The 110,769-nt window shown below is 69.4% G+C and carries 101 protein-coding genes, 1 tRNA gene and 1 pseudogene (2 of these 103 running past the window's edge); 45 read left to right on the top strand and 58 right to left on the bottom strand.

All coding sequences use genetic code 11. The annotated features are described in order from the left end of the window. From ACSQ2H_RS01865 to ACSQ2H_RS01855, 3 genes are all read right to left on the bottom strand, one after another. Positions 1-297, bottom strand: partial view of a CoA transferase subunit A gene (locus ACSQ2H_RS01865; RefSeq protein WP_436059777.1) — the beginning only. 423 nt of this gene lie to the left of the window's left edge; only the first 297 of its 720 coding nucleotides appear in the window; it begins with the start codon at positions 295-297; the stop codon falls past the left edge of the window. Positions 298-369: 72 nt separating this feature from the next. After that, positions 370-2,196 carry a monovalent cation:proton antiporter-2 (CPA2) family protein gene (locus ACSQ2H_RS01860; RefSeq protein WP_436059776.1) on the bottom strand — a complete coding sequence of 609 codons (1,827 nt, stop codon included), beginning with the start codon at positions 2,194-2,196 and terminating at the stop codon, positions 370-372. Positions 2,197-2,364: 168 nt separating this feature from the next. Beyond that, complete coding sequence (locus ACSQ2H_RS01855) at positions 2,365-3,039, bottom strand: OmpA family protein (RefSeq protein WP_436059775.1); 675 nt, start codon at positions 3,037-3,039, stop codon at positions 2,365-2,367. An 84-nt stretch (positions 3,040-3,123) separates the two neighbouring features. Between ACSQ2H_RS01855 and ACSQ2H_RS01850 the strand changes: the two genes are divergently transcribed. Together ACSQ2H_RS01850 and ACSQ2H_RS01845 are read left to right on the top strand one after the other, a co-directional pair. Further along, positions 3,124-4,059 (top strand): isopenicillin N synthase family dioxygenase, encoded by a 936-nt coding sequence (locus tag ACSQ2H_RS01850; RefSeq protein WP_436059774.1) that lies wholly within the window; start codon positions 3,124-3,126, stop codon positions 4,057-4,059. A 190-nt stretch (positions 4,060-4,249) separates the two neighbouring features. Then, entirely contained in the window at positions 4,250-5,956 is a 1,707-nt protein-coding gene (locus tag ACSQ2H_RS01845; protein ID WP_436059773.1) for an ATP-binding protein, read from the top strand. Here the strand turns inward: ACSQ2H_RS01845 and ACSQ2H_RS01840 are convergent. Then, a complete protein-coding gene (locus ACSQ2H_RS01840) occupies positions 5,953-7,182 on the bottom strand; it encodes a TetR/AcrR family transcriptional regulator (protein ID WP_436059772.1) in 1,230 nt (409 codons plus the stop codon). The two genes, ACSQ2H_RS01845 and ACSQ2H_RS01840, sit on opposite strands and share 4 nt — an antisense overlap. A 70-nt stretch (positions 7,183-7,252) precedes the next feature. Then, on the bottom strand, positions 7,253-8,689 hold the full coding sequence (locus tag ACSQ2H_RS01835; protein ID WP_436059771.1) for a helix-turn-helix domain-containing protein: 1,437 nt from the start codon (positions 8,687-8,689) through the stop codon (positions 7,253-7,255). A gap of 194 nt (positions 8,690-8,883) precedes the next feature. Between ACSQ2H_RS01835 and ACSQ2H_RS01830 the strand changes: the two genes are divergently transcribed. Then, positions 8,884-9,090: a DUF4170 domain-containing protein gene (locus ACSQ2H_RS01830; RefSeq protein WP_183776214.1), complete on the top strand. Its 207-nt coding sequence runs from the start codon at positions 8,884-8,886 to the stop codon at positions 9,088-9,090. 263 nt (positions 9,091-9,353) lie between these two features. On the opposite strand, the gene ACSQ2H_RS01825 is transcribed toward ACSQ2H_RS01830, so the two are convergent. The 4 genes from ACSQ2H_RS01825 to ACSQ2H_RS01810 all read right to left on the bottom strand — a co-directional run bounded on the left by ACSQ2H_RS01825 (position 9,354) and on the right by ACSQ2H_RS01810 (position 13,888). Beyond that, entirely contained in the window at positions 9,354-9,719 is a 366-nt protein-coding gene (locus ACSQ2H_RS01825) for a YdbL family protein (RefSeq protein ID WP_436059770.1), read from the bottom strand. Between the two features lie 11 nt (positions 9,720-9,730). Then, positions 9,731-9,913: a YnbE family lipoprotein gene (locus ACSQ2H_RS01820; protein ID WP_183776208.1), complete on the bottom strand. Its 183-nt coding sequence runs from the start codon at positions 9,911-9,913 to the stop codon at positions 9,731-9,733. 32 nt (positions 9,914-9,945) lie between these two features. Continuing rightward, on the bottom strand, positions 9,946-12,957 hold the full coding sequence (locus tag ACSQ2H_RS01815; RefSeq protein WP_436059769.1) for an intermembrane phospholipid transport protein YdbH family protein: 3,012 nt from the start codon (positions 12,955-12,957) through the stop codon (positions 9,946-9,948). A gap of 151 nt (positions 12,958-13,108) precedes the next feature. Then, entirely contained in the window at positions 13,109-13,888 is a 780-nt protein-coding gene (locus ACSQ2H_RS01810; RefSeq protein ID WP_436059768.1) for an SDR family oxidoreductase, read from the bottom strand. A gap of 173 nt (positions 13,889-14,061) precedes the next feature. On the opposite strand from ACSQ2H_RS01810, the gene ACSQ2H_RS01805 reads away from it, so the two are divergent. The 4 genes from ACSQ2H_RS01805 to ACSQ2H_RS01790 all read left to right on the top strand — a co-directional run bounded on the left by ACSQ2H_RS01805 (position 14,062) and on the right by ACSQ2H_RS01790 (position 20,251). Then, complete coding sequence (locus ACSQ2H_RS01805; RefSeq protein WP_436059767.1) at positions 14,062-16,143, top strand: 3-hydroxyacyl-CoA dehydrogenase NAD-binding domain-containing protein; 2,082 nt, start codon at positions 14,062-14,064, stop codon at positions 16,141-16,143. Between the two features lie 86 nt (positions 16,144-16,229). Next, positions 16,230-17,435: an acetyl-CoA C-acyltransferase gene (locus ACSQ2H_RS01800; protein WP_436059766.1), complete on the top strand. Its 1,206-nt coding sequence runs from the start codon at positions 16,230-16,232 to the stop codon at positions 17,433-17,435. Between the two features lie 254 nt (positions 17,436-17,689). Beyond that, positions 17,690-18,796: a collagen-binding domain-containing protein gene (locus ACSQ2H_RS01795; protein WP_436059765.1), complete on the top strand. Its 1,107-nt coding sequence runs from the start codon at positions 17,690-17,692 to the stop codon at positions 18,794-18,796. A 126-nt stretch (positions 18,797-18,922) separates the two neighbouring features. Then, the gene (locus ACSQ2H_RS01790) at positions 18,923-20,251 is read left to right on the top strand and encodes a hemolysin family protein (RefSeq protein ID WP_436059764.1); all 1,329 of its coding nucleotides are present in this window, start codon (positions 18,923-18,925) and stop codon (positions 20,249-20,251) included. Here ACSQ2H_RS01790 and ACSQ2H_RS01785 read toward each other — a convergent pair. Beyond that, positions 20,248-21,630 (bottom strand): amidase family protein, encoded by a 1,383-nt coding sequence (locus ACSQ2H_RS01785; protein WP_436059763.1) that lies wholly within the window; start codon positions 21,628-21,630, stop codon positions 20,248-20,250. The two genes, ACSQ2H_RS01790 and ACSQ2H_RS01785, sit on opposite strands and share 4 nt — an antisense overlap. Positions 21,631-21,802: 172 nt before the next feature. Between ACSQ2H_RS01785 and ACSQ2H_RS01780 the strand changes: the two genes are divergently transcribed. The 3 genes from ACSQ2H_RS01780 (at position 21,803) to ACSQ2H_RS01770 (ending at position 24,963) form a co-directional block, all read left to right on the top strand. Next, a complete protein-coding gene (locus ACSQ2H_RS01780) occupies positions 21,803-22,717 on the top strand; it encodes a hypothetical protein (protein WP_436059762.1) in 915 nt (304 codons plus the stop codon). A 74-nt stretch (positions 22,718-22,791) separates the two neighbouring features. Continuing rightward, positions 22,792-23,823 (top strand): hypothetical protein, encoded by a 1,032-nt coding sequence (locus ACSQ2H_RS01775; RefSeq protein WP_436059761.1) that lies wholly within the window; start codon positions 22,792-22,794, stop codon positions 23,821-23,823. A 57-nt stretch (positions 23,824-23,880) separates the two neighbouring features. After that, positions 23,881-24,963 (top strand): GDSL-type esterase/lipase family protein, encoded by a 1,083-nt coding sequence (locus tag ACSQ2H_RS01770; protein WP_436059760.1) that lies wholly within the window; start codon positions 23,881-23,883, stop codon positions 24,961-24,963. Here ACSQ2H_RS01770 and ACSQ2H_RS01765 read toward each other — a convergent pair. Genes ACSQ2H_RS01765 through ACSQ2H_RS01755 form a run of 3 tightly spaced genes read right to left on the bottom strand, consistent with a single transcriptional unit; the run spans position 24,941 to position 27,016 of the window. After that, complete coding sequence (locus tag ACSQ2H_RS01765; RefSeq protein ID WP_436059759.1) at positions 24,941-26,335, bottom strand: D-arabinono-1,4-lactone oxidase; 1,395 nt, start codon at positions 26,333-26,335, stop codon at positions 24,941-24,943. The two genes, ACSQ2H_RS01770 and ACSQ2H_RS01765, sit on opposite strands and share 23 nt — an antisense overlap. Continuing rightward, positions 26,332-26,682, bottom strand: coding sequence for a c-type cytochrome (locus ACSQ2H_RS01760; protein ID WP_436059758.1), 351 nt, complete (start codon positions 26,680-26,682; stop codon positions 26,332-26,334). The genes ACSQ2H_RS01765 and ACSQ2H_RS01760 overlap by 4 nt, the downstream gene beginning before the upstream one ends. Positions 26,683-26,704: 22 nt before the next feature. Continuing rightward, the gene (locus ACSQ2H_RS01755; protein WP_436059757.1) at positions 26,705-27,016 is read right to left on the bottom strand and encodes a GNAT family N-acetyltransferase; all 312 of its coding nucleotides are present in this window, start codon (positions 27,014-27,016) and stop codon (positions 26,705-26,707) included. 174 nt (positions 27,017-27,190) lie between these two features. On the opposite strand from ACSQ2H_RS01755, the gene ACSQ2H_RS01750 reads away from it, so the two are divergent. Together ACSQ2H_RS01750 and ACSQ2H_RS01745 are read left to right on the top strand one after the other, a co-directional pair. Then, positions 27,191-27,394: a DUF2061 domain-containing protein gene (locus ACSQ2H_RS01750; RefSeq protein WP_436059756.1), complete on the top strand. Its 204-nt coding sequence runs from the start codon at positions 27,191-27,193 to the stop codon at positions 27,392-27,394. 16 nt (positions 27,395-27,410) lie between these two features. Continuing rightward, positions 27,411-27,872 (top strand): Dps family protein, encoded by a 462-nt coding sequence (locus ACSQ2H_RS01745; protein WP_436059755.1) that lies wholly within the window; start codon positions 27,411-27,413, stop codon positions 27,870-27,872. Between the two features lie 7 nt (positions 27,873-27,879). Here the strand turns inward: ACSQ2H_RS01745 and ACSQ2H_RS01740 are convergent, their stop codons facing one another. The 4 genes from ACSQ2H_RS01740 to ybaK all read right to left on the bottom strand — a co-directional run bounded on the left by ACSQ2H_RS01740 (position 27,880) and on the right by ybaK (position 32,727). Next, positions 27,880-28,593 carry a GDSL-type esterase/lipase family protein gene (locus ACSQ2H_RS01740; RefSeq protein ID WP_436059754.1) on the bottom strand — a complete coding sequence of 238 codons (714 nt, stop codon included), beginning with the start codon at positions 28,591-28,593 and terminating at the stop codon, positions 27,880-27,882. 163 nt (positions 28,594-28,756) lie between these two features. Further along, a complete protein-coding gene (locus ACSQ2H_RS01735; protein ID WP_436059753.1) occupies positions 28,757-31,288 on the bottom strand; it encodes a TonB-dependent receptor in 2,532 nt (843 codons plus the stop codon). Between the two features lie 233 nt (positions 31,289-31,521). Beyond that, complete coding sequence (locus ACSQ2H_RS01730; RefSeq protein WP_436059752.1) at positions 31,522-32,136, bottom strand: TetR/AcrR family transcriptional regulator; 615 nt, start codon at positions 32,134-32,136, stop codon at positions 31,522-31,524. 120 nt (positions 32,137-32,256) lie between these two features. Then, positions 32,257-32,727 (bottom strand): Cys-tRNA(Pro) deacylase, encoded by a 471-nt coding sequence (gene ybaK / locus ACSQ2H_RS01725; protein ID WP_436059751.1) that lies wholly within the window; start codon positions 32,725-32,727, stop codon positions 32,257-32,259. Positions 32,728-32,929: 202 nt separating this feature from the next. Here ybaK and ACSQ2H_RS01720 point away from each other — a divergent pair, with 202 nt between their 5' ends. Next, on the top strand, positions 32,930-34,324 hold the full coding sequence (locus ACSQ2H_RS01720; protein WP_436059750.1) for a pyridoxal-phosphate dependent enzyme: 1,395 nt from the start codon (positions 32,930-32,932) through the stop codon (positions 34,322-34,324). Continuing rightward, the gene (locus ACSQ2H_RS01715; RefSeq protein WP_436059749.1) at positions 34,321-35,499 is read left to right on the top strand and encodes a cystathionine gamma-synthase; all 1,179 of its coding nucleotides are present in this window, start codon (positions 34,321-34,323) and stop codon (positions 35,497-35,499) included. The genes ACSQ2H_RS01720 and ACSQ2H_RS01715 overlap by 4 nt, the downstream gene beginning before the upstream one ends. On the opposite strand, the gene ACSQ2H_RS01710 is transcribed toward ACSQ2H_RS01715, so the two are convergent. Both ACSQ2H_RS01710 and ACSQ2H_RS01705 read right to left on the bottom strand, forming a co-directional pair. Continuing rightward, a complete protein-coding gene (locus tag ACSQ2H_RS01710; protein ID WP_183776135.1) occupies positions 35,496-35,750 on the bottom strand; it encodes a hypothetical protein in 255 nt (84 codons plus the stop codon). The two genes, ACSQ2H_RS01715 and ACSQ2H_RS01710, sit on opposite strands and share 4 nt — an antisense overlap. Positions 35,751-35,819: 69 nt before the next feature. Continuing rightward, positions 35,820-37,439 (bottom strand): amidohydrolase, encoded by a 1,620-nt coding sequence (locus ACSQ2H_RS01705; protein WP_436059748.1) that lies wholly within the window; start codon positions 37,437-37,439, stop codon positions 35,820-35,822. Between the two features lie 156 nt (positions 37,440-37,595). Here ACSQ2H_RS01705 and ACSQ2H_RS01700 point away from each other — a divergent pair, with 156 nt between their 5' ends. Genes ACSQ2H_RS01700 through ACSQ2H_RS01685 form a run of 4 tightly spaced genes read left to right on the top strand, consistent with a single transcriptional unit; the run spans position 37,596 to position 43,592 of the window. Further along, positions 37,596-37,931, top strand: a complete 336-nt coding sequence (locus ACSQ2H_RS01700) for a hypothetical protein (protein ID WP_436059747.1) — start codon at positions 37,596-37,598, stop codon at positions 37,929-37,931. A 52-nt stretch (positions 37,932-37,983) separates the two neighbouring features. Then, positions 37,984-39,213 carry a TolC family protein gene (locus ACSQ2H_RS01695; protein WP_436059746.1) on the top strand — a complete coding sequence of 410 codons (1,230 nt, stop codon included), beginning with the start codon at positions 37,984-37,986 and terminating at the stop codon, positions 39,211-39,213. Between the two features lie 2 nt (positions 39,214-39,215). Beyond that, complete coding sequence (locus ACSQ2H_RS01690) at positions 39,216-40,376, top strand: efflux RND transporter periplasmic adaptor subunit (RefSeq protein ID WP_436059745.1); 1,161 nt, start codon at positions 39,216-39,218, stop codon at positions 40,374-40,376. A gap of 9 nt (positions 40,377-40,385) precedes the next feature. Further along, positions 40,386-43,592, top strand: coding sequence for an efflux RND transporter permease subunit (locus ACSQ2H_RS01685; protein ID WP_436059744.1), 3,207 nt, complete (start codon positions 40,386-40,388; stop codon positions 43,590-43,592). A gap of 25 nt (positions 43,593-43,617) precedes the next feature. On the opposite strand, the gene ACSQ2H_RS01680 is transcribed toward ACSQ2H_RS01685, so the two are convergent. From ACSQ2H_RS01680 to pth2, 4 genes are all read right to left on the bottom strand, one after another. Further along, positions 43,618-44,928, bottom strand: coding sequence for a serine hydrolase domain-containing protein (locus tag ACSQ2H_RS01680; protein ID WP_436059743.1), 1,311 nt, complete (start codon positions 44,926-44,928; stop codon positions 43,618-43,620). Beyond that, entirely contained in the window at positions 44,928-45,311 is a 384-nt protein-coding gene (locus ACSQ2H_RS01675) for a nuclear transport factor 2 family protein (RefSeq protein ID WP_436059742.1), read from the bottom strand. Before ACSQ2H_RS01675 ends, ACSQ2H_RS01680 begins: the two co-directional genes overlap by 1 nt. Before the next feature lie 87 nt (positions 45,312-45,398). After that, positions 45,399-45,668: a hypothetical protein gene (locus ACSQ2H_RS01670; protein WP_436059741.1), complete on the bottom strand. Its 270-nt coding sequence runs from the start codon at positions 45,666-45,668 to the stop codon at positions 45,399-45,401. 4 nt (positions 45,669-45,672) lie between these two features. Then, positions 45,673-46,014 (bottom strand): peptidyl-tRNA hydrolase Pth2, encoded by a 342-nt coding sequence (gene pth2 / locus ACSQ2H_RS01665; protein WP_436059740.1) that lies wholly within the window; start codon positions 46,012-46,014, stop codon positions 45,673-45,675. Positions 46,015-46,096: 82 nt separating this feature from the next. Between pth2 and ACSQ2H_RS01660 the strand changes: the two genes are divergently transcribed. Further along, a complete protein-coding gene (locus tag ACSQ2H_RS01660) occupies positions 46,097-46,270 on the top strand; it encodes a hypothetical protein (protein WP_436059739.1) in 174 nt (57 codons plus the stop codon). Here the strand turns inward: ACSQ2H_RS01660 and ACSQ2H_RS01655 are convergent, their stop codons facing one another. From ACSQ2H_RS01655 to ACSQ2H_RS01630, 6 genes are all read right to left on the bottom strand, one after another. Beyond that, on the bottom strand, positions 46,271-46,897 hold the full coding sequence (locus tag ACSQ2H_RS01655; RefSeq protein WP_436059738.1) for a YidH family protein: 627 nt from the start codon (positions 46,895-46,897) through the stop codon (positions 46,271-46,273). It lies immediately after the preceding gene. A 124-nt stretch (positions 46,898-47,021) separates the two neighbouring features. Continuing rightward, on the bottom strand, positions 47,022-47,660 hold the full coding sequence (locus tag ACSQ2H_RS01650) for a glutathione S-transferase family protein (RefSeq protein ID WP_436059737.1): 639 nt from the start codon (positions 47,658-47,660) through the stop codon (positions 47,022-47,024). Positions 47,661-47,793: 133 nt separating this feature from the next. Beyond that, positions 47,794-47,883: transfer RNA gene (locus tag ACSQ2H_RS01645), tRNA-Ser, on the bottom strand. A 101-nt stretch (positions 47,884-47,984) separates the two neighbouring features. Continuing rightward, positions 47,985-48,425: a PaaI family thioesterase gene (locus ACSQ2H_RS01640; RefSeq protein WP_436059736.1), complete on the bottom strand. Its 441-nt coding sequence runs from the start codon at positions 48,423-48,425 to the stop codon at positions 47,985-47,987. A gap of 4 nt (positions 48,426-48,429) precedes the next feature. Continuing rightward, positions 48,430-48,921, bottom strand: a complete 492-nt coding sequence (rraA, locus tag ACSQ2H_RS01635; RefSeq protein ID WP_436059735.1) for a ribonuclease E activity regulator RraA — start codon at positions 48,919-48,921, stop codon at positions 48,430-48,432. After that, positions 48,918-50,465, bottom strand: coding sequence for a class I adenylate-forming enzyme family protein (locus tag ACSQ2H_RS01630; RefSeq protein WP_436059734.1), 1,548 nt, complete (start codon positions 50,463-50,465; stop codon positions 48,918-48,920). The genes rraA and ACSQ2H_RS01630 overlap by 4 nt, the downstream gene beginning before the upstream one ends. A 191-nt stretch (positions 50,466-50,656) precedes the next feature. Between ACSQ2H_RS01630 and ACSQ2H_RS01625 the strand changes: the two genes are divergently transcribed. The 3 genes from ACSQ2H_RS01625 (at position 50,657) to ACSQ2H_RS01615 (ending at position 53,963) form a co-directional block, all read left to right on the top strand. Next, the gene (locus ACSQ2H_RS01625) at positions 50,657-52,132 is read left to right on the top strand and encodes an AMP-binding protein (protein ID WP_436059733.1); all 1,476 of its coding nucleotides are present in this window, start codon (positions 50,657-50,659) and stop codon (positions 52,130-52,132) included. 227 nt (positions 52,133-52,359) lie between these two features. Next, entirely contained in the window at positions 52,360-53,544 is a 1,185-nt protein-coding gene (locus ACSQ2H_RS01620) for a thiolase domain-containing protein (protein ID WP_183774940.1), read from the top strand. 2 nt (positions 53,545-53,546) lie between these two features. Then, a complete protein-coding gene (locus ACSQ2H_RS01615; RefSeq protein ID WP_436059732.1) occupies positions 53,547-53,963 on the top strand; it encodes a Zn-ribbon domain-containing OB-fold protein in 417 nt (138 codons plus the stop codon). A 113-nt stretch (positions 53,964-54,076) separates the two neighbouring features. Here ACSQ2H_RS01615 and ACSQ2H_RS01610 read toward each other — a convergent pair whose 3' ends face one another. Further along, positions 54,077-54,607, bottom strand: a complete 531-nt coding sequence (locus ACSQ2H_RS01610; protein WP_436059731.1) for a hypothetical protein — start codon at positions 54,605-54,607, stop codon at positions 54,077-54,079. Continuing rightward, positions 54,607-55,818 (bottom strand): CaiB/BaiF CoA transferase family protein, encoded by a 1,212-nt coding sequence (locus ACSQ2H_RS01605; RefSeq protein ID WP_436059730.1) that lies wholly within the window; start codon positions 55,816-55,818, stop codon positions 54,607-54,609. Before ACSQ2H_RS01605 ends, ACSQ2H_RS01610 begins: the two co-directional genes overlap by 1 nt. 74 nt (positions 55,819-55,892) lie before the next feature. Here ACSQ2H_RS01605 and ACSQ2H_RS01600 point away from each other — a divergent pair, with 74 nt between their 5' ends. Together ACSQ2H_RS01600 and ACSQ2H_RS01595 are read left to right on the top strand one after the other, a co-directional pair. Next, complete coding sequence (locus ACSQ2H_RS01600; protein WP_436059729.1) at positions 55,893-57,059, top strand: acyl-CoA dehydrogenase family protein; 1,167 nt, start codon at positions 55,893-55,895, stop codon at positions 57,057-57,059. Then, positions 57,056-57,838, top strand: coding sequence for an enoyl-CoA hydratase/isomerase family protein (locus ACSQ2H_RS01595; protein ID WP_436059728.1), 783 nt, complete (start codon positions 57,056-57,058; stop codon positions 57,836-57,838). Before ACSQ2H_RS01600 ends, ACSQ2H_RS01595 begins: the two co-directional genes overlap by 4 nt. Before the next feature lie 78 nt (positions 57,839-57,916). On the opposite strand, the gene eda is transcribed toward ACSQ2H_RS01595, so the two are convergent. The 4 genes from eda to pgl are packed head-to-tail and all read right to left on the bottom strand — an operon-like array spanning position 57,917 to position 62,019. Continuing rightward, positions 57,917-58,531 (bottom strand): bifunctional 4-hydroxy-2-oxoglutarate aldolase/2-dehydro-3-deoxy-phosphogluconate aldolase, encoded by a 615-nt coding sequence (gene eda / locus ACSQ2H_RS01590; protein WP_436059727.1) that lies wholly within the window; start codon positions 58,529-58,531, stop codon positions 57,917-57,919. Continuing rightward, on the bottom strand, positions 58,528-59,505 hold the full coding sequence (gene glk / locus ACSQ2H_RS01585) for a glucokinase (RefSeq protein WP_436059726.1): 978 nt from the start codon (positions 59,503-59,505) through the stop codon (positions 58,528-58,530). Before glk ends, eda begins: the two co-directional genes overlap by 4 nt. Continuing rightward, the gene (edd, locus tag ACSQ2H_RS01580) at positions 59,502-61,328 is read right to left on the bottom strand and encodes a phosphogluconate dehydratase (protein ID WP_436059725.1); all 1,827 of its coding nucleotides are present in this window, start codon (positions 61,326-61,328) and stop codon (positions 59,502-59,504) included. The genes glk and edd overlap by 4 nt, the downstream gene beginning before the upstream one ends. A gap of 16 nt (positions 61,329-61,344) precedes the next feature. Next, positions 61,345-62,019, bottom strand: coding sequence for a 6-phosphogluconolactonase (gene pgl, locus ACSQ2H_RS01575; protein ID WP_436059724.1), 675 nt, complete (start codon positions 62,017-62,019; stop codon positions 61,345-61,347). A 167-nt stretch (positions 62,020-62,186) separates the two neighbouring features. Between pgl and ACSQ2H_RS01570 the strand changes: the two genes are divergently transcribed. Together ACSQ2H_RS01570 and ACSQ2H_RS01565 are read left to right on the top strand one after the other, a co-directional pair. Continuing rightward, positions 62,187-63,254 (top strand): glycosyltransferase family 4 protein, encoded by a 1,068-nt coding sequence (locus tag ACSQ2H_RS01570; RefSeq protein WP_436059723.1) that lies wholly within the window; start codon positions 62,187-62,189, stop codon positions 63,252-63,254. Between the two features lie 10 nt (positions 63,255-63,264). Next, positions 63,265-65,415, top strand: coding sequence for an amylo-alpha-1,6-glucosidase (locus tag ACSQ2H_RS01565; RefSeq protein ID WP_436059722.1), 2,151 nt, complete (start codon positions 63,265-63,267; stop codon positions 65,413-65,415). Here the strand turns inward: ACSQ2H_RS01565 and pyk are convergent. After that, entirely contained in the window at positions 65,412-66,830 is a 1,419-nt protein-coding gene (gene pyk / locus ACSQ2H_RS01560; RefSeq protein ID WP_436059721.1) for a pyruvate kinase, read from the bottom strand. The genes ACSQ2H_RS01565 and pyk overlap by 4 nt on opposite strands. 146 nt (positions 66,831-66,976) lie before the next feature. Here pyk and ACSQ2H_RS01555 point away from each other — a divergent pair, with 146 nt between their 5' ends. Both ACSQ2H_RS01555 and ACSQ2H_RS01550 read left to right on the top strand, forming a co-directional pair. Further along, entirely contained in the window at positions 66,977-68,773 is a 1,797-nt protein-coding gene (locus tag ACSQ2H_RS01555; RefSeq protein ID WP_436059720.1) for a glycoside hydrolase family 15 protein, read from the top strand. Between the two features lie 54 nt (positions 68,774-68,827). After that, the gene (locus ACSQ2H_RS01550; protein WP_436059719.1) at positions 68,828-69,016 is read left to right on the top strand and encodes a DUF5961 family protein; all 189 of its coding nucleotides are present in this window, start codon (positions 68,828-68,830) and stop codon (positions 69,014-69,016) included. Here ACSQ2H_RS01550 and zwf read toward each other — a convergent pair. Next, a complete protein-coding gene (zwf, locus tag ACSQ2H_RS01545) occupies positions 69,013-70,482 on the bottom strand; it encodes a glucose-6-phosphate dehydrogenase (protein WP_436059718.1) in 1,470 nt (489 codons plus the stop codon). The genes ACSQ2H_RS01550 and zwf overlap by 4 nt on opposite strands. A 177-nt stretch (positions 70,483-70,659) precedes the next feature. Here zwf and otsB point away from each other — a divergent pair, with 177 nt between their 5' ends. The 4 genes and pseudogenes from otsB to ACSQ2H_RS01525 all read left to right on the top strand — a co-directional run bounded on the left by otsB (position 70,660) and on the right by ACSQ2H_RS01525 (position 75,924). Next, complete coding sequence (otsB, locus tag ACSQ2H_RS01540; protein WP_436059717.1) at positions 70,660-71,412, top strand: trehalose-phosphatase; 753 nt, start codon at positions 70,660-70,662, stop codon at positions 71,410-71,412. Continuing rightward, positions 71,409-72,713 (top strand): annotated as a pseudogene (locus ACSQ2H_RS01535) (alpha,alpha-trehalose-phosphate synthase (UDP-forming)); the annotation flags it as partial. The gene otsB and the pseudogene ACSQ2H_RS01535, both read left to right, overlap by 4 nt. A gap of 106 nt (positions 72,714-72,819) precedes the next feature. Then, positions 72,820-75,402, top strand: a complete 2,583-nt coding sequence (gene ligD / locus ACSQ2H_RS01530) for a DNA ligase D (RefSeq protein ID WP_436059716.1) — start codon at positions 72,820-72,822, stop codon at positions 75,400-75,402. 111 nt (positions 75,403-75,513) lie between these two features. Next, positions 75,514-75,924: an RcnB family protein gene (locus ACSQ2H_RS01525; protein WP_436059715.1), complete on the top strand. Its 411-nt coding sequence runs from the start codon at positions 75,514-75,516 to the stop codon at positions 75,922-75,924. Positions 75,925-75,930: 6 nt separating this feature from the next. Here ACSQ2H_RS01525 and ACSQ2H_RS01520 read toward each other — a convergent pair whose 3' ends face one another. The 5 genes from ACSQ2H_RS01520 to ACSQ2H_RS01500 are packed head-to-tail and all read right to left on the bottom strand — an operon-like array spanning position 75,931 to position 83,828. Next, a complete protein-coding gene (locus ACSQ2H_RS01520; protein WP_436059714.1) occupies positions 75,931-76,788 on the bottom strand; it encodes a Ku protein in 858 nt (285 codons plus the stop codon). Positions 76,789-76,838: 50 nt separating this feature from the next. Continuing rightward, entirely contained in the window at positions 76,839-78,332 is a 1,494-nt protein-coding gene (locus tag ACSQ2H_RS01515; RefSeq protein ID WP_436059713.1) for a carboxylesterase/lipase family protein, read from the bottom strand. Between the two features lie 57 nt (positions 78,333-78,389). Then, positions 78,390-81,599 (bottom strand): error-prone DNA polymerase, encoded by a 3,210-nt coding sequence (locus tag ACSQ2H_RS01510; protein ID WP_436059712.1) that lies wholly within the window; start codon positions 81,597-81,599, stop codon positions 78,390-78,392. After that, positions 81,596-83,122: a DUF6504 family protein gene (locus tag ACSQ2H_RS01505; RefSeq protein ID WP_436059711.1), complete on the bottom strand. Its 1,527-nt coding sequence runs from the start codon at positions 83,120-83,122 to the stop codon at positions 81,596-81,598. The genes ACSQ2H_RS01510 and ACSQ2H_RS01505 overlap by 4 nt, the downstream gene beginning before the upstream one ends. After that, a complete protein-coding gene (locus ACSQ2H_RS01500; RefSeq protein WP_436059710.1) occupies positions 83,040-83,828 on the bottom strand; it encodes an ImuA family protein in 789 nt (262 codons plus the stop codon). Before ACSQ2H_RS01500 ends, ACSQ2H_RS01505 begins: the two co-directional genes overlap by 83 nt. A gap of 130 nt (positions 83,829-83,958) precedes the next feature. Here ACSQ2H_RS01500 and ACSQ2H_RS01495 point away from each other — a divergent pair, with 130 nt between their 5' ends. Together ACSQ2H_RS01495 and ACSQ2H_RS01490 are read left to right on the top strand one after the other, a co-directional pair. Then, positions 83,959-85,083, top strand: a complete 1,125-nt coding sequence (locus ACSQ2H_RS01495) for a glycosyl hydrolase (protein ID WP_436059709.1) — start codon at positions 83,959-83,961, stop codon at positions 85,081-85,083. Beyond that, a complete protein-coding gene (locus tag ACSQ2H_RS01490; RefSeq protein ID WP_436059708.1) occupies positions 85,083-85,346 on the top strand; it encodes a MoaD/ThiS family protein in 264 nt (87 codons plus the stop codon). Before ACSQ2H_RS01495 ends, ACSQ2H_RS01490 begins: the two co-directional genes overlap by 1 nt. Here the strand turns inward: ACSQ2H_RS01490 and ACSQ2H_RS01485 are convergent. From ACSQ2H_RS01485 to ACSQ2H_RS01465, 5 genes are all read right to left on the bottom strand, one after another. Continuing rightward, positions 85,343-85,696, bottom strand: coding sequence for a hypothetical protein (locus tag ACSQ2H_RS01485; RefSeq protein ID WP_436059707.1), 354 nt, complete (start codon positions 85,694-85,696; stop codon positions 85,343-85,345). The two genes, ACSQ2H_RS01490 and ACSQ2H_RS01485, sit on opposite strands and share 4 nt — an antisense overlap. An 88-nt stretch (positions 85,697-85,784) precedes the next feature. Beyond that, positions 85,785-87,359: a phosphoglycerate dehydrogenase gene (gene serA / locus ACSQ2H_RS01480; protein ID WP_436059706.1), complete on the bottom strand. Its 1,575-nt coding sequence runs from the start codon at positions 87,357-87,359 to the stop codon at positions 85,785-85,787. Positions 87,360-87,443: 84 nt separating this feature from the next. After that, entirely contained in the window at positions 87,444-88,613 is a 1,170-nt protein-coding gene (locus ACSQ2H_RS01475) for a phosphoserine transaminase (protein WP_436059705.1), read from the bottom strand. 132 nt (positions 88,614-88,745) lie between these two features. After that, the gene (locus ACSQ2H_RS01470) at positions 88,746-89,171 is read right to left on the bottom strand and encodes a hypothetical protein (protein ID WP_436059704.1); all 426 of its coding nucleotides are present in this window, start codon (positions 89,169-89,171) and stop codon (positions 88,746-88,748) included. Between the two features lie 64 nt (positions 89,172-89,235). Next, positions 89,236-89,571 carry a hypothetical protein gene (locus ACSQ2H_RS01465; protein WP_183775028.1) on the bottom strand — a complete coding sequence of 112 codons (336 nt, stop codon included), beginning with the start codon at positions 89,569-89,571 and terminating at the stop codon, positions 89,236-89,238. 214 nt (positions 89,572-89,785) lie between these two features. Between ACSQ2H_RS01465 and ACSQ2H_RS01460 the strand changes: the two genes are divergently transcribed. Together ACSQ2H_RS01460 and ACSQ2H_RS01455 are read left to right on the top strand one after the other, a co-directional pair. Further along, entirely contained in the window at positions 89,786-91,687 is a 1,902-nt protein-coding gene (locus ACSQ2H_RS01460; RefSeq protein WP_436059703.1) for an ATP-binding protein, read from the top strand. 120 nt (positions 91,688-91,807) lie between these two features. Then, on the top strand, positions 91,808-92,176 hold the full coding sequence (locus ACSQ2H_RS01455; protein ID WP_436059702.1) for a hypothetical protein: 369 nt from the start codon (positions 91,808-91,810) through the stop codon (positions 92,174-92,176). Positions 92,177-92,241: 65 nt separating this feature from the next. Here ACSQ2H_RS01455 and ACSQ2H_RS01450 read toward each other — a convergent pair whose 3' ends face one another. After that, the gene (locus ACSQ2H_RS01450) at positions 92,242-92,817 is read right to left on the bottom strand and encodes a nucleotidyltransferase family protein (RefSeq protein WP_436059701.1); all 576 of its coding nucleotides are present in this window, start codon (positions 92,815-92,817) and stop codon (positions 92,242-92,244) included. Beyond that, the gene (thiD, locus tag ACSQ2H_RS01445) at positions 92,814-93,617 is read right to left on the bottom strand and encodes a bifunctional hydroxymethylpyrimidine kinase/phosphomethylpyrimidine kinase (protein ID WP_436063530.1); all 804 of its coding nucleotides are present in this window, start codon (positions 93,615-93,617) and stop codon (positions 92,814-92,816) included. The genes ACSQ2H_RS01450 and thiD overlap by 4 nt, the downstream gene beginning before the upstream one ends. 96 nt (positions 93,618-93,713) lie before the next feature. Here thiD and ACSQ2H_RS01440 point away from each other — a divergent pair, with 96 nt between their 5' ends. Continuing rightward, positions 93,714-94,448, top strand: coding sequence for an SDR family oxidoreductase (locus tag ACSQ2H_RS01440; RefSeq protein ID WP_436059700.1), 735 nt, complete (start codon positions 93,714-93,716; stop codon positions 94,446-94,448). Here ACSQ2H_RS01440 and folP read toward each other — a convergent pair. The 3 genes from folP to rpsU form a co-directional block, all read right to left on the bottom strand. Then, positions 94,445-95,236, bottom strand: a complete 792-nt coding sequence (folP, locus tag ACSQ2H_RS01435) for a dihydropteroate synthase (RefSeq protein WP_436063529.1) — start codon at positions 95,234-95,236, stop codon at positions 94,445-94,447. The genes ACSQ2H_RS01440 and folP overlap by 4 nt on opposite strands. A gap of 108 nt (positions 95,237-95,344) precedes the next feature. Then, on the bottom strand, positions 95,345-97,222 hold the full coding sequence (gene ftsH, locus ACSQ2H_RS01430) for an ATP-dependent zinc metalloprotease FtsH (RefSeq protein WP_436059699.1): 1,878 nt from the start codon (positions 97,220-97,222) through the stop codon (positions 95,345-95,347). Between the two features lie 194 nt (positions 97,223-97,416). After that, positions 97,417-97,650 (bottom strand): 30S ribosomal protein S21, encoded by a 234-nt coding sequence (gene rpsU / locus ACSQ2H_RS01425; RefSeq protein ID WP_111275467.1) that lies wholly within the window; start codon positions 97,648-97,650, stop codon positions 97,417-97,419. Positions 97,651-97,829: 179 nt separating this feature from the next. On the opposite strand from rpsU, the gene ACSQ2H_RS01420 reads away from it, so the two are divergent. Together ACSQ2H_RS01420 and ACSQ2H_RS01415 are read left to right on the top strand one after the other, a co-directional pair. Continuing rightward, positions 97,830-98,462 (top strand): COQ9 family protein, encoded by a 633-nt coding sequence (locus ACSQ2H_RS01420; RefSeq protein WP_436059698.1) that lies wholly within the window; start codon positions 97,830-97,832, stop codon positions 98,460-98,462. Between the two features lie 92 nt (positions 98,463-98,554). Next, the gene (locus tag ACSQ2H_RS01415; RefSeq protein ID WP_436059697.1) at positions 98,555-99,415 is read left to right on the top strand and encodes a crotonase/enoyl-CoA hydratase family protein; all 861 of its coding nucleotides are present in this window, start codon (positions 98,555-98,557) and stop codon (positions 99,413-99,415) included. A gap of 131 nt (positions 99,416-99,546) precedes the next feature. On the opposite strand, the gene ACSQ2H_RS01410 is transcribed toward ACSQ2H_RS01415, so the two are convergent. The 5 genes from ACSQ2H_RS01410 to ACSQ2H_RS01390 all read right to left on the bottom strand — a co-directional run bounded on the left by ACSQ2H_RS01410 (position 99,547) and on the right by ACSQ2H_RS01390 (position 104,523). After that, positions 99,547-100,758, bottom strand: coding sequence for a pentapeptide repeat-containing protein (locus ACSQ2H_RS01410; RefSeq protein WP_436059696.1), 1,212 nt, complete (start codon positions 100,756-100,758; stop codon positions 99,547-99,549). A gap of 105 nt (positions 100,759-100,863) precedes the next feature. Then, positions 100,864-101,817: a magnesium transporter CorA family protein gene (locus ACSQ2H_RS01405; RefSeq protein ID WP_436059695.1), complete on the bottom strand. Its 954-nt coding sequence runs from the start codon at positions 101,815-101,817 to the stop codon at positions 100,864-100,866. Positions 101,818-101,883: 66 nt separating this feature from the next. Beyond that, positions 101,884-102,567 (bottom strand): CHAP domain-containing protein, encoded by a 684-nt coding sequence (locus tag ACSQ2H_RS01400; RefSeq protein ID WP_269627311.1) that lies wholly within the window; start codon positions 102,565-102,567, stop codon positions 101,884-101,886. 67 nt (positions 102,568-102,634) lie between these two features. Further along, positions 102,635-103,735 carry an acyltransferase family protein gene (locus ACSQ2H_RS01395; RefSeq protein WP_436059694.1) on the bottom strand — a complete coding sequence of 367 codons (1,101 nt, stop codon included), beginning with the start codon at positions 103,733-103,735 and terminating at the stop codon, positions 102,635-102,637. Between the two features lie 374 nt (positions 103,736-104,109). Beyond that, entirely contained in the window at positions 104,110-104,523 is a 414-nt protein-coding gene (locus ACSQ2H_RS01390; RefSeq protein WP_436059693.1) for a VOC family protein, read from the bottom strand. Between the two features lie 74 nt (positions 104,524-104,597). Here ACSQ2H_RS01390 and ACSQ2H_RS01385 point away from each other — a divergent pair, with 74 nt between their 5' ends. After that, positions 104,598-105,176, top strand: a complete 579-nt coding sequence (locus ACSQ2H_RS01385; protein WP_436059692.1) for a TetR/AcrR family transcriptional regulator — start codon at positions 104,598-104,600, stop codon at positions 105,174-105,176. A gap of 61 nt (positions 105,177-105,237) precedes the next feature. Beyond that, complete coding sequence (locus ACSQ2H_RS01380; protein WP_436059691.1) at positions 105,238-106,044, top strand: TerC family protein; 807 nt, start codon at positions 105,238-105,240, stop codon at positions 106,042-106,044. Positions 106,045-106,186: 142 nt separating this feature from the next. Here the strand turns inward: ACSQ2H_RS01380 and ACSQ2H_RS01375 are convergent, their stop codons facing one another. Then, positions 106,187-108,349, bottom strand: a complete 2,163-nt coding sequence (locus ACSQ2H_RS01375; protein ID WP_436059690.1) for a primosomal protein N' — start codon at positions 108,347-108,349, stop codon at positions 106,187-106,189. Between the two features lie 78 nt (positions 108,350-108,427). Between ACSQ2H_RS01375 and fsa the strand changes: the two genes are divergently transcribed. The 4 genes in view from fsa to ACSQ2H_RS01355 are tightly spaced (at most 46 nt apart) and all read left to right on the top strand, a layout consistent with a single transcriptional unit that may run on beyond the window. Beyond that, on the top strand, positions 108,428-109,081 hold the full coding sequence (fsa, locus tag ACSQ2H_RS01370; protein ID WP_436059689.1) for a fructose-6-phosphate aldolase: 654 nt from the start codon (positions 108,428-108,430) through the stop codon (positions 109,079-109,081). Positions 109,082-109,098: 17 nt separating this feature from the next. Beyond that, entirely contained in the window at positions 109,099-109,776 is a 678-nt protein-coding gene (locus tag ACSQ2H_RS01365) for a DUF484 family protein (RefSeq protein ID WP_436059688.1), read from the top strand. Next, entirely contained in the window at positions 109,761-110,690 is a 930-nt protein-coding gene (locus ACSQ2H_RS01360; protein WP_436059687.1) for a tyrosine recombinase XerC, read from the top strand. The genes ACSQ2H_RS01365 and ACSQ2H_RS01360 overlap by 16 nt, the downstream gene beginning before the upstream one ends. A gap of 46 nt (positions 110,691-110,736) precedes the next feature. Further along, positions 110,737-110,769: the 5' end (the start) of a zinc-dependent alcohol dehydrogenase family protein gene (locus ACSQ2H_RS01355; RefSeq protein ID WP_436059686.1), read on the top strand. 933 nt of this gene lie beyond the right edge of the window; 33 of the gene's 966 nt are visible here — the first part of the coding sequence; it begins with the start codon at positions 110,737-110,739; its stop codon lies off the right edge, out of view.

Below are 110,769 nucleotides of genomic sequence, written 5' to 3'. Positions count from 1 at the left end.
GAATTCCAGCTCCAGCGCGCCCGACAGGTAGAGCTGCTCGAACAGCTTGTTCTCGCCGACATAGGACGAGATCATCTTCTTGATCTGGCCGCTCTCGAGCAGGACGCCGAGGCCGAAGCCGTCGATCCCGCAATTGTTGGACACCACCGTCAGGTTTTTGACGCCGGATTCCTCGATCGCGCCGATCAGGTTCTCGGGGATGCCGCAGAGGCCGAAGCCCCCGGCCATGATGGTCATGCCGTCAAAGAGCAGCCCGGCGAGGGCGTCCACGGCGTCGTTGCGGGTCTTTCCAGCCATGAGGCCCCTTTAAGCTGCCAGCGCGTCGTTGAGAACAGGGTCAGGTGAAAAAATTCATCAGATGGCGAAGAATTACTCAGCGAGGGCCTTGGGCGACTTCTTCAGCACGTCGGCCGCCTCCTGGTTGCCGGCCTCGCCCTCCTTGCGGGGACGGGAGAACGGCTCCGGCGTCGGGGTCTGCGTGTTGCCGCGCATCAGCCAGCGGCCCTCGGCGAGACCGCCGGCGACCTGCAGCTCCAGCCGCTCGGTGTCGCGGCGGCGGACGTCGCGGGTGATCTCGGCGGCCTCGACCTCGTCGACGCCCATTTCGATGAGGACGTTCTTGCCGAACGCCAGGGCGGACTCGAAGGTCTCGCGGATCTGGTAGTCGACGCCGGCCTTGATCAGCCGCAGCGAGTGGCCGCGGTCGAACGCCCGGACGAACAGCTTGGCCAGCGGGAACTCGGCCTTGACCAGCTCGACGATCTTGTCGGCGACCTCGGGCTTGTCGACGCAGACCAGGATCGCCTCGGCATTGGTCGCGCCCGAAGCGCGCAGCACGTCGAGCCGGGTGCCGTCACCGTAATAGACCTTGAAGCCGAAGGTGCCGGCGGCGCGGATCATCTCGACGTCGGTCTCGATCAGCGAGACCTCCATGCCGCGGGCCAGCAGCGGCTGGCTGACCACCTGGGCGAAGCGGCCGAAACCGATCATCAGCACGCGGCCTTCGAGGTTGGCGGCCAGCTCGACCCCGTCCATGGATTCCTTGGGCGGCGGCAGCACCCGGTTCAGCACGATCACCACCAGCGGGGTCAGCGCCATGGACATGATCACGATGGCGGTCATCGCCGCGCTGGTGCGCCCGTCCATGACCCCGGCGGCGACGGCCGCGGCATAGAGCACGAAGGCGAACTCCCCGCCTTGGGCGAACAGCGCCGCGCGCTGGATCGCCTCGGTGTTGCCGGCCTTGAACAGCCGCGCGACGCCGTAGATGCCGGCCGCCTTGACGATCATGAAGGCCAGGACGCCCAGCACGATCAGGCCCCACTCCGCGGCCACCACCGACAGGTCGAGCGACATGCCGACGCTGAGGAAGAACAGGCCCAGCAGGATGCCGCGGAACGGCTCGATGTCGGCCTCGAGCTGGAAGCGGAAGGTCGATTCCGACAGCAGCACCCCGGCCAGGAACGCGCCCATGGCCATCGACAGTCCGCCCCACTGCATGAACAGCGCGGTGCCCAGGACCACCAGCAGCGCGGCGGCGGTCATGATCTCGCGCGCGCCGGTGCGGGCCAGGATCTGGAAGAACGGGTTCAGCAGCCAGCGGCCGGCCGCGATCACCACGGCGATGCAGCCGAGGCCGATCAGCAGGCCGAGCCAGACCGGACGGCCGCTCTCGACCGCCCCGCCGCTCATCGAGCCGAGCACGACCACCAGCGCCAGCAGCGGCACCACGGCCAAATCTTCAAGCAGCAGGATCGAGACCGCGCGTTGGCCGGCCTCGGTCGAGGTCTCGCCGCGCTCGTCGAGCATTTTCATGATTACGGCGGTGGAGGAGAGCACGAAGCCGCTGGCCCCGATCACCGCCGCGGCCGGCGGCAACCCGCCAAGGATGGCGACGCCGGAGAGCAGCACGCAGCAGACCAGCACCTGGGCCGCGCCGAGACCGAAGATCTCGCCGCGCAGGCTCCACAGCTTGCTGGGCCGCATCTCCAGCCCGATCAGGAACAGGAACAGCACCACGCCGAGCTCGGCGACGTGCAGGATCGCTTCAGGATCGGCGAACAGCTTGAGCCCGAACGGACCGATCACCAGGCCGGCGGCCAGGTAGCCGAGCACCGATCCCAGCCCCAGCTTGCGGAACAGGGGCACGGCCACGACGCCGGCCGCCAGCAAGGCGACAGCGTGCCCAAGATTCATCCCCGCAGCTTCTGCCGCCATCGACGCTCCAATACGCTTCGCCGCCCCTCCGAGCGGGGAGGCTCTCGCGCGTATGTGGTGTCAAAAGCCCCCCCGGCGCAACGGGGGCCGCCGCCGGAGCGGCGCGAGAGGCGGGCCTGCCCGGCGAAGGGGCAGGCCCGCGCCCGGTCAGCCCGTATAGGGCCGCAGCACGATCTCGACGCGGCGGTTCTTGGCCCGGCCGGCGTCGGTCGAGTTGTCGGCGATCGGCTGGCTCGACCCGCGGCCCTCGACATAGAGGCGGTCGCGCAGCACGCCGCCACGTCCGGTCAGGTAGTCGGCGACCGACAGGGCGCGGCGCTCGGAGAGCGTCTGGTTGTAGTCGGCGCGGCCGGTGGAGTCGGCGTGGCCGATCACGTCGACCAGGGTCTGCGGATAGTTGTTCAGGCTGCGCGCCACGTCGTCGAGGGCGCCGTAGAACTGCGGCTGGATGTCCGAGCGGTCGAAGCCGAAGGTCACGTCGCTGGGCATCTGCAGGACGATGTTGTCGCCCTGGCGCTGAACCTCGACGCCGCTGCCGGCCAGTTCGCGGCGCAGTTCGGCCTGCTGGCGGTCCATGTAGTTGCCGACGCCGGCCCCGGCGAGCGCGCCGATGCCGGCCCCGATCAGCGCATTCTTGCGGCCCTGCTCGCTGCGATTGGTGTTGGTCAGATAGCCCAGCGCCGCCCCGCCCAGCGCGCCGGCGATCGCGCCGGTGCCGGAGTTGTTGCGGACGACCTGTCCGGTGTAGGGGTCGGTGGTGGTGCAGGCGGCAAGCGCGCCTGCCCCCAGGATACAAGCCCCGAGGGCGGTCAGTTTGCGCATAAGCGATCTCCTCGATCGTGAAACTCAGGTGCGAACGCGAGCGCTACGGTCAAGGTTCCCGCGAGCCGGGACGAAGGTTCAAACGTGACGACAGAGACAATCAAGCCGGTTTCGTTCAAGCGTTTCGACGGCGACTTCGACGGCTTTTCCCACGATCTGGGCGGTTCGTTCGCGCGCTACGGGTTCGCGGTGATCTCCGACCACGACCTGCCGCAGGCCCGGATCGAGGCGGCGCTAGCCGCCACCAAGGCCTTCTTCGCCCTGCCCGAAGAGGTCAAGCGCGCCTATGTCGTCGGGGTTGGCGGCCAGCGCGGCTACACGCCGTTCGGCATCGAGACGGCCAAGGACGCCAAGCACTTCGACCTCAAGGAATTCTGGCACATGGGCCGCGACCTGCCGCCCGGCCATCCGTTCCGCGACTTCATGCCCGACAATGTCTGGCCGGCCGAGGTTCCCGAGTTCCACAGCGAGATCGCCTGGCTGTTCAATGCGCTGGACGGCATGGGCCGTCAGGTGCTGGAAGCCATCGCCGTCTATCTGAAGCTGGACCGACAGTTCTTTGGTCCGACCGTGAACTTCGGCAACTCGATCCTGCGGCTGCTGCACTATCCGCCGGTGCCGAAGGACGGGCCCAACATCCGCGCCGGCGCGCACGAGGACATCAACGTCATCACCCTGCTGCTGGGGGCCGAGGAGGCCGGCCTGGAAGTCCTGGACCGCGACGGCCAGTGGCTGGCGATCAACCCGCCGCCCGGCTCCGTCGTCTGCAACATCGGCGACATGCTGCAACGGCTGTCCAACCACGTGCTGCCCTCGACGACCCACCGGGTGGTCAATCCGGCGCCGGAGCGCCGCGGCTTCGCCCGCTACTCCACGCCGTTCTTCCTGCATTTCAACCCGGACTACGAAATCCGCACCCTGCCAGGTTGCATCACCCCCGAGCATCCCGACCGCAGCCCGGCCCCGATCACCGCCGACGAGTTCCTCAAGGAACGTTTGCGCGAGATCAAGCTTCTATAGGCGGAAGCCGCCCCGCCGCGCCGGAGGGTCGGTTTTCGCCACGCCCGACGCCATCGCTGCAAAAAATCCCCACGCTTGACAGTTTTCCACAACTGATCGACCAAAGGTTGCCGAACGGCGTTCGGAAAAAGACGGAAACTTAACCGCGCCGCCCGATCGTGGGCGCAAGGACGCGGCCCGGGGGATCAACATGTCCAAGCCTGTATCGGCCTCACAGGCCGAGGCTGCGCGGCTGGCCGCCATCGCCACGCTTGATCTGGACGAGCTGAAGCCGACCTTCGAGCGGATCGGCCGCCTGGCGCGCGCCTTCGCCCGGCTGGACCTGGGCGACGTGGTGATGGTCGGGGCCGAGCGCACCTGGCACGCCAGCGTCGGGCCCAGCTGGACCGACGAGCAGATCTGCCAGGACCAGTCGTTCTCGGAGGTCGTGGTCGGCGAGGACCAGTTGCTGTGGGTCGCCGACGCCCTGTCCGACGCCCGGTTCTGCGGCCATCCGCACGTCGTCGGGCCCGAGGCCGTGCGCTTCTACGCGGGCGCCCCGATCCGCCTGGCCGACGGCCAGCCGATCGGCGTGGTCTGCGTCGCCAGCCGCGGCCCGCACGCCTACGACAGCGAGTTGGCGAGCTATCTGATCGACCTGGCCGCCATCGCCTCGAACGAGTGCTCGCGCCACCACGCCCAGCGCGACCTGGTGAAGTACGCCGGCGAGGCGGAGGCCGCGAACAAGGCCAAGAGCGAGTTTCTCGCCAATATGAGCCACGAGATCCGCACGCCGCTGAACGGGGTGATGGGCATCGCCGGCGCGCTGGCCAAGACGCCGCTCAACCAGCATCAGGCCGATATGGTCGACCTGATCGAAACCTCGGCCCAGACGCTGGAAGCGCTGCTGACCGACATCCTCGATCTGGCGCGGATCGAGGCCGGCCGCATCGAGATCCGGCCCGAGCCGTTCGACATGACGACCTCGGTGAGCGCCTGCGCGGCGCTGTTCGAGGCCACCGCCCAGGCCAAAGGCCTGGAGCTGATGGTCGAGATCGAGCCCTACGCCCAGGGCGCGTTCGAGGGCGACGGCCCGCGCATCCGCCAGATCCTGACCAACCTGCTCGGCAACGCCATCAAGTTCACGTCCGAGGGCGAGGTTCGGCTGACCGTCGCCGCCCGTCGCGACGAGACCACCACCCACCTGGCGTTCACCGTCGCCGACACCGGCATCGGCTTCGACGAGGCCACACGCCAGCGGCTGTTCGGGCGCTTTCAGCAGGCCGACGGCTCGATCACCCGCGAGTACGGGGGCACGGGCCTGGGCCTCGCCATCTCGCGCTCGCTGGCCGAGGCGATGGGCGGCGAACTGAGCGCCAGCGCCGTGGCCGGCAAGGGCGCGACCTTCGTCCTGACCCTGGAGCTGCCGCGTCGCCACGGGGCGGTCGAGATGTGGGGGGAGCACGAGGACGCGGTCGCCGAGGAGGCCGAGCTCGACGCCATGCGAGTGCTGCTGGCCGAGGACCACCCGACCAATCGCCGGGTGGTGGAACTGATCCTGGGCGCGGCGGGCGTTGAACTGATCTCGGTCGAGAACGGGGCGGAGGCGGTGGACGAGGCCGCCCGCAGCGCCTTCGACCTGATCCTGATGGACATGCAGATGCCGGTGATGGACGGGCTGACCGCGATCTCGGCGATCCGCCGCCGCGAGGCGCGCGAAGGCCGCCGCACCCCGATCTACACCCTGACCGCCAACGCCATGCCCGAACATGCCGACGCCTCGGCGCGGGCCGGCGCCGACGGCCACGTGACCAAGCCGATCACCGCCGAGCGGCTGCTGCACGTGGTCGAGCAGGTCTGGGCCGAGAAGGCCGCGCGGGCCACGCAGGGCTCCAACGTCGTGGCGCTGCGCGCCTAGCGCGCGAAGATCCCCATCAGCTGCGGGCGGGCGAACACCGCCGGCGCCGCCTTCTGGGTGACATCCGGCAGCCAGAAGGTCAGCTCCGAGCCGGCGTTCAGGGTGGCGTTCAGCATCTGGGCGGCGATGGCCGCGTCGACCGGGCGGATCGAGCCTTCGACGATGCCGTCCGAGATCATCGAGGCGAAGCGGTCTGACACCCGGTCGGAGTGCGCGACCTGCTCGATGCGGATCTCTTCGGGCAGGGCCGAGAGCGCCGAGACCCGCAGCAGCGGGCCGTACTGCGACAGCTGGAACTCGGCCAGCGCCGCCGAAGCGCTGGAGATTCTCAGCCACTGGTCGCCTTCCAGCGCCATGGCCAGCCGCTGCACCCGGCGCATGACCTCGAAGGTGCGGTCGAAGCAGGCGACCACCAGGTCGTCCTTGGCGTCGTTGTGGTGATAGAACGAGCCCTTGGTGACGTTCAGCGCCTCGGAGATCTTGTTCACCGACGCGCCGCGATAGCCGCGCGAGTTGATCAGCCGCGTCGCCGCCAGCAGGAAGGTCTCGCGGCTCATCTCCGCGCCCTCGCTCGCCGCCAGCTCAGCCAGCGGCACCGGCGCCGGCGCCCAGCCCGCCCCCTCGACAGCCAGGCCGCCGACCAGGATGTCGAACACCCGCTCGCGCACCCGGCCGTAGTCCTCCGGATCGTACTTGTGCAGCCAGGCGCCCGACCAGAACAGCTGGGCCAGCAGCATGTGGGTGCGGGCGGTGCGGCGGCCGCGGTTGAGCCAGGCCAGCTCCGGCGCCTCGAACAGGGTGCGGACCTTGCGGAACACCTTGGCGAAGGCCTCGATCACCTGGGCACGGTGCGGGTCCTTCAGCGCCCGCACGTCGGCCAGGGTCGGCATCGGCGGCCCCTCGCCGATCGCCATCCGCCGCACGCGCTCAAAATAGAGCTCCAGCAGCTTGTGCAGCCGATCGGCCGGGGTCGGCTCGGCGACCGCGGTCTCGGCCGCCTCCTGCAGCCAGGTGATGCCGCGCATCATGCAGGCCGCGGCCAGGTCGTCCTTGCGCTTGAAATAGTAGGTGACGCTGGTGGTCGACAGGCCGACCGCGGCGGCGGCGTCGGCCAGGGTCAGGCCCTTCACGCCGCGCTGGTTCAAGAGGACGGTGGAGGCGTCAAGGATCGCGTCGCGCTTCTTTCGGAAGCGATCCGTCGCCCGCACGCCCTTACGTTCCGCCATCCGAGCCCCTGGCACGCCTTGAACCGCCCCTGCCCCCTTCTCTATCGCAAGCCCCTTGCCGCGCAAGGCGTCAGCCTGACGCGAACGGGTACGGCGAGATCGACTTCGTGAAGTCGTCGACCATCAGTGTACGGTTGATCGGCTCGGCCGCGCGCTGCGGGCAGGCCGGCCGCTCGCAGATCCGGCAGGCTGGGCCGATGGCGGTGGCGACCGGATCGCGCAGGTCGATGCCGCGCGAATAGACCAGCCGCTCGGCGAACTTCAGCTCGCAGCCCATGCCGATCGCCAGTTCGGTGTCGCCGGCCGCATAGGGCGTGGCGAAGCGGCTGACCGTCCGCGACAGGGTGAAGTAGCGCTGGCCGTCCGGCGTCTCGACGATCTGGGTCGCGATGCGGCCGGGCGTGCGGAAGCTGGCGTGGATGTTCCAGCGCGGACAGGTGCCGCCGAAGCGCGAGAACGGAAAGGTCGAGCCGGCGAAGCGCTTGGAGATGTTGCCGGCCGAATCCACCCGCAGCATGAAGAACGGCACGCCGCGCGCGCCGGGCCGCGCCAGGGTGGTCAGCCGGTGGCAGGCCTGCTCGAACGACACCCCGAAGCGGGCGCGGATCAGCTCGATGTCGTAGGCGCTGCGCTCGGCCGCCTCGTGGAAGGCCGCGTAGGGCATCATCACCGCCGCGGCCAGGTAGTTGGTCAGCGACACCTTCAGCAGGCCGCGGGTCGAACGGTCCGGCGGCCCCGAACGCTCGACCAGCGCGTCGAGCAGCGGGCCGTATTCGAGGATCGCCAGCTGATAGGCCTGGGCGAAGGCGCGGCCCTCGGCGGTCAGCGCCTCGGACAGGAACAGCCGCTTACGGTGGTGGTCGTAGCGGCGGACCGACTCCGGCAGCACCTCGACCGGCACCACCCGCACCGAGATGCCGTGCCGCCCCGCCAGCCGCTCGCGCGCGGAGATCGCGAAGTCGAGCGGTTCGCAGGCGAGGTCGGCGGTCAGCGCGTCGGCCGCCTCCTCCAGCTCGGCGAAGTAGTTCTTCTGGGCCTGGAAGAAGTCGCGCACCCAGTCCGAGGGCAGCACCGCCGGACCGCTCGATCCCTCCTCCGGGCGGCCGATGGCGCCCAGGTCGGTGAGCCGGCGCTGATCGAGATAGGCGCGGTAGAGGCGGACGATCGCTTCCGATACGCCCGGCGCGCTCTCGGCCACCTCGGCGATCTCGTGGCGGGCGACGCCGAGGTCGCGGAACATCTGGTCGGAGAACACCTCCGACAGGCCGGTGGCGCCGCCGTCCTCGGGGTCGGTCGCCAGGCTCTTGAGATCGAGGTCATAGGCCTCGGCCAGCCGCAGCAGCACCTGGGCGGTGACCGGCCGCTGGTTGCGTTCGAGCAGGTTGAGATAGCTGGGCGAGACCCCGAGATCCTCGGCCATCCGGGTCTGGGTGAGACCCAGGTCGCGGCGTAGGCGCTTGAGGCGCGCGCCGAGGAACAGCTTCCGGTCGGTGGTGGTCACTGCCATGCTGTCGGATTGTCACAGATTTACACCCTTTACAAGGTATCGCTGTGACAAGTGAGCCTTGTTGCACACCGCGGCCCCTTCGCCCCCGCCCCGCCAACGGCTAGGTTCGATCGACGGCTTGTAAAACTGACAGGCCGGGCGAAATCGGTTTTCACAAGACTCAGTTCCGGCGCGAGCCGGGGGAGCAAGAGACCATGACCAAGGAACGGTTCTGGGTTGTCGGCGGGGAGTACAGCTGCCTCGCCTTCACCAAACTGAAGAACGGCGCGCCCCAGGTGCTGGGGCCGTACGAGAGCCGCGACGAAGCCAAGCAGGCTTGGGCGAAGGTGTCCGAAGAGACCCGCAGCCAGGCCACCATGCGCTTCGCCATCGCGTCCGAACAGCTCGTACTGCCGGCTTAAGGGTCACGGGGCTTCCAGTTGTCTCTCCTTGAGCCCGCCCGATCTTTCGGGGTGGGGCGGGCTCACTTTTTTGAGGTCTTGCCGCAGCGCTTGAGCCGCCGCGGATACAGCATCCAGAACCTCCGAAAGGGGGGCGGATAGGGTGACGGGCGGGGAAGCTTGTATTCGGTCGCTTCCCTGCCCCGATCACCGCCAGAACCATCAGCCAACGAAAAAGGGCGTCCCTCGCGGGACGCCCTTTCGCGTTGGGTTCGGCCCGAGGCCTACTTCTTGACCCAGGCGCCGCCGGCGTCCTGGTAGAAGTCGCCCGGGCGCAGCTTGCCCTGGACCACGGTGCGGAACGCCGAGGCGCCCGCGGCAGTCGGGCTGACGCCGTTCTGGGTGGCGGCCTGGGCGTAGAGCTGGCGGCGGCCGGCGTTGATCTCGGCCACGGCGGCGCGGACGTCGGCGCTGGCCGCGCCGGAGTTGACGAAGCCGAGGAAGCCGTCGGCTTGCTCACCCACGACGCCCTGCGCCTTGGCGGCGTCGACGGCGGCCTTGGCGGCGGCCGGATCGGCATGGGCCGCACCGGCCAGGGTGAGGGTGGCGACCACGGCGGCGACGGGCGCCATCAGATTGCGATAGGTCATGATCTATCCCCTTAGAACAGGTTCGGGTTCTGCTTGATCAGCGCCTTGACGTCGTCGTCCAGGCGCAGCCGGACGTCGGCGTCCAGCTTGGCGTAGATCGAAATCGGCGCCACCTCGACGCGCACGGTCGGCGTGCAGGCGCTGGTGAGGGCCGCTCCGGCCAGAACCGCCACGGCTGGCAAGGTTCTCATCATATGGTCGTCTCCAAATTCACAGCCAAGGTGGATCATTCCGGCTGAACGGCCTGTGAACCGCGCAACGCCTGGTACTCGCCGAAGTCCTTCAGGATCTGATCGAGGTTCAGGCTGGTGTCGAGGGTCAAGTCGACCTTGGTCCCCGACGGCAGCGGCAGCGACCGGTTCAGGAAGTCACGGCGGATCAGGTCCATCAGGGTCAGCCGGATCTCCTGCTTCTTGGGCGGCGTGTGCTCGCCCTTCAGATGCATGAGCACGCCCAGCCGCCCGTTCTCCAGGCTGTTGACCTCGGCGTCGAGAGTGTCGAAGGCGAGGTACTCCATCGCCTGGTAGGCGAACTCGCTGAATGCGTTGATCTCGCCGGTCTCCGTGGCGGCGGGCGCGACCGGCACGGTCGGCGCGCCTTCGACGGCCGCCCCGACCACCTCGCCGCCCTGCGCCGCCACCGGCACCAGCGCCTCGCGCAGGATCGACAGGCGGCCCGGCTCGATGGCCCGCAGGCTCCCGGCCTTGACCCGCACGCCCTCGGGACGCACCTCGAACGGCACCTTGCCGGTCAGCTTCGCCTCGAGGTCGACGCGGTCGCCGAACGGCGAGGCCTCGACCAGTTCCTTCACCTGCACGCCCTCGATGTCGAGCACCCCGCTCCAGGGCTGGCTGAGATCGAACGGCACCCTGAACGGCTCGAACGACAACGTCCCCCCGCCCATCGCCAGCCGCGCCCCGCCGACGGTGACCGCGTCCGCCTCCAGGCCGAACAGCACGTCGACGTCGGTCAGCGGCACCAGGGTGTTGATCGACTCCGCCTTCAGCACCTGGCCCGGGGCGGCGGTCAGCGGGATCAGGCTGTCGAACTCCGCGCGCCCGGTCAGGCCCTGCACCGGCCCCATCGGGCTGACGAAGTCCATGCGCTCGACGTTCAGCGCCCCATGACTGGTCGAAGCGCCCGGCGACCAGGCGATCTCGCCCGCGAACTGCGCCCGGCCGTTGGCCGGCGAAGCGACGATGGCGGCCAGCGGCGAGAGCCCGACCGGCTGCAGCCCGCCGTCCTCGAACGTCAGCATGCTGGTGTCGAAGGCCAGCACCCCGCGCCCGTCGGCGCCGTGCCGCAGGTCGCCCGTCGCCAGCCGCCGCCCGGCCAGATCGGCGAGCGCGAAATCGGCCAACCAGCCGCCATTGCGGGCCCGCGCCTGGCCGCTGGCCCGCACAGGATTGAAGCGGGTCTCGGCGGCGGTGTCGTCCAGCCGGACAGCCGTGACGGCGACCTGGCCATTGATCGCCGCGCCCGCGCCGGAGAGATCGATCGTCCCCACCGCCTGCGAGACCCGCGCTTCGAGGAACGGCAGTTCGGCCGCGACGCCCTTGGCCTGGCCGCGCAGCCGCCAGGTCCCGCCCCGCAGACTGATCAGCGGCGCGCCGGCGCTGGGACAGAGCTCCCCGCTCGCCTGCTCGAGGTCGCTGTCGCCGAGCTCGACATGGCCGGCGACAAGGGCCACGCAGCGCGCCGCGACGAAGTCGACAGCGCCGCCCGCCATGCGCACCTCGCCGGCCGCGTCGATGCTGGCGGCGCTGACCGGGGCGAAGCCGCCCTTGGCCTGCAGCGCCGCCGTGGCGACGATCCCGTCGTCGGTCAGGCGATAGCGCGACACGGCGAGCGTCGCCTCCGGCAAGCCGCCGCCGCGGACCAGCACGTCGAAGCCGCCGCCGCCGTTCACATAGATCGGTCCGCCCGACGCCCGGTGAAGCTTGAGCTCGCCGCCGCTGGCGGTGCGCACCACCGCCGGTTGGCCAAGACCCACCGACACGCCCTCGCGCGAGGCGTTGAGCGCGATCGAGTTGGCGGTCAGCTGGAAGTCGGCCAGGGCCCGCTTGAGCGCCGCGGTCTCGGCCGGATCGCTCGCGTTGACCGGCCCCAGGCCCGACCAGCCGCCGCGCGACGTCAGCGCCCCGCGCAGGGCCAGATCCACGCGCTTGCCGTCGAAGGCGGCCAGTCCGCCGAGCTCGCCGCGGGCGTCGGTGAGACGCAGGTCGCCGCCGCGCGCCTGGTCGGCCGAGAAGCGGCTGCTGATCTCGCCGGAGACCACGTCGCCGGCCGACCGCGTCCAGCGCACGTCGCCCAGCGACGCCTCGCCCTTGAGGCCGGCCAGGCTGAACCCGGCCACCTTGCCGCCGCGCGCGCCGACCTCCAGGTCGCCGTCGCCCTCCAGCACCAGGGTCTCGATCCAGCCCCGCGTCGCGCCGTCGAAATTGGCGACCAGCCGCAGCTCGTCCAGGCTGTCCTGGCCAAGCGCCGCTCGGGCGGCCGAGGCCTCGAGCCGCGCCATCAGGCGGCCCTCGCCGCGCTTGCGGACCGTGTCGGGATAGGGGCCCTGGACCGACAGCCGCACGCGGCCGTCCTGCGCCTTGAGGCCTTGCGCCTCCAGATTCTGGACCGGAGCCAGCAACAGCACGTCCACGCGCCCGCGGGTGGTCGCCATCTTGAGGCTGACCTCGCCCAGCCGCGCAGCGACGCCGCGCCCCTTGAGCGCCACGGGGTCGAGCTGCGCATCCAGCGACATCAGCCGCCCGTCGGCCAGCCGCGCGTTGGCGCTGGCCTTCAGCAGGCCGTAGTCGGTGTCGAGCCGCACCACCCCGCGGTGGATCTCGACCCGCGGCTGCGGCCCCTGTGGTTGCGGCGGCTGGCTGGTGAACTCTTCGATCAGCGGGTCGAGCGTGCCGAGCTTCAGCTTGCCGTTTCGGAACGCGCCCTTGACTACCGGGCGGTAGAGCTTGACCGAGGTGACCCGCACGCCGGGCGCATCGCCCGACCAGAATCCGGTGAAGCCGTAGCGGACCTCGACCCGCTCGACCGAGACGTCGGGATCCTTCTCTGGACCGGCGCGGACCCGTGCCGTGAAGCCGCCGAACTCGAATTCGCGGAACTCGACGTCGGCCGGCACGCCGCGCGATTCCAGCCAGCCGACCAGCAGCTCGCGGGCGATCGCGCGGCGGGTCAGATAGACCGTGCCGCCGACCACCACGGCCACGATCACGCCAGCGGCCACGGCCGTATGGACCCGGCGCCATCGACGCCGGGCCGCCCGTGACGGCGGGTTAGTTTCGGACTCGGTCAAACGCGACGCCTGCTTCTCTCCAGCAGGTCATAACGCAAAACCGTCGAAAGCGTGGCCGTCTGTCGGAAGTTTACACCAAAGCCTAGAGGCCGCCGGTGGTCGCCAGCGCCACCCCGCCGTCGACGGCGATGGTCTCGCCGACCACGTAGTCGCCCGCGCGGCTGGCCAGGTAGATCGCAGCCGCGGCCATGTCCTCGTCGCGGCCGATGCGGCGCGAAGGGATGCGCTTGGCGATCTCGTCGCCCTGGTCGCGGGCCACGCGGTTCATCTCGGAGGCGAAGGCGCCGGGCGCGATGCCGGTGACGTTGATCGAGTCCTTGATCAGCTCGGCGGCGATGCGGCGGGTCAGGTAGATCAGGCCCGACTTGCTCGCATGGTAGGAATAGGTCTCCTGCGGGTTCAGGCGGATGCCGTCGATCGAGCAGATGTTGATGACCTTGGCCGGCTGCTCATGGCTCGCGGCCGCCTTCAGCGCGCCGTGCAGCGCCTGGGTCAGGAAGAACGGCGACTTCAGGTTCAGGTCGACGACCTTGTCCCAGCCGCTCTCCGGGAATTCGTCGAAGGGCGCGCCCCAGGCGGCGCCAGCGTTGTTGACCAGGATGTCGAGCTTCGGTTCGGCGTCGGTCAGCCGCTTGGCGAGCGCTTTGCAGCCCTCCACCGTCGAGACGTCCTGCGGCAGCGAGATGCAGCGCTCGCCGAGCTCGGCGGCGGTCTCGTCGCAGGCGGCCGGCTTGCGCGAGGAGATGTAGACGCGGGCCGCGCCCGCATCGAGGAAACCCTTGGCGATCATCTTGCCGATGCCGCGCGAACCGCCGGTGACGAGGGCGACGCGGCCCTCCAGCGAAAACAGTCCCTGAGCCATGTCTTGCTTCCCCTAAGGTGATGTCCTTAAGGCCTGATAGACCCACGTTCGGCGCTCGAAAACCCTACGGATTTTTGACTCGCGCCGGCCAAGCCGGGCCTGTAAACAACCGTTTGAATCCAAGGGCGGCCACGCCACGAGCCGTCCCTCTCCAACAATCGAGGATGCGCCACATGGCCGAGATCAATTCGGTGACCGACCTCACGCTCGACGGCGACGTCGCGGTGATCACGCTCAACTCTCCGCCGGTGAACGCGCTGTCGGCCAAGGTCCGCGAGGGCCTGTTCGAGGCCTTCAAGGCGGCCAACGCCAACGACGCCGCCAAGTCGATCGTGCTGATCTGCGAAGGCCGCACCTTCATCGCCGGCGCCGACATCACCGAGTTCGGCGGCGCCATGGCCGGCCCGGGCCTGCCCGAAGTCCAGGCTCAGATCGAAGACTCGCCCAAGCCGGTGGTCGCCGCGATCCACGGCACCTGCCTCGGCGGCGGCCTCGAGGTCGCTCTCTGCGCCCACTACCGCGTCGCCGTTCCGTCGGCCAAGCTCGGCCTGCCGGAAGTCGCCCTCGGCCTGCTGCCGGGCGCCGGCGGCACCCAGCGCCTGCCGCGCGTGGTCGGTCCCGAACGCGCCCTGGAAATGATGACCAGCGGCCGCCACGTGCCCGCCAAGGAAGCCCTGGCCGGCGGCCTGGTCGACGAGCTGGTCGAAGAAGGCAAGCTGAAGGAAGGCGCCATCGCCTTCGCCAAGAAGGTGGTCGCCGAAGGCCGCCCGCTGCGCAAGATCCGCGACCAGAACGAGAAGGTCGAGGCCGCCCGCGGCAAGCCCGAGATCTTCGCCGATTTCCGCAAGGCCAACGCCCGCAAGTTCCGCGGCTTCCTGGCTCCCGAGTACAACATCCAGACCATCGAAGCGGCCGTGAACCAGCCGTTCGAAGAAGGCCTGGCGACCGAGCGCAAGCTGTTCATGGAGCTGATGACCGGCCCGCAGTCGGCCGCCCAGCGCTACTCGTTCTTCGCCGAGCGCACCGCCCAGAAGATCCCGGACGTGCCGGACGACACCGCCCTGATCCCGATCAAGAAAGTCGGCATCATCGGCGCCGGCACCATGGGCGGCGGCATCGCCATGAACTTCGCCAACGCCGGCATCCCGGTGGTGATCGTCGAGCAGAAGCAGGAGCCGCTGGACCGCGGCCTGGCCACCATCCGCAAGAACTACGAGCGCACCGCTTCGCGCGGCGGCATCACCGCCGAGCAGGTCGAGCAGCGCGTGGGCCTGATCACCGGCTCGCTGTCGATGGAAGACAGCTTCAACGACGTCGACCTGGTGATCGAAGCCGTCTTCGAGCGCATGGACATCAAGAAGGACATCTTCACCAAGCTCGACGCCATCTGTAAGCCCGGCGCGATCCTGGCCACCAACACCTCGGGCCTGGACATCGACGAGATCGCCTCGGTCACCAAGCGTCCGGAAAGCGTCATCGGCCTGCACTTCTTCTCGCCGGCCAACGTGATGAAGCTGCTGGAGATCGTCCGCGCCGACCACACCTCCAACGAGGTGATCGCCACCTCGATGAAGCTGGCCAAGCAGATCGGCAAGGTCGCCGTTCTGGTCGGCGTCTGCCCCGGCTTCGTCGGCAACCGCATCCTCGGCGCGCGCCAACGCGAAGCCCAGAAGCTGGTGATGGAAGGGGCGATGCCCTGGGACATCGACCGCGTGCTCTACGACTTCGGCTTCCCGATGGGTCCGTTCGCGATGAGCGACCTGGCCGGCCTGGACATCGGCTGGGTGAAGGAAAAGTCGAAGGGCGAAAGCATCCGCGACGTGCTCTGCGAAGCCGACCGCCGCGGCCAGAAGACCGGCGCCGGCTACTACGACTACGACGAGAACCGCGTCGCCAAGCCGAGCCCGTTCACCGAGAAGGTGATCAACGACTTCATCGTCAAGTCGGGCGCCAACCCGCGCAAGATCAGCGACGAGGAGATCCTTGAGCGCTGCATCTTCCCGATGATCAACGAGGGCGTGAAGATCCTCGAAGAAGGCAAGGCCATCCGCGCCAGCGACGTCGATGTGGTCTGGCAGAACGGCTACGGCTGGCCGGTCTATCGCGGCGGCCCGATGCACTACGGCGACCAGGTCGGTCCGGCCAAGGTGCTCGCCAAGATGAAGGAATTCCAAGCCACCATGGGCGACCAGTTCAAGCCGGCCGCGCTCCTGGAAAAGCTTGTCGCTGAAAACAAGAAGTTCGCCGACCTCTAAGGCGACCGACCTCCAAAGACCGCCCCCGGCTCGCAAGGGCCGGGGGTGAGCAGGACTACCCTCCCAACTCGTTAGGATGCTTTTCAATGCGTGAAGCCGTCATCGTCTCCACCGCCCGCACCCCGATCGGCAAGGCCTATCGCGGCGCCTTCAACAACACCTACGGCGCGACCCTCGCCGGCCATTCGATCGCCGCCGCCGTCGAGCGCGCGGGCATCGACCCGGCCGAGATCGACGACGTGGTCTTCGGCTGCGCGCTCGAACAAGGCACCACCGGCAACAACATCGCTCGCCAGGCCGCCCTGCGCGCCGGCCTGCCGGTGACCGTGTCGGGCATGACCCTCGACCGTCAGTGCTCGTCGGGCCTGATGGCGATCGCCACCGCCGCCAAGTACATCATCAACGACGGCGCCCCGATCGCCATCGGCGGCGGCGTGGAGTCCATCTCGCTCGTCCAGAACGACAAGATGAACCGCTTCATGACCGGCGATCCCTGGCTGGCCCAGAACGTCCCGGCCCTGGCCACCTCGATGATCGAGACCGCCGAAGTCGTCGCCGAGCGCTACGGCGTCAGCCGCGAAGTCCAGGACGAGTACGCCCTGCAATCGCAGCAGCGCACCGCCCAGGCCCAGTCGGAAGGCCGCTTCACGGCCGAGATCGCGCCGATGACCACGATCATGAAGGTCCTGGTCAACAAGGAGACCGGCGAGACCGCGGACAAGGAGATCACCATCTCCATGGACGAGGGCAACCGCCCGCAGACCACCCTGGCCGACCTGCAGAAGCTGCAGCCGGTGTTCAAGGGCGGCCGCTACGCCCCGGAAGGCAAGTTCATCACCGCCGGCAACGCCAGCCAGCTGTCGGACGGCTCGGCCGCCGTGCTGATGATGGAACGCAAGGAAGCCGAAAAGCGCGGCCTGACCCCGCTCGGCGCCTACCGCGGCATGGCCGTGGCCGGCTGCGGTCCGGAAGAAATGGGCATCGGCCCGGTCTTCGCGATCCCGAAGCTGCTCGAGCGCAACGGCCTGACCATCGACGACATCGACCTGTGGGAGCTGAACGAAGCCTTCGCCAGCCAGGTCCTGTACTGCCGTGACAAGCTGGGCATCCCGCACGAGAAGCTCAACGTCTCGGGCGGCTCGATCTCGATCGGCCACCCCTACGGCATGACCGGCGCCCGCTGCACCGGCCACGTCCTGCACGAAGGCAAGCGTCGCGGCGCCAAGTGGGGCGTCGTCACCATGTGCGTCGGCGGCGGCATGGGCGCGGCCGGCCTCTTCGAAATCTTCTAAGAGGGCGGAAAGCCGCGCCCATCACTAGGGAGTCGCCGAAATCGCTTCGGCGATTTCGGTGGGGAGCCGCGGGCCTGTTCGAGATCTTCTAAGATCCCGACGCCGATTGACTACCGGGAAGGGCCGTCCGCCAGGGCGGCCCTTTTTCGTGAACGCTGCGTCACTTTTGACACAACTCGTGATGGCGCCGTTGTTGCATTGCAGCATTCAGATCGACTATGTCGCAGCGCAACATCCCAGTTCGGTACACGCCCGTGATCACGCAGTTCCGCAAGCTCGCCCTTCCGCTCCTCGCCGCCGTCGCGGTGGCCACGCCCGCCGCCGCCGACCCTAACGTCGGCCTGCAGGTGCTGCGCGAGTACAATCTCTATGTGTTGAGCGACCTCAACTCGACGTCGAGCGTCGAGGGCCGCGCCTTCGTCGGCGGCAACCTCTCGGGCGGCTCGGACTACTACAAGTACAGCGGCGGCAAGACCCCGCTGCCGTCCGCCACCAACGCGCCGGGCCTGACCGTGGTCGGCTCGTCGAGCGGTTCGAAGAACCTCCACAACGGTTCGGGCGCCCTGGTAGGCGGCAGCGTCTCCGGCGGCTGGAACCTGAACGGCTCGGCCCCGCAGGACATCACCATCGGCGGCTCGGCTAGCGGCATCAACGGTTCGAAGGGCAGCACGATCACGGTCGGCGGCGCCGCTTCGGGCGTGAACGGCAACGGCGCGACCGTGAAGACCAACCAGGGCCTGCCCGGCTTCTCGGCCGGTCTGCAGGTGCTGGCCAGCGACTACGCCATGGGCGTGACCGACCTGTCGGCCTACCTCGCGGGCCTGACCCCGACCGACTCCGTGACCTTCCCGCAGAGCAACCTGATGAAGTTCGAGCCGACCTCGACCGGCAAGATCGCGGTGTTCAGCTTCGCCAACGCCGACGTCTTCAAGGACGCCGGCCAGCTGCAGTTCCTGACCGGCGGCTTCGAGACCATCATCGTCAATGTCGGCGGCACGTCGGCGACCCTGGCGAAGAACTTCATCAACTCGTCGGCGAACCTCGGCCAGAACGTGATCTGGAACTTCCACGAGCTGGCCTACAACCCGAAGAGCCCGGCGGTGAACCTGAACTTCAAGACCGCCTTCTACGGCACGGTCCTGGCCCCCGGCGCCTACGCCACCAACAACAACCACCTGGAAGGCTCGATCGTGGTCGGCAAGCTGGACCAGCGCGGCCAGGTGCACCTCAACGGCTACAACGGCGGCCTGACCATCGGCTCGGCCGTGCCGGAACCGGCGACCTGGGCGATGATGATCCTCGGCTTCGGCCTGGTCGGCACGATGATCCGGCGTCGTCGCCTGGTCGGCGCCGCGGCCTGAGGCCGGGCAGACCGCCACAGCAGGACACGGGCGTGTCATCCCGTGGCGGGAATATCGCGCGAGCGGCCTATTCAAGGTAGGGTGCTGCGGGGCCCCCAGAGGGCCTCGCCTGGACCCAACCCTTAAATGATCCTCTTCGCCTCGGCCGTCGTGCTCCTCCTGTTGGTGCTGAACGGCCTATTCGCCATGTCCGAACTGGCGGTCGTTTCCTCCCGACGAGCTAAACTGCAGGCCCGCGCCGACCGCGGGGACAAGGGCGCCGCCGCCGCCCTCCGGCTCTCGGAAAACCCCACGCGCTTCCTCGCCGCCGTTCAGGTCGGCATCACCCTCATCGGCATTCTGTCGGGCGCCTACGGCCAGGCGACCATCGCCGGCGAGCTCGACCACATGCTGGAGACCATTCCGGCGCTGCATGACTATTCGGAGCTGATCTCGACCGCCGTGGTGGTCGTGGTCATCACCTATCTGTCGCTGATCGTCGGCGAACTGGTGCCCAAGCGCTTCGCCATGGTGTTCCCTGAAACCATCGCCTCGCTGGTCGCCCGGCCGCTGTCGCTGCTGGCCAGGCTGATGGGCCCGTTCGTCACCTTGCTGACCGCCTCCACTGTCGGCGTGCTGCGCCTGCTGGGCATCAAGGACGAGAAGGGCGAGCAGATCACCCACGAGGAGGTCGAGACCGTCCTGGCCGAAGGCACGAGCGCCGGCCTGATCGAGCCCGAAGAACAGGCGATGATCGGCGAGGTGCTGCGCCTCGGCGACCGCCAGGTGCGCGTGGCCATGACCCCGCGCCGCGACATCTACTGGATCTCGCTGTCTGACACCTACGAGCAGCAGATGGCCGACATCCGCGCCTGCCCGTACTCGCGCATCGTCGTGACCGAGGGCGCCGACGTCGAGGAGCCGGTCGGCGTGATTCACAAGAAGGACGTCCTGGACGTCATGCTGGACGGCAAGAAGCCCGACGTCTCGGCGCTGATGGCCACCCCGATCTACCTGGTCGAAACCACCTCGCTGCTGCGGGCGCTGGAACTGCTCAAGCAGACGCCGCTGCACATGGCGCTGGTGGTCGACGAGTTCGGCGCCCTCGAAGGCGTCGTCACCCCGACCGACCTGCTGGAAATGATCGCCGGCGACTTCGACGAGGAGCACGACACGGCGACGTCGGAGGCGATCCTCAAGCGCGAGGACGGCAGCTATCTGGTCGACGGCCGCGCCGAAGTCGATGACCTGGCCAAGGCCCTGGGCGCCGACTTCACCGAGACCAGCCAGTTCCACACCGCCGCCGGCCTGGTGCTGCACGAGATCGGCCGCCTCCCCGCCGAGGGCGACGTGTTCGAGATCGCCGGCTTCCGCGTCGAGGTCATCGACATGGACGACCGCCGCATCGACAAGCTGCTGTTCACGCCGCCGGCCGATTCCGAAGGCCCCAGCCTCGGCGACATGCTCTCGTCCTAGCCCGGCGCGCGATAGCCGCCGAAGGCCTGCTCTAGCAGGCCGGCGAATGCGATCGGCGTACGATCCTCGAGGTACGGCCCGATGATCTGCACGCCGATCGGCAGGCCGCCGTCGCTCATCCCTACGGGTGCGGCGGTGGCCGGCAGATGGGCGAGCGTGGCGATGCCCGGCCAGGCCACCTGGTCGAAATAGGGCGTCGCCGCGCCGTTCAGCATCAGCGTCCGGGCGCCCGGATCGCTGTCGTCGTGCGGGTAGGCCAGCGAGCCGTGCGCCGGCGCCAGCACCACGTCGAAGGCTTCGAACAGACGCCCCCACGCCCGGCGGACGACGAGCTGGGCGTCCTGCAGGTTCATCCACTCGTGCGCGCTCATCGGCTTGGCCTGGGGCGGGCCGCCGCGCGACATCGCCGTGGTCAGCAGACCGCGATAGAGCTCGTGGCCTTGGGCCAGGTCGGGCAGCAGCTCGCTGCTGCGTGCGACGCTCGCCCCGGCCCGTTCCAGCTTGGCGGCCAGTTCCCCCAGGGCGGCCACGATCGCCGCGTCAGTGGCCGCGGCCGGATGGGCGTCCAGCACCAGCACGCGATAATCGCCCAGCCGTGAATGGCGCGCCGCCGGCAGCTCCAGCCGATGGCCCACCGCCTCTTCGTCCAGTGGACCGGCCAGCACGTCGAGCGCCAGCTCCAGGTCCCCAGCGGTGCGCGCCAGCGGTCCGACCACCGCCAGGGGCACGTCGAGGCCGTCCAGCCCGGGCGGCGCGTGACCGCGCTGCGGGACGATCCCGTAGCTCGGCTTGTGGCCGTAGACGCCGCAGAAGGCGGCCGGCACGCGGATCGAGCCGCCGATGTCCGTGCCCATCTCCAGCGGCACCATCCCGGCGGCCACCGCCGCCGCAGCGCCGCCGGACGATCCGCCGGCCGTGCGCTCCAGGTTCCAGGGATTGCGCGTGCGCCCATAGATCGGATTGACGCTCTGCCAGTCGGCGAGGCTGACCGGGATGTTGGTCTTGCCGAGAATGATCGCGCCGGCGGCCTTCAACCGCGCCACGCCGACCGAGTCCTCCGGCGCGGTCCAGCCCTTGGCCGCCTCGAACCCCCAGGTGGTCGGCAGGCCGGCGACGTTGTGGGATTCCTTGACCGTCATCGGCACGCCCAGCAACGGCCCGCGCTCGCCGCGCGCCAGCGCTGCGTCGGCGGCCCGGGCGGCCGCCCGGGCGCGGTCGAAGTCGCGGACCACCACGGCGTTGATCGGCCCGTCGCGGGCTTCGATGCGGGCGATCGCCGCCTCGCACAGCTCCAGCGCGCTGGCCTGGCCAGCGGCCAAGGCCGCGGCGAGCGCGCCGGCCGACGCCTCCGACAAGTCTGCGGCGAGGGTCTCGGACACGGCGGCGCTCCCTTTTGTGTTTTCGCCAGCCTGCGCTGGACGTCGGGCGGAGTCCAGGCGCGCTGCGGCCTCCGGACGCAGGCCGACGGTCAAGCTCAGCAACCCTTCCTCAACCCTAACGGAGTGGAGTTCCGCGCACGGGGTGGGCCTCTTTGGTTTGGAGGGGTCCGATATGGACAAGGGTTTGAAGCGCGGTCTGGCGGCCGCTGCGACGCTGCTGGTGCTGGCCGCATGCGCGAGCACGCCCGCGCCCAAGGGCGGCGGCAAGGGGCCCGCGCCAACCGCCCAGGTCGACCGGCGGCTGGAGAGTCAGGCCGCGGCCTTCGAGAGCTTCATGCGCAACGCCCGCGGCATCGACGCCACGTTCGCCAATCCTGCCGCCGTGAGCGAGGGTCTGCGCATCGGCTCGGGCTATGAGCCCAAGCAGCTCGAGGCTGGCATGATCGCCTATGCGGCGCTCGCCGCCCTGCAGGAGCCGAAGTTCGTCGCCGGGGTGCGCAAGGCCGCCCAGGACAAGTCCGGCAAGGGACTGGCGGCCCGGCTGGCCGCGCGCCCCGATCTCGCCGCCAGCCTGCCAGGCGCCGACGCCGGGGCCGCCCGTGCGAGCGCAGCGCTCTATCGCCAAGGCGAAGCCCTCGAGGCCAGCGGCAAGCGCGTGAAGAAGGCGTCCTACGACGTCCAGCGCCAGGCCTGGGCCAAGGTGTTCGTGCCCGACGCCAAGGCGCGGCTGACCCGGGTCAAGCAGATCTCGAGCGCCGGCTATCGGCCGGCCGGCGGCGACCAGGCGCAGCTCTACTCGACCCTGTCGCAGGGCGGCAAACGCGGCGGGCCGCCCAGCCCGATGGTTTCGCGCGGCCTCGCCGTCGCAGCGCTGACCGTGCTGGGCGAGAGCGGGCGCGCCGGGGCGCTGATGAGCGAGCCGCGCAGCGGCATGTGCGTGCGGGTGGCCAAGCTCAACCTCTATCAGTGCCTGGCCGCCGCCGGCCCCTATTACGAGGACATCTACTGCCTGGCTCAGCACGCCATGCTCGAGCCGGCGGGATGCGCGACGGACTCCGTGCGGCCGATCCGCACGGCGCAGCGCTGAGCGATTTCCCGCCCCACATCTGTCTCAGTCCGAGCTAAATTACCGCGCGCGCCGCGACGGCGCGGGAGAGCCAGATGTCCGAGCGCGACCAGAACGACAACCCGTTCATCCGATCCAGCCCCTGGGGCCGGGCGAAGGGAGCGGCGCCGTTCGGCTATGCGCTGACGCCGGGCCAGTCGGCCGACGAACCCCAGCAGGTCGCGCCGCAGCCTGCGCCCGAGCCCGCGCCAGACCCCCGTCCCGCCCCGCGTCCGGCGGTGCAGGCGCCGACGGCCCGGCCTAGCGTCGCGCCGCAGGGCGGCATTCTCGCCGGCGGCTCGCTGGTGCCGCGTGCGCCCGCCCAGCCGGCGACGGGCCAGCAGCCGACCCAGGGACCGCGTCCCGCCTTCGTGACGCCGATTGGCCAGCCGCCGGTCCGCGCGCCTGTCCCGCAGGCTCCGGCCGCTCGCGGGCCCGTGGCCGCCGGACCGCTCGCCAGCGGCTCCAGCACCGCTGGCCCGCCGCAATCGGCCCCGCGTCCGACACCGCTCCCCGCCGCGGCCGCCGCGGCGCCCCGTCCCGCCCCCGCCCCGCAGGTCGAACCCGATCTGACCCTCGCCGCGCCGCCTCGGGCGTCGGCTCAAAAACGCTCGCCGCTGCCGCTGATCGTCGGCGGCGCCGTGGCGGTGGCCGCCGCCAGCGCCGTCGCCTTCCTGCTGATGCGCGAGGACGAGCCGCCGGCCCCGGCGCCTGCGCCGCCGATCGAAGCCGCGACGCCGACCGTCCCGGAGGCCGCCCCGACGCCGTCGACGGCGGAACCAGCCGCGCCCGCGCCAGCCGAGGTCCAGCCGCCGGCCGCCGTAAACCCGGCCCCGAAAGCCGCCGCCGCGCCGGCCCCGGCGCCAACGGCTCCGGCCGCGAAGGCGCCCGCGCCGAAGGCCGCAGCCCCGAAGGCCGCCGCCGAGACGCCCGCCCCGGTGCTCAACGTGCCGGCTCCGGCCCCCGCCCCGCCGCCGCTGGTGCTGACCCCGCTGTCGCCCGCCCCGGCCGAGCCGCCGATCACCCCGCGGCCGGGGACGCCGATCCCGACCGATCCCGACGCGCCGCTGACGCTGAACCGCAACTGACGGCGCTTTCGCCCCGGCGCCATCCAGCCTAAGCAGGACGCAACAGGGGGAACGCGCATGAAGACGCTGGGACCAGACGAGATCGCGCCGCTGCTGGACGGCCACGTGGATCTGCGCCGCCGCAAGGACTCGCTGCAGCCGCTGCGCCTGCCGGTCGCCGAGCTCGGCTTCTACGACGCCTTCAACCGCTGGGTCGGCTCCTGCGCCACCGCCTGCCGCATCCGCCTACGGACCACGTCGACCCGCATCTGCCTCAGCGGCGCCCAGCGGCTGCTGGACCAGCCGGTCGGCGGCGAGCGGCGCGGCGCCTACGACCTCTTCGTCGACGGCGTCTTCCATGCCCGCGCCTGGGCGCAGGGCGGCGCGACCATCGACCTGGAGAACGGCGCCTTTGTGGGCGACGAGGCCTTTAACCTGACGTTCGCAGGCCTTCCAGCCGGCGAAAAGACGCTGGAGCTGTGGCTGCCCCAGGCCGCCACCGTCTCGATCACCGGGCTGGAGCTGGACGACGGCGCCGGCGCGGTTCCGGTCGCCGACGGCCGCCCCCGCGTGCTGTTCCACGGCAGCTCGATCACCCACTGCCTGGAGGCCGAAGGCGCCAGCGCCGGCTGGCCGGCCGTGGCCGCGGGCCTGGCCGGCCTCGACCACCAAAACCTCGGCTGGGCCGGCTCCTGCCTGCTCTCGGGCCAGGCCGCCCGGATCATCCGCGACGCCCGCGCCGACGCCATCGTCCTGAAGCTCGGGATCAACGTCCACGCCGACGGCCAGCTCAAGGAACGGCCGTTCCTAGATTCCGCCCACGCGATGATCTCGATCATCCGCGAAAAGCACCCGATGACCCCGATCGCGATCGTCTCGCCGATCTACTCGCCCGGCCGCGAGGACGTGAGCCCGGGCGGCGGCCCGTCGCTGATCCGGATGCGTGAGCTGCTGCAGGACGTCGTCGCCGCCCGGATCGCGGCCGGCGATGCGCAGGTTCGCTATCTCGACGGTCTGTCGCTGTTCGGCGCGGCCGATGCGCACCTGCTGCCCGACGACCTGCACCCCAACACCGAGGGCTATCGGCTGATGGGCGAGCGCTTCCATGCCCTCGCCCTCAGCGGCCCTAGCGCCCTGGTCAGACCCCCAGCAGCGACTTGAGGTAGGGGTTCAGCAGCCGGCCCTGCGGGTCCAGCCGCGCGCGCGCCGCCAGGAAGTCGTTCCAGTTCGGATAGAGCAGCGCCAGCTCGCGCGCCTTCAGGCTGTGCAGCTTGCCCCAATGCGGCCGCCCGCCGTACTTCAGGAAGATCGGCTGGATCAGGTCGAACAGGAAGTCGTAGGCGTCCTTGTAGTGGCAGTGCACGGCGATCGAACCGCGCGGCCCGCCCTGGAACGGTGAGAGCCAGGCGTCGTCGGCGGCGATGCGGCGGACTTCGATCGGGAAGAAGACGTCGGGCCGCTTGGCCTCGATCGTCGCCATCACCTCCTTCAGCGCGGTCAGATGGTTCTCCACCGGGATGTGGAATTCCATCTCGTTGAAGCGCACCGGCCGCTCGGTGGAGAGCAGCTTCCAGCCCTCGTCGATCGCCTCCTCCGGCTTGGCCGAACCGAGCAACGCCTTGGCGGCGGTCTTGCGCAGCGGGGTCGAGAACCGGGTCAGGTTGCGCAGTTGCTTGAGCACCTCGAGCAGGGCCGTGTCGGTGTCCGGCCCGCGCGGGATCGCCGGCGCATCGGTCTCGTCGTGGGTGACGTTGGCCGCCAGGTCGGTGAACGGAACGGCGAAGAACTCGTAGTTGCGATGCCGGGCCCAGCGCTCCTCGGCCTTGGCCAGAGTGTCTTCGAAGGGCTCGACGAACACCTTGCGGTGCAGGCGGCGGTTGGCGCTGGTCGCCAGCCGGACCTGGGTGATCACCCCCAGCGCCCCCAGCGACACCCGCGCTGCGTTGAAGACGTCCGCGTTCCGGGTCGCGTCGCAGTCGATTAGCTCGCCCGTCGCCGTCGCGAGCCGCAGGGCGACGACGTCGCCATGGATCGCCTTGATCGTGGCCCCCGTGCCGTGGGTGGCGGTGCCCAGGCAGCCGCCCAGCGACTGCTTGTTGATGTCGGGCAGGTTGGCCATCGCCCGGCCGCGCTCGGCCAGGGCCGGCCCCAGCGCGCCCAGCCGCATGCCGGCGCGGACCACCGGCTGGTCGCCCTCCCAGCGCTCGATCCCGGCCAGGCCGTCGAGGGTCATCAGCGTGCCGGAGGTCGGAACCAGACCTGTGAACGAGTGCCCGGCCCCCACGACCCGCACCGGCGCGACCGACGTCTGCAGGACCTGGACGACCTCGGCCTCGGTCTTCGGCGCGCTGCGCACGGCCGGATAGGCGTGCTCGGTCCCCGACCAGTTGCGCCACAGCAGATGCTTGTCCGCGTCCATGCTGGGCGGAGCCGCCGGCTCGGGCTTGTCGCGGGCGGCGAGATAGACCCCGCCCCCGGCGGCGGCGAGCACCCCGGCCGACCCGGCCAGCAGGACGGTGCGGCGCGAGATCACGACTTGCCCTCCTGGCCGGCCATGAAGCGGGTCAGGGCCTTGAAGTCGTCGGGCGTGCAGGCCGCGCATTGGCCCAGCGCTGGCATCGCCTTGTAGCCCTGCACCACGTGGTCGAGCAGCACGTCCTCGCCCTGCTTCCAGCGCGGCGCCCAGGCCTTGGCGTCATGCACCAGCGGCGCGCCGGAGTCGGCGACGACGTGGCAGGCTTTGCAGCTGTCGGCATAGAGCTGGGCCAGTCGGGGGTCGGCGGGGGCGAGCGCGGCCGGGTCGGCGGGCGGTCCGGCGGGCGGCGCGCACGCGGCCAGCAGCAGGCCGCCGGCGGCGGCCAGATAGGCGATGGACTTCAAGCGTCTCCCCCCAAGGCGACTTTCAGATCTTGAGCGCGGCCCGGTAACCCGGGTGCACCAGGTCGTGATACTCCGGATGGCGCTGGATGTATGCCGAGACGAAGGGGCAGACCGGGATCACCAGCTCGCCCCGCTGGCGCACGAACTCCATCGCCGTGCGGACCAGCGCGCCGCCCACCCCCTGGCCCTCGAAAGCCGGCGGCACCTCGGTGTGGGGGAACAGCACGCCCGTGGCCAGCAGCCGGTACTCCGCAAAGGCGACCTCGTCGCCCAGCCGCACCTCGAAGCGGCCCGCCGCCTCGTTGTTCACGACCTTCAGGTCCTCGCCGCTCATACCGTACTCCAAACTGACTGGCGGCCAGGACACCACGCTCCGGCGTCGCAGGCAAACGCGTGGGAGGCGGCCATAAGCCCCCGGCGCCTTCGATAAGATTTTGTGATTGAGGGAAGACTTTTCATAAGGCCGATCCGCGATATATTGCGAACAACTCGCAATAAGGCACATATCATGCGCACCGCCAAGAAAACCCTGAGCTACAGCGTGATGCACCTGACGGTGGCGATCACCGTCGCCTATGTCCTGACCCGCGACTGGCGGGCGGCGCTGGCCATCGGGATGATCGAGCCGGTCTTCCAGACGATCGCCTTCGCGATCCACGAACGCGTCTGGGCGCGGATCGGCGCGCCGAGCCCAGCCGCCGTAGAAGCCTAGAGGAGAGGTAACACCGATGACCAACACCGGACCCACCGCCAAGGACCGCAAGGCGGTCGCCGAAGGTCTGGCCAAGCTGCTGGCCGACACCTACGCCGTCTACCTGAAGACCCACGGCTACCACTGGAACGTTCGCGGCCCGAACTTCTCGCAGCTGCATACGCTGTTCATGGCCCAGTACTCCGAGATGTGGACCGCCATCGACGAGGTGGCCGAGCGCATCCGCGCGCTGGGCGAGCTCGCCCCGCAGGGTTATGGCGCGTTCGGCAACCTGTCCTCGATCAAGGACGGCGATCCGTCCAAGGGCGCCGAGGAGATGCTGAAGGACCTGATCGCCAGCCAGGAGACCCTGGTCGGCACGCTCTATGCGATCCTGCCCCTGGCCCAGCAGGCGGGCGACGAGGTCAGCGCCAGCCTGATCTCCGACCGGCTGACCGCGCACGAGAAGCACGTCTGGATGCTGCGCTCGTCGCTCTAGGCGGCCGTCAGGGCTTGGCGGATGCAGAACTGCGGCACGCAGGCCGGTCCGCCTTCATTTCGCGTTCCATCACCGGCCGCACGGCCTTGGTCCAGATCGCGTAGCCGGCGCTGTTCATATGCAGCCCGTCGGAGACGAACAGGTCTTTGGGATGGCCGTCGGCGCCCATCATCGGCGGCACGACGTCGATGTAGACAAAGTCCTTGCGGCCCTTCATCTGCGCCTTGATCTTGGCGTTGACGGCGCTCTGGTCGAGGATCTGGCGCTCACGCGCCTGCGACGGCTTCAGCGAGATGAAGTAGACCGGCGTCGAGGCGCCGAGCTTATCGCTCTTCAGCTTCATGAACCGACCGAAGTCCTCGGCCACCGAGTCCCGAGACTCGCCGGCGTTCAGGTCGTTCTCGCCGGCGTAGAACACCACGGCCCGTGGCCGGTAGCGTCCGACGACCTGGTCGAAGTGGGCGTTGACGTCCGAGATCTCCGCCCCGCCGAAGCCGCGGTTGATCACCGGGATCGAGCCCATGTCCTGACTGAGATTGGTCCAGAGCCTGATCGTCGAGGATCCCGTGAACACGATCTTGCAGGGCGGCTGCGGCGCGGCCTTGTCCTGCGCGGCGAAGGCTTCCATCTCGGCGGTGAACCGGCCGCCGGCCGCGGCGGCGCTCGAGGGCGCCACAGCCAGGGCTGCGGCGGCGGACAAGGCGATCAACCGAACCAGCATGGCGCTCACTCCCCCGAGGAGCCCCGCCGACCATCGTTCTGCGAGCGGGACCTTATGGCTAATGCTGCGAGATTGGCGCCGATTCAAGGCGGCGGCCACGCTTGAAACGACAAAGGCGCTGCGGTCTCCCGCAGCGCCTTGCCGTTCCGGAGCCTGACGGCCCTTAGAAGCGGTACTGGAATTCCACGCCGTAGGTGCGCGGGAAGTTCAGCTTCACGGTGCGGCGGTAGTCGCCGAGCGGGGTGAGGCTGGTCGGGGTGGAGCTCTGATAGGCCACCTCGTCGAAGGCGTTCTTCACGTAGCCGATGACGGTGAAGCGGTCCTGGCCGTCCTTCCACAGCGCCCGGAAGTCGACGATCTCGTTCGCCGGGGCGGTGTAGTTGTCTTGGCCGAACACGGCGGTCTGCATGTCGTCGGTGTAGGTGTAGGTGCCACCGAGGGTCAGGCTGCCGGCGTCGAAGTTGAAGGTGTAGTTGGCGCCGAGGTTGAGCTTGTTCTCCGGCGTCATCGGCAGGCGGTTGCCTTCCAGGTTCTGCGTCCGGGCCGCGGCCGTGCCGCCGACCGGCTTGGCGCCGGCCTTGGAGGCGGTCGGGTCGTTGACGTCGACGAAGCAGCAGCCGTTCGTCACTTCCGCGTTGATGTACGCGTAGCTGGCGAAGAGCATCAGGTTGTCGATCGGCGCCCACTGGCCTTCCAGTTCGACACCCCAGTTGCGGGCGTCGAGGTTCAGGAACTGGGTGCCGGTGGTCGAGCCGCTGATCACGACCCGCAGCGGCGCCTGGAAGCCTTGGTAGTCGGCGTAGAAGATCGCCGAGTTCAGCTGGAAGCGACCACCGATCGTCTTCTTCAGACCGACCTCGTAGTTGTTGACGTACTCCGGATCGGCGTACGGCACCGGGGTCAGGCCGTTCGAGGCGAGCCAGCCGCCCGACTTGTAGCCGCGGCTGTAGCGGGCGTAGGCGTTGGTGTCGCCGTCCGGCTGCCACTGGACGCCGAGCGTGCCGGTCCAGGCGTCGTAGTCGGCCTTGAGGTCGCGGATCAGACCGCCGCCTTGGGCTTCACGCAGGTTGGCGTATTGCGGCAGGGCGGTGCAGGAGGCGAGCGTGGCGCCGCCGCAGACCACGAAGGTGGTGAAGTCGAGCGCGATGCCCTGGCCGACCGCCGCCGGGATGCCGGCGAACTGCTGCAGCAGGGTGGTCGTCGTCGGGCTACGCGAGACGTAGCGCGCGAAGTCGGTCCCGGACTTTTCGTCGACCGAGTAGCGGAGGCCGGCGGTCAGGGTCCAGTTCTCGGCGAACTCGTAGTCGATCTGGCCGAACGCCGCGTAGGAGTTCACTTCCAGGCTGCCGTCGACGAACAGGTAGTTGCCGTTCGGGTTCGGCGCGGCCGGACGGCCGGTGGCCAGGCTCAGCGGCGCCTGCATCGCGGCATCGCCGAGCACGCGCAGGCCCTGCGGCTGCGAGTACTCTTGATGGTACTGGTAGAGACCGACGATCCAGTGCAGCGGGCCGTCCGAGTTGGACGACAGGTTGATCTCGTTCGACCACCACTTCTGCTTCTCGGTGTAGAAGAAGCGCTCGTTCGGCGAGACGTTGGTCGCGGTGTAGGCGCCGAACGGGGTCGCGGTCGGGATGCTGAACAGGCCCTGGCGGGACGAACGGTCTTCATCGCCGTTGGTGTTGTAGGTGTAGGCCTGATAGCCGGCCAGGTACTTCAGCGTCGCGCCGCCGAGATCCCAGGTCAGGTCGAAGTGCAGACGATTGTGGTTGGAGAGCTTGCCCTCCATCGTCTGGTCCATGTTGATCTTGTAGGGATCGTTGATGGACGGATTGACCCCGGTGTAGCCGAAGGTCGGGTTGTAGTAGAGTGCGCTGTTTTCCAGGCCGGTCGGCGAGCGGGTGTCGTAGGGCGTGATGACCGCTTCGTGGATGTTGCCGACGCCGTAGCTGTCGTCCCAGTCGAACTTCGTATAGCGCAGACGGGCGGTGATGTTCTCGCCGAGGTCGGCTTCGAGCTGGGCTTCGACCAGATAGCGCTTCAGGGCGCTGGTGTCGCCGCCGGGGCCGATGTTCTCGATGAAGCCTTCGTCGCGGCGCTCGACCGAGCCGCCGAGCAGGAAGCGCAGGCCGTCGGTGATCGGACCGGTGACCAGGGCGTCGGTGCGCCACGAGCCGTAGTTGCCGACCGCGCCGCGGACTTCGCCTTGGAACTCGTCGCTCGGACGCTTGCCGATGATGTTCAGCGCGCCGCCGATCGAGTTACGGCCGTAGAGGGTGCCCTGCGGGCCGCGCAGGATTTCGGTCCGCTCGATGAACAGCGACGGCGTCGACGAGTCGGCCATCGAGTTCGAGAAGATGCCGTCCGAGTAGAGCGCCACCGACGGGTCGGTGCCGATCGCGTTGGTCAGGCGGCCGAAGCCCCGGATCGAGAGACGGTCGTTGTTGGTGTAGGCGACGCTCGGCGTGACGCGGGCCAGATCCTCGACGGTGGCGACGCCCATGAGGTCGCGCTTTTCCGAGGTGTAGGCGGTCACCGCAACCGGCACGTCCTGCAGGCTCTGCTCCCGCTTTTCAGCGGTGACGACCAGTTCCTCGATGGTGAAGGCGTCTTGGGCCGCGGCCTGAGTGGCGGCGGACATGGCCGCGACGGACGCGCCCATGATGAAGAGACTGCGCAGACGCAGCGGTTGAAACATGTGTTACCTCCCAGCCAGACGCGGGCGTTTAGCCGCCCGTCGCGAGTGCTTAATATTGCTAGGCTGGGTGTCTCGAACGGCGTTCGAATAGAGGGAAAAGCGCCACCGCCGAACTTTCGTCAGCCCTTGTGGCGTAAGGGCCGCGCCGCGTCAGCCGCACGAATGTGCAATGCGGCAAAAGATACTGGTTATTCAAACACATGGGTCGAGCTCGCCTCTACGGCGAGCTGACGCTACGGCGCCCTCACCGGCCCGGAAATCAGCGCCTCGAGCCCGCGCACGGCCGATTCCATCGTCTCGTCTTCAGGGCCCTGGCCGGGCGTGCCGCGCGACAGCGCCATCGCCGCGATGCCGCGTCCCCAGGCCCAGATCGCGTCGGCGATCTTGCCCGCGAGGTCGGTCGAATGCTGTTCTTCGAAGTCGGCGATGATGGCCGCGCGCGAGATGGCGCAGGCCTCGGCCTCGGCGGCCGCCACGTCCTCGCGCCGGCCGGCGTCGAGCGCCTCGTACATCAGGACATAGAGCTCGGGCTTCTGGCGCAGGAAGCTCAGATAGGCCCCTCCGGTCGAGCGCAGCCCGCCCTCGTGCCCATGCGACTCGTAGGCGGCCCGCATGGCGTCCGAGAGCTGGCGGAAGCCGTCGACCGCCAGACCCGCCAGCAGGGCGGCCTTGTCGGCGTAGTGATAATAGACCGTGCCCGGCGCTACGCCGGCGCGATCGGCGATGGCGCGCAGCGACAGGCCGGCGCGCCCGCTCTCCTGCAGAATCTCACGCGCTGCCGCCAGAAGTTGTCCGCGGACATTCCCCACGTGATAGGTGCGCCGCCGCTCGAGGCTCACCGCCGTCATGACGCCCATCTCATCGCAAACATTGCGGCGGCCCGACGCACTACGAAAGGCCGCACTCCCCGTCGACCAAAGTTATCGACGCTAACTTAAGGCCCTATCCGCGGCATTACGCAACGACAATCAAGTCAGGACCGCTACCTTGGCTGGTAGTGCGACCAAAAGGTCAGACGGCGCCAGCCGCACCTGCAACCCGCGCTGGCCGCCATTGACGAACACCTTCTCATGGTCGAGCGCGGCCTCGTCGATCACCGTCGGGACCGGCCGCTTCTGGCCGAACGGGCTGACCCCGCCGACCCGATAGCCGGTGACGCGCTCGGCGTCGGCGGGCTTCATCATCTGTGCGGACTTGCCGCCCACCGCCGCGGCGAGCTTCTTCATCGCCACCTCCTGGTCCGAGGCCAGCACCGCGCAGACCGGCTTGCCGTCGACCAAGGTCATCAAGGTCTTGAGCACCTGGGCGGGATCGACCCCGAGACTCTCCGCCGCCTGCAGCCCGACCCGCGGCGCGTCGGGATCGTAGTCGTAGGCGTGCAGCTCGTAGGCGATCTTGGCCTTGTCGAGCGCGAGGGTGGCGGGGGTGGTCTTGGCCATGGCCCGCTTTAGCGCCGCGGGCCCTCGCTGCGAAGCGCCAGCTTCGCCGCGACCGGGGATCGTTTTCGCCATTGGCCGGCGCAGCGGCGACGAACGCTCCGCCCGCATCTAGGCGACGCAGGAAAATCGCCCATATGCTTCAGGGCATGGCGCGGAAATCGACCTCCGGGCGTTTCTGCTGAAAGGCCTCCAGGAGCCGTTCATGACCGCAGACCCGCGCAAGCTTGCGCCGCCCGCCAGCTCGGCCCTCGAACTGATCGGCGACACGCCGATGCTCGAGCTGATCGGCTTCGACACCGGCCCCTGCCGGTTGTTCGTGAAGCTTGAGAGCGCCAACCCCGGCGGCTCGATCAAGGACCGCATCGCCCGCTCGATGATCGAGGCCGCAGAGGCGGACGGCTCGCTGGCGCCGGGCGGGACCATCGTCGAAGCCACCGCCGGCAACACCGGACTGGGCCTGGCCCAGGTCGGCGTCTTGAAGGGCTACAAGATCCTGCTGGTCGTGCCTGACAAGATGAGCCGCGAGAAGATCCAGCACCTGCGGGCGCTCGGCGTCGACGTGCGCATCACCCGCTCCGACGTCGGCAAGGGCCACCCCGAATACTACCAGGACATGGCCCAGCGACTGGCCGCCGACATCCCGGGCGCGATCTACATCAACCAGTTCGCCAACCCGGCCAATCCGAAGGCGCACGAGACCACCACCGGCCCGGAGATCCTGGCGCAGATGGAGGGCGACCTCGACGCCATGGTCGTCGGCGTCGGCTCGGGCGGCACCCTCACCGGCCTGGGCCGTTTCTTCGCCAAGGCCTCGCCGAAGACCAGGATGGTGCTGGCCGATCCCGAGGGTTCGATCCTCGCGCCGCTGGTCAACACCGGCGAAACCATCGAACCCGGCTCCTGGGTGGTCGAGGGCATCGGCGAGGACTTCGTGCCCGACAACTGCGACCTGTCGCTGGTGTCGCGCGCCTACACCATTCCCGACGCCGAGAGCATCGCCGCCGCGCGGCTGATGCTCGCCAAGGCCGGGGTGCTGGGCGGCTCCTCCTCCGGCACGCTGCTGGCCGGCGCCCTGCGCTACTGCCGGGAACAGACCGAGCCCCAGCGGGTCGTCACCCTGGTCTGCGACACCGGCGCCAAGTACCTGTCGAAGGTCTACAACGACAGCTGGCTGGCCGAGCAGGGGCTGGCCCAGCGCAGCCTGCACGGCGACCTTCGCGACCTCATCGTCCGCTCGGCCAACAACGGCGGCGCCGTCGTCGTCGGTCCTGAAGACACCTTGCTGACCGCCTACAACCGCATGCGCCAGGCCGACGTCAGCCAGCTGCCGGTGCTCGACGACGGCCGGCTGATCGGGCTGATCGACGAGAGCGACCTCCTGGAGGCCATCGAGGACTCCAAGCCCGACAAGCGGTTCTCCCAACCGGTGGCGACGGCCATGACCGCCAAGCTCGACACCCTGCAGGCTGACGCGCCGCTCGACGCCCTGCTCCCAGTCTTCGAGAAGGATCAGGTGGCCATCGTTCTGGATGGTCGCGAATTCGTCGGGCTGATCACCCGCATCGACCTCATCAACTATCTGCGGCGGGCTGCGTGACCCAGGACAACACCGGAAAGAACCGCTTGGAGTTTTCCACGCGGGTGATCCACGGCGGCCAGTCCGTCGACCCGACCACCGGGGCGGTGATGCCGCCGATCTATGCGACCTCGACCTACGCCCAGACCAGCCCGGGCGAGCACAAGGGCTTCGAGTATTCCCGCAGCCAGAACCCCACCCGCTTCGCCTTCGAGCGGGCCATCGCCGACCTGGAGAGCGGAACGCGCGGCTACGCCTTCGCCTCCGGCCTGGCGGCGATCTCGACCTTCCTGGAGGTCCTCGACGCCGGCTCGCACGTGATCGCCAGCGAGGATCTCTACGGCGGCTCGTTCCGGCTGTTCGACAAGGTCCGCAAGCGCACCGCCGGCCTGGAGTTCAGCTTCGTCGACATGAGCGACCTGGCCGCCGTCGAGGCGGCGATCAGGCCCAACACCAAACTGCTTTGGGTCGAGACCCCGACCAATCCGCTGCTGCGGCTGGCCGACCTGGAAGCGCTCGCGCAACTCGGCAGACGGCGCGGCCTGCTGACCGCCGCCGATAACACCTTCGCCAGCCCCTACGTGCAGCGGCCGCTGGAATTCGGCTTCGACGCGGTCATGCACTCGACCACCAAGTATGTCTCAGGCCATTCCGACATCGTCGGCGGCGCCCTGGTGGTCGGCCAGAACAAGGAGCTCGCCGACCAGGTCGGCTTCCTGCAGAACGCGGTCGGGGCGGTGTCCTCGCCGTTCGACTCGTTCCTGGCCCTGCGCGGGGTGAAGACCCTGGCCCTGCGCATGCAGCGCCACTGCGAGAACGGCATGGCCATCGCCCGCTGGCTGGAAGGCCGGCGCGACGTCGCCAAGGTCATCTATCCGGGGCTGGAGAGCCATCCGCAGCACGAGCTAGCTCGGCGCCAGATGAGCGGCGGCTTCGGTGGGATGATCTCGGCGGTGCTGGACCGCGACCTCGCCGGCACGGTGCGGATGCTGGAACGCACCCGACTGTTCACGCTCGCCGAAAGCCTGGGCGGGGTGGAGAGCCTGATCGAGCATCCGGCGATCATGACCCACGCCTCGATCCCGGCCGAGACTCGGGCCCGGATCGGCATCGCCGACGGCCTGATCCGCCTGTCGGTCGGGATCGAGGACGCCGGCGACCTGATCGCCGACCTGGAGCAGGCCCTGGCCGGCTAGTGACCCTGGTGGGCGGCCTTGTAGGCGGTGTCCCAGGCGACGAACTCGGGGCCGTCGATCTTGCCGTTCTTGTCCTTGTCCGCCTTGGCGAACTCGTCGGCGGGAAGCTTGTAGGCCACCCACTCGGTCTTATCGATCCGGTCGTCCTTGCTGGTGTCGGCCGGGTGGATGAAGCGGCCTTCGGCGGCGAAGGCCATGCCGGTCGAGCCCGCAAGGGCGGCGGCGGCGAGGATGAGGCTGGTCAGACGCATACGGGTCCTCCTGTTACGGAGGCGGAGGCTGGCCACGGCTCATGGCGAAAATGAGCCGCGGCCTCTGCGTCAGTCGACGCGCGTGCCTTTCGGCGGCGTCAGTTCGGTCGGCGGCCACTTGATCCCGAGCTGGTCGAGATATGTCGGGTAGCGCTCGGCGTCGTAGTAGAACGGCGCCATCTGCGGCCTGAACTTGGCCATGACATCGGTGTTGATCTCGATCGGCGGCTTGTCGTCCGGGCCGATCATCGGAACGTACTTCTGGTCCTTGGTCTGGACGTTGACGAAGTAGTCCTTGGCCTGGCGGCGCAGCTCCGGCTTGGTCAGCACGTCGACCATGGTCATCGCCACCACCTTGGAACCGGCGACCACGCCCTTGTGGGCGATCGGCGTGGCCATCGAGATCGCGTTCGACCAGTGGTGCCCAGGCAGGTCGGGGATGTTCGACGGATAGACCACGGTGATGGTCGGCAGCGTCCAGGAGATGTCGCCGATGTCGTCCGACCCGCCGCTCTCGGGCTTCTCGGCCGGCGGCGCCATCTTGTCGAGCTCGGTCGCCAGCCCCTTCTCCTTGGAGCCGAGGTTCTTCTGCACCGCCTTGGCGAAGGTCTGCTCCTCGGGCGTCCACTTCGGCAGCCCGACCTTGTCGATATTGGCCTTGGCGGCTTCCGCCAGCGGTCGGTTGAAGTGGCGCGGCGCGGCCGTGCCCAGCACTCGGCGCTCCATGGTGGTGTCGGTCATCTTGGCCGCGGCCTCGGCGATGGTGTCGCCGATCTCGAAGCTCTTCTTGATGCCGTCGAAGGTTTGTTCGCGGAAGTAGTACCAGACCGTGGCCTTGGACGGCACGACGTTGGGCTGGTCGCCGCCGTCGGTGATCACGTAATGCGAACGCTGCTCGGGCCGCAGATGCTCGCGGCGCATGTTCCAGCCCATGTTCATCAGCTCGACGGCGTCCAGCGCGCTGCGCCCGCGCCACGGCGCTCCGGCCGAGTGCGCCGACGCGCCGTGGAAATTGTACTCCACCGACACCAGGCCGGTGCCCGATGTCGCGCCCCAGGCGGTCGCCAGGTTCGAGCCGACATGGGTGAAGATCGCCACGTCGGCGCCTTTGAACACCCCGTCGCGAACCATGTAGGCCTTGCCGCCCAGCAGCTCCTCGGCGACGCCCGGCCACAGCATCAGCGTGCCGGCGATATTCTGCTTCTCCATCAGGTCCTTGACCGCCAGAGCGGCGACGACGTTCAGCGCCTGGCCGGAGTTGTGGCCTTCGCCATGGCCCGGCGCGCCCTCGACCAGCGGCTCGTGCCAGGGCACGCCCGGCTTCTGCGAGGCTTTCGGGATGCCGTCGATGTCGCTGCCCAGCACGATGACCGGGCCGCCCACGCCATGCGTCCAGGTCGCGGTCCAGCCGGTCGGCAGGCCAGCGACGCCGCGCTGGATGGTGAAGCCGTTCTTCTCCAGCACGCCGGTGACGTACTTCGAGGTCTCCACCTCCTGGAAGGCCAGCTCGCCGTAGGAGAAGATCTGGTCGTTCATCTGCTGGGCCAGCTTGGCCCGGCTCTCGACCCCGGCGGCGGCCTGCGCCTTCAGGCCCGCCACCTTGCCGGCCGGAACCCCCTGGGCCAGCGCCGCCGGCGCAGCCGAACACAGCAGACCGGCCATGGCGGCCGCCGTCATCAACGCACGCATACACATCCCCCCAACGTCACATTCGTTCGCCGACAAGAGGCGCCAGAACGCTCGCGCTGGGAAGCCCCCCAAGCGTCATGGACCGCCTCGCAAATAGCACTTGCTTCTACAGCCGCTGTAGGATGCACAGGCTGCACCATGATCGGGCGACGGCTCATGGACGACTGGCGAGGCGCCGGGGCGATGCTCGCCCTGCTGGCGATCCTGCTGTTCGTGACGCTGTCCGGGCCCAGCCATGCCGAACCGCTCGCCGACCTCGCCGCTCCGGCCTCGGCCAGCGCCCACCACGCCGGCGACGGCGACCCCGACGCCGCCCATCATGCGCCGGGCGCCCACTGCGCCACCCATTGCGCCGGCCATGTCGCCCCGCCGGTGTTGGCCATCACCGAACTCGACGCCCACGCCGGCACGAAAGGCCGGCGACGTCCGGCCGACGACGCCGACCACACGACCCTGAGCTCTGCGCCTCCGACCCGACCTCCCGCGGCCTGACGGCTTCGCGCGCCGACGCGCGCTTCCGTCCTGTCCGTTTCCGGAGATCCCAATGCCTCCCCATCACGCCCGTCTGGCGGCCCTGTTGGCCGTGGGCGGCCTGGCGTGCGCCGGCCCGACCCTGGCCGCGCCCGCCCCTCCCTTCCAGGACCTGCTGGCCCAGTCCGCCCAGGCGCCGCGCCGCGCTGAAAGCCAGGCCCAGGTCGCCGCCGCCCAGGGCCGCCTCGACCAGGCCGGCGCCTGGCGCAATCCCGAGCTGTCGCTCGACGTCGAGAACTTCGCGGGCAAGGGCCCGATGCAGGGCCTCGACTCCGCCGAGACCACGCTGTCGCTCAGCCAGACCCTTGAGCTCGGCGGCAAGCGCGGCGCGCGCATCGACGGCGCGCGGAGGGATCTCGATCTGGCCCGCGCCCACGACGCCCAGGCCCGGGCCGACTACGCCGCCGCCCTGGCGGTCGGCTACGCCGAGGCTGAGGCCGCCGAGCTGCGCACGGGCCAAGCCCGAGAACTGCTGGACGCCGCCCAGAGCGACGCCCGCGCCGCCGACCTGCTCGTCGAAGCCGGCAAGGAAGCGCGCCTGCGCGGCCTGCAGGCCAAAGCCGACGCCCAAGCCGCCCAGGCCGGGCTCGACCAGGCCCTGGCCGCCCGCGACGCCGCCTTCGGCCGCCTGTCGGCCCAGGCCGGATCGGCCGAGGCGTTCGACTCCCTCACCTCCAGCCTGCTGTCGGCCGACGCCGCCATCGACGCTGCGCCCGCCGACACTCCGGCGGTTCTGGCCGCCCAGGCCGAACGCGACAGCGCTGCGGCCAAGGTCCGGGTCGAGCAACTGCAGTCCCGTCCCGACCTCACCGTCTCGGCCGGCGTGCGCCGCTTCGCCGGCGACGACTCCACGGCCATGGTCGCCGGCGCCGCGCTGCCGTTGCCATTGTTTGACCGCAACCGCGGCGCCACGGCCGCCGCCCGCGCCGAGCTGACCGCGGCCGAGGCGAGGTTGGCCCAGGCGCGGCTCGACGCCGCCGCCGACATGGCCGCGGCCCGCTCCCAGGCCCGCAGCGCAGGCGCCCAGGCCAGCGCCGCAGCCGCCGGCGAAGCCGCGGCCGCCGAGGCCTACCGGCTGGCGCGGATCGGCTATGAGGCCGGCCGCCTGCCGCTGCTCGAACTCACCGCCGCACGCCGCGCCCTGGCCGCCGCGCGCCTGCAGACGCTGGAGGCCCGCCTGGCCCGCGTCCGCGCCCTGGCCGAGGCCGCGCGCCTGGCCGGCAAGACCCCTTTCGGAGCGTGATGATGCTGCTCAGCAAACGAAACCTGCTCACCGGCGTGGCGATCGCCGCCGCCCTTGCCGCCGGCTACGGCCTGGCCACGTTCCGCGCCGCCCCGGCCGACGCACACGGCGAGGAAGCTCATGGTGAGGAGGGCCACGCCGAAGAAAAGGGCGGTGAGGAAGGCTTCATCGCCCTGCCCGCCGACCGGGCCGCCGCCGCCGGCGTCGCCGTCGTCACCGTCGGCCGCGGCGGTGGTTCCGACATCCGCCTGACCGGCCGCGTCGAGGCTGCGCCCGACGCCCGCGCCGTGGTCGCTGCTCCGGTCTCGGGCGTCGTCGAACGCGTCCTGCTCTCGCCCGGCGCCCAGGTCACCGCCGGCGGCGGGGTGGTCGTGATCCGCAGCGCCGACGGCGCCAGCGTCCGCGCCGAAGCCGCCGCCGCATCGGCAGAGGCCGGGGCCGCCCGCGCCGCCCTTGCCCGCGAGGAGCGGCTGCTAAAGGCCGGCGTCACCGCCCAGCAGGACTGGGAAGCCGCCCGCGCCGCCTCGGTCCGCGCCAGCGCCCAGGCCGCCGCAGCCCAGGCCCGCGCCGCCGCCTCCGGCTCGCCCGGCGCCGGCGGCCAGGCCACCCTGCGCAGCCCGATCGCCGGGCTGGTCACCAGCGTCCAGGTCGCTCCCGGCGGCTTCGTCGCCCAGGGCGCGCCGGTCGCCGAGGTCTCCAACCCCGAACGCCTCGAGGTGGTGTTCAACGTCCCCGCCGACTCGGCCGCCAAGCTCGCGGTCGGCGCCCCGCTGAAGCTGATCGGACCGGACGGCCGCGAAGCGTCCGCCCAGATCGTCGGCATCGCCCCGCTCTCGCAGCTCGCCACCGGCGCGGCCATTGTCCGCGCCCGCCCGACTTCCGGCGCGCTCACGCCCGGCGCGGCGGTCAGCGCCCAGGTCCCGGCCGACGGCAAGGGCCTGCCCAGCGTGCCGTCCGAGGCCGTGCAGACGGTCGAAGGCCGCCAGGTCGTGTTCGTCGTCGAGAGGGACGGCTTCCGCGCCCGCTCGGTCACCGCCGGCCGCTCCGGCGGCGGGCAGACCCAGATCGTCGCCGGGCTGAAGGGCGACGAGCGCGTCGCCGGCCGCGGCGCCTTCGTCCTCAAGGCCGAGCTCGCCAAGGGCGAAGCCGAGCACGGACACTAGGGGGCCGCCATGCTGAACAAGATCGTGGCGCTCTCCGTGCGCCACCGCTTCGCGGTCATCCTGATCGCGCTGGCCATCGCCGCCTACGGCGCGGTCGAGCTGTTCCGCCTGCCGATCGACGCGGTGCCCGACATCACCAATCGCCAGGTGCAGGTGACCACCGTCGCCCCCGCCCTGTCGCCCGAGGAGATCGAGCAGCGGGTCACCTACCCGCTGGAAACCGCGCTGACCGGCATTCCGGGCCTGATCGAGACCCGCTCGATCAGCCGCAACGGCTTCTCGCAGATCACCGCCGTCTTCACCGACCAGACCGACGTCTACTTCGCCCGCAACCAAGTCACCGAACGCCTGCAGGGCGCGCGCGACGAGCTGCCGCCCGGCGCCGAGCCGGCCCTGGCCCCGATCACCACCGGCCTCGGCGAAGTGATGATGTGGACGGTGAAGATGGCCCCGGCCAAGGGCGTCAAGCCCGGCCAGCCGGGCCCGCAGCCGGACGGGTCCTACCTCACCCCCGAGGGCGAGCGGCTGACCACCGAGATGGCCAAGGCGACCTACCTGCGCACCGTCCAGGACTGGATCATCACGCCGCAGCTGAAGACCGTCCCCGGGGTCGCCGGGATCGACGTCATCGGCGGCTACGTCAAGAAGTACGCGGTGCGACCCGATCCCGCCCGCATGACCGCCTACGGCGTCGGCCTCAACGAGGTGGTCGAGGCGGTCGAGCACGCCAACACCGTCGCCGGCGCCGGCTATGTCTCGCGCGGAGGCGAAGCCTTCGTGGTCCGCGCCGACGCCCGCGTGCGCTCGGCCGAGGACCTGGCCGCCGCCCCGATCAAGAACCACAACGGCCTGGTGGTCCGCGTCTCCGACGTCGCCACCGTCGAGATCGGCCAGGCCGCCCGCCTGGGCGCGGCCCAGCAGCATGGCGAGGAGGTGGTGATCGGCACCGCCCTGATGCTGGCCGGCGAGAACAGCCGCACCGTCGCCCACGCGGTCGGCAAGCGGCTGGACCAGATCAAGGCCTCGCTGCCGCCGGGGGTCGAGGCGACGCCGGTGCTCGACCGCACCGCGCTCGTCGACCGCACGATCTCCACCGTGCGCACCAGCCTGGCCGAGGGCGCGCTGCTGGTCATCGTCGTGCTGTTCCTGCTGCTCGGGAACGTGCGCGCGGCGATCATCACCGCCCTGGTCATCCCGCTGGCCTTCCTGTTCGGCGTCATCGGCATGAACAGGTTCGGGGTCTCCGGAAACCTGATGAGCCTGGGAGCCCTGGATTTCGGCCTGCTGGTCGATGGGGCCGTCGTGGTCGTCGAGAACACCCTGCGCCGGCTGACCCTGCGCCGCCAGGCGGAGGGTCGCGACCTGACCAAGGCCGAGCGGATGGCCGAAGCGGTCGCGGCCGCCCGCCAGATGGTCCGCCCCGCGGCCTACGGCCAGGCGATCATCCTGTTGGTCTACGCCCCGCTGCTGGCGCTTGAGGGCGTCGAGGGCAAGATGTTCCACCCGATGGCCGCAACGGTGATGCTGGCTCTGGCCGGGGCCTTCATCCTGACCTTCACCCTGGTCCCGGCGCTGGCCGCCCTGTTCATCAAGCCGCCCGAGCGCGAGCACCAGTCCAAGGCCGAAACGCTGGTCCGCAGGCGGCTGGAGCCGCTCGTCCGCAAGGCCGTCGCCCATCCGCGGCGCGTCGCCCTGGGGGCCGGCGGCATGGTGCTGCTCGGGATCGTGGTGTTCAGCCTGCTGGGCCGCGAATTCATCCCGACGCTCGACGAGAAGGACGTGCTGGTCCAGGCCCTGCGCGTGCCCAGCGCTTCGCTCGAACAGTCGCTCGAGATGCAGGCCCGGCTGGAAAAGGCGCTGATCAAGATCCCCGAGATCGAGAACGTCTTCTCCAAGACCGGCACCGCCGAGGTCGCCACCGACCCGATGCCGCCGAGCATCTCCGACACCTTCGTGATCCTCAAGGATCGCAAGGACTGGCCTGACCGCAGCCTCAGCAAGGCCGACGTCTTGGCCAAGATCGAGAAGGTCGCGGAGGGCCAGATCGGCAACGCCTACGAGTTCACCCAGCCGATCCAGATGCGCTTCAACGAGCTGATCTCCGGCGTCCGCTCGGACGTGGCGGTCAAGGTCTATGGCGACGACTTCAACGAGATGGAGGCCACGGCCGAGAAGATCGCCACGGTGTTGCGCGGGGTGAAGGGCGCGGCCGACGTCAAGGTCGAGCAGGTCTCCGGCCTGCCGATGATGACCGCCCAGGTCGACCGCTCGGCCGCCGCCCTCCACGGCGTCCATGCCGCCGACGCCGCCGACGCCGTCCAGATCGCGCTGGCCGGCCGCACCGCCGGCCGTGTCTACGAGGGCGACCGCCGCTTCGACGTGATGGTCCGCCTGCCGGAGGAGGCCCGCAACGACCTCGCCGTCGTCGCCCAGACGCCGCTGGCGGTGAACGACGGGGCGGTGATGGTGCCGCTCGGCTCGGTCATTCAGTTCCAGGAGGGCGAGGGTCCGAACCAGATAAGCCGCGAGAACGGCAAGCGGCGCATCGTGGTCCAGGCCAATGTCCGCGGCCGCGACCTGGGCGGCTTCGTCGCCGACGCCCGCTCGGCCGTCGCCGACGAAGTGAAGCTGCCGGCCGGCGCCTGGATCGACTGGGGCGGCCAGTTCGAGAACCTCCAGCGGGCCGAAGCGCGGCTGGCGATCGTCGTGCCGGTGGTGTTCGCCACCATCGCGGTGCTGCTCTACTTCGCGCTCGGCTCGGCCGCCCAGGCGGGACTGGTCTTCGCCTGCGTACCGCTGGCCCTGGTCGGCGGGGCGCTGTCGCTGCTGTTGCGGGGGATGCCGTTCTCGGTCTCGGCCGCGGTCGGGTTCATCGCCGTCTCCGGGGTCGCGACCCTGAACGGGCTGGTGCTGATCCAGGCGATCCGCGAGCGCATCGAGGCCGACATGGACCCGCGCGAGGCGGCGGTAGAGGGCTCCATGGCCCGCCTGCGGGCGGTGCTCACCACCGCCCTGGTCGCGGTGCTCGGCTTCATGCCGATGGCGCTGGCCAGCGGCGCCGGGGCCGAGGTGCAGAAGCCGCTGGCCACGGTGGTGATCGGCGGCCTGATCACCGCCACCCTGCTGACCCTGGTGGTGCTGCCGGCCTTCGCCAGCCGGGTGATCGGCCGCACGGCCGCGGGGCCGGCGGCCGGCGCCGAGCCCGCGCCGATCTAGCGCCGCCCCGGTGCGGGCGCCCGGATCAGGGCGTCCGCATCAGGTGCTGGGCCAGCGCGTGGTAGGCCGGCAGCGACAGCGGATCGAGATAGACGTTGCTCGACTGCGGGTGCGAGGCCAAGCGCACGATCGACACCTCGGCCTTCGGGTCGACATAGCAGGCCTGGCCGTTGACCCCGCGCGCCATGTAGGCGCCGTGGTCGTTGTGCGAGACCCACCACTGGTCGTGATAGCTCCAGCCGGGCAAGGTCGCGTAGCCGGCCTTGGCGAAGTCCTCGCGTTTCGCCCCGCCCGAGATCTCGGCGACCACCGCCGCGGGCACGACCTGGCGGCCATTGAAGCGGCCGTCCTGGCGCATCATCTCGCAGAACCGGGCCAGGTCGCGCAGCGCCAGGTTCAGCCCGCCCGCCGCATAGCCGGCGCCGACGGAATCGACCTGCAGGTAGGCGTCCTGTTCCATGCCCAGCGGCGTCCAGAACCGCTCGCTGAGCTGCTGGGCCAGCGGCTTGCCGCCGGCGCGCTGCACCAGCCAGCCGACCACCTCGGTGTTGACCGACTTGTAGGCGAAGGCCTGGCCGTGCTCGCCGGCCTTCTTCAGGGTCTTCAGATAGTCGTAGCTGGTGGTCGGACCGCTGTAGCCGGCCGGCCGCGGCAGCAGCCCGACCGCGCGCACGAAGTCCCAGGCCGGCGACTTCGGATCGGTATAGACCTCGGAGTATTCGAGCCCGGTGGTCATATCCAGGACCTGGCGCACGGTCGCGTCGCCGAAGGCGCTGTCCTTCAATTCCGGAATGTAGCGGGTCACCAGGGCGTCGGGGTCGAGCTTGCCCTCGGCGACCAGCATCGCCGCGATCGTGCCGACGAACGACTTGGTCACCGAGTGGGCGATGTGCGTGCCCTCCGGCTTCAGCGCCCCGAAGTAGCGCTCGTAGACCACCTTGCCCCGATGCATCACCAGGATGCCGTCGGTGTAGTTGGCCGCCAGCGACTGGCCCCAGGTCATCGGCGCGCCGCCGCCCAGCGGCGTGAAGCTGACCGCGTCGAGGTCGTCGCGTTCCGCCCGCGGCAAGGCGCTGACCGGCCCGGGCCCGCGCCAGACCACCGCCGTCGGAAACAGCTCGCGCCAGTGCGAGAAGGTCCAGCGCAGCTGCGGGAACTTCAGGAAGCTGCCGTCCTCGAAGCGGATGGTCCGCTCGGCCGGCGGCGGCGAGCCGACCATCCAGCCCAGGGCGACCGGATCGGTGGCTTGGGCGTCCGGAAACGGCGGCGCGGCCTGCGCCGCTCCGCCCAGCACCAGCGCGGCCATGCCGGCCAGCGCCCCCCGCACCAACGCCATCAGCGGACCTCGCTCAGCACTGCTGCCTCGGCCGAGTCGATGTACTCGTCGAGCCGGCTGATCACCCCGTCCTGCATGCGGATCACGCAGCAGGCCGACATCGAGAAGTCCCGCCCATCCGGCAGCTTCCCCTCCAGCACGTGCTGCTGCAGGAAGCCGTCCGACAGCGCCTCGCGCCGCACGATCCGGTACTTGCGGTCGCTCATCTTGCGCATGAACCAGCCCAGCACCTTCAGGTTCTGCTCGACGGTCTGCTCCACCCGGTCGTTGTTGTGCCAGATCTTGGCGTCAGGCGCGTAGCAAGCCCGGACCGCCTCCACGTCGCCGCGCTCGATCGCGCCAATGAACCGGTCGGCGAAGGCCAGGACATCTTCGGTCTGCATGTGCGTCTCTCCCTGGCCCGGACCATAAGTTCGTTTTTGCAAGTCAGCAAGCCGCAGTCAGGGAGAGGCGCGAACGCCGCCTTCAGGTCATCGAGGTGAGAGGTTGAGCACCGCCTCGTCGCCGCCGTCCTCGACGTGGACGATCACCACCCCCAGGGCTGGGCCGTCGTCGATCTGCAGCACCAGGTTCTGGCCCTTCAGCTCGGCCAGGCTGCGGCCGCTGCGGGTGCGGATCTTGGCGATGAACGACAGGATCGAGTTCTGGGCGTGCTCGATGGTGGCCTCGAAGGTCACCGCCTCGATCGGCTGTTCCTGGGTGCCCAGCACCCCGCTGCCCTGCTTGGTCGAATAGACCATCGTGCTACCTCATCAACTTGAGCGCGCCGGTCACGGCGTCGATCTTGGCGATCTCGTCGGGGCCGATGCCGACGCAGGTCGGCGTACCGGAGGCGACGACCGTGCGGCCGGCGTCGCGGATCAGCATCACCGGCAGCCCGGCCGCCTCGGCCTGACGCGCCAGGTCGAACAGCTCCTCTTCCGAGCCGCAGCGCAGCACCACCTTGGGCATGCCGGCCTGCAGCCAACCGCTCTGCTGCTCGCGCGGGGCGTTCAGCAGCCCGCCCACCGCCGCATGCGCGACCTGGGCGGCCATCTTGCCGGGCGGCAGGCCCAGCGCCTCGTTGACGACGATGACTTGCTTCATGGCCGGTGTGTGCCCGGCGAACGGCGGCGAAGGCAAGCGTTCGTGGTTTTGCACCTTGCGCTTCAGCCGCTAGGATCGGCTCATGACCGACAATCCCGACGAGCCGCCGAACGAGACCCCGATCCAGCGGGCGCTGCGCCTGAAGACCGCCGCGATCGAGGCGCGGCCGAAACCGCCGCGCGGCGGGCGCTTCCAGCGCGAGCAGGCCGCGGCCGCGCGCTCCTCGTCCAAGTCCAAGCCCTGGATGTCGCGCTAGCTAACCGAACACCGCGATCCTGAAGACCATGCTGATGATCGCGGCGAAGCCGAGCACCAGCAGGGCCACCGCAATCCAGAAGGTCGACGACACCGGGAAGGTGCTTTCGGCGAAGATCAGGCCCTGCTTGGCCATGGCGCCGCGGGTGGCGTTCAGCTCGCGCATGAACTGCACGTGCCGCGCCATGCCGATGATCAGCATCAGGATGCCCAGGCTGACCAGGGCGATGCCGAAGTTCCGCGGCGCCGCGGCGCTGGCGATGGCCCCGGCGTCGCGCAGCTTCTGGAACGCCTGATAGATCGTAAAGCCGAACCCGATCAGCGACAGCGACGTGCGGATCACCGACATCAGCGTGCGGTCGTCGCTCATCCGCGTGCGCTGGAACGACATCCCGGTCCGCCGCATCGACATCTCGGTGCGCTCGGTCGACAGGTCGGTTCGAAACTCGGACAGGTCGGTCCGGTGCTCCGACAGATCGGTCCGATGGGTCGAGAGCTTGGTGCGGTGCGTGGAATAGGTGACGGACGCGCCGTCGGCGTCGAGGCCGCTGACGTCCGGCAGCGGCGGCAGCGGCGGATTCTTCACCCGCGGTGGCCGGGTCGGCCCGGTGGTCGGCAGCTTGGCCATGTGTCTCGCCCTGACTGGTGGCTGTCAGGCGCGAGAGTGCGGGCCGCCCCCTGAGCGGTCTATCGGGGTTATCCCGAGGGGACGCACGGGCGGATGGCCCGGAAACCGGGCCATCCGCCGCCTGTCAGGACGCCGGCTGCGCGACCTCGGCCATCAGCGCGTTGTCGATCTCGTCGGCGCGCAGCGCGGCCGGACGCTGCAGGTGACGCTCGGCATAGGCCTCGAACGCCGGCCGCTTTTCGAGCGTCCCGAAGTTCATGCCCCAGGACAGGTGCGAGGCCAGGTAGAGGTCGGCGGCGGTGAAGCTGTCGCCCACCAGGTACGCGCGGTTCTCGACCGCGCCCTCGATGGCCGCCAGCACGTCCTCCATGCAGCCATAGCCCAGCGACGTGCGCTGCTCGACCGACGGCTCCAGGTTCATCATCTTGGCGGCCACGGCCTGCTCGATCGGCCCGGCCCCGAAGAACAGCCAGCGATAATAGGGACCGCGCAGCCGGCTGCCGGGGGGCGGCGCCAGGCCCGCCTCGGGGAACGCGTCGGCGAGGTAGGCGCAGATCGCGGCGCATTCGGTGACCACCACCCCGTCGTGGACGATCGCCGGCACCTTGCCCATGGGATTGATCGCCAGATAGTCGGCGCCCTTCGCCGCGCCGGTCTCCCACTGCAGGACCTTGGTCTCGTAGGGCTGGCCGACCTCCTCGAGCATCCAGCGGATGATGCGGCCGCGCGACATGGGGTTGGTGTAGAAAACGAGGTCGGACATGGTCGGCTCCATTGGTTTGCGCCAACAGAACGCGCGGCTGCTGACAGCGGTTTGTCAGCAGCGGTTTTCGGCCGTCGATTAATGCCCCGAGCCTTCGCGCGGGAAGGCGGGACGTCTCAGATTTTCAGGGATATGGCGGAGAGGGTGGGATTCGAACCCACGGTACCCGTAAAGGTACGCCGCATTTCGAGTGCGGTGCTTTCGACCACTCAGCCACCTCTCCGGAGACGTCGTTCGGGCCTCGAATAAGGAGAACCCGCTGAGCGCGAGGCGCGGAACCTACTCATCCGGCCTGCCGAGATCAAGCGGGCGTTTTGCGATCTTTCAACGCGGGTGGAGAATCATCTGCGTGCAGCGGAAAAGCGCGATCGCCTTGCCGGTCCCGGCATGGGTCGCCGTGGCGTCCCAGACCTGGGTCATGCGTCCGCCGTGGACCAGCTTGGCTTCGCAGGTCACCACCTCGCCGGCCTGGGCCGTTCCGAGGAAATTGCTTTTCAATTCAATGGTCGTGAAGCCGACCGCGCCTTCGGGCAGCGAGATCCGGCAGCCGTAGCCGGCGGCCGAATCCAGCAGCGCGATGACGCTGGCCGCGTGCATGAAGCCGTTCGGCGCCATGTGCTTCTGCTCGACCTTCACCTGGCTGCGCAGATAGCCCTGGCGGGCCTCCAGCACCTCCAAGCCCAGCTCGCCCGGCAGGAAACCCTGCTGCATGGCGTTGAGATCATCGGGCGTGTCGCCGCCAAGGTTGGTGAAGGCGTCGGCCATCGGCTTACTCGTCGTCCTCGTCGGCGGCCGGCAGCACCGCCACGCCGTCCTCGTCGGCGTAGAGCATGTCGCCGGGCAGGAAGACCACGCCGCCGAACGCGACCGGGGTGTCGACCACGCCCTCGCCGCGCTTGACGCTGCGCATCGGATTGGTCCCCAGCGCCTTGATCCCGATGTCCAGCGTGCCGAGCACCACCGCGTCGCGCACCGCCCCGAACACCACGACGCCGGACCAGCCGTTCTTCACCCCGTCGGCGGCCAGCATGTCGCCGACCAATGCCCGATGCAGCGAGCCGCCGCCGTCGACCACCAGCACGCAGCCCTCGCCGGGTTCGGCCAGGGTCGCCTTCACCAGCGAGTTGTCCTCGTGGCAGCGCACCGTGCGGATCGGCCCGGAGAAGGCGGTCTTGCCGCCGAGGTCGCGGAACTGGGTCTCGCAGACCTCGATGGTCCCCTCATGTTCGTCGCAGAGGTCGGCGACCGAGATCTGGCTCATGCGGTGGCCTTTCCCTTGTAGTCGTCGCGCAGTTCGCGCTTGAGCACCTTGCCGATGTGGCTGCGCGGCAGGCCCTCGACCAGGATCAGGTCGGCGAGCCGCTGGGTCTTGCCGAGCTTGGCGTTGACCCATTCGCGCAGGGTCTCGGCCTCGACGCTCTGGCCGGGCTTCAGCGCCACGAACGCCACCGGCGTCTCGCCCCACTTGTCGGAGAGCACGCCGACCACGGCCGCTTCCAGCACCGCCTCGTGCTGGACGATCTCGGCCTCGAGGTCGCTCGGATAGATGTTGAAGCCGCCCGAGATGATCATGTCCTTCTTGCGGTCCATGAGCGTCAGGAAGCCGTCCTCGTCGAAGCGGCCGACGTCGCCGGTGCGGATGTAGCGCAGGCCCTCGGGGCTGTACCACTCGGCCTCCGACGTCTTGCCCGGCTGGTTGTGGTAGCCGACCATCATCGCGCCCGAGCGGCCGACGACCTCGCCGATCTCGCCTTGCGGGACCTCGACCCCGTCCTCGCCGATCAGGCGGATGTCGTGGCCCGGCAGCGGCCGGCCGACCGTGTGCAGCTTGTCGGGATGCTCGTGGGCCAGCAGGCCGCAGGAGCCGCCGCCCTCGGTCATGCCGTAGTACTCGATCAGCCCGCCCGGCCAGCGCTTGAGCACGTCGGCCTTGATCTCCGGCGAGAACGGCGCGGAGGTCGAGAACTTCATCACGTAGGACGATAGGTCGTAGCTGTCGAAGTCGGGCCGCTCCATCAGCCGGCGGTACTGCACCGGCACCAGCATGGCGTGGGTGGCGCGGTGCTGCTGCGACAGCTTCAGGAACTGCTCGGCGTCGAACTTCGGCATCAGCACCGCCGTGCCGCCGTTGGAGATCGTCGGCAGGTACGAGACCAGCGTCGTGTTCGAGTAGAGCGGCGTCGAGATCATCGTCACCGACTGGGCCGGATAGACCCCGCGGCGGATCTGGCCCCAGCGCATGCGGTGCGGCTGGACGATGCCCTTCGGCGCGCCGGTGGTGCCCGACGAGTAGATGATGTTGAAGCCCTGGTCGGGATCGACCTCGACCGGCGCGGGCTTGGAGCCCTTCGGGGCCAGCCAGTCTTCGAACGCCACGCCAGCGTCCGAGCCGTCCAGCGCCACGCGTTTGGCGGTGATCTGACCCGCCACGCCTTCCAGCTGCTTGGCGACGCCAGCGTCCAGGAAGAACACCTTCGCCCCCGAGTCGTTGAGCATCATCACCAGGCTCTCGGGCGTCGAGGACGGCGCCAGCGGGGCCACGATCGCCCCGGCCCGCAGGATCCCGAAGAAGCTCGCGCCATACTCGGCGCTCGTCGTCGCGCAGATCGCCGCCACCTCGGCCTTGCCGACCCCGTCGCGCTGCAGCGCCACGGCGATGCGGTCCATCAGCTCGTCCAGCTCAGCGTAGGAGATCGTCCGCTTGGCGTCGACCAGCGCCGCCTTGCCGCCCAGCTCCGCAGCCTGCGCGCGGATCACGTCGGCCAGCGTGCCGAATTCCTGGGTGAGCAGTTCTTCCACGGACATGGACGTCTCCCTCTCAAACACTTGTACGAAACCCTAAAGCCCGAAACGGCGACGGCCGCAATCGGCGCTTGCGTCACACGCCTTCCCCAAAGGAAACTGTCGTCGTCCGCCATCGCATTCCGGCGGCGCGCCATTCTTCGATCAACGGGCCGTCAGAGCCCGATCCATTTCCAGGGGACGGAAACCAAGCCATGTCCGATGAGATGATTTCGCTCGGCGCCAAGCTGAAGCAGCTGGCCGAGCTCAAGCCGAACGCGCCCGCCGTGACCTGCGGCGACGTCACGCTGACCTACGAGCAGTTCCACAAGCTCTCGAACCGCGCCGCCCGCGGCCTGGCCGCCAAGGGCGTCAAGTTCGGCGACCTCGTCACCCTGGGCCTGCCCAACTCCACCGACTTCGCCGTCGCCTGCTGGGCGATCTGGAAACTGGGCGCGACGCCGCAGCCAATCTCCTTCCGCCTGCCCAAGGGCGAGCTCGAAGCGATCATGGAGCTGGCGAACACGCCCGTGGTCATCGCCCAGTTCGAGCACCAGATCGACCGGCCGCTGCTGTCGATCCCCGACCTGCTGGCGCTGTCGGACGACGACAGCGACTTGCCCGACCAGACCGCGCCGGTCTCCAAGGCCCCGACCAGCGGCGGCTCCACCGGCCGCCCGAAGCTGATCCTGTCGGGCCAGCCCGGCGTCACCGCCAAGGAGACCCCGGAAGTCGGCGGCTGGCGGCTGAAGCCGTCGTCCGTCGCCCTGCTGCCGGCCCCGCTCTACCACAACGCCGGCTTCGGCATGATGATGTCGGCCTTCAGCGTCGGCTGCCACATGGTGCTGATGCCGCGCTTCGAGGCCGAGGCCACCCTGGCCGAGATCCAGCGCAACAAGGCCACCTGGATCTACCTCGTGCCGACCATGATGAACCGCATCTGGCACCTGCCCGAGGAGGTCCGCGCCAAGTACGACCTCTCCTCGCTCGAGACCCTCTGGCACCTGGCCGCGCCCTGCCCGGCCTGGCTGAAGGAGGCCTTCATCCACTGGGTCGGTCCTGAGACGGTGATGGAGCTCTACGCCGGCACCGAGGCCCAGGCGGTGACCACCATCTCGGGCGCCGAATGGCTCGAGCACCGCGGCTCGGTCGGCAAGGTGACGGTCGGCGAGATGGTCGCGGTCGGCGAGGACGGCTCGTTCCTGCCCCCGCGCGAGGTCGGCGAGATCTACATGCGCCGGCCCGAAGGCGCGCCGCCCTCCTACAAGTACATCGGCGCCACGGCCAAGGTGCTGGAAGGCGGCTGGGAGAGCCTGGGCGACATCGGCTGGTTCGACGAGGACGGCTATCTCTACCTCGCCGACCGCCGCACCGACATGATCCTGGTCGGCGGCTCCAACGTCTATCCGGCCGAGATCGAGGCGGCGCTGGAAGAGCACCCCGAGGTGCAGTCCTGCGCGGTGATCGGCTTCCCGGACGACGACCTCGGCAACAAGATCCACGCCATCGTCCAGACCAAGGGCTCGCGCGACGAGGCCTCGCTGCGCGCGCACCTGGCGGCCAGGCTGGTCACCTACAAGCAGCCGCGGAGCTACGAGTTCGTCGACGAGCCGCTGCGCGACGACGCCGGCAAGGTCCGCCGCACCGCCCTGCGCGACGAACGCCTGGCCGCCATGAAGCAGCCGGCCTAGCGCTGAAGTTCCCTCTCTCGCCCGCGGGAGAGGGCTAGGGTGAGGGTCCCGCCGTGCGTCTCGCCGGCGTGATCAGAGCGCCGCCATGCGGCGCCTCCCCTCACCCGACCCTCTCCCCTTGATGGGGCGAGGCCATCCTATTCACCGCAACGCAGCAGCGGTTGCCGTCCATGCTGCACCGCGATAAGCCACATCCCATTCTTCAAAGATAACTTCCGGGGAAACGCATGAGCATAAAAGGCAAGGCCTACATCATGGGGGCGTACGAGCATCCGCTCCGCGACGCGCCCGACAAGTCCACCCCGCAACTCCACGCCGAATGCGCCAAGGGCGCGCTCGAGGACGCGGGTCTCACCAAGGACGACATCGACGGCTATTTCTGCGCCGGCGACGCCCCCGGCTTCGGCGCCATGTCGATGGTCGACTACATGGGCCTGCGCAACGTCCGCCACATGGACTCCACCGAGACCGGCGGCTCGTCCTACCTGCTGCACGTCGGCCACGCGGCCCAGGCGATCGCCGAGGGCAAGTGCTCGGTCGCCCTGGTGACGCTCGCCGGCCGTCCGCGCCAGAACAAGTTCTTCGGCGGCGGCGCGGGCAAGCCCGGCCAGCTGACCGACGGCCCGCCCGAGGCCGGCTACGAGAACATCTACGGCGGCTCGACCCACAACACCTACGGCATGTGCGCCATGCGCCACATGTACGAGTACGGCACCACCTCTGAGCAGCTCGCCTGGATCAAGGTCGCCGCCAGCCACCACGCCCAGTACAACGAACACGCCTTCCTGAAGGACGTGGTGACCGTCGAGCAGGTCGTCAATTCGCGGATGATCTCCGACCCGCTGCACCTGCTGGACTGCTGCGTCGTCACCGACGGCGGCGGCGCGCTGATCGTCACCAGCCCGGAAGTCGCCAAGAGCCTGAACCGTCCGAAGGTCAAGGTGATGGGCGCCGGCGAGGCCCCTAAGGGCCCGATGGGCGGCCGCGGTCTCGACCTGACCCACTCGGGCGCCGTCTGGTCCGGCCCGATCGCCTTCGGCGAGGCCGGCGTGAAGCCGTCCGATATCAAGTACGCCTCGATCTACGACAGCTTCACCATCACGGTGCTGATGCAGCTCGAGGACCTCGGCTTCTGCGAGAAGGGCCAGGGCGGCAAGTTCGTCGCCGACGGCAACCTGATCTCGGGCGTCGGCAAGCTGCCGTTCAACACCGACGGCGGCGGACTCTGCAACAACCACCCGACCAACCGCGGCGGCATCACCAAGGTCATCGAAGCGGTGCGTCAGCTCCGCGGCGAAGCCCACCCCAAGGTCCAGGTCCCCAACTGCGACATCGCCCTGGCCCACGGCACGGGCGGCTCGCTCGGCACGCGCCACGGCGCGGCGACCCTCATCATGGAACGGGAGGCCTAAGCATGACCGACGTCCAAGACCGCCCGGCGCTCATGACCCGGCAGATCCCGGCCCCGGCCGTGACCATCGAAAGCAAGCCCTTCTGGGATGCGGCCGCCGAGGGCAAGTTCCTCATCAAGCACTGCAACGACTGCGGTGAGGACCACTGGTACCCGCGCGCGCTCTGCCCGTTCTGCTTCTCGGACAAGACCGAGTGGAAGGAGAGCCCGGGCGAAGGCGTAATCTACAGCTACAGCGTCATGCACCGCTCGCCGTCCGGCCCCTACGCCATCGGCTACGTGACCCTGAACGAAGGTCCCGCCGTGCTGACCAACTTCGTCGACGTGGCGCCCGACGGGCTCTCGATCGGCCAGAAGGTCAAGGTGAAGTTCCAGCCCACTGAGAACGGCCCGCCGGTCCCGGTGTTCTCGCCGGTCTAGCACCGATCAGTTGCGCCCCACTGGGGGAGCTGTCCGCGGAGCGGACTGAGGGGGTTTGCGGCGTCAGCCCCCTCCACCGCTTCGCGGTCCCCCTCCCCCAGGGGGGGAGGAATTTAGAGCCGCTCCGCCAGCCCCTCCGCCTCGCGCGGATGGCGCAGGCGATGCACCTGCAGGTGCGCAAAGCGCGGGTCCTCGATGCGCCCGCCGTACTCCGCCCGTCGCCGCGCCCAGGTGTCCCAGGCCCAGCGGATCGGGTGCTCCTTGGAAAACCACATTCGCCAGTCCTCGCGGTTGCCGGTGCCGGGCCACAGCTCGGTGCGGTCGATCGCCCGCAGCACCGAGCGCCTGATCACCCGCGGCATGATCACGCTGCGCTCGTAGTCGAGCCACACCAGGTGCGTTGCCCGGCTCCAGACCAGGTCGCGGACCTTGCCGTAGTTTCCGTCGCTGACCCAGGCGTCCTGACCGACCGCCTCGGCGACCCGGCGGACGAACTCGTCGGGATCGTGGCTGTTGAGGTCTCTCCAGCCGGCCTGCCAGTTGATGGCGTCCAGCTCGACATGCGGCAGGGCCAGGCGCGCAGCCAGTCGCCTGGCCAGGGTCGATTTGCCCGAGCCCGAACTGCCCACCACCGCAATGCGCATCAGGCCTCCTGCGACACCTCCGCCAGCACCTCGTCGGTGTGCTCGCCCAGTCGCGGCGGATGCCTACGGATGTTCGATGGAGTTCCAGTGAACTTCACCGGCGGCTTCATCGCCACATAGGTCCCGGCCTGCGGGTGATCGTACTTCTCGAAGAAGCCGACCGCCTTCAGGTGCGGGTCGTCCGGCAGGTCGTCCAGCCGGTTGGTCCGGGTCACCGGGATCGACAGCGGCTTGAGCAGGTCCAGCCACTCGTCGGTGGTCTTGGTCACCGTCACCGTCTCGACCAGGGCGTAGAGGTCGTGAATGTTCTTGCCGCGCTCCAGGCCCTGGAAGCGCGGGTCCTTGCCGAAGGTGTCGCCCCAGCCGGCGACGTCGAAGAAGACGTCCCACTGCTTGTCGGTATAGGGCAGCAGGCCGATGTAGCCGTCCTTGGTCTGGAACGGCTTGCGGTGCGGATTGACCACCCGCTGATAGCCCCACTGGCCGGTCGGCGGATCGAAGGCGTGGTCGTAGAGGTGCTCGACCAGGTTGAAGCTGGTCACGCACTCCAGCATCGGCACCTCGATGAACTGGCCCTCGCCGGTGCGCTCGCGGCTGAGCAGGCCCGCCGTGATCGCCTGGCACATGAACAGGCCCGAGACCTTGTCGGCCACCAGGCTCGGCAGGATCCGCGGGGTCGGATTTCCGTCGGTGCGCGGCAGCACGTCGGCCAGGCCCGAGGCCGACTGGATCAGGTCGTCATAGGCCGGCTCGCCCGCATAGGGCCCTTCCGAGCCGTAGCCGGCGGCGTGCACATAGACCACGTCCGGCCGCAGCGCCTTGACCTCCTCGTAGGACAGGCCCAGCCGCTTGAGCCCCTCGTAGCGGATCGAGGTGGCGAACACGTCGCAGCTCTTGATCAGCGCTTCCAGGCTGCGGCGCGACTTCGGGTCGGCGAGGTTGAACGAGACCGAGCGCTTGTTGCGGTTGATGGTCAGGAAGATCGGCCCCAGGTCGCGCGGCCAGTCCTTCGGCGTGTGGCCGGGCCAGCGCATGATGTCGCCGCCGGTCCCGCGGCCCGAGCCGGGGTCTTCCAGCTTGATCACCTCGGCGCCCTGGTCGCCCAGCATCTGGGTCGCATAGGCGCCGAACACGACGCTGGTCAGATCGAGGATCCTGATCCCCTTCAGCGGCCCCGTGGCTTCGTTCGCCAGCTGCTTTACTTCCGCCACGTCAGGCCTCCCCTCTGCACACCGCCTCGCTATGATCGGGGTCGAACATCGCGCATTGACGCGGGGGAGGGCTAGTGGACTTCGCGCTTTCCGACGAACACAGGATGCTCAAGGAGCTGGTCGCCCGCTTCGTGCAGGACGAGCTGATGCCGCTGGAGGCCGGGGTGCTGGCCCGCGAGGCGGACGGCAAGGGCCTGGGCATCGGCGCGGCCGAGAACGCCCGGCTCGACGAAGTCTCCAAGTCGCTCGGCCTCTGGGGCCTGGACGCGCCCGAGGACGTCGGCGGCGTCGACCTGCCGGCGGTGGCCATGGTCGGGGTCAATGAGGAGCTGGGCAAGACCATCACGCCCTACACCCTGCCGCCGGACAGTCCAAACCTGCGGATGCTGGCGGCGACCGTGAACGAGCGCCAGCGCGAGGCCTATCTCGCCCCCTACGTCGCCGGCCAGACGATCAGCGCCATCGGCATCTCTGAGCCTGGCGCCGGGGCCGACCCGGCCGGCATGCTGACCCGCGCAGACCGCGACGGCGACGACTGGGTGATCAACGGTCGGAAAATTTGGATCACCCGGGCCGAGGAAGCCGATTTCACCATCCTGATGGCGGTGACCGACAAGGAGAAGGGCGCGCGCGGCGGCATGTCGGCCTTCCTGGTCGACAAGGGCACGCCCGGCTTCAACGTGCTGCGCAAGATCCCGATGATCGGCGGCCAGGCGACCTACGAGGTGGCGCTGGAGGACTGCCGGGTCGAGGGCTGGAAGCTGCTCGGCGAGGAAGGCGCCGGCTTCGCCCCCATGCAGCTGCGGCTGGGCACCCGGCGCATCGAGATGGCCTCGTGGTCGATCGGCATGGCCCAGCGGGCGCTGGACATGATCTGCGAGTACGCCCCGCAGCGGAAGACCTTCGGCCTGCCGCTCAGCGAACGTCAGGCGATCCAGTGGTGGGTGGCCGACGCCGCCACCCGCATCCACGCCGCCCGGCTGATGACCTACGACTGCGCCTGGAAGCTCGACCAGGGCCGCGACGTGCGGGTGGAAATCTCGATGATCAAGGGCTACGCGACCGAGATGGCCTGGGAGGTCGTCGACCGCGCGATGCAGACATTCGGCGCCATGGGCATGACCAAGGAGCTGCCGTTGCAGCTGATGGCCAGCCGCCTGCGCACCATGCGAATCTACGACGGCCCCACCGAAGTCCACAAATGGGTGGTGGCCCGCAACCTGATGGGATCGAGACGATGAAGACGGCCTACGGCGACCACCTGACCCTCACCACCGACGGCCACGTGGCGACCATCGTCATCGACCGGCCGGAGAACAACCACGTCTCGGTCGATCTGATGCGCGACCTCGCCGACGCGCTCGAGGCGATGGACCGCGACAACAACATCCGCGCCGTGGTGCTGGCCTCCGCCGGCCGGGCGTTCTGCGCCGGCGCCGACCTGGTCTCGCCGACCGGTATCGGCGGCACCGGCATGAGCGGCATCGACAGCCTCTACGAGCAGGCCGTGCGGCTGTTCGCGGTCGAGACCCCGATCATCGCCGCCGTCCAGGGCGCGGCGGTCGGCGCGGGCCTTGGCCTGGCGCTGGTCGCCGACTTCCGGGTGGTCGCGCCCGAGGCGCGGTTCTCGGCCAACTTCGTGAAGCTCGGCTTCCACCCGGGCTTTGGCCTGACCCACACCCTGCCCCGCCTGATCGGCGTGCAGCGCGCGAACCTGATGTTCCTGACCGGCCGCCGCATCAAGGGCGAGGAAGCCGTGGCCTGGGGCCTGGCCGACGAGATCGTGCCGCTGCACGAGCTGCTGCCCGCCGCCCAGGCGCTGGCCGCCGAGATCGCCGAGAACGCGCCGCTGGCGGTGATCGCCACCCGCAAGACCCTGCGCGGCGACCTCGCCGCCGCGGTCCGCGCCCAGACCGCCCACGAGCACTCGGAACAAACGATCCTGCGCGCCACTGAGGACTTCGCCGAAGGCGTCCGCGCGGTGCAGGAACGCCGCCCGGGCGTGTTCAAGGGTCGGTAGAGACGACTGAGAGGGCCTGCTGGATCAGCAGCCCCCTCACCCTGACCCTCTCCCCAAGGGGCGAGGGAACTGGGCTGCTTATTTCCCCAACGCCGAAGCGGCCTTCGCCAGCTCGGTGATCTTGCCCCAGTCGCCGGCGCGCACCGCGTCGGCCGGGGCGACCCAGCTGCCGCCGACGCAGATCACGTTGGGTAGGGCCAGGTAGTCGGGCGCGTTCTTGGCGTCGACGCCGCCGGTCGGGCAGAAGCTCGCCTGCGGGAACGGGCTGGCGAACGCCTTCAGCGCCCCGACGCCGCCGACCACATTGGCCGGGAACAGCTTGAAGTGGGTGAAGCCGGCGCGCATGCCGCGCATCAGCTCGCTGGCCGTGGCGATCCCCGGCAGCAGCGGCAGGGCCCCGTCGACGCCTTCGCCGTCGATCAGGCCGGGGCTGACCCCGAACTTCGCGCCGGCGTCGGCCGCCGACTGCCGCGCCTGGGCGGTGGTGATGGTGCCGGCCCCGACCACGGCGCCCTCGACCTCGCCGGCGATGCGGCGGATGCATTCGAGCGCCGCCGGCGTGCGCAGCGTCACCTCCAGCGCATAGAGCCCGCCCGCCACCAAAGCCTTGGCCAGCGGCACGGCCTGGGCGGCGTCCTCGATGATCAGGACGGGCACCACCGGAGCGAGCTTCAGGGTCTCGGCGAGGGTCACAGCGGGCTTCCTTCCAGTTGCTCGAGCACGCGGGCGGCGCCGACCAGCGCCGCATAGGGGTGGACGATCAGATAGGTGGGGATGTCGCGGGTGTAGTCCGACAGCCGGCCCTTGTCCTCGAACCGACGGCGGAAGCCGCCCGCCGCCAGCCGGTCGGCCAGCCGCGGCGCGATGCCGCCCGAGACATAGACTCCGCCGCGCGCGCCGCAGGTCAGGGCGATGTCGCCGGCGACCGAGCCAAGGATCTCGCAGAACCGATCGAGGGTCTCCTCGGCCAGTAGGTCGCCGCCCTTCTGGCCGGCCCCCAGCACCTCTTTCTCGTCCTTGAGCTCGGCCGGCACCCCGCGCACGTCGGCCAGGCCGCGATAAAGCGCATACAGACCCGGACCGGACAGGATCCGTTCGATAGAGACCCGGCCATAGGTCCGGCGCAGCGAGGCCCAGATCGCCGCCTCGACGCCGTCATAGGGCGCAAAGCCGGCATGGCCGCCCTCGCAGGGCACGGCGATGTCGCCGCGGTCGGTGCGCACCACCATCGAGACGCCGAAGCCGGTGCCGGCGCCCAGCACCAGGATCGGCGCGCCCTCGGCTCCGCGCATCGCCGGGCCGATGGTCTTCAGATCGTCGGGATCGAGCACCGGCGCGGCCAGCGCCTGGGCCGCGAAGTCGTTGATCAGCCTGGCCGAGTGGAACTCGAAGGTGCCGATCAGCTCGCCCTCCGAGACCCGCCAGTCGAGGTTGGTGAACTCGATCTCGCCGTCGACCACCGGGCCGGCCACGGCGATCGCCGCGGTGTGCACCTTCTGGCGGCCGACCGTGGTCTCCAGGTACTCGCCGATCACCTCGGTCAGCGATCCGTACTCGGCGGCGGGATAGGTCTTGGGATTGCGGATCCGGCCCGTGGAATCGACCACGGCCAGACGCGCGTTGGTGCCGCCGATGTCTCCGACCAGGCCGGAATAGATGGTCTTCACGCAACGTCTCCGAATAGCGCCCCGCCGCCCTGCTCGGCCGGCGCGGCCGCCCGGCGCATCCAGCCGAACAACTCACGGCCATAGCCGAATCCGGGCTGGGCGACGCTCAACTTCTCCCGCCCCGCGAACTGCTCAGGGTCAAGCTTGATCTCCAACGTTCCGGCGTGCGCGTCCAGCCGGATGATGTCGCCCTCGCGCACCTGCGACAGCGGGCCGCCATGGGCGGCTTCCGGGCTGACGTGGATGGCGGCCGGCACCTTGCCCGACGCGCCGCTCATACGCCCGTCGGTGACCAGCGCCACCTTGAAGCCCTTGTCCTGCAGCACGCCCAGCACCGGCGTCAGGCTGTGCAGCTCGGGCATGCCGTTGGCGCTCGGGCCCTGGAAGCGGACCACGGCGATGAAGTCGCGGTTCAGCTCGCCGCGCTTGTGCGCCTCCAGCAGATCCTCCTGGTCCTCGAACACGACGGCCGGGGCCTCGACCACCAGGTTCTCGTCCTTGACCGCCGAGGTCTTGATCACCGCCCGGCCGAGCGGCCCGGTCAGCAGCCGCATGCCGCCCTCGGGCTGGAACGGGTCGGACGCCGGCCGCAGGATGTCGCGGTTCAGGCTCTCCCTGGCGCCTTCGCGCCAGACCACCTTGCCGTCCTCCAGGAACGGCTCGTTCTGATAGTGGCGCAGGCCCTGGCCGGCGACCGTGACCACGTCCTCGTGCGCCAGGCCGGCGTCGAGCAGCTCGCGCACCACGAAGGCCATGCCCCCGGCCGCATGGAAGGCGTTCACATCCTCGCTGCCGTTCGGATAGACCCGCGCCAGCAGCGGCGTGACCTTGGAAAGCTCGTCGAAGTCCGACCAGTCGATGATGATGCCCGCCGCCCGCGCCATGGCGACGATGTGCAGGGTGTGGTTGGTCGAGCCGCCGGTCGCCAGCAGGCCGGCGACGGCGTTGACGATCGCCTTCTCGTCGACGACCTGGGCCATCGGCGTATAGGCGTTGGTCCCGTGGCCGATCTCGATCGCCCGCTTGGGCGCGGCGGCGACCAGGGCGTCGCGCAGCGGCGTGTTCGGGTGGATGAAGGCCGAGCCCGGCAGGTGCAGGCCCATCATCTCCATCATCATCTGGTTGGAGTTGGCGGTGCCGTAGAAGGTGCAGGTGCCCGGCCCGTGATAGGACTTCATCTCGCTGTCGAGCAGCTCGTCGCGGGTCGCCTTGCCCTCGGCGAACAGGCCGCGCACGCGGGCCTTCTCGGCGTTCGACAGGCCCGAGGTCATCGGCCCGGCCGGCACGAAGATGGTCGGCAGGTGGCCGAAGGCCAGCGCCCCGATCACCAGCCCGGGCACGATCTTGTCGCAGACCCCCAGCATCAGCGCGCCGTCGAAGGCGTCGTGGGTCAGCGCCACGCCCGTCGACATGGCGATGACGTCCCGCGAGAACAGCGACAGCTCCATGCCCGGGCGGCCCTGGGTGACCCCGTCGCACATGGCCGGCACGCCGCCGGCGTACTGGGCGGTGCCGCCGACCTCTTCCGCCGCCGCCTTGATGATCGCCGGGTAGCGCTCCAGCGGCTGGTGCGCGCTGAGCATGTCGTTATAGGCCGAGACGATGGCGATGTTCGGCGCGGTCGGGTTGCGCATCCGCTGCTTCACGCCGTCCGGCTCGGCGGCGAAGGCGTGGGCCCAGTTGGCGCAGGACAGCTTGGCCCGGCCCGGGCCGTCGTGCTGCGCCGCCTCCATCCGTTTCAGATAGTCCGTGCGGGACTGGCGGCTGCGCTCGACGATGCGGGCGGTGACGGCGGCGGTGACGGGGTGCAACGCGACAGGCATGACTGGCTCCGACTTTTCAAGGGGTCCAGAGAACGCGCACGGGCGCTTTAGCTTGCCTGAGCAGCGCGTGCACGGGCAGACCGTTCCCCTTCTCCACGATGTCACGCTTCTTGGCCCCGGAGATGAGCACCAGGATCAGCCGAGCTTGCAGGAGAGCCGGCATGGTCATGGTCACCCGCGCGATCGGCGGCGAGCCGACCCCGGCGGGAATTCCCAGGCAGAAGCGCGGTCCGCGCGGATCCATGCCCAGATCCAGCACAGGCGATCCGGGTATCAGCGAAGCGACGTGTCCGTCCTCGCCCATCCCCAGAAGCATGACGTCATAGGGCGCCATGGCGCGCACGTCAGCCTCCACCTTGCCCGCGGCGGCTTCGACGCTGTCCGCGGCCGTGCTGATCGGCACGAAGCGCGCTGCGGCGGCCGATCCGGTCAGCAGCCGCTCGCGCACCAGCCGCTCATTGGAGTCCGGAGACTCCGCTGACACGAAGCGGTCGTCCGACAGCGTGACGGCGATACGGCTCCAGTCGAGCTCGGCCTGGGCTAGCAGATCGTAGACCGGCGCCGGCGAGCGCCCGCCGGTGCCGACCAGGCTGGCCGCTCCACGCTCGGCCAGGGCCGCCTCCAGGGCCTGCGTCGTGGCGGCGGCGGCGGCGGCGGCCAGCTCGGCCGAGGTTGCGTAGCTCTCGATCATGTCCCGCCCATAACGCAGCACTGCGACGAACGCGCCACCGATTCACGCCGCGGGGCGCGGAAAAGCACCGGCTGATTCGGAACCAGACCGGTCGGTCGCGAACTTCCTCTGCGGCCGCACGGCGCGTCCAGACGCCAGCCGCCCACCCACAACCAGGAGCCCGCGTGATGAGGATCGCTCAAGTTCCACCGCTTTATGAGGCCGTACCGCCCCGCTTCTACGGTGGAACCGAGCGGGTGGTCGCCCACCTGACCGACGCCCTCTCTGATCTCGGCCATCAGGTCACCCTGTTCGCCAGCGCCGAGGCCCAGACCAAGGCCCAGCTGGTCAAGGTCCGCGACCAGGCGATCCGGCTCGATCCGGTGCAGCTGAAGTCCGACCTGGCCGCCCACATGTCGATGCTCTGGGACGTGCGCCGCCGCGCCCACGAGTTCGACCTCATCCACTTCCACACCGACATGATCCACTTCCCGTTCTTCGAGGACGTGGCCGAGAAGACCCTGACCACCCTGCACGGCCGGCTCGACCTCAAGGACCTGCCCGGCGTCTACTGGCGCTGGCAGCAGTTCCCCCTGGTCTCGATCTCCGACGCCCAGCGCAAGCCGATCGCCTTCGCCAACTGGGCCGGCACCGTGCACCACGGCATGCAGGCCGACCTCTACCGGCCCCGGTTCGAACCGGGGCAGTACCTGGCCTTTCTCGGACGGATATCTCCGGAGAAGCGTCCCGACCGGGCGATCGCCCTGGCCAAGCGCGCCGGCCTGCCGCTGAAGATCGCCGCCAAGGTCGACGACGCCGACCTGCGCTACTTCCAGGACAAGATCGAACCCCTGCTGATCGGCCAGAAGCTGATCGAGTTCGTGGGCGAAATCGGCGACGACGAGAAGTCGGCCTTCCTCGGCAACGCCAGGGCGCTGCTGTTCCCGATCGACTGGCCCGAACCCTTCGGCCTGGTGATGATCGAGGCCATGGCCTGCGGCACGCCGGTGATCGCCTACGGCTGCGGTTCGGTGCCCGAGGTGATCGACGACGGACTGACCGGATTCATCGTCTCCAGCGAAGATGAGGCGCTCGAAGCCATCAGCAGGATCCCGAACTTGAACCGCCGCGACGTGCGGCGCAGATTTGACGAGCGTTTCTCGAGCGTGGCCATGGCCAGGCGCTATCTCGACCTCTACGCCCGCCTGGCCGGCGCTCGCCCCGAACGCGGCGTCGCTCTGGCGGCGAACGCCTGAGGTAGGGCTCATGGACGATCTCGCGCCGGCCCCCGATGCGCCGGTCGAAACGGGTGAGACGGGCGAACCGAGAGTTCCGCACCGGCTGTTCGCGCTCAAGGACAAGGACACCTTCGTGGTGGCCGACGCCTTCGGCGACATCATCGGCGCGGGCGACGGGCTGTTTCACAACGACACCCGCATCCTCTCGCATTTCCGCCTGCTGCTGGGCGGGCGGCCGCCGTCGCTGCTGTCGGCCGCCATCGCCCAGGACAACGTGTTCTTCACCTCGCACGGCGCCAACCAGGCCCTGCCCTATCCCGGGGGACCGGTCGGACCGCCCGGCGTGCTGCATGTCGAGCGAAAGCGCTTCCTGTGGGAGGAGCGGCTTTATGAGCGCATCTGCTGCGTCAACTACAGCCGCGACGTGGTGCTGATCCCCCTCTCGGTTGAGTTCGGGGCCGACTTCCGCGACATGTTCGAGGTCCGCGGCATGCGGCGCGAGCGGCGCGGGCGGCTGCATCCGCCCAACGTCGACGGCCGCAGCGTGCGGTTCCGCTACGAAGGCCTGGACGGCGTCGAGCGCACCAGCCTGGTCTCGTTCTCCGACCCGCCGGCCCGCATCAGCGGCACGCGCGCCGACTACATGTACTCGCTGCAGCCCGAGGGCCGGCTGGAGCTCTACATGGAGATCGGGGCCTCCAGCGCCCCGCCCCCCGACCGCCACCGCTACCGCTACGCCGCGGCCCGCGCGCGCTGGGACATGCGCGCCCGCCGCCGCCACGGCGCCCGCATCAAGAGCTCGGGGCGGCTGTTCAATGAGTGGCTGGAGAAGTCGCGCGCCGACCTGGCGCTGCTGACCACCCGCATGGAGACCGGCCCCTATCCATATGCCGGCATCCCCTGGTTCTCGACCGCCTTCGGCCGCGATGCGATCATCACCGCCTGGCAGATCCTGTGGTTCGAACCGTCGCTGGCGCGCGGCGTGCTGACCTACCTTGCCGCCCACCAGGCCGAGGAGGTGTCGGCCTTCCGCGACTCCGCGCCCGGCAAGATCATGCACGAGACCCGCAAGGGCGAGATGCCGGCCTTGGGCGAGGTGCCGTTCGCCCGCTACTACGGCGGGGTCGACACCACGCCGCTGTTCGTCGCCCTGGCGGGCGCCTACGCCGAGCGGACCGGCGACCTGGTGCTGATCGACGACCTCTGGCCCGCGCTCATCGCGGCCGTTCGCTGGATCGAGCGGTTCGGCGATTCCGACGGCGACGGCCTGATCGACTACAAGCGCGGCAAGGATTCAGGCCTCGCCAACCAGGGCTGGAAGGACAGCGAGGACAGCGTCTTCCACGCCGACGGCCGGTTTCCCGACGGCCCTATCGCCCTCGTCGAGGTGCAGGGCTACGCCTTCGCCGCCTATCGGGCGATGGCCAAGCTCGCCCACCATCGCGGCGATCAGGACAACGCCGCCCGCTGGGCCGCCCGCGCCGAACAGATCCGCGAGGCGGTCGAGCGGCGGTTCTGGATGGACGAGCACGACTTCTACGGCATCGCCATCGACGGCAAAGGCGACCTCTGCCGCGTATTGAGCAGCAACCCGGGCCACCTGCTGTTCTCGGGCCTGCCCAGTCCCGAGCGGGCGCGCAAGGTCGCCGAGCGGTTGATGTCGGCGGCGTTCGACACCGGCTGGGGCCTGCGCACCCTGGCCACCGGCGAGCCGCGCTACAACCCGATGAGCTACCACAACGGCTCGGTCTGGCCGCACGACACCGCGGTCTGCGCCATGGGCCTGTCGCGCTATGGCGAACGCGACGGCGTCGCGTCGCTGACTTCGGGCCTATTCGAGACCGCGATCAGTTTCGAGATGCGGTTGCCCGAGCTGTTCTGCGGCTTCCCGCGCATGGCCGGCGAGCCGCCCGTCGCCTATCCGGTCGCCTGCCTGCCCCAGGCCTGGGCCGCCGGTTCGGTGTTCATGATGCTGCAGTCGGTTCTCGGCGTCTCGGTCGACGGCTGGAACCGCGAGATCCGCGTGGCCGATCCGCGGTTGCCGATCGGCATCGACCGCCTGGAGATCGACGGCCTGAGGGTCGGCGACGAAAAGGTCGACCTGCTGTTCGAGCGCACGGGCCGCCGTGTCGACGTCCAGGGCCGCAGCCACACCGGCTTCCCGGTTCGCGTGCGCTAGCGGCGCGGCGCGTGGGCGATACGCAGGATGTTGGCCGCGCCGGGCGAGCCCATCGGCAGACCGGCCAGGATGATCACCCGCTGGTTGGGCCGGGCCAGTTCGGCGGCCAGCGCCTGATCGACGGCCAGCTTGGCCAGCTCCTCGGCGTCGTCGACCTGCGCCACCACGCGCGCCTCGACGCCCCAGACCAGGGCCAGCATCCGCGCGGCGTGCAGGTTGGGCGTCAGCGCCAGGGTCGGCTGCAACGGCCGCTCGCGCGCCAGCCGCAGGGCCGTGCGGCCGGTGGTGGTGAAGGCCGCGATGCAGGCGGTCGAGGCGGTCTCGGCCGCCCGGCTGGCCGCCGCGACCAGGGCGTCGGCGTCGGCGTCCTCGACCGGATACTCAGCGCGCATCAGTTCGGGCCAGCGCGGATCCTGCTCCACCCTCGTCAGGATGCGGTTCATGATCGTCACCGCCTCGACCGGATACTCGCCCGCCGCCGTCTCGGCCGACAGCATCACCGCATCGGCGCCCTCGTAAACCGCGCCGGCGACGTCGGAGGCTTCGGCCCGGGTCGGGCTCGGGGCATGGATCATCGACTCGAGCATCTGCGTGGCGATGATCACCGGAATGCCGCGGGTGCGCGCGGCGCGGACCAGCGACTTCTGCACCACCGGCACGTCCTCGGGGTTCAGCTCCACCCCCAGGTCCCCGCGGGCCACCATCACCCCGTCGCAGAGGTCGAGGATCTCGTCGAGCGCCTCGATCGCCGCCGGCTTCTCGATCTTGGCCAGCACCGCCGCGCGGCCCTGCACGATCTGGCGCAGCTCGGCCATGTCCGAGGCGCGTTGCACGAAGCTGAGCGCCACCCAGTCGACGTTCTGCTGCAGGGCGAAGGCCAGGTCCTCGCGGTCCTTGGCGGTCAGGGCCGGCACCGGGATGGCGTGGCCGGGCAGGTTCAGGCCCTTGTGGTTAGAGAGGGTATCGCCCGACAGCACCTCGGTCTCGGCGAAACCCGGGCCGTTGCGGCGCACCCGCAGCCGCACCTTGCCGTCGTCGAGCAGGATGTCCGAGCCGGGCCGCAGCACGCTGAACACTTCGGCCAGCGGCACGCCGACGCGGCTGGCGTCGCCCGGCTCGTCGGAGACGTCGAGCCGGAAGTCCTGGCCGGCCTTCAGCCGCACGCTGCGGTCGGCGAACTCGCCCAGCCGAATCTTCGGGCCCTGCAGGTCGGCCAGCACAGCCAGCGGACGCCCGACAGCGGCCTCGGCGGCGCGGACGTTGGCGATGGTCCTGGCGTGGTCGTCGTGCGTGCCGTGGCTGAAGTTCACGCGGAACACGTCGGCCCCGGCCAGCGCCAGCTGGACGACCTTGCCGGCCTCGCGGCTGGCCGGGCCGAGCGTCGCGACGATACGGGCGCGGCGGTCGCGGATCATCTGGCCTCCATCGGCGTCATCGGGTCGGGCCGCACTATGGCCCAACCGGCAGGCGAAGGGAGTCTTTCCCCGATCGAGGTCGATTCGAGAACGCCCGACCTGCACAATCGGCAAGAACCTGGAGGCGCTTCGCGAATTCCTGACGAATGACCCAGACTCTCGACCTCTTCCCGATCGGCAACTGCGCGGCCAGCGGCCTCATCGACCGTGCCGGACGACTGGTGTGGGCCTGCGCCCCCCGCGTCGACGGCGACCCCATGTTCTGCACCCTGCTCGGCGAGGAACCCGACGCAAACCCAGACGCGCACGGGTTTTGGGACATCCAGGTCGAGAACCAGGTGCACGTCGCCCAGAGCTATCTGCGCAACACCCCGGTGGTCTGCACCGAGGTCACCGACGCCGACGGGGCGATGGTCCAGATCATCGACTTCTGCCCCCGCTATCGGCAGTTCGGCAGGATTTATCGGCCCCTTGCCATTATCCGCCTGGTGCGCCCGCTGGTCGGAACACCCAAGATCCGCATCCGCGTGCGGCCCATGGTCAACTGGGGCGAACGGCCCGCCGACCACACGACAGGCTCCAATCACATCCGCTTCGTCGGCGGCGAGACCACCCTGCGGCTGACCACCGACGCCCCGGTTTCGCACATCACCGGCGAGCGGTTGTTCCGCCTGGAACAGCCGGTATCGATGTTCCTTGGCCCGGACGAAGGCTTCGACGCGGACCTCGCCGCCACCTGCGAGCGGATGCTGGGCGAGACCACGTCCTACTGGCGCGGCTGGGTGCGCAACCTGGCCGTCCCGCTCGAGTGGCAGGAGGCGGTGATCCGCGCCGCCATCACACTCAAGCTCTGCGCGCACGAGGAGACGGGAGCCATCGTCGCGGCCCTGACCACCTCGATCCCCGAGCACGCCGAGAGCGGCCGCAACTGGGACTACCGCTACTGCTGGCTGCGAGACGCGTACTACGTGGTCCAGGCCCTGAACCGCCTGGGCGCGGCCGACATGCTCGAGAACTATCTCGGCTATCTGCGCAATCTCGTCGACCGCACCGCTGGCGGCCACGTGCAGCCGCTCTACGGCGTCGGCATGGAGCCGGCCCTGACCGAGCATTTCGCCGAGCACCTGCCCGGCTATCGCGGCATGGGACCGGTGCGCATCGGCAACCAGGCCCACGAGCATCTGCAACACGACGTGTACGGACAAATTATCCTGTCCACCGTGCAGGCCTTCTTCGACGAACGCCTGCTGCGGCCGGCGAACGCTGAGGATTTCAAGGCCCTTGAGCGTGTCGGCGACCGCGCCTACGAGATGCACGACAAGCCCGACGCCAGTCTCTGGGAGTTCCGCGGCCGCGAGAGCATCCACACCTACTCGGCGGTCATGTGCTGGGCGGCCTGCGACCGGCTAGGCAATGCGGCCCGCAAGCTCGGCCTGGCCGACCGCGCCGATCACTGGAACGCCCGCGCGGCGGAGATCCGCAAGACCATCGAGACCCGCGCCTGGAACCCCAAGCTCGGCCGCTTCGCCGCCACCTTCGAGGGCGACGAACTGGACGCCAGTCTGCTGCAGCTGGTCGACGTCCGCTTCGTCAGCCCCGACGACCCGCGCATGGCCGCGACCATCGCCGCGGTCGAAAAGGGCCTTCGCCGCGGGCCCTACATGCTCCGCTATGCGATCCCCGACGACTTCGGGGAACCCAAGACGGCGTTCAATTTCTGCACCTTCTGGCTCATCGAGGCGCTGCATCTCTCCGGCCGTTCCGAAGAGGCGCGTCAGCTGTTCGAGGAGATGCTGGAGCGCCGCACCGCCGCGGGCCTGCTGTCAGAGGACATCGCCTTCGACGGCGCCGAGCTCTGGGGCAACTACCCGCAGACCTACTCGCTGGTCGGGCTGATCAACTGTGCGACAATGTTGTCGCGGCCGTGGGCGTCTGTCCGATGAATCCTTTTGGCGAATCATGGATTCCTTATGGGGACACGCTGAAAGGGCGGCCCCATGTTCCATGCCACGCAGACCCTGCACCGCTACGAAGCCCGCGCCGCCGGCGGCGCGACCTATGAGATCGTCGGCGCCAGCTTCGAGGACGCAGCCCTGGAATTCGCCGATCTCGTCCACGAGGACGAGGTCGAGCTGACCGACTGCGAGAGCGGCGAGCGCCGCCGCTTCAGGATCGACCTGGACTAGTCGTACCAGGCCCGGCCCGAGCGCTCGATCAGGGCGAAGGCGCCGGCCGGCCCCCAGCTGCCTGCGGCGTACGGTTTGGGCGCCATCGAAGACTCCCGCCAGGCGTCGGCCACGCCGTCGATCCACTCCCAGGCGCGTTCGACCTCGTCGCGGCGGACGAACAGCGTGCTGTTGTTCTGGATCACGTCGAGAATCAACCGCTCATAGGCGATCCGGCGGCGCGAATTGGGCCCCGAATAGGCCTTGGCCAGCGACAGCGACAGCGGCAGCGACTGCAGGCGCATGCCGCGCTCCGACAGCCCCGGCGCCTTGTTCATCAGCAGCAGTTCGATGTCCTCGTCCGGCTGCAGGTCGATGACCAGGCGGTTGGCCGCCATGTCCGCCTTGGCCGCGCCCTCGAAGATCGAGTGCGGCACCGGCTTGAACTGGATGGCGATCTGGGTGCGCCGCTCGGGCAGCCGCTTGCCGGTGCGCAGGAAGAACGGCACGCCGGCCCAGCGCCAGTTGTCGATGTCGGCGCGCAGCGCCACGAAGGTTTCCGTGCCGGTCGGCTGGCCGCGCTCAGCCTCGTAGCCGTCGACCGCCGCGCCGGAGGTGACGCCCGGCGTGTACTGGCCGCGGACGCTGACGGTCTGCACGTCGGCGCGGGTGACCGGGCGCAGCGAGCGCAGCACCTTGACCTTCTCGTTGCGAACGCTGTCCGGCTCCATGTCCGACGGCGGCTCCATCGCCACCAGGCAGAGCAGCTGCAGCATATGGTTCTGCACCATGTCGCGCAGCGCGCCGTACTCGTCGTAGTAGGGCCAACGGTCGCCGACGCCCTCGGTCTCGGCCACGGTGATCTGCACGTGGTCGATGGTCAGGTTGTTCCAGAGCGGCTCGAACAGGGTGTTGGCGAAGCGCAGCGCCAGCAGGTTCTGCACCGTCTCCTTGCCGAGGTAGTGGTCGATCCGGAAGATGCTCTCCTCCGGGAAGACCGCGGCCACCGCGCCGTTGATGACCTTCGAGCTCTCCAGGTCGCGGCCGATCGGCTTCTCGAGCACGATCCGGGTCCCCGGCCCGGCCATGCCCGCCCCCGCCAGGGCCGCGCAGACGCGGCCATAGATGCTGGGCGACAGGGCCAGGTAGTAGATCGGCGTCTTGGCGTCGCCGAGCGCCGCCTTCAGCCCCGCCGCGCCGTCCGGAGTGGTCGCGTCGGCCCCGACGTACTGCAGGCGCTTTTCGAACCGCGCCCAGGTCTTGTCGTCCAGTCCCCCGCCGCCGACCCGGGCCGAGACGGCCTCCTTGATCTGGGTTACGAAGGCCTCGCGGGTGATGTCGGCGCGCGCCGTGGCGATGATCCCGAAGCGCTCGCTGAGGAAACCGTCCGCATCCAGATTATACAGCGACGGGAACAGCATTTTCTGGGCGAGGTCGCCCGTCCCGCCGAAGAGCACGATAACGTCGGCCAGGGGCTGCTCGGCCATCTGCTGTCACCTTTTCGCGAGTAAACGTTATCGTGTGCGCATAGCGGCGTTCGCACGTGCGACGTCAAGCCCTTCTGACGGACCCCTCTCCTTCCGGCGGAAGATTTGCGCCGTGGCGGCGCCGGATCGAACCGCCCGGTCGGGCGTTTGTCGTTCGGCTGCGGGGCAAAGGCGCGTATGAGTATCGACGAACTGAGCATCGGCCTTGAACGGCCTCCGACCCGGCTGGCGCTGGAAGGCGCAGCCCTGTTCCTGGACCTCGACGGAACGCTGGCCCCGATCGCCAAGCGCCCCGAGGACGTCGGTCCGGACCGGCGGCGCAACGATCTGCTGAGCCGGTTGGCGACCCGCATGCAGGGGCGGCTGGCGGTGGTCAGCGGCCGCTCGCTGGACGACATCGACCGCATCCTTGAAGGTCGCGTGGCCTGCGCAGCGGCGATCCACGGGCTCGTACGCCGTGACGCCCGCGGCGTGGTCGGCGAAGCGCCGCCGCATCCGGGCCTGGCCTCGGCTCGCGCCTCCCTGAAAGATTTCGCCGCCGGCGACCCGCGGCTGCTGATCGAGGACAAAACGCTCAGCCTGACCCTGCACTATCGGCTGGCGCCCGATCGCGGCCAGGAGGCGATCGACCTGGCCGAGCGGATCGCGACGATCACCGGCCTGACGCTGCAACCCGGCGACATGGTCGTGGAACTGCGCACGCCCGGCGCCAGCAAGGGCGACGCCATCCGCGCCTTCATGGCCGAGCACCCGTTCAAGGGCGCTCAGCCGGTCTTCCTGGGCGATGACCTGACCGACGAGCACGGCTTCTTCGCAGTGCGCCAACTCGGCGGCTATGGCGTGCTCGTCGGGCCGCAGCGGCGCACCACCGCCATCTACCGCATGGACGGCGTCGAGGAGGCGCTGTCCTGGCTGGAGGGCGCCGCATGAGCCGCCTGATCGTCGTCTCCAATCGCGTCACGCCGCCGGCCGGCAAGGGCGAGGAAACGGTCGGCGGCCTGGCCATGGCCCTGGCCGCGGCGCTGCGCGAATACTCCGGCCTGTGGTTCGGCTGGAGCGGCAAGACCGCGCCGGAGTTCACCGGCCAGCTCAACCTGCAACGCGTCGACGGCGTGACCGTCGCCACCGTCGACCTCGAGGAGGCCGACCTCAACGAGTACTACAACGGCTACGCCAACAAGACGCTGTGGCCGCTGTTCCACTACCGCCAGGACCTGACCGCCTACGACCGCTCGTTCGACGAAGGCTACCAACGGGTCAACCGGCGCTTCGCCGAGACCCTGGCTCCGCTCATCGAGCCCGACGACCTGATCTGGGTGCACGACTACCACCTGATCCCGCTGGCCCGCGAACTGCGCGAACTCGGCATCAAGAACCGGATCGGCTTCTTCCTGCACATCCCCTGGCCGGCCCATCAGCTGCTGATCACCCTGCCGCGGCACCGCCAGCTGGTGGAGGCGCTGTTCGCCTACGATCTGGTCGGGTTCCAGACCCCGGAGTACCGCCAGGCGTTCGAGGAGTACGTGCTCAACGAAGCGCGCGGGGTCGTCACCGGCGAGGGCCAGCTGCGCGCCTTCGGCCGCAGTGTGCGGGTCGGCGCATTCCCGATCGGCATCGACGCGCAAGACTTCGCAGAGCTCAGCGAAAGCACGATCGCCCGGCGCACGTTCGACGTCATGGCCGCCCACACGGCGTTCCGGAAAATGGTCATCGGCGTTGATCGGCTCGACTACTCCAAGGGCGTGGAGGAGCGGTTCCTCGGCTTCGAGCGCCTGCTGGCCACCTACCCGGAGCTGCGCCGCGAGGTGCTGTTCCTGCAGATCGCGCCGCTCAGTCGCGAAAGCGTCGAGGCCTATCAGGAGATCCGCGCCCGCCTCGACGCCCTCTCCGGCCGTATCAACGGCGAGTATGCGGACATCGACTGGAACCCGGTCCGCTACGTGAACCGCAACTACCGCCGCGACGAACTGGCCGGCATCTACCGCGCCGCCAAGGTGGCGCTGGTGACGCCGCTGCGCGACGGCATGAACCTCGTGGCCAAGGAGTTCGTCGCCGCACAGGATCCGGCCGACCCAGGGGTGCTCGTGCTCTCGCGTTTCGCCGGCGCGGCGAACCAGCTGAAGAGCGCGCTGATCGTCAATCCCAACAGCCCCGAGGAGATCGCCGAGGCGCTGCACAGGGCGCTGTCCATGGACCTGATGGAGCGAATCGAGCGCTGGCGCGCTCTCTTCGACAACGTCCAGCGGGAAGACGTCACCGCCTGGCGGGACGCGTTCGTGAACGCGCTCGCCGCCACGCGCGAGTCCGACCGCGCGCGGACGGCCGAGGGACCCTTCTATGGCGAACAAGCTCGCCCGCTATCAGTCCATGCGGGACTTCACCCAGACGGCGGAGCCGAGCGGTCGGGCGAAGGTGAAGCCAGCCAAGCACCTGCGCTACGTGATCCAGAAGCACGCGGCGACCCGGCTGCACTACGACTTCCGGCTGGAACTGGACGGGGTCTTCAAGTCCTGGGCGGTGACCAAGGGCCCCTCCCTCGACCCCCACGAACGTAGGCTGGCGGTCGAGGTCGAGGACCATCCGCTCGACTACGGCGATTTCGAAGGCGCTATCCCCAAGGGTCAGTACGGCGGCGGCACGGTCATGCTTTGGGACCGCGGCTTCTGGGCGCCCGAGCCGGGGACCGACGTCCATGCCGGCCTCGAAAAGGGCGACCTGAAGATCGTCCTGGAAGGCGAGCGCCTACATGGCGGCTTCGTGCTGGTGCGGATGAAGCGCGATCGCGACGGCGGTGAGCGCAACAACTGGCTGCTGATCAAACATCGCGACCAGTTCGCCCGCGAAGGCGACGACGACGCCCTGCTCAAGGACAATGACACTTCGGTCGCCTCGGGCCGGGAGATGGCGCAGATCACCGCCGGCAAGGGCAAGGCGCCGAGCCCGTTCATGACCGCCCGTCAGGGCCGCGCCGACGACGTGTGGCAGAGCAAGCCGCGCGGCGCAGCCTCCGGCCCCGCTCCCGCGGCGGCCAAGCCGGCGCCACGTCGGGCGAAAAGCAAAGCCGCGACGATGCCCGACTTCATCGAACCGCAGCTCTGCCGGTCGCAAGACAAGCCGCCGAACGGCTCGGGCTGGGCACATGAGGTCAAGTTCGACGGCTACCGCATGCAGCTGCGCGTCGCGGCGGGCGAGGCCCGGCTGCGCACGCGCAAAGGGCTGGATTGGACCGAGCGTTTCCAAGCGGTCGCCGACGCGGCCGCCGATCTCCCGGACTGCATCCTCGACGGCGAGGCCGTCGCTTTGGACGACAACGGTGACCTCAGTTTCGCCGCCCTGCAGGCGGCGCTGTCGGACGGACGCAGCGACGAGTTGATCTACTACGCCTTTGACCTGCTGTTCGAAGCCGGCGAGGACCTGCGCGAAGCGCCGCTCAGCGAGCGAAAGACCCGGCTCAAGGCGCTGATCGAGGGGCGCGATGACGCCATCCGCTATGTCGAGCACTTCGATGCGTCCGGCGAAGCGGTCTGGCGCTCGGCCCAGCGGCTCGAGCTGGAAGGCATCGTCTCAAAGCGGCTGAACGCACCCTATCGCTCAGGCCGCAGCGACACCTGGAGCAAGGCCAAGCTGCGTCCCGGCGACGAGGTGGTGATCGGCGGCTGGACCGGCGAGAAGGGCCGCCTGCGCTCGCTGCTGGTCGGTCGCTACCAGGACGGCGCGCTGGTCTATGCGGGCCGGGTCGGCACGGGCTTCAGCAGCGCCGTGGTCAGTCGCGTTCTGCCGCGACTGGAAGCGGTGGCGGCCGCCAAGAGCCCTTTCAGCGGCCCCGGGGCCCCACGCAAGGAAGGCGACATCAACTGGGCGCGGCCCGAACTGGTCGCCGAAATCGAGTTCGCCGGCTACACCGACAGCGGCGCGGTGCGGCAGGGCGCCTTCAAGGGCCTGCGCGAGGACAAGCCGGCCGGCGAGGTCGAGGCCGAGACCGCTCCCCCACCCAAACCTGACCCGCCGAGGAAGCGCATGGGCGATCCGAGCGTGATGGGCGTGACCATCTCCAGCCCCGACAAGGCGCTGTGGCCGAACTCCGCCGACAGCGACGCGCCGGTCACCAAACTCGACCTCGCCCAATATCTGGAAGCGGTCGGCGCGTGGATGATGCCGCACATCGAGGGACGGCCCTGCTCGATCATCCGCGTTCCCGACGGCCTGGGCGGCGAGCAGTTCTTTCAGCGCCACGCCGGCAAGGGCGCTTCGCCGCTGCTGTCGCAGGTCGAGGTGTTCGGCGATCACGCCGCTTATCTGCAGGTCGACCGCATCGAGGCGCTGGCCGCCTTGGCCCAGATCGGGGCGGCCGAATACCACCCGTGGAACTGCCGACCGCACGCGCCGGAGACGCCCGGCCGGCTGATCTTGGACCTCGATCCGGGCCCTGACGTAGACTTCGACACCGTGGTGGCCGCCGCCCGCGACGTGCGAGACCGGTTGGAGGACCTGGGCCTCATCGCGTTCTGCAAGACCACCGGCGGCAAGGGCCTGCACGTGGTCACTCCGCTGGCCCCGCCCAAGGGCGAACTGGACTGGCCGACCGCCAAGGCGTTCGCCAAGAAACTCTGCGAGCAGATGGCCGCGGACGAGCCCGATCGCTATGTGGCCAACATGGCCAAGAAGGTCCGGCAGGGGCGGATCTTCCTCGACTATCTGCGCAACGACCGGCTTTCGACGGCGGTCGCGCCGCTGTCGCCGCGGGCGCGCGACGGGGCGACCGTGTCGTTTCCGCTGACCTGGAGCCAAGTCCGCGCCGGGCTCGATCCGCGGCGCTATACGGTCCGCACCGCTCCGGCGCTGCTGGCCAAGACCAACGCCTGGGCCGACTACGCCGACGGCGAGCGGCCGCTGGAAACCGCAATCAAGCGTCTGGGCTGAAACATCGGCCACAGCTTCGCCGCCAAGATGAACCGCAGCCGAACAGTACGGTTCAGGTCAGGCTCAAGCTCGCCGCCTCATGATGGCTCTCAGTTCGATAGGAGAGAGCTTATGAGGAAGTTTCTGACCGCCGCCGTCGCCCTGTCGGTCCTGGCCAGCGCGGGCGTCGCCTCCGCTCAGCCGTACCGCGGCGACGACCGCCGCGACCACGCCGAGCGCCACTACGACAAGCGCATGGACAAGGCCGAGCGCAAGTATGACCGCGACATTCGCAAGGCCGAGCGTAAGTACCGGGCCAGCGCCTATCACCGCCCGCCGGGTTACCAGTATCGTCATTGGAACCGCGGCGACCGCCTGCCGCCGGCCTATCGCGCCGACCGCTATCGGATCAGCAACTACAACTACTACCGCCTGCCCCCGCCGCCCCGCGGCTACTACTACACCCGTGTCGACAACGACGTGATCCTGACCGCGGCCGCCACCGGCGTCATCGCCTCGGTCATCGTGGGGATGTTCCAGTAATCGCCGTCAGGACGCCCGCTTCCGGGCGGGCGTCTTGCGCGGGGCGCTCTTCTTGGCGGCCCCGCGCGGCTCGGTCTTGCGTCGCGGCCCGCCCTCCCCGAGGCTGCGGCGCAAGGCTTCCATGAGGTCGATGACCTCGGCCTCCTTCGGCTCCTCGAGCTTCGAGACGACGCCGTGGTGGGCTTCCTTGTCGGCGATCAGCTTGCGCAGCGCGTCCTCGTAGCGGTCGTTGAACTCGCTCGGATCGAAGGCGCCTTCCAGCTGCTCGATGATCTTCTCGGCGATGGCGACCATCTTGGGGTCGGCCTTCACGTCGGGAATGCGGTCGAAGAACTCGGCCGGATCCTTCACTTCCTTGTTGTTGCGCATGGTGTAGGCGACGATCCCCTGGTCGCGCGGCTCCAGCGCCATCAGCCGTTCGCGCTGGTGCATGACCACCCGGGCGAGCGCCAGCTTGCCGGCCCCCTCCATCGCCTCGCGGATCACCCCGAACGCCTCGGCCGCCAGATCGCCGTCGGGGGTCAGGAAGTAGGGGTCGTTCCAGTAAAGCCGGTCGATTTCGGCCGCATCGACGAACCGCTCGATGTCGATGGTGCGGGTCGTTTCCAGCCGCACGTTCTTGATCTCCTCGTCGGTGACAACGACGTAGCGGCCCTTCTCGATCTCGTATCCCTTGACGATATCGGCGCGATCGACCGGCCCGGTTTCCGGGTCTGTGGGGATCATGCGGATGCGGTTGTGCGTCTCCTTGTGCAGCATGTTGAAGGAGACGTCGGCGCTGCGCGATGTCGCCGTGTAGAGCGCCACCGGGCAACTCACCAGCGACAGGCGCAGATAGCCCTGCCATGTCGGACGCGCGGCCATGTTCCAAGACTCCCCTGCGGCCAGAGTCTCAGAACGCCGAGCTTGGCGATTCAGTTCTCCGGCACGGCCAGGCTTGGCAGCGCGACCTGCTCCTGCGCGTCGAGCTGGCGCTTGCGAAAGCCGGTCCGCACGCCGCTCGTCGCCCCGAATTCGACGAGCTCGTCGCGCGCGGCGGCATAGGCCGGCCAGGCGATGGCGCACTTGGGCGCGCCGGTCTTGGCGAAGGCGACCCAGCAGCCGTGCATCAGGTCGGCCATGGCCCGGTCGTCGGCCGCCACCATGCTCAGCGGCGTGCGCCGGCCCCAGTACTCGAACACGTACTGGATCTCGGCGGCGTGCGCGGCGGTGGTCACGCCCATCGGCCGGAAACGCGAGCCGACATAGCTGAAATGGTAGAGCCAGGCCGGCTTGCCGCCCGCCGCCTGGCCCGCCAGCCAGCGGGCCGGCCCGACCATGTAGCGGTCGCCGAACGCGGCGCGGACCAAGGCCTCGTCGCCCTTCGCCGCCTCGTCAGGATAGGCCGCCTTCACCGATGCGGGTATCTCGGCGGCCATGGTGGAGGCGTTGGGCAGCCGGCGGCCGAGCAGCGAATCCTCGCCGGAATTGGCCCCGATGATCAGCGGCACGTCCGCCTCGCGTCCGGCTGCGAAGGCCTGGGCGGGCGTCTCCTTGAGCAGGCGGCCGTCGACGAACGGGCCGTAGTCGCCGCCGGCGCCTTCGTCGGCCAGGGTCTGCGCCGGCAGCGCCCGCAGCTGCGCCAGGTCGCTCGCGCCGAGCTTGCCGGCCAGGGCCACGCCCTCGGCCTGCTTCTGCGTTAAGGTCTCGGGTGGGCTCCAGCCGCCGCCGGATTGCACCGCGGCCTTGTGGAACAGGCCCTTGGCGGCCGGCGCGGCGAGCAGGGCCAGGGTGCTCGCGCCGCCGGCGCTTTCCCCGAAGATGGTGACGTTGCCGGGGTCGCCCCCGAAGGCGGCGATGTTGCGCTTGACCCACTGCAGGGCCGCGACCTGGTCCATCAGCCCGTAGTTGCCGCCCTGGTCCTTTCCGAGCGCCGGATGGGCGAAGTAGCCGAGCGGCCCGAGCCGGTAGTTGATCGCCACCAGCACGACGCCGTCGCGGGCGAAGTTCTGGCCGTCATAGATCCAGCCGGCCCCGGTCTTGTGGCCGCCGCCATGCAGCCAGACCATGACCGGCGCCTTCTTGGCCTCCAGCGGCGCGAAGACGTTGAGCTGCAGGCAGTCCTCGCTCGTCGGCCCATTGGCGCTGCCTTCGTTGGGGGCGCCGTCGGCGTTCATCTTCTGGGGACAGGATGGGCCGTTGGCGGTGGCGTCGCGTTCGCCGTTCCAGGCCAGCGGCTTCTTCGGCGCCGCCCAGCGCAGCTCTCCGACCGGCGGCGCGGCGTAGGGCACGTTGCGGAAGATCTTGGCGCGGTCGGTCTGGGCGCCGACCAGCATCCCGCTCTCGACCTTGACCTTCGGCCCGTCGGCGGCCTGGGCCGCGCCGGCCAAAGCCAGGCTTCCGAAGACGATCGCACCCCAACGCAGCATGGCGTTCCCCCCTGAGCGGCGCCGGAGAATTCGGCCATGCCGCCCCGTGGTCAAGGCCTAGTGGAAGTCGCGGCTGCGGATCAGGCCGCCGGTCACCCGGTTGCGGATCTGCGGCGCCGGCCCGTCCTCGTCCTTCAGCTCGGCCAGGCGGTGCGACAGGTCGGTGAACCGGCGGGCGACCACGTGGATGACGTTGCTCTCGCTCTGGATCTGGCCGTGCACCACCATGAACGACGAGGTCATCACCAGCCGCCGATTGGCCGCGAAGGCGTCCTGCCAGACCACGATGTTGGCGACCCCGGTCTCGTCCTCCAGGGTCAGGAAGGTCACGCCCTTGGCGGTGCCCGGCCGCTGGCGCACCAGCACCAGCCCGCCGATCGAGACCAGCTTGCGATCGCGGAGGTTTTTCAGGTCCGCCGCCCGGACCGCGCCGAGGCTGCCCAGGCTTTCACGGAAGAAGCTGATCGGATGGGCGCGTAGCGACAGGCTGGTGGTGCGGTAGTCTTCCTCGACCTCGTGCGACGGGCTCATCAGCGGCAGTTCGACCTGATGCTCCTTGACCCCCATGGCGGCCAGCAGCGGCGCGGTCTTCAGGCTGCTGGATTCATCTGCCAGCCCCTTCACCGCCCACAGCGCCTGGCGGCGGGACAGGCCCAGGCAGGCGAAGGCGTCGGCCTCGGCCAGCAGCTCCAGTGAGCGGCGCGACAGCCCGGCGCGGACCGCAAAGCCCTCGACGCTGCGCACGCCCTCAGCCCGTGCGGCGACCAGCCGCTTGGCCTCATCGTCGCTGAACCCCTTGATCTGGCGCAGGCCCAGCCGCACCGCCCGCAGGCGACCCTCCCGGGTCGCCGGTTCCAGGGTGCAGTCCCAGTCGCTGGCCAGCACGTCGGGGCCGCGCACCTCGACGTCGTGTTCGCGTGCGTCGCGGACCAGCTGGGCGGGCTGGTAGAACCCCATCGGCTGGCTGTTCAGCAGCGAGGCCAGGAAGGCGTCCGGCCAGCGCCACTTCACCCAGGCCGAGGCGTAGACCAGCAGCGCGAAGCTGATCGCGTGGCTTTCCGGAAAGCCATAGGAGCCGAAGCCCTCGATCTGCTTGAAGCAGCGTTCGACGAAGGCCGGGTCGTAGCCGCGGCTCTTCATGCCCTCCAGGAACTTGGTCTCGTACTCGCCGACGCTGCCGAGATTGCGGAAGGTGGCCATCGACCGGCGTAGGCCGTCGGCGTCGTTCTCCGAAAACTTGGCCGCCTCGATGGCGATGCGCATCGCCTGTTCCTGGAACAGCGGCACGCCCAGGGTCTTGCCGAGAATGTTTTCTAGTTCGTCCTGCGGATGCTCCAGGCCCGGCCGCGGATAGTCGACCGGTTCGATTCCATCGCGGCGCTTGAGGTAGGGATGGACCATGTCGCCCTGGATCGGGCCGGGGCGGACGATCGCCACCTCGATGACCAGGTCGTAGAACTTCCTAGGCTTCAGCCGCGGCAGCATCGACATCTGCGCCCGGCTCTCGACCTGGAAGACCCCGACCGAGTCCGCCCGACTCAGCATCTCGTAGACCTCCGGGACCTCCTGCGGGATGTGGGCGATATCGGTGATCGGCCGTCCCACGTCCTCGGGCGGGATCATGTCGAAGCTTTTCTTCAGCGCGGTCAGCATGCCCAGCGCCAGCACGTCGACCTTCATCAGGCCGAGCGCGTCGATGTCGTCCTTGTCCCACTCGATGAAGGTGCGGTCCTTCATGGCCGCGTTGCCGATCGGCACGGTCTCGTCCAGCCGCCGCTGGGTCAGCACATAACCGCCGACGTGCTGCGACAGGTGACGCGGGAACTTCAGCAACTGGGTCGCCAAGCTCACCGCGCGGCGGATCTCGCGATTGGTCGGATCGAGCCCTGCCTGGACGATATAGCTGTCGGGCACCTCCTCGCCCCAGCTGCCCCAGATGGTGCCGGCCAGCGCGGCGGTGACGTCCTCGGTCAGGCCCAGCGCCTTGCCGACCTGGCGGATCGCCATGCGCGGCCGGTAATGGATGACGGTCGCGACGATGGCGGCGCGGTCGCGGCCATAGCGGCGATAGACGTACTGCATCACCTCTTCGCGGCGGGCGTGCTCGAAGTCGACGTCGATGTCCGGCGGCTCGCCGCGCTTTTCGGAGATGAACCGCGAGAACAGCAGGTCCTGGTCGTCCTTGGTCGGATCGACCGCCGTGACCCCCAGGCAGAAGCAGACGCAGGAATTGGCCGCCGAGCCACGACCCTGGCAGAGGATGTCCTGGCTGCGCGCCCAGGCGACGATGTCGTGCACGGTCAGGAAATAGTTGGCGAAGCCGAGCTTCTCGATGAGGGCGAGCTCGTGCTCGAGGGTGCGGCGCTCCTTGTCGCCCATGCCCTTGTCGAACCGCCACTGGGCGCCTTCCCAGGTCAGATCGCGCAGGTGCTGGATCGCGGTCTTGCCCGGCGGCACCGGTTCGTCCGGATATTCGTAGCTGAGCTGGGAGAGGTCGAACTCAATCCGTTCGACGATCTCCAGGCTGCGTTCGACCGCGCCGGGATAGCGCGCGAACAGTCGCCCCATCTCGGCCGGCGACTTCAGGTGCCGCTCGGCGTTGGCGGCCAGCCGCAGCCCCGCCTCGTGGATGGTGCAGGTCTCGCGAATGCAGGTCAGCACGTCCTGCAGCGGACGGCGTTCGGCGGCGTGGTAGAGGACGTCGTTGGTGGCGACCATCGGCGCGCCGGCGCGTTCGGCCAGCGCCGCCAGCCGCGAAATCCGCTGCAGGTCGCGCGGGCCATAGTCGCGGGCGGCCGCCAGCCAGACGTCGCCGCGCAGGTCGCCGCCGATCTGGACGACCTGGCGCTCGAACGCGTCGTCCAGGCGCTCCGGCGGCACGATCAGCACCAGCTGGCCCTGGGCATGGTCGGCGAAATCGCCCCATCGCAGCTCGCAGCCGCCCTTCTCCGCCCGCAGTTGGCCCAGCGTCAGCAGCCGGGTCAGACGGCCATAGGCCTCGCGGTCGGAGGGATAGCAGAGCAGCGACGGCGTCCCGTCCACGAAGTCCAGCCGGCAGCCGGTCAGGGCCTTCACCGCAAAGGGCGTGTCCTTCATCGAACGCATCTGCGTCCAGGCCCGCACCACCCCGGCCAGGGAGTTGCGGTCGGTGATCCCGATCGCCTGCATCCCCAGCATGCCGGCGGCGGAAACCAGCTCCCAGGGATGGGAGGCGCCGCGCAGGAACGAGAAATTGGTGGCGGCCTGGAGCTCGGCGTAACGGGTCATCCGAACACCCCGTGCAGCCACCAGCGGGCCGGGACGCCGTCTTCGTAGAGGCCCTCGCGATAGACCCAGAACCGCGCGCCGTCCTGGTCCTCGACCCGGTAGTAGTCGCGGACGTGGCGGACGCTGACGTCGTCGATGTCGCCGCGCCACCATTCCTCGCCGATGCGCTCGGGCCCTTCGGCCCGGGCCACCCGGTGCAGGCGCTTGCGCCATTGGAATTGCCGCGGCGGGTCGTCGGGGGTCAGGGCCATGACCAGGTCCAGCGGCTCGGGCTGGCGGAACAGCCGCAGCGGCCGCGGCGCCTCCGGGCTCCAGGCCCGCGGCGGGACGGCGGCCAGCGGCGCCGCCGGGCGCGCCGACAGCTCCGGCACGTGGCTCTGCACGGGCGCGGTCTTCCAGACCCGTTCGCCGCCCAGGCGGTTGCTCAGACGATCGACCAGCGGCCCCAGCCCCTCCTCGATCGCCGGCTCGGCGCGGGCGTCCAGGCGGACCTGACGGCCGGACACCGCCTCCACCGCCTCGGCCTCGAGCGTGACCACGTCGATCCCGAAGCCGGGGTCGATGGTCTCCAGCTTGGGCGCCAGCAGCTTGGCGATCCGGGCCGGGTCGCGGGCGGCCAGCGCCATCCCGATCTCCAGCGGCAAGGCCCGCCCGTCGAGGCGGTGGAAGACCAGGCGGAAGCGGCGTGCGCCCCGCCCCTCCTGTTCCAGGCGCGCGCACAGCTTGGCGGCGACGTCGCGGGTCACCCGCTGCAGGTCCTCCAGGGCGCTGATCGGCTCGAAGAAGGCCAGCCTTGCGAACCAGGGATGCGGCGGGCGGCGGAAGCTCAGCGCCTCCTCCGCGCGGCCCATGGCCTGGTCGATCCGCACCAGGGTCTGCTGGCCGAACCGGCGGGCCAGCGGCGCGCGCGGCAGGCCCAGAATCTGCAGCAGCAGCCGCAGGCCCAGCCGTTCCATCTGGGCCGCCGCCGCCGGCTCCAGCCGCAGGGCGGCCGGCGGCAGATAGGCGAGCAGGTCGGCCTGGCCATTCGGCAGGGCGATGATCTCCGCCCCCTGGCCGTAGTGGGCCAGCGCCCAGGCCGCACCAGGCGTGTCGGCGACCGCGCCACGCACGAAGATCCCGTTGCCCCCTAGCCGCGCGCGATAGTCGGCGAGCAGCTGCGCTTCGCCGCCCCACAGATGGGCGACGCCGCTGATGTCGAGGAAGAGGCCGTCCGGGGCATCTTCGGCCACTGCCGGCGAATAGCGCACCGACCAGTCGGCCAGGGCCGTCAGGGCCGCGGCGTCAGCCTCCGGCTCGCTCTCGGCGACGACCAGATCGGGGACCAGCGCCATGGCGTCGGTCGCCTTCTGTCCAGGAAACAGGCCGAGCGTCCGGGCGGCCTTGTCCGCCGCCGCCAGCCGGCGCGCGCCCTTGACGGTTTCGACCAGGGCGAAGGGCTCAGGCGGAGAGTCGGAGGGGTTCCGCCGGCGCCAGTTGGCGATCGCCCAGTTCGGCGACCAGGCGCAGAGGATGCGGGCCATTCTCGGCCTCCCAGGTGTATGCGGCCTCGGCTTCCATCAGCCACGCGCCGGTCCGCCCGCCCCGGCAGCGTTCCAGTTCGACCCGCCAGCGCGGCGGCCCCAGGCCGAATTCTCCCGGCCCAGGTTCGCTGGGCGCAGGCGTGATCTTCCAGCGGGTGGCGGCGGCCGAGCCCGCCGTCTCCTTGCGCGCCTGCCCGCCATAGGGCCGGCGACGGATCATCAATCCGGTGGCCCCGTGTTTCTCGCAGGCCAGCTGCAGGCGCCGCCCGGCGGTCAGGTCCACCCCCTCCACCTCGGCGAAGACGGCGGCCACGCCGAGGGTCGACAAAGCGTCCTCGGCCACCGCCAGAGCCTCGTCCTCGTCGCGGGCGCAGACCTGGATCAGTCGTTCGGCTGGAAAGCCGAGCCCGACCAGGCCAGGGGCGAAGAGATCGTCGCGCCGCAGAATCCACACCGCCTGTCCGCGGCGGGCCAGCGGCGCGGCGGTCAGGGCGGCGAAGGCGGCCGGGCAGGCGCCGAGCTCGGTCTCCATCCCGGCCCCGCGCAACTCGTGCCACTGGCCCAGCGGCAGCCCGCCGCCCGGCAGGCAGGCGTCGATCGCGCCCGCCCCGAACGGCAAGGATTCGGAGTCCGCCCGTCCGCCCGCCTCGAGGGCGGCGATCTTCGCCTTGAGAGCCGCCAGGCGGCTGTCGCGAAAACCGGACATGGCTTTTTCGTTCTCCGAAGTTCTACTTTTGTTCTAGTTTCGGCAGCGAGAGAGTCAAGCACCTCCCGGTGGCGCCGTAGGCCCCAAGCCGGTGCTATGCTCGCTGCAAAGAGACGAACGGGAGGTCCAGATGTCGGCCGCAGTTCAGCTTCTCGTCGGCACCCGCAAGGGCGCCTGGATCTATCGCAGCGACGCCGCACGCCAGACGTGGTCGGTGCAGGGGCCGATCTTCCTGGGCCACATCGTCAACCACCTGGTGCTCGACCCGCGCGACCGAAAGACCCTGCTGATGGCCGCCTCGACCGGCCATCTCGGCCCGACGATCTTCCGCTCCACGGACGAGGGGCGCACCTGGACGGAGGCGCAGCGGCCGCCCGCCTTTCCCAAGGTCGAGGGCGAAGGAGCAGCGCGCTCGGTCGACCATGCATTCTGGCTGGAACCGGGTCACGCCAGCGAGCCGGGCGTCTGGTGGGCCGGCGCCTCGCCGCCCGGCCTGTTCCGCAGCACCGACGGCGGAGCGACCTGGGACGGCGTCGCCGGCTTCAACGACCATCCGCAATACTGGGACTGGTGTCCGGCCGACGGCGGCACGCCCGACGGCGCGCTGCTCAACCAGATCCAGATCGATCCGCGCGATGCGCGCCACATGTACATCGCCACCTCGACCGGCGGCGTGTTCGAAAGCCTGGATCAGGCGGCGAGTTGGAAGCCGCTGAACCAGGGCGTCGAAGCCAACTTCTTCCCCGACCCCTATCCGGAGTACGGCCAGGACGCCCACTACATCGCCCTGGCCCCGACCATGCCCGACCGCATCTGGCAGCAGAACCATTGCGGCATCTACCGTCTCGATCGCCCGGCCGAGCGCTGGGACAGGATCGGCCAGGCCATGCCCCAGGAGATCGGCGACATCGGCTTCACCATCGTGCCGCACCCGCGCGACGCCGACAGCGCCTGGGTGTTTCCAATGGACGGCACCGAGGTCTGGCCGCGCACCAGTCCCGGCGGACGGCCAGCAGTCTACCGCACGTCCGACGCCGGCCGGAGCTGGCGACGCCACGACGCCGGCTTTCCCACCGAGCAGGGCTGGTTCACGGTCAAGCGGCAGGCCTTCTGCGCCGACGCCAATGATCCGGTCGGGCTCTATCTGGGCGCCACCAACGGCGAGGTCTGGATGAGCGACGACGAGGGGGAAGGCTGGCGGCCGATCGCCCGGCACCTGCCGGAAATCTATTCCGTGGTCGCGGCGCCGCTCTGATGGTTCAGGTGTTCATCCCCTCGCAGCTGACCTCCTATACCGAAGGCGCCAGCCGGCTGGCGGCGGAAGGCGGCAGCATCGCGCAGGTGCTCGACGACCTCGACCGGCGCTTTCCAGGCCTGAAATTCCGGGTGATCGACGAGCAGGACCGCATCCGCCGCCACATGCGGATCTTCCGCAACGGCGACCGCGCCAAGGACATCGGCCAGGCGGTGAGCGACGCCGACGAGGTGCTGATCTTCGGGGCGCTGTCCGGCGGCTAGAGAATCTCGTCCGGATCGGGCGTCGACAGGAAACGGACGGCGGGGATGTCCTCGCGCCCCTCCATCCAGGCCTTGGCCAGGCGGTGCCCGCCATCCATCAGCCGGCCTTCGGCGCAGAGGATCACCGGATAGGCCAGGTCGGCGTCGAAGATCCGCCGCGCATGCTCGGCGACCTTGCGGACGCTGGGCACGTGACGCTCCTGGAACCAGCAATCGACCTCGAACTCGCCGATCTCGGCAAGCTTCACCTGCTCGACCGGCAGGCCGGCGCTCAGCGCCCACAGCCGGTCGGTCCACCAGAGGCCGCGCCGGCCGTCGGCGAGCGGACGGGTGTATTTTTCACGGCTCACGGCGGCTCCCGATCAGCTTGCTGAACCTTGGGAGGCCGATGGTGCGCGAGGCCGCGCCGCCCGGCAAGGCGGCGCGGCCTGCGACAGATCAGAAGCGCAGAGTGCGCGCTTCCTTGACGTGCGGCAGGGCGCGGATCTTCTCGATCAGCGTGTCGCCCGGATCCTGGTCGACGCCGACCAGGGCGATGGCGTCTTCCCCGGCCGAGACGCGGCCGAGGTTGAAGGTCGCGATGTTGACCTGCGCCTCGGCCAGCAGCGCGCCGAGCGCGCCGATGAAGCCCGGCTTATCGAGGTTGTTCACGTAGAGCATGGTCGGGGCGAACGGGGCGTCCAGGTCCATGCCCTTGACCTCGACGACGCGCGGCGCGCCGGCGATCACGGTGCCGGCGAACGAGCGCTTGCCGAGCGCCGTGGTGACGGTGATCCGCACCAGGCTGTCGAAGATCGGCGAATCGTCCTGCTTGCTCTCCGAGACGGTGATGCCGCGATCCTTGGCCACGGCCGGGGCCGAGACCATGTTCACCTCGGCCAGCATCGGGCGCATGGCGCCGGCCAGCGCCGCGGCGGTCAGCGGTCGGGTGTTGAGGTTGGCGACTTCGCCCTCGTAGGCGATGTCCACGGCCTTGACCTCGACGTCGACCATCTGGCCGGCGAAGGCGCCGAGGCGCTCGGCCAGGGCCACGAAGGGCTTCAGCTTCGGGGCTTCGTCGGCGGTGACCGACGGGCTGTTCAGGGCGTTGGAGACCGCGCCGGTGAGCAGGTAGTCGCTCATCTGCTCGGCGACCTGCAGGGCGACGTTCTCCTGGGCTTCCATGGTCGAAGCGCCCAGGTGCGGCGTGGCGATGAAGTTCTCGGCGCCGAACAGCACGTTGTCCTTGGCCGGCTCCTCGACGAACACGTCGAAGGCCGCGCCGCCGATGTGGCCGTCGTCCAGGCCCTTGCGCAGGGCCGCTTCGTCGACCAGGCCGCCGCGGGCGCAGTTGACGATCAGCACGCCCTTCTTGGTCTTGGCCAGGTTCTCGGCCGACAGGATGTTGCGGGTCTTGTCGGTCAGCGGGGTGTGCAGGGTGATGACGTCGGCGCGGGCCAGCAGCTCTTCCAGCTCGACCTTCTCGACGCCGATCTCGACGGCGCGTTCAGCCGACAGGAAGGGGTCGTAGGCGACGACCTTCATCTTCAGGCCGTTGGCGCGGTCGGCGACGATGCCGCCGATGTTGCCGGCGCCGATCAGGCCGAGGGTCTTGGCGTACAGCTCCACGCCCATGAAGCGGTTCTTTTCCCACTTGCCGGCCTGGGTCGAGACGTCGGCGGCGGGCAGCTGGCGAGCCAGGGCGAACATCATGGCGATGGCGTGCTCGGCGGTGGTGATCGAGTTGCCGAACGGGGTGTTCATCACCACGATCCCCTTGGAGGTCGCGGCGGGAATGTCGACGTTGTCGACGCCGATGCCGGCGCGGCCGATGACCTTCAGGTTGCCGGCGGCGGCGATGACGTCCTTGTCGGCCTTGGTGGCCGAGCGGACGGCCAGGCCGTCATAATCGTTGATGATCTTGAGCAGTTCTTCTTTCGACAGGCCGGTCTTCACGTCGGCGTCGACGCCGCGCTGCTTGAAGATGTCGATGGCGGCCGGGCTCAGCTTGTCGGCGATAAGGACGCGGGGCATGGGAGTTTCCTTGCAGGAATGGGGGTAGGCGTCCTCGGCTCCACGCGGTTTACGGGCGTGAAGTCGCGAAGACGCGGGAAGGCCTTAGGCGGCTTGCAGCTGCTCGAGGGTGGTGGCGAACGCCCAGTCGAGCCACGGGGTCAGGGCCTCGATGTCCGAGGTCTCGACCGTGGCGCCGCACCAGATGCGCAGGCCGGCCGGGGCGTCGCGGTAGCCGCCGATGTCGAGGGCCGCGCCCTCCTTTTCGAGCACCGAGGCCAGCTTCTTGGCGAAGTCGGCCTGGGCGTAGTCCGCCAGGGCGGCGACGCGGGCGTCGACCACCTTCAGGCAGACCGAGGTGTTCGACCGGGTCACCGGGTCGGCGGCCAGGAAGTCCACCCAGTCGGTCTTTTCGACCCAGGCGGCCAGGGCCGCGAGGTTGGCGTCGGCGCGGCGTTGCATCTCGGTCAGGCCGCCGATCTGGGCGCCCCACTTCAGGGCGTCGATGGCGTCTTCCACGCAGAGCATCGAGGGCGTGTTGATCGTCGCGCCTTCGAAGATGTCCTTGGCCAGCTTGCCGGCCTTGGTCATGCGGAACAGCTTCGGCATCGGCCAGGCCGGGGTGTAGCTTTCCAAGCGGGCCACGGCGCGCGGCGACAGGATCAGGATCCCGTGCGCGCCTTCGCCGCCCAGCGCCTTCTGCCAGGAGAAGGTCACGACATCGAGCTTGGCCCAGTCGAGGTCCTGGGCGAAGGCGGCGCTGGTGGCGTCGCAGATCGTGATGCCTTCACGGTCGGCGGCGATGAAGTCGGCGCTCGGGACGCGGACGCCCGAGGTGGTGCCGTTCCAGGTGAAGACCAAGTCGGCGTCCTTGCGGACCTTGGTCAGGTCCGGCAGCTCGCCGTAGGGCGCGTCCAGGACCTCGGCCGGCAGCTTCAGCTGCTTGGTCACGTCGGTGACCCAATCCTTGCCGAAGCTCTCGAAGGCCAGCAGCTGGACCGGCTTGGGGCCGAGCATCGACCACATCGCCATTTCCACGGCGCCGGTGTCCGATCCGGGCACGATGCCGATCAGGAACTCGTCCGGAACCTCCAGCACCTGGCGGGTGCGTTCGATCGCATCCTGCAGGCGCGTCTTGCCCAGCTTCGAGCGGTGCGAGCGGCCGAGCACGGCGTTCTGGAGATTTTCGGGGGTCCAGCCGGGGCGCTTGGCGCAGGGGCCGGAAGAAAACTCGGGGCGAGCCGGACGCATGGCCGGCTTGGCGAGGGTCGTCATATCGATGTCTCCCATCCTTACAGATGAGCAGCACCCCGTTGGGGGGGTGTGGCCCGCGGCGGAGAAACTCCGGATCGCGGCGCAGCGCAAGCAAAAGTTTTCGGACGCTCGTCGCGGGAACCTTTGCGGTCGCTAGACGGCCCGGCGCCGGCGCTGCAGCAGACCGACCACTGCCCCGGCCAGCAGGCAGGCGCTAATTCCCAGGAAATTCAGATTGTTGATCCAGATGTACATGACGTCGACCGGGCGCGAGGTGACGATGTAGAACGCGTGCAGGCTGAACTGCACCGCATAGAGCAGCATAACGCCGCCGAGCCAGAAACTGGCGAAGCTGACCGTGATGATCAGCAGACCGATGGCGGTGAGGCCGTCGAGGGTGAGCCGTGCGAGCGCCTGGGCCGAGTCCGGCAACAGCAGACCGCTGAGGATCGACAGCACGACATTGGCGCCCACGATGGCGCCGCCGACCCGTTCGGCGAAGGTGCCCTTCCAGAGGGCCAGCAGCGAGATGCCCAAGGTGAGGGCGATCAGGCCAAGAACGATCGGTGATGTCGGCATAGCACAGCGCCCCTAACTCGCATTAGGGGCGCAGCACCAGTTAATCTATTGCAACCAAATCGGCTTAGCCGACTTCGCGCATCGCCGTCACGGTTTCGCGCTTACGCATCGCCGGCTTGTCCATGTAGCCGAGCTTGGTGCGGATGCCGAGGCGCAGCTGGGCTTCCGCCAGCTCGTTGTGCGCACCGACCATGGCGCTCCGGGCTTCTCCCAGGGCCTTGATGGCTTCCACCATCTTCACCTGCACTTCGTCAGCGAAGACGAGCGAGGCGTTAACTTCCGAACGGGCCTTCAGCAGATCGGCCAGCAGTTCGGTGGCTTCGACCATGGCTTGGTCAACCGCCGCTTCCGTCGAGAACAACTTGGTCGCGACACGCTGCGCGACAAACGCCTTTTCCATGGGGAACCCCTCCGAGGAAATTAACCAACTCCGTCAAGGTAAACCGGAGGTTAAATTCCACCTAGGAGATTCATGTTCCATTAACCACGATTTTATCGCTCGACGGTTGTGATCGTGGCTTTGGCGCCACAGTTCGCGCCCCGCGCGAGCCTTCTGGAAGCGAACCGTTAGGAGAATTCGCCTAAATCGGGAGCTCGGATGAAGCCCGGGCTCCATGACTGACCAGCCTCGCACCACCGTTTCTCGGCCCCAGATGACCTTCCACGCACGCGTGGCGGGGGTGGCTCTGATCACGACCGTGGTCGTCCTGGTGGCCGCGTGCCTGACCTTCATGCTCCAGCAGTGGGCCGTCGCCCGCGAGCAGAACCACCAGGCCCACCGCGCTCTGTCGGACGTCGTGGCGCGCGCCGCCGCCCCTGCCCTCGCGGCCGGAGACCGCGACGGGGCAAAGCTCTCCATTGCTACGCTCGGCAGCGACGGCAGCGTCACCCTGGCGGTTCTCAAGGATCAATCCGGCGGCACGGTCGCGCGGTTCGCCCGTCCGACGCCGCTGACCTCGGAGTCCTTCGAAGTCATCACCACTCCGCTGATGGCGGAGGGCCGGGCGGTCGGCGAACTCAGCCTGACCTTCGAGACCCCCGCCTTCACGGCCCTGCTGCCGCAGTTCGTCGCCCTGACCCTGGCGCTGCTGTTCGGCGGCGTCGGCGTTGCGCTGTTCCTCGCGCGCGGACTCGCCTCTCGGGTGATCGCGCCCGTGCTCAAGCTTTCCGAAGCGATGCACGATGTCGCCGCCAGCGGACGCTTCGCGCCCGTCGAGGTTGAGGCCGACGACGCCCTGTTCCGCAGCCTGACCGACAGCTTCAACCACTTATTGGCGAAGCTCGACGAGCGCGAGCAAGCGCTGCAACGGACCCTGCGCGAACTGGTCGAGGCGCGCGACGCGGCCAACGCCGCCAACGTGCTGAAGTCGCAGTTCCTGGCCAATATGAGCCACGAGATCCGCACGCCGCTGAACGGCGTGCTGGCCATGGCCGAAGTCATGTCGATGGGCGACCTGACCCAGGTGCAGCGCGAGCGTCTGGACGTCATCCGTCAGTCGGGCGGCCTGCTGCTGGCCGTGCTCAACGACGTGCTCGACCTCTCCAAGATCGAGGCCGGCAAGCTGACGCTGCTGGTCGACGACTTCGACCTGGAAGCGGCCGTCGCCCCGACCCGCGACTCGTTCTCGGTGATCGCCCAGGGCAAGGGCCTCGACTTCAAGGTCGAGGTGGCCGAGGACGCCCGCGGCGCCTGGCGCGGCGACGCCGACCGTATCCGCCAGATCGTCGGCAACCTGCTCTCCAACGCCGTCAAGTTCACCCTGCAAGGCGAAGTCAGCGCCCGCTTCGACGTCGGCCCGTCGGGCGTGCTGCGCCTGGTGGTTCGCGACAGCGGCGTCGGCATCGCCACCGAAAAACAGGCCGGGCTGTTCGAGAAGTTCACCCAGGCCGACAACTCCGCCACCCGCCGCTTCGGCGGCACGGGCCTTGGTCTCGCCATCTGCCGCGAGCTGATCCAGATGATGGGCGGCGTGATCAGCGTCGAGAGCCGCGAGGGCCAAGGCTCGGTGTTCACCGTCGAGCTGCCGCTGGAGCGCGGCGAGCTGGCCTGCGAGACCATCGCCGCGCCGGTGGCGACCGAGGAAACCGACGAGGGCGCGCTGCGCCTGCTGGCCGCCGAAGACAACCCGACCAACCAGCAGGTGCTGGCCGCGGTCATGGGCTCGCTGGGCATCGACATCGATATCGTCGCCAACGGCCGTCTGGCGTTCGAAGCCTGGCGCGACGGGTCCTACGACCTGATCCTGATGGACATCCAGATGCCGGTCATGGACGGCATCGATTCCGCCCGCGCCATCCGCGCCGCCGAGCGCGAGGCCGGCCGCCTGCGCACCCCGATCATCGCTCTGACCGCTAACGCCTTGTCGCATCAGGTCGAAGAGTACCTGGCGGCCGGCATGGACGGCCACGTCGCCAAGCCGATCGAGATCGCCAAGCTCTACGAAGCGATCAGCCGGGCTCTGACCGAGGCCGCCGCTGCCGGCGCCAACGCCAGCAGCGCCGTCGCCGCGGCCTGACCCGCCCCTAATCAAGCTGAACGACAGACAACGACGGCCTCAGACCCGTTTCAGGTCGCCCATGGTCTTTTGCCCATCAACGTCGCTTCCCCGCGACGCGGATGTCCAAGGAGGACCGTCATGAAAAAGCTCGTTCTGGCCCTGACTGCGGCTTCCGCCCTGGCTGCCGCCGCCGTTCCCGCCGCGGCCCAGCCGTACGGCGGCCCCGACCGCTATGATCGCACTCAGCGCTTCGACAACAACCGCGCCGACCGCCTGATGTGGCGCATCGACCGCGCCGAGGGCACCGGCTCGCTGAACTCGGGCGCCGCCGGCTGGCTGCGCCGCGAGGTGAGCAATACCGAACGTCTGGCCTGGCGCTACAGCCGCGACGGCTTGAGCCAGTGGGAGCGCCAGGATCTTGACCGCCGCTACGATCAGCTGGCCCGCCGCATAGATCGCGACGACCGCCGCTATGGCTACGGCTACGGCCCCGACTATCGCCGCTAAGGCGAGGGCTTGAGACACCGGGAAGGGGCGGCCGCGAGGCCGCCCCTTTTTCGCGCCTTCGCGCTTCAGCCGTCCAGGATCGACAGTTCCGGCCAGCGGCGCTGAGCGGCCTGGGCGGTGCGCAGGAAGCCGCCGGTCCTGCGGCTCGGGTTCGGCCGCAGGCGCATCGCGAACAGGTCCTCCAGCCCGAACGGGGCGTGGACAGTCAGCCGGCCGTCGTCTTCCAGCCGCACCCCCACAGCGAACACCGTCGACGTGAACCGCGACAGCGCCTGGGTGCTGGAGCTCAGCGGCTCGTACGACTCGCCGAATTTCTGTTCGAACCAGAGGTGCACGCGGGCCTGGTTGCGGACCTCGACCATCTCCTGGAACGGCGGCTCGAAGGCGGCGGCCACCTGCCGGATCACCACGTCTTCGGCCTCGTAGGAGGTGTCGGACGCATCGAAGTAGCCGAGGTCGTAGTCCTTGATCCCGTAGTCGGGATCGCGGCCGGTCAGGTGGTTCAGCACCGGCTGATAGACCGCGCCCGAGAACACCAGCCAGTCGGGCAGGTTCAAGCCCCGCACCGTCGTCAGCACGTGCATCAGGCTGGGGGTGGAGCGGACGATAGCCTCGAGCCGCCCCGCAAGATCCACGCTCATTTGCCGCCCCGCAGCGCCCAGGCGTGATCCAGCGGACCATGGCCGCCGCCGAGGCCGGGCGCAGCGCGCATCGCCTCGTGCACATAGGCCCAGGCGCGAGCCACCGCCTCGGTCAGCGGCAGGCCCTGCGAGAGGCCGGCGGCGCAGGCCGAGGCCAGGGTGCAGCCGGTGCCGTGGGTGTGGCGGGTGTGGATCCGCTCGCCCTCGTAGGTCGTCTCGCCCTGCGGCGTCAGCAGCACGTCGGTGACGGTCTCGCCCGGCACGTGGCCGCCCTTCATCAGCACCGCGCGGGCGCCGAGCTTCAGCAGCGCCTCGCCGACCCGGCGCTGGTCGTCCAGGCTCTCGACCGCCAGGCTGGTCAGGGCCTCGGCCTCGGGCGCATTGGGGGTCAGCAACGCCGCGCGCGGGATCATCAGGCTGCGCACCGCGTCCACCGCCTCGGGCGCCAGCAGGTTCGAACCGCCCTTGGCCACCATGACCGGATCGATCACCGCCGGGGCGGCCGTGCTGTCGAGGATCCGCGCGACAGTCTCGACCATCGCCACATCGCCGAGCATGCCGGTCTTGATCGCATCGGCGCCGATGTCGTCCAGCACCGCCCGGGCCTGGGCCTCGACCACCTCGACCGGGATCGGGTGAACGCCCGTGACGCCCAGGGTGTTCTGCACGGTCACCGCCGTGATCGCCGTCGCCGCATAGGCGCCCAGCATGGTGACCGTCTTGATGTCGGCCTGGATCCCGGCGCCGCCGCCGGAATCCGAACCTGCGATGATCAGCACTCGGCCCAAGGTCTCGCTCATGGACTGGAGGTAGCGCGAGCGGGCGGCGAATGCATCGGGATTTGCGCGGTCGTCCACTGTGGCGCTTGCGCCCGGCCCGCTGCTAACCTGCCAGCCATGAAAGTCGCCCTCGTCACCGGGGCCGGATCGGGGATCGGACGCGCCAGCGCGATCGCTCTCGCAGAAGCCGGCTATTCGCTCGTCCTCGTCGGCCGCCGCGCCGACAAGCTGGAAGAAACCGCCGCCGCCCTGCCTGGCGAGGCGCTGATCCAGGCGGCGGACATCGCCGACGAGGCCGCTGTCGACGCTGCGTTCGGAGCGGCGCAGGCGCGGTTCGGACGGCTGGACGTGCTGTTCAACAACGCCGGCGTCTCGGCCGGGGGGCGGCTGGAGGATCTGTCTCTGGACGCCTGGCGGCGAGTGGTCGACGCCAACCTGACGGGCGCCTTCCTCTGCACGCGCGCGGCGTTTCGGCTCATGAAGGCCCAGGAGCCCCGCGGCGGGCGGATCATCAACAACGGCTCGATCTCGGCCCACGCGCCACGGCCCTTCTCGGTCGCCTATACCGCCACCAAGCATGCGATCACCGGCCTGACCCGTTCGGCCTCGCTCGAAGGCCGCGCCTACGACATCGCCTGCGGTCAGATCGACATCGGCAACGCCGCCACCGAGATGACCCTGGCGATGGCCAAGGGCGTGCCGCAGGCCGACGGCTCGTTCGCGCCCGAGCCGCTGATGGACGTCAAGGCCGTCGCCGACGCCGTGGTGTTCATGGCGGGCCTGCCGCTGGACGCGAATGTCCAGTTCATGACCGTGATGGCGACCAAGATGCCGTTCGTCGGCCGCGGCTAGCGGGCGGCGGCCACCGCGTCCCACACTCTCAGCGCCTGTACGGTCTCGGCGACGTCGTGCACCCGCAAGACTTCAGCCCCGCGCGCGACGCCAGCCAGGGCGGCGGCCAGCGAGCCCGCCAAGCGTCCGTCCAGGGCCGCGCCGGCGGCCGGGTCGAGCGCGGCGATGAACCGCTTGCGGCTGACGCCCAGCAGCACCGGGAAACCCAGGGCCGCCACCGCGTCCAGGCGGGCGATGAGCGCCAGGTTGTGCTCGGGCCGCTTGCCGAAGCCGACCCCGGGATCGAGCCAGATCTTCTCGCGCGCCACCCCAGCGGCCATCGCCGCAGCGGCGCGCTCGGCCAGGAACTCACAGACCTCACCGACAACGTCGTCGTACTGCGGATCGGCCTGCATCGTGCGCGGCTCGCCACGCATGTGCATGAGCACCAGATCGCAGCCCAGCTCGGCGGCGACCTGCGGCCCGTCCGGCGCATAGCGGAGGGCCGCCACGTCGTTCCAGATGTTGGCGCCCGCCTCGACCGCGGCGCGGGCGACCTGCGGCTTCATGGTGTCGATCGAGATGGCGACCGGGCTCTCGGCCCGGATCGCCGCGATCAGCGGCACGGCGCGGGCGATCTCGTCTTCGGCGGATACCGGCTCGGAGCCGGGGCGGGTGGACTCTGCGCCGATGTCGAGAATGTCGGCGCCTTCGGCGATCAGTCGCCGCGCGTGAGTCAGGGCAGCGTCAGGATCGAGGAAGCGGCCGCCGTCCGAGAAGCTGTCGGGCGTGACGTTGACGATCCCCATGACCTTCACCGAACCGGGAATGGGCGAACCTCCTCTAAGCGCAGACAGCAAGACGCCCTCCTGGCGCGGGGCCGGGAGGGCGTCAAGTTCGCTAGGTCTGGTCGACCTTTAGGCCGGTTCGGGCCGCGGCGAGATCGGCACCGCCACCGACGGGCCCGTGGGCCGCTTGGAGTCGGCGTCGTCGCGGACGGGCGGGACGCCCTTCAGCGCGTTGATGATCTCGTCGCCGGTCAGGGTCTCGTACTCAAGCAGAGCCTTGGCCAGGGTGTGCAGGTCATCGAGCTTCTCGGTCAGGATCCGGCGGGCCTCGTCGAAGCCGCCCTGGACCAGACGCTTCACTTCGGCGTCGATCAGGTTGGCGGTCTCTTCCGAAACCGACTGGGTGCGCGACACCGAGTGACCGAGGAACACCTCGTCCTGGTTCTCACCGTACGAGACGACGCCGAGCTTGTCGGAGAAGCCCCACTTGGTGACCATGGCGCGGGCCAGCTTGGTCGCCTGATCGATGTCGGACGAAGCGCCCGAGGTGATCTTGTCCTTGCCGAAGATGATCTCCTCGGCCATCCGGCCGCCCATCAGGATGGCCAGGCGCGAGGTCATCTGCTCGTAGGACATCGACAGCTGGTCGCGTTCCGGCAGCTGCATGACCATGCCCAGGGCGCGGCCGCGCGGGATGATGGTGGCCTTGTGCACCGGGTCGGTGGCCGGGACGTTCAGGGCGATCAGGGCGTGGCCGCCTTCGTGGTACGCGGTCAGGCGCTTTTCGTCCTCGGTCATGGCCATGGACTTGCGCTCGGCGCCCATCATGACCTTGTCCTTGGCGTCCTCGAAGTCGCGCTGGGTGACCATGCGGCGGTTCTTGCGCGCGGCCATCAGGGCGGCTTCGTTGACCAGGTTGGCCAGGTCGGCGCCGGAGAAGCCCGGGGTGCCGCGAGCGATGGTCTTGACCTCGACGTCGGCCGCCAGCGGCACATTCTTCATATGGACGCGCAGGATGCGCTCGCGACCGCCGATGTCCGGATTCGGGACGACGACCTGGCGGTCGAAGCGGCCCGGACGCAGCAGGGCCGGGTCCAGAACATCGGGACGGTTGGTCGAGGCGATGACGATGATCGCTTCCGACGGGTCGAAGCCGTCCATCTCGACCAGCAGCTGGTTGAGGGTCTGCTCGCGCTCGTCGTTGCCGCCGCCCAGGCCGGCGCCGCGGTGACGGCCGACGGCGTCGATTTCGTCGATGAAGATGATGCAGGGGCTGTTCTTCTTGGCCTGCTCGAACATGTCGCGCACGCGGCTGGCGCCGACGCCGACGAACATTTCAACGAAGTCCGAGCCGGAGATGTAGAAGAACGGCACGCCGGCTTCGCCCGCGACGGCGCGACCCAGCAGCGTCTTGCCGGTGCCGGGAGGGCCGACCATCAGGGCGCCCTTCGGGATCTTGCCGCCCAGGCGCTGGAACTTCTGCGGGTCCTTCAGGAAGTCGACGATTTCCGTCAGTTCTTCCTTGGCCTCGTCGACGCCGGCGACGTCGTCGAAGGTGACGCGGTTCTTGTTCTCGGTCAGCATCTTGGCCTTGGACTTGCCAAAGCCCATGGCGCCGCGGGCGCCGCCCTGCATCTGACGCATGAAGAAGATCCAGACGCCGATCAGCAGCAGGATCGGCAGGCTGTTCAGGAACAGGCCCAGCAGACCGCCGCCGGCCGACTTCACGCTGATGTCGGCGCCGCCGGATTCCAGCCGCTTGATCAGGTCGTCCTGATTGTTCGGGGTCAGCGCGGTGTAGGACTTGCCGCCCGCATCCTTGATCTCGATCGCGGTGCCGCGGAACGTCGCGGCCTTGACCTCGCCCGAGTTCACCTTGCTCAGCAGCTGCGAGTAGGAGATCTGGCCCGAAGCGCCAGCCGCCTGACTGCCGCCGGTCATCATGCTGTAGAGGCCGATCAGGACGACGACGATGACGCCCCAGATGGCGAGATTACGCAGGTTCATGACGCGCCTTCGTGAAAAGTGTCTCTCAAATCCCACTGTAGGTGGGAGTGGCCAGGGGCACTAGCAAGCCTCGTGCCGCGCGACCGAATATCGCGGTTCGTTGAACGAGCTTGACCGGGCCCGGATCCAGACATGCAAAGGGCCGCGCAGTCTCCCGCGCGGCCCCCCACACTTAGGCATAAAGCCTTAATTTCTTACCGGCTCGGCTTCTTCGGCGCGGCGATCAGGCCTTCGCGTTGAGCGCGCTTGCGGGCCAGCTTGCGCGCGCGGCGCACGGCTTCGGCCTTTTGGCGAGCGCGCTTTTCGCTCGGCTTTTCATAGTGCACGTGCCGCTTCATTTCGCGGAACGAGCCTTCGCGCTGCATCTTCTTCTTCAGCGCCTTGAGGGCCTGATCGACGTTGTTGTCGCGGACGAAAATCTGAACCAGAGGTCTCTCTCCTATCACCCGTTCCCGCTCGGCCTTCCTGACATCAGGCGGCGGCGAACGGATAAAAGCCTTGCGACCCGTCGAGCGAAGGCCCTTCGGGTTGAGCGCGGCGAGATATCAGAACCCGGCGGCGATGTCCACGGCGGACAGGCGGAAAAACCGCCGCTAAGATGCCGCGCATGGCCAATATAGACGATTGGGCGCAGGACGCCGAACGGCAGGTTCTCGACGCCGCCTTGCAGATTGCAGCCGATCGCGGCTGGACCTGGCCGACGGTGAAGGCGGCCGGCGCCGCCGCGGGGCTGTCGGACGCCGACGTCGAGCTGCTGCTGCCGCACGGCCCCAGGGATCTCGCCGCCTTGCTGGGCAAGCGACACGACGCCCTGACCCTGGCCGCCCTGCCCGCCCCCGAAGGCCTGAAGATCCGCGAGCGCATCCGCACCGCGGCGATGACCCGGATCGACATCGCGGCCCAGGACGAGGCCGCCGTCCGGCGTTGGGCAGGTTTCCTCGCCCTGCCGATACACCTGCCGCTAGCGCTGCGTCTGCTGTGGGAGAGCGCCGATCAGCTGTGGCGTTGGGCCGGCGACACGGCCACCGACGAGAACCACTACTCCAAGCGCGCGATCCTCTCGGGCATCCTGGCCAGCGCGCTGGCGATCCGGCTGTCGTCGGGCCGCGACGCGGCCGCCGCCTTCGTCGACGCCCGCATCGAGAACGTCATGGCCTTCGAGAAGTGGAAGGGCGGCCTGAAGCCCTCGCAACTGCTGACCGACGTCGCCAGCGCGCTCGGCAAGATGCGCTACGGCTGAGGGCGCTCCCTCCCCATGAAGGGGAGGGAAAACCACTCCCCTTCCCTGACGTCGCGCGCGATATGACTGCGCGACAATTCAGGGAGCAGCCGATGACCGACGCCTTTTCGACCGAGTGGACCTGTTTCGACGTCAGCCTCGACGGCCACGTCGCCCACATCCAGCTCAAGCGCCCCGAGGCGATGAACTCGATGATCCGCGAGTTCTGGAACGAGCTGCCGGTGATCGTGAAGGACATCGACCACAACGCCCGCGCCCGGGCGATCGTGATCTCCTCGACCGGCAAGCACTTCAGCGCCGGCATGGACCTGGCGGTGTTCGGCGGCGGCGGCTCGTCCTCGGCCAACCAGAACCAGGACCGCCACATCAACGCCGAGCAGCAGCGCCATCATATCCTGTGGCTGCAGGACTGCTTCGGCTGCCTGGACGCCGCGCGCATCCCGGTGATCGTCGCCATCCAGGGCGGCTGCATCGGCGGGGCGGTCGACATGACCAGCGCCTGCGACATCCGCTACGCCAGCGCCGACGCGTTCTTCTGCATCCAGGAGATCAACATCGGCATGACCGCCGACGTCGGGACCTTCCCGCGGCTGTGCAAGCTGATCCCCGAGGGCTGGGTGCGCGAGATGGCCTATACCGGCCGCCGCATGCCGGCCGCCAAGGCCAAGGAGATCGGCTGGGTCAACGAGGTGCTGCCGACCCACGAGGCGTGCGTCGCCCACGCCCTGGCCACCGCCCACGAGATCGCCAGCAAGGCCCCGCTGGCGGTCACCGGCTCGAAGGTCATGATCAACTACGCCCGCGACCACACCATCCAGGACGGCCTCGACTACATCGCCGTCTGGCAGACCGGGATGTTCTCGGGCCCGCACATGGGCGAGGCGTTCGCGGCCAAGTCGGAGAAGCGCGAGCCGGTGTGGCAGGGGCTGCAGCCGCTGAAGCACGGGATGTAGGGGAATTCCTCCCCATTCGGGGGAGGTGGATCGGCGCGCAGCGCCGAGACGGAGGGGGTCTGCTAAGTCAGCAATCCCCCTCAGTCAGCCATGCGGCTGACAGCTCCCCTGCGGGGGAGCAACTGACGACCTTACCCGTCCAGCTCGGCGTCGGTGAGCACGCAGCCGTCGAGCTTGGCGTCGGAAAGGTCGGCTTCCACGAAGCGGGCGCGCAGCGCGAAGGCGCGGCGCAGGTCGGCCTGGCGCAGGTTGGCGCCCGAGAGGTCGGCGCGGACGAAGCGGCCCTGGCCGATCTCCAGCGGCCCGAGGATCGCGCCGCGCAGGTCGGCGCGGGTCAGCTGGGCGTCGATCAAACGCGCGCCCCGCAGGTCGGCCATGCGCAGATTGGCCCCACGCAGGTCGCAGCGCGACAGATCCGCGCCTTGCAGCTCGACGCCCTCGAGATTCATCCCGAACAGCACTGAGCCCGGCGCGACCAGGCCGCTGAGCTTGCGACGCTTGAGCGTGACGACGGGGCGGAAGTCGACGTCGGCCAGCCGGGCCGCGGCGCCGGCGCGGCCGCCGCTCTCGCAAAAGGCTTCGTGCGCGGCCAGCACCTGGCTGAGCGGGCGCTCGTCGATATAGACCACCGCCGGCGGCGCGCGCAGCACGTCGGAAAGGTCGGCCCCCTCGACGGTGGCGAAACTGAAATCCACGCGAATGAGGATGGCGCGCCGCAGCGAGGCGCCGGAGAGGTCGGCGCCCGCCACCTGGGCCCCGGTCAAGTTGGCTCCATCGAGCTTGGCCTTGATCAGGCGCGCCCCGCCCAGTTGGGCGTCGGTCAGGTTGGCGTCAGTGAAATCGGTGGCCAGGGCCGAAGCCCCGGTCATCTGGGCGCCGGTGAGATCGGCGCCGGCCAGCACCGCGAAATTGAGCTCGCCCGGGCCGCCGGCGTGGTCGAGATAGCGGAAGCCCTCGGTGCGGTCCTGCAGGGCGATGCGCCCTTCGCGCAGGTCGCAGCCGGCCAGATTGGCGCCGGTCAGGTTCGCGCCGCGCAGAGAGGCGCCGCGCAGGTCGGCCTTGGAGAGGCTGGCCTTGCGCAGGTTCGCATCCCGCAGGTCCGCTCCGAACAGGATCGCCCGGTCGAGTTTCACGCCAGCCAGCATGGCGCCCGACAGCCGCGCGCCGGTGAGGTCGGCGTCGCTGAGGTCAAGACCCTCGAGCTTCAGGCCCGAGAGATCCGCATAGGCCAGATTCGCCCGCCGCCCGCCGGTGCGGTGGGCGAGGTAGCGACGATGGGCCTCCAGGGTTTGCCGAAGCGCCTGGGGATCCAGCGGCCGATGAAGGTTGGCGACTGCGGACATGTGGACCGGTTTGAGGAACGAGGCCCTCAGGATCAGACATCGCGCTTAAGGAACGGTTGCACAATTGTGACTTCACCGTGGCGACATCTAACGCCGGTCGGCGATCTACAGCCAACCTTTCTTCTTGAACCAGATAAACGGGGTAACTCCCGTGATAACCATAAGCAGAACAGCCAATGGATACCCAAACATCCAGTGGAGTTCGGGCATCACGTCGAAGTTCATTCCATATATAGATGCGACTAGCGTCGGCGGCAGGAAGACGACTGCAACCACAGAGAAGAACTTGATGATGCTGTTTTGCTCGATGTTGATCAGGCCGAGCGCCGCATCGAGCAGAAAGGAGATGTGGCCGGAGGTGAAGCTGGAGTGCTCGGTCAGGGCCTGGATGTCGTGCTGGATCGACGTCAGGTGGCTGCGGCGGGCCTCCCGCTTCTGGAATTCCGGGGCCAGGGCCGCGAAACTGGCCAGGCGGCTGAGCGAGACCAGGCTCTTGCGGGCCATCGAGGTGATCGACTGCGCGCGCGAGAGGTCGGTGAGCAACGGCCCGAAGGCGGTGCTGGGCGGGCGGTTGAAGATCGCCACCGAGGTTTCGTGAACCCGCGACGACTGCTGCTCGAGCACCTCGGCGCAGCGCTCAACGATGGCGTCGAGCAGTTCCAGCGCCGCCTCGCCGCCGTCGCCGACCGGGAGCTTGGCGCAGCGCTGGGAGAAGATCGAGAACGCCTTCAGCGGCTCGTAGCGGATGGTGATCAGCACGTCGGCCAGCAGCACGAAGGTCACCGGCGTCGCGACCGGGTGCGGCTCGTCGGCGCGGGCCAGCAGGGTGGCGGTCAGGAAGGTCGCGCCGTCTTCCTGGTAGAGGCGCGAGGACGGCTCGACGTGAGCGGTCTCTTCGCGGGTCGGAAGGTCGACGCCGTAGGCCTGCTCGACGGCGCGCTCCTCCTCAGGAGACGGCGAGACCAGGTCGATCCAGATGATGTCTTCGCCGGGCCGCCAGCCTTCGCCGATGGTCTCAGGCGCAAGTCCCCGCCCGGAGCGACGAAGCAGGTTCAGCATGGAGCTCTCCGCGCGGGATGGAGCCCCATCTGAAACGTCGGGGGGTGGGCGTCAACGCCCGGCCGGTCAGTTGGACTCGGCCGGCGGGGTCATCTGGGTCGCAGCCTGGATGAGGGCGGCGATCCGGTCGGTGGAGTCGGCGGCCTGGCTCAGCATCTGCAGCGGGCCGGCGCCCGGACGGACGACCGAGGCGACCTGGTTGGCCGCGCCCTGGGCCACGGCGAGCGCGGTGTTCTGCGCGCCGTTGAGCTTGTTGCTCGCCATGCGCAGGGCGTTGGCGTCCTGATAGATGAAGCCGTGAGTCGGATAGGTCGACGAGCCGAGGTCACGCACGGGATCGTACCAGACCTTGACCTGCGACCAGTCGCCGGCCGGCGAGACGTCGATGACGGTGACGTCCTTTTCGATCTGTCCACGGGTGCCGCCGATGCGCGACCAGTTGGCGTGGGTGATCTGAATCACGCGGTCGGTCAGCACCTGGCTGACCACGGCGACGTGGCCGAGACGCATCTTGCCGGTGGGCTTGAAGCAGAGGACCGCGCCCGCCTTGGGGCTGAAGCCGGTTTCGTACTTGCCGACCGCCTGACGCCACCAGGTCCAGGCGTCGCCATAGATCTGCACGCCCGAAATCAGCCGCGCGAACGGAACGCACTGCCAATAGGTGTCGGCCATCGCACCCGAGATGGGGGCGAAAAACATAACCGCCGCGGCGGCCAGGGAGCCGATCACGGCCCTCGGGCGTTTAAGCATGTTACGGGTACTCCCCCACGCGAACAGCGTAAGGGGTAACCATCTCACGCCGCGATGAAAAGAGTCTTTACGCGCCTGCGGTAGAAGGTCGCCGAGCCTCCCACGCGTCCGCCCACAGCTTCATGCGGGCCCGAGCCGGCTTTTCGATAAGATGATAGGACGCGGCGGCCAGTGGAACGACTCCACCCAGGAAAACTAACCACAGCCAAAGAGGCAGGCGCTCGTCGTTGAGCTCAAATACTTTCGAGGCTGCGTTCACGAATACTATCTTCCACGGAACACAGACCATGTAGACGGAGTAGCTGATCTCCCCCAGATAAACGAGCTTCGCGTTACCAAATGTTTCAGAGCCCGTTTGCGCCATTCGCGCGAGGAAGAAGATCACGGCGCCGAGCGCGGTCACAATTACGGCATCAGGAGCGGCGATCGCCGCCAGAATGAGCACCGCGACGGTCGAAACGAGCGCGCCGCTCAAGGCGTTGCGACGATTCTCCGAGGGCCGCGCGCGCCACAGGGCGTGCAGCGCACAGCCGTAGGCGAAGCAGGGAACAATTCGCAAAGCGCCCCACTGGATGGTCGCCTGGGTCAGCGGAAAGCCGGCGAAATGCTGGAAAGCGGCATAGAGACCGGCGAGGAAGCCGATCGCCAAGCCAAGGGCGATCAACGGCCGGTCCTTCAGCGCCAGCGCGCCCCAGGCGAACAGCGGGAACGACAGATAGGCGAACCACTCGGCCGAGATCGACCAGGACGGATGGTTGAACGCCGCCTGCGGGGCCAGGCCCCAGGCCTGGAGCAGCAGCAGGTTCGCCGGCAGCGATTCCCAGGAGAGGATGTTCGAGTCGATGCCAAAGCCCGCGGCCTGGGCGCCAAGCGCCAGGACGATCATGCCGACCAGGGTGGCCAGGTGCAGCGGATAGACCCGCGCGAGCCGGTTCCAGAGGAACGATCCGTAGCGGAAGCGCCCCTCCTCCAGGCTGGTCCGGTAGACGTGGCAGAGGATGAAGCCGGAGAGGACGAAGAACAGCTCGACCCCGAGATAGCCCTTCTGCACGAAGAGCGGGATCGCCGCGTCGAAATCGAGCTTCGGCCAGTAGTGGAACAGCACCACCCAGAAGGCGGCGAAGAACCGCAAGGAGGTGAGCTGGCGGATGTTCGAGGCGTCGTTCATAGGCGGCTTCGTCCCGTTCCGGCGCCGTTCTCGGCGCAACGTCAGGGGCGAGTGCAATTCGCGCACCAGGCGAGCCCCGGCGGGGACACTACGCCGGCAAGCCTGACCATTCGGTTACGGGACAAGCGATTGCGCGCGGCGTCCCATTGCTCCCCTCCTGGGGGACCTCCGATCCACCTCCCCCAGGAGGGGAGGACCTGCTTTTGGACGGTTGCAACGCCGGCTCCTCTCCCCGCCTGAGGCGAGAGGTCAGGTGGGGGGTCGTACGACGCGGAGCGGCGCATTGCTGAGTCAGCAGTCCCCCTCACCCCACCCCTCTCCCCCAAGGGGGCGAGGGAGCGGTCCAGATGCGGAAGCCCGGATAACGCCGTGGGCTACGCCGCGGCGGTCATGTAGCGGTCCCAGAAGCCTTCGACCGGCTCGATCTGTTCGACAACGTCGACCCAGAGGCCGGAGGGATCGAAGAAGCCGAAGCGCAGCTGGCCGAACGGCTCCTGGGCCAGGGCGTAGTCGACCCGCAGACCGCGGCCGCGGAACTCCTCATAGGCCAGGGTGGCGTCCTCGACCTGCAGTTCGAAGCACATGCCTTTGCCGGAGAAGCTCTCCGGTCCCGGCGGCGACGACGGATGGTTCGGGTGCATGAAGGCCAGGGTCGCGCCGTCGGCGGCCAGCAGGACGAACCAGTCGGCCTCGAAGACGACGTCGAAGCCCAGGTAGGCGGTCCAGAAGTCGCGGCAGTCGGCGAGCCTGGGCGTGACGATGATCGGGTAGCGGTCGACGAACTTCATGGCGTCCATCCCTTGATCGGCCTGAGACGCGAGTTAAGATACAGACTGTCTGTATGTCAAACGGGAATCGTTCGATGGGCGTGAAGGCGGAGCGGGCGGCGGCGACGCGGACGCGGCTGGTGACGGCGGCGCGCGAGCTGTTCGCCGCCCAGGGCTATGGCGCGACCAGCACGGAGGCGATCCTGGCCGCCGCCGGGGTCACGCGCGGCGCGCTCTATCATCACTTCGCCGACAAGCAGGCGCTGTTCGCCGCGGTTTGCGAGGACCTGCACGCCGAGGCCGAGCAGATGATCGAAGCCGACGCCGACGCGCAGGGCTCGGCGTTCGACGGGCTGGTGGCCGGCTGCCTGGGCTTTCTCGATTTCATGGCCGCCCCGCAGGTGCGCCGGATCCTAATCCTCGACGCCCCCAGCGTGCTGGGCTGGGAGGCCTGGAACGAGATGGACCGCCGGCACGGCTTTGGCCTGCTGATCGAGGGCGTGGCGGCCGCGGTCGCCGAGGGCGGCCTGGAGGGCGACCCCGAAACCCTGGCGGTGATGATCAACGGCGCGCTGAACTACGGGGTGGTCTGGGCCGGCCACGCCGAGGGGCCTGAGGCGCTGGCGCGGCTGAAATCGAGCTTTGTTGAGACGGTGACCCGCTTGCGGCGCTGAAACTCCACCTTATCTGACGCGGTTGGCTCGATAGAATTTCCACATAACCGAGAGGACCTCGATGGACACCCTTATGACCCTAGCTGCTGATCCGGCCGTGTGGGCGGCGCTGATCACGCTCATCGTCATGGAGGTGGTCCTTGGCATCGACAACCTCATCTTCATCTCCATCCTCTCGAACAAGCTGCCTCCGGAACACCGCACCAAGGCCCGCCGCATCGGCATCAGCCTGGCGCTGATCATGCGCCTGGTCCTGCTCTCGACCCTGGCCTTCATCGTCGGCCTGACCGCGCCGGTGTTCGAACTGCCCTGGCACGGGGCCCTGGACGAACACGGCAAGCCGGCCTGGGAGCTGGCGTTCTCGTGGCGCGACCTGATCCTGATCGCCGGCGGCCTGTTCCTGGTCTGGAAGGCGACGACCGAGATCCACCACACCGTCGATCCGACCCCGAACAATGACGTGTTCGACGCCAAGAAGGAGGTCGCCAAGAACTTCGGCGCCGCCATCTTCCAGATCATCCTGCTCGACCTGGTGTTCTCGATCGACTCGATCCTGACCGCCGTCGGCATGACCGAGCACCTGCCGGTCATGGTCATCGCGGTGATCGTGGCGGTGACCGTGATGCTGCTGGCCGCCGACCCGCTGGCCAACTTCATCAACAACAACCCGACCGTGGTGATGCTGGCCCTGGGCTTCCTGCTGATGATCGGCACCGTGCTGATCGCCGACGGCTTCGGCGTGCACGTGCCGAAGGGCTACATCTACGCGGCGATGGCGTTCTCGGCCCTGGTCGAGGGGCTCAACATGTGGAGCCGCAACGCCGCCAAGAAGCGCGAAGCGCTGGGTCAGGACGCGACCAAGCACTGACGGAAAGACGGCTGCTCCCCCGCTGGGGGAGCTGTCCGCCATAGGGCGGACTGAGGGGGACTTTGAAGCTCCTTGAGAGCGGTCCCCCTCCGTCTCGCTGCTGCGCAGCGAGCCACCTCCCCCAAGAGGGGAGGATCTTCATTCAAAGAAAACTGTACGGATCGACGTCGATGGCCACCCGGATCGCGCCGGGCGGCCGCACGCGCGCGCGCCAGGTGGCGAGGTAGGCCGAGAGGTCGACATTGCGGTCAGCGCGGACCAGGAAGCGCTTGCGCCGGCGGCCGCGCACCAGGCTGAGCGGCGCGTCGGCCGGGCCGTAGACCTCGACCCCCTCGGCGTTGGGCGCAACCTTGGCCATCTCGCGGGCGAAGGCCTCCAGCGCCGCGGCGTCGGGTCCGGAGACCACGATCGCCCCCAGCCGCCCGAACGGCGGCAGCTTCATGATCTCGCGCTCGGCCATCTCCGCCTCGACGAAGGCGTCGCGGTCCTGGGCCTTCAGCGCCTGCATCACCGAGTGCTCGGGGGCGTAGGTCTGCAAGAGCGCGCGGCCGGGACGGTCGCGGCGCCCGGCGCGGCCGGTGGCCTGGGCCAGCAGCTGGTAGGTGCGCTCGGCCGCGCGCAGGTCGCCGCCGCGCAGGCCAAGGTCGGCGTCGACCACCCCCACCAGGGTCAGCTTCGGGAAGTTGTGGCCCTTGGCGGCGGCCTGGGTCGCCACCAGAATGTCGATCTCGCCGTCGGCCATGGAATCGACCAGCCGGCGCGCCTCCTTGGCGTCCCAGACGGTGTCGGACGAGAAGACGGCGATGCGGGCGTCGGGGAACAGGTGGCGGGCCTCCTCCTCCACCCGCTCCACGCCCGGGCCGATCGAGGTCAGGCTGTCCTTGGCCCCGCAGTGCGGGCACTTGTCGGGCTTGACCATCGAAAAGCCTGTCAGGTGACAGACCAGGCGGCCGGAGTAGCGGTGCTCGACCAGCCAGCTATCGGTGTCCGGCGAGGTCAGCTTCTCGCCGCAGGCCTTGCAGAGCACCAGCGGGGCGTAGCCGCGGCGGTTGAGGAACAGCAGGGTCTGCTCGCCGGCCGCCAGGGTCTGGCCCATGGCGTCGACGAGCGGCGGCGAGAGCCAGCGGCCGGGCGGCGGCGGCGTCGCCTTGAGGTCGATCAGGGTGATGTCGGGCAGCTGCGCGGTCCCGTGGCGGCTGGTCAGCCTCAGCCAGCGGTAGCGGCCGGTCTCGGCGTTGCGCAGGGTCTCCAGCGACGGCGTCGCCGAGGCGAGGATCACTGCGGCGCCCTCGATCTTGCCGCGCATCACCGAGAGGTCGCGGGCCTGGTAGATGAAGCCCTCGTCCTGCTTGTAGGAGCCGTCGTGCTCCTCATCGACGACGATCAGCGACAGGCGGGTGAACGGCAGGAACAGGGCCGAGCGGGCGCCGATGACGATGCGGGCCTGGCCGGTGGCGACCGCGTCCCAGGTCCGCCGCCGCATCGGCGGGGCGACGTCGGAGTGCCATTCGGCCGGTTTCACCCCGAAGCGCTCCACGAACCGGGCGATCACGGCCTGGGTCAGGGCGATCTCGGGCAGCATGACCAGCACCTGGGCGGCCGGGTCGCGGGCCAGCGCGGCGGCGACCGCCTCCAGATAGACCTCGGTCTTGCCCGAGCCGGTGACGCCGTCGAGCAGCGCCACGTTGAAGCCGCCCTCGCCGACCATGTCGACCAGCGCCTCGGCGGCGGCGGCCTGGCTGGGGTTCAGCGGATGGCCGGCGCGGGCGAGGTCGGGTTCAGGAAAGCCGGCCTGCGCCTCGATCAGCCGCAGGGCCAGCGCGCCCTCGTCGACCAGACCTTTCACGACGCCGGCCGAGACCCCGGCGGCGCGGGCCAGATCGGCCGGCGCCTGCGGGCCGGCCGCGGCGGCCTCCAGCACCTTGAGCCGGGCGGGGGTCGAGCGGGCCGGCAGGACGCCGGTGGCCTCCAGCACCTTCTCGGGCTTGGCCTTGGGCGCGCGGGCGCCGCGGATGGCGATGGCCAGCGGCTGGCCCGGCGCGTCGACCGAATAGCGCGCCGCCCACTGCACGAACTCGATCGCGCCAGGCGGCAGCGGCGGGGAATCGAGCTTGCTGTCCAGGGGCTTGAGCGGCCGGTTGCCGCCGGCGCCCTCGCGCAGGGCGACGACGACGCCGCGCAGCAGCCGCGGGCCGAGCGGCGCGGCGACCTGGTCGCCGACGACAAGCTCCATCCCTTCCGGCTCGGCGTAGTCGAACGCCTCGGGCAGGGGCATGGGAAGCAGAACGGAGGCGATGCGGCTCATGGCCCCGTCCAGATAGGCTGGCCGCACGCGGCTGCAAACGGTAAAGAGCCCGCGAAACCCCGCGCCAGAAGGTCACCCATGCAGCTCTTCCTCGACACCACCGACATCGGCCTGCTCAAGGAGCTCACCGCCACCGGCCTGGTGGACGGGGTGACCACCAACCCGACCCTGATCGCCAAGTCCGGCCGCCCCATGCTGGAGGTGATCGCCGAGATTTGCGAGCTCGTCGAGGGCCCGGTCAGCGCCGAAGTCGCCGCGACCGAGGTCGAGGGCATGCTGGCCGAGGGCGTCAAGCTGGCCGCGATCGCCCCGAACGTGGTCGTCAAGCTGCCGCTGACCCGCAACGGCCTGATCGCGACGTCGGAGTTCGCGGTGCAGGGCATCCACACCAACGTCACCCTGTGCTTCTCCGCCGCCCAGGCGCTGCTCGCCGCCAAGGCCGGCGCCAGCTACATCTCGCCGTTCATCGGCCGCCTGGACGACTACGGCGCCGAAGGCATGGGCCTGATCCAGGAAATCCGGGCGATCTACGACAACTACGGCTTCGACACCGAGATCCTCGCCGCCTCGATCCGCACCCCGGCCCACGTGACCGCCGCGGCCCTAGCCGGCGCCGACTGCGCGACCATTCCGCCCACCACCTTCGCCGACCTCTTCAAGCACCCGTTAACCGAAAAGGGTCTTGAACAATTCCTCAGCGACTGGGCCAAGACGGGCCAGTCCATCCTGTAGAACGCTGGGGGCGGCATATGGAAAGCGGGGCGAAGGCTAAGGAACATGGTCTCGAGCCCCGCGAGGTTCGCGCCTTCCTGGCCGACAATCCCGACTTCCTGCGCGGCGATCAGGCGCTGCTGGCCGAGCTCGGCCTGCGCGCCGACGCCGGCAATGTGATCGACTTCGGGCCGGCGGCGCTGGCCCGAGTGCACGAGGCGCACAAGCGCGAGTCCAGCGCCCGCAAGCACCTGGAAGCCACCGCCCGCGCCAACTTCGCCGCCCAGGCCCAGACCCATGGCGCGGTCGTCGACATGCTGGAATCGCGCAACCACGCCGACCTCGCCCGCCGGGTCGACGAGCTGGCGCAGCTGCGCTTCGGCTTGGTCAGCGGCGTAGTCGCCCTGGAAGGTCCCGAGCGCACCCCGGCCGGCTGGCGGATGCTGGTCGAAGGCCAGATCGACATGATCATCGGCCACGACCGGGTGGCGCTGATGGGTTTCGAGCCCGTCGCGCTTGGGCTGTTCGGCGAGCGTGCGCCGCAGGTCCGCTCGATGGCCATGGTCCGCATGGCGATCTGGGAGCCGTCGCGCGAAGGCCTGCTGGCCTTCGGATCGTCCGACGAGCACGGCTTCACCGAAGACATGGGCGCTGAACTGGTCGCCTTCCTCGCTCGCGTGGTCGAACGGACCGCGGAGCGGTGGCCAGTCCTGTGACCTCCGCCCGCCAGGCGCTCGCCCAATGGCTGGAGCATCTGGCCAAGGAGCGCCGCGCCTCGCCGCGCACGGTCGAGGCCTACGCCTTCGCCGGCGGCCGCTACATCAGTTTTCTCGAACGCCATCGCGGCGAGGCCCTCAGCCTGGCCGACATGGGGACCCTGGTCCCCAGCGAGATCCGCGCCTGGCTGGCGCATCTGCGCCAGGGCGACCAGCCGCTGTCGCCGCGCTCGCTGTCGCAGGCGCTGTCGGCGATCCGGACCTTCCACAAGTTCCTCGACCGGCGGCTGGACACTCCCAACGCCGCCATCGCCCTGGTGCGCGGCCCACGCGTCGTCCCTTCGGCGCCACGGCCGGTCAGCGAGGATCAGGCCGTCGGGCTGATCGCCGAACCGGCCTTCGATCCCGACCGCGACGACTGGGAGGTCAGCCGCGACCAGGCGGTGCTGACCCTGCTCTATGGCTGCGGCCTGCGGATCTCAGAGGCGCTGTCGCTGAAGCGCTCGGACGCGCCGGTCCCCGAAACGCTGCGCATCCTCGGCAAGGGCGGCAAGACCCGGATGGTGCCGGTGCTGCCGGCGGTCCGGCAGGCGATCGACGCCTATGTCGCCGACCTGCCGTTCGTGCTGGAGCCCCATGAGCCGCTGTTCCGCGCCAAGCGCGGCGGCCCCTTAAGCCCGCGCCACGTGCAGGCGACGGTTCAGGGCCTGCGTGGCCGCCTCGGCCTGCCCGACAGCGCCACCCCGCACGCCCTGCGCCACTCGTTCGCCACCCATCTGCTGGGCGCCGGCGCCGATCTGCGCTCGATCCAGGAACTGCTGGGCCACGCCTCGCTATCGACCACCCAGCGCTACACCGAGGTCGATGCGGCGTCGCTGCTCAGCGCCTACGCCAAGGCCCATCCGCACGCCTGAGACGGACGCCGCGACCGCGGGCCGTCGACGCGGTAGTAGACCCGCCATGTTCCGCGTCATCGCCCACCGCTTCGGCGAC

The organism is Phenylobacterium sp. LjRoot97 (genome assembly GCF_964254345.1).
Classification (GTDB): domain Bacteria; phylum Pseudomonadota; class Alphaproteobacteria; order Caulobacterales; family Caulobacteraceae; genus Phenylobacterium.
This window is presented reverse-complemented; position numbering and strand designations above follow the sequence as displayed.

Coding starts and splice junctions, on each gene's coding strand:
- ACSQ2H_RS01860 (WP_436059776.1), bottom strand. CDS start 2,196: ATGAATCTTGGGCACGCTGTCGCCTTGCTGGCGGCCGGCGTCGTGGCC.
- ACSQ2H_RS01855 (WP_436059775.1), bottom strand. CDS start 3,039: ATGCGCAAACTGACCGCCCTCGGGGCTTGTATCCTGGGGGCAGGCGCG.
- ACSQ2H_RS01845 (WP_436059773.1), top strand. CDS start 4,250: ATGTCCAAGCCTGTATCGGCCTCACAGGCCGAGGCTGCGCGGCTGGCC.
- ACSQ2H_RS01840 (WP_436059772.1), bottom strand. CDS start 7,182: ATGGCGGAACGTAAGGGCGTGCGGGCGACGGATCGCTTCCGAAAGAAG.
- ACSQ2H_RS01835 (WP_436059771.1), bottom strand. CDS start 8,689: ATGGCAGTGACCACCACCGACCGGAAGCTGTTCCTCGGCGCGCGCCTC.
- ACSQ2H_RS01830 (WP_183776214.1), top strand. CDS start 8,884: ATGACCAAGGAACGGTTCTGGGTTGTCGGCGGGGAGTACAGCTGCCTC.
- ACSQ2H_RS01825 (WP_436059770.1), bottom strand. CDS start 9,719: ATGACCTATCGCAATCTGATGGCGCCCGTCGCCGCCGTGGTCGCCACC.
- ACSQ2H_RS01820 (WP_183776208.1), bottom strand. CDS start 9,913: ATGATGAGAACCTTGCCAGCCGTGGCGGTTCTGGCCGGAGCGGCCCTC.
- ACSQ2H_RS01810 (WP_436059768.1), bottom strand. CDS start 13,888: ATGGCTCAGGGACTGTTTTCGCTGGAGGGCCGCGTCGCCCTCGTCACC.
- ACSQ2H_RS01805 (WP_436059767.1), top strand. CDS start 14,062: ATGGCCGAGATCAATTCGGTGACCGACCTCACGCTCGACGGCGACGTC.
- ACSQ2H_RS01800 (WP_436059766.1), top strand. CDS start 16,230: ATGCGTGAAGCCGTCATCGTCTCCACCGCCCGCACCCCGATCGGCAAG.
- ACSQ2H_RS01790 (WP_436059764.1), top strand. CDS start 18,923: ATGATCCTCTTCGCCTCGGCCGTCGTGCTCCTCCTGTTGGTGCTGAAC.
- ACSQ2H_RS01780 (WP_436059762.1), top strand. CDS start 21,803: ATGGACAAGGGTTTGAAGCGCGGTCTGGCGGCCGCTGCGACGCTGCTG.
- ACSQ2H_RS01775 (WP_436059761.1), top strand. CDS start 22,792: ATGTCCGAGCGCGACCAGAACGACAACCCGTTCATCCGATCCAGCCCC.
- ACSQ2H_RS01770 (WP_436059760.1), top strand. CDS start 23,881: ATGAAGACGCTGGGACCAGACGAGATCGCGCCGCTGCTGGACGGCCAC.
- ACSQ2H_RS01755 (WP_436059757.1), bottom strand. CDS start 27,016: ATGAGCGGCGAGGACCTGAAGGTCGTGAACAACGAGGCGGCGGGCCGC.
- ACSQ2H_RS01750 (WP_436059756.1), top strand. CDS start 27,191: ATGCGCACCGCCAAGAAAACCCTGAGCTACAGCGTGATGCACCTGACG.
- ACSQ2H_RS01745 (WP_436059755.1), top strand. CDS start 27,411: ATGACCAACACCGGACCCACCGCCAAGGACCGCAAGGCGGTCGCCGAA.
- ACSQ2H_RS01740 (WP_436059754.1), bottom strand. CDS start 28,593: ATGCTGGTTCGGTTGATCGCCTTGTCCGCCGCCGCAGCCCTGGCTGTG.
- ACSQ2H_RS01735 (WP_436059753.1), bottom strand. CDS start 31,288: ATGTTTCAACCGCTGCGTCTGCGCAGTCTCTTCATCATGGGCGCGTCC.
- ACSQ2H_RS01730 (WP_436059752.1), bottom strand. CDS start 32,136: ATGACGGCGGTGAGCCTCGAGCGGCGGCGCACCTATCACGTGGGGAAT.
- ybaK (WP_436059751.1), bottom strand. CDS start 32,727: ATGGCCAAGACCACCCCCGCCACCCTCGCGCTCGACAAGGCCAAGATC.
- ACSQ2H_RS01720 (WP_436059750.1), top strand. CDS start 32,930: ATGACCGCAGACCCGCGCAAGCTTGCGCCGCCCGCCAGCTCGGCCCTC.
- ACSQ2H_RS01710 (WP_183776135.1), bottom strand. CDS start 35,750: ATGCGTCTGACCAGCCTCATCCTCGCCGCCGCCGCCCTTGCGGGCTCG.
- ACSQ2H_RS01705 (WP_436059748.1), bottom strand. CDS start 37,439: ATGCGTGCGTTGATGACGGCGGCCGCCATGGCCGGTCTGCTGTGTTCG.
- ACSQ2H_RS01700 (WP_436059747.1), top strand. CDS start 37,596: ATGGACGACTGGCGAGGCGCCGGGGCGATGCTCGCCCTGCTGGCGATC.
- ACSQ2H_RS01695 (WP_436059746.1), top strand. CDS start 37,984: ATGCCTCCCCATCACGCCCGTCTGGCGGCCCTGTTGGCCGTGGGCGGC.
- ACSQ2H_RS01690 (WP_436059745.1), top strand. CDS start 39,216: ATGCTGCTCAGCAAACGAAACCTGCTCACCGGCGTGGCGATCGCCGCC.
- ACSQ2H_RS01685 (WP_436059744.1), top strand. CDS start 40,386: ATGCTGAACAAGATCGTGGCGCTCTCCGTGCGCCACCGCTTCGCGGTC.
- ACSQ2H_RS01680 (WP_436059743.1), bottom strand. CDS start 44,928: ATGGCGTTGGTGCGGGGGGCGCTGGCCGGCATGGCCGCGCTGGTGCTG.
- ACSQ2H_RS01675 (WP_436059742.1), bottom strand. CDS start 45,311: ATGCAGACCGAAGATGTCCTGGCCTTCGCCGACCGGTTCATTGGCGCG.
- ACSQ2H_RS01670 (WP_436059741.1), bottom strand. CDS start 45,668: ATGGTCTATTCGACCAAGCAGGGCAGCGGGGTGCTGGGCACCCAGGAA.
- pth2 (WP_436059740.1), bottom strand. CDS start 46,014: ATGAAGCAAGTCATCGTCGTCAACGAGGCGCTGGGCCTGCCGCCCGGC.
- ACSQ2H_RS01660 (WP_436059739.1), top strand. CDS start 46,097: ATGACCGACAATCCCGACGAGCCGCCGAACGAGACCCCGATCCAGCGG.
- ACSQ2H_RS01655 (WP_436059738.1), bottom strand. CDS start 46,897: ATGGCCAAGCTGCCGACCACCGGGCCGACCCGGCCACCGCGGGTGAAG.
- ACSQ2H_RS01650 (WP_436059737.1), bottom strand. CDS start 47,660: ATGTCCGACCTCGTTTTCTACACCAACCCCATGTCGCGCGGCCGCATC.
- ACSQ2H_RS01640 (WP_436059736.1), bottom strand. CDS start 48,425: ATGGCCGACGCCTTCACCAACCTTGGCGGCGACACGCCCGATGATCTC.
- rraA (WP_436059735.1), bottom strand. CDS start 48,921: ATGAGCCAGATCTCGGTCGCCGACCTCTGCGACGAACATGAGGGGACC.
- ACSQ2H_RS01630 (WP_436059734.1), bottom strand. CDS start 50,465: ATGTCCGTGGAAGAACTGCTCACCCAGGAATTCGGCACGCTGGCCGAC.
- ACSQ2H_RS01625 (WP_436059733.1), top strand. CDS start 50,657: ATGTCCGATGAGATGATTTCGCTCGGCGCCAAGCTGAAGCAGCTGGCC.
- ACSQ2H_RS01620 (WP_183774940.1), top strand. CDS start 52,360: ATGAGCATAAAAGGCAAGGCCTACATCATGGGGGCGTACGAGCATCCG.
- ACSQ2H_RS01615 (WP_436059732.1), top strand. CDS start 53,547: ATGACCGACGTCCAAGACCGCCCGGCGCTCATGACCCGGCAGATCCCG.
- ACSQ2H_RS01610 (WP_436059731.1), bottom strand. CDS start 54,607: ATGCGCATTGCGGTGGTGGGCAGTTCGGGCTCGGGCAAATCGACCCTG.
- ACSQ2H_RS01595 (WP_436059728.1), top strand. CDS start 57,056: ATGAAGACGGCCTACGGCGACCACCTGACCCTCACCACCGACGGCCAC.
- edd (WP_436059725.1), bottom strand. CDS start 61,328: ATGCCTGTCGCGTTGCACCCCGTCACCGCCGCCGTCACCGCCCGCATC.
- pgl (WP_436059724.1), bottom strand. CDS start 62,019: ATGATCGAGAGCTACGCAACCTCGGCCGAGCTGGCCGCCGCCGCCGCC.
- ACSQ2H_RS01570 (WP_436059723.1), top strand. CDS start 62,187: ATGAGGATCGCTCAAGTTCCACCGCTTTATGAGGCCGTACCGCCCCGC.
- ACSQ2H_RS01565 (WP_436059722.1), top strand. CDS start 63,265: ATGGACGATCTCGCGCCGGCCCCCGATGCGCCGGTCGAAACGGGTGAG.
- pyk (WP_436059721.1), bottom strand. CDS start 66,830: ATGATCCGCGACCGCCGCGCCCGTATCGTCGCGACGCTCGGCCCGGCC.
- ACSQ2H_RS01555 (WP_436059720.1), top strand. CDS start 66,977: ATGACCCAGACTCTCGACCTCTTCCCGATCGGCAACTGCGCGGCCAGC.
- ACSQ2H_RS01550 (WP_436059719.1), top strand. CDS start 68,828: ATGTTCCATGCCACGCAGACCCTGCACCGCTACGAAGCCCGCGCCGCC.
- zwf (WP_436059718.1), bottom strand. CDS start 70,482: ATGGCCGAGCAGCCCCTGGCCGACGTTATCGTGCTCTTCGGCGGGACG.
- otsB (WP_436059717.1), top strand. CDS start 70,660: ATGAGTATCGACGAACTGAGCATCGGCCTTGAACGGCCTCCGACCCGG.
- ligD (WP_436059716.1), top strand. CDS start 72,820: ATGGCGAACAAGCTCGCCCGCTATCAGTCCATGCGGGACTTCACCCAG.
- ACSQ2H_RS01525 (WP_436059715.1), top strand. CDS start 75,514: ATGAGGAAGTTTCTGACCGCCGCCGTCGCCCTGTCGGTCCTGGCCAGC.
- ACSQ2H_RS01520 (WP_436059714.1), bottom strand. CDS start 76,788: ATGGCCGCGCGTCCGACATGGCAGGGCTATCTGCGCCTGTCGCTGGTG.
- ACSQ2H_RS01515 (WP_436059713.1), bottom strand. CDS start 78,332: ATGCTGCGTTGGGGTGCGATCGTCTTCGGAAGCCTGGCTTTGGCCGGC.
- ACSQ2H_RS01510 (WP_436059712.1), bottom strand. CDS start 81,599: ATGACCCGTTACGCCGAGCTCCAGGCCGCCACCAATTTCTCGTTCCTG.
- ACSQ2H_RS01505 (WP_436059711.1), bottom strand. CDS start 83,122: ATGGCCCGCATCCTCTGCGCCTGGTCGCCGAACTGGGCGATCGCCAAC.
- ACSQ2H_RS01500 (WP_436059710.1), bottom strand. CDS start 83,828: ATGTCCGGTTTTCGCGACAGCCGCCTGGCGGCTCTCAAGGCGAAGATC.
- ACSQ2H_RS01495 (WP_436059709.1), top strand. CDS start 83,959: ATGTCGGCCGCAGTTCAGCTTCTCGTCGGCACCCGCAAGGGCGCCTGG.
- ACSQ2H_RS01490 (WP_436059708.1), top strand. CDS start 85,083: ATGGTTCAGGTGTTCATCCCCTCGCAGCTGACCTCCTATACCGAAGGC.
- serA (WP_436059706.1), bottom strand. CDS start 87,359: ATGCCCCGCGTCCTTATCGCCGACAAGCTGAGCCCGGCCGCCATCGAC.
- ACSQ2H_RS01475 (WP_436059705.1), bottom strand. CDS start 88,613: ATGACGACCCTCGCCAAGCCGGCCATGCGTCCGGCTCGCCCCGAGTTT.
- ACSQ2H_RS01470 (WP_436059704.1), bottom strand. CDS start 89,171: ATGCCGACATCACCGATCGTTCTTGGCCTGATCGCCCTCACCTTGGGC.
- ACSQ2H_RS01465 (WP_183775028.1), bottom strand. CDS start 89,571: ATGGAAAAGGCGTTTGTCGCGCAGCGTGTCGCGACCAAGTTGTTCTCG.
- ACSQ2H_RS01460 (WP_436059703.1), top strand. CDS start 89,786: ATGACTGACCAGCCTCGCACCACCGTTTCTCGGCCCCAGATGACCTTC.
- ACSQ2H_RS01455 (WP_436059702.1), top strand. CDS start 91,808: ATGAAAAAGCTCGTTCTGGCCCTGACTGCGGCTTCCGCCCTGGCTGCC.
- ACSQ2H_RS01450 (WP_436059701.1), bottom strand. CDS start 92,817: ATGAGCGTGGATCTTGCGGGGCGGCTCGAGGCTATCGTCCGCTCCACC.
- thiD (WP_436063530.1), bottom strand. CDS start 93,617: ATGAGCGAGACCTTGGGCCGAGTGCTGATCATCGCAGGTTCGGATTCC.
- ACSQ2H_RS01440 (WP_436059700.1), top strand. CDS start 93,714: ATGAAAGTCGCCCTCGTCACCGGGGCCGGATCGGGGATCGGACGCGCC.
- folP (WP_436063529.1), bottom strand. CDS start 95,236: ATGGGGATCGTCAACGTCACGCCCGACAGCTTCTCGGACGGCGGCCGC.
- ftsH (WP_436059699.1), bottom strand. CDS start 97,222: ATGAACCTGCGTAATCTCGCCATCTGGGGCGTCATCGTCGTCGTCCTG.
- ACSQ2H_RS01420 (WP_436059698.1), top strand. CDS start 97,830: ATGGCCAATATAGACGATTGGGCGCAGGACGCCGAACGGCAGGTTCTC.
- ACSQ2H_RS01415 (WP_436059697.1), top strand. CDS start 98,555: ATGACCGACGCCTTTTCGACCGAGTGGACCTGTTTCGACGTCAGCCTC.
- ACSQ2H_RS01410 (WP_436059696.1), bottom strand. CDS start 100,758: ATGTCCGCAGTCGCCAACCTTCATCGGCCGCTGGATCCCCAGGCGCTT.
- ACSQ2H_RS01405 (WP_436059695.1), bottom strand. CDS start 101,817: ATGCTGAACCTGCTTCGTCGCTCCGGGCGGGGACTTGCGCCTGAGACC.
- ACSQ2H_RS01400 (WP_269627311.1), bottom strand. CDS start 102,567: ATGCTTAAACGCCCGAGGGCCGTGATCGGCTCCCTGGCCGCCGCGGCG.
- ACSQ2H_RS01395 (WP_436059694.1), bottom strand. CDS start 103,735: ATGAACGACGCCTCGAACATCCGCCAGCTCACCTCCTTGCGGTTCTTC.
- ACSQ2H_RS01390 (WP_436059693.1), bottom strand. CDS start 104,523: ATGAAGTTCGTCGACCGCTACCCGATCATCGTCACGCCCAGGCTCGCC.
- ACSQ2H_RS01385 (WP_436059692.1), top strand. CDS start 104,598: ATGGGCGTGAAGGCGGAGCGGGCGGCGGCGACGCGGACGCGGCTGGTG.
- ACSQ2H_RS01380 (WP_436059691.1), top strand. CDS start 105,238: ATGGACACCCTTATGACCCTAGCTGCTGATCCGGCCGTGTGGGCGGCG.
- ACSQ2H_RS01375 (WP_436059690.1), bottom strand. CDS start 108,349: ATGAGCCGCATCGCCTCCGTTCTGCTTCCCATGCCCCTGCCCGAGGCG.
- fsa (WP_436059689.1), top strand. CDS start 108,428: ATGCAGCTCTTCCTCGACACCACCGACATCGGCCTGCTCAAGGAGCTC.
- ACSQ2H_RS01365 (WP_436059688.1), top strand. CDS start 109,099: ATGGAAAGCGGGGCGAAGGCTAAGGAACATGGTCTCGAGCCCCGCGAG.